Below are 112,010 nucleotides of genomic sequence, written 5' to 3' on the forward strand. Positions count from 1 at the left end.
TTATAACCCCCCGCGCCCCCCCCCCCCCCCCCACGGCGTGGAGGTCATCCTCACGCCGAAGGAGTTCGATCTGGCGATGCTGCTATTCCGGTACGAGGGCCGCGTCGTGTCGCGCGAGCATATGGTCGCCGCGGTCTGGGGCCACGACCTCTCGCCGATGTCACGCACGATCGATACGCATATCTCGCGCGTCCGGACCAAGCTGCAGCTCGTCGCCTCGCAGGGCGCGCGGCTGGCGCCGGTCTACACGCACGGGTACCGCCTGGAGCTGTTCGAGGATGCGCCGCCGGACGCGTCGGCAGATTGGCTGCCGGCAACAAAAAAGGCGCCCGAAGGCGCCTTTCCCGTCAACACACCGATCGATTGATCGGCCGCCAATCAGAAGATGTGGCGGATACCAGCGGCGACGCCGGTCTGGTTGTTCTTGCCAGGCAGGTTCGCCTCGGCACCACCGGTCACCTTGTTGTAGTCCACGGTACCGTAGACCTGGGTGCGCTTCGACAGCGAGTACTCGGCCAGCAGCACGCCCGTGTAACGGTTGCCGCTGTTGTCGTTCACGCCGTAGGCGTTCTTGATGTGGTCGCCGTAGAACACGCCCGTGACGGCCAGGGCCGGCGTCACCTGGTAGGTCGCGCCCACGTAGCCGATCAGGTCCTTGCGCGGGTTGGCGCCGTAGTTGCGCGTCGTTGCGGGCGGCAGGGTAGCCGGGTTCGGCGAGAAGAAGTTCGCGTCGATCGTGCCCGTGCTGTCGCGGCCACCGATGTAACCCAGGAACAGCTTTGCCGGTCCGATGGTGTACTTACCAGCAGCGCCCCACATTTGCTGCTTGTTGCTGTTGGCGTCCTTGATTTCCTGGTACACGCCGCCGATGCCGAACGGTCCGAATTCATACGCGGCGCGGGTGCCCCAGTACGAGCTCTTGGTCGTGCTGCCCGGGACTTCGCCGAAGCCGTAGCTGGCGCCGACGCTCAGGCCGCTGAACGCGCCCGAATAGCTGACCACGTTGTTGTTGCGGAACTGGGTCAGGAAGAACGGCCACGCGTTGTTGTCGTAGTTGCCGATCGTCAGCGGATCATAGTCGCCGAAGAAGTTGAAGCCTTCCGTGTATTGGCGGCCCAGCTTGATGGCACCGAAATCACCCGAGAGACCCACATAGGCTTGACGACCGAACAGCGAACCGCCCTGGTTGGCACGGCCCGTATCCGGGTCGAAACCGTTTTCCAGCTGGAAGATTGCCTTCAGGTTGTTACCGAGGGCTTCCGCACCCTTCAGGCCCCAGCGGCTGTTGGTGATTGCGCCGTTGGTCAGTTGGGTCTGGCTGTGGTTGGCGGCGTCCGCGTTGGTCTGGAAGCGGATGCTCTGGTCAACGATCCCGTACAGCGTCACCGACGTCTGGGCGAAGGCGCTCCCAGCGCACAACGAGCCGATAGCGAGAGTCAGTAGCGATTTCTTCATGGTGCTCCTTTTCTGTCTTGTGGTGTTCGCAGCCGGATCACGGCGCGATTGGTCTACGTTTCCTGTAAACGCCGCGAAAATTTAACAAAAGGCTGAACTTTTCGACATAAAACTGAAGTCGAGGCCGTCCTCAGGAAGACATTTGGTGCAAATCCGTTGGTTTGCCGCTACACCCTGTTACGGGGGCAACTTGATGGTGCAATGCGGCAAGCGCCATGTCGGTGCATGAGCGCCGGCAACGGGTATGCAGAAAGGGAGCGAGAGCGGGGATGCAGCGCATGCAGGGGATGCATGTTGCAGTGCGGAAATCCCCACGAACGGGGGAAGGGTTACTACGGAGACGGCACGAGCGTGCCGTCTCGGGGACATCGTCGATCGCGCGGGGTCAGCTCTGCGGAATCTCGATCTTGATATCGAGCACCTCGAGGTTGTCCTGACGCTCGAGGTTCACGCGCAGATCCTGGTCGCTGATCTTTACGTACTTCGAAATCACGGCCACCAGCTCGCGCTGGAGCGCGGGCAGATAGTCGGCGGGCGCCGAATGGCCATGGCGTTCGTGGGCGAGAATGATCTGCAGCCGCTCCTTGGCGACCGACGCGGACTTCTTCTTCTCCCCCAGCAGGAAGGACAGGATCGACATGGATGAGTCCTCCTTACTTGTTGCCGAAGATGCGCGAGAGCAGGCCCGGCTTCTGGTAGTCGGTAAAACGCATGGGCTTTTCCTTGCCGAGGAAGCGGTCCACGACGTCGCCGTAGGCATCGGCCACGTCGGTTCCTTCCAGGTGGATGGCCGGCGTCCCCTGGTTGGAAGCATGGAGCACCGCCTCGGATTCGGGGACCACGCCGATCAGTTTGATGCGCAGAATCTCCTGAATATCCTGAAGCGACAACATTTCTCCGCCATGCACGCGCTTCGGGTTGTAGCGCGTGATCAGCAGGTGCTCCTTGATTGGCTCGCCGCCTTCGCTGGCACGCTTGGTCTTGGACGCCAGGATGCCGAGGATACGGTCCGAATCGCGCACGGACGACACCTCGGGGTTCGTCACCACGAGCGCCTCGTCGGCGAAGTACATGGCCATGAGCGCGCCGGTCTCGATGCCTGCGGGCGAATCGCACACGATGTACTCGAAGCCCTGTTCCTTGAGGCCGTTGATGACCTTTTCCACGCCTTCACGCGTCAGCGCTTCCTTGTCGCGCGTCTGCGAGGCCGGCAGGATGAACAGGTTTTCGCACTTCTTGTCCTTGATCAGGGCCTGGTGCAGGTTGGCTTCGCCCTGGACCACATTGATCAGGTCGTACACCACGCGGCGCTCGCAACCCATGATCAGGTCGAGGTTGCGCAGGCCGACGTCGAAGTCGATCACGACGGTCTTGTGGCCACGCAGGGCGAGGCCAGCGGCAAAGCTGGCGCTGGTGGTGGTCTTGCCGACGCCTCCCTTGCCGGAGGTCACTACGATGATTTTTGCCATGGCTCTTTGGTCCAGTAAGGGTGCTAGATAGATCGATCCCGGTCCCCGCGGGTCACTTCATCCGCAGCGGCTCGAGAATCAGTTTTTCGTCGGCCAGGCGAACCTGGGCGGATTTGCCGAGCACATTGGCCGGGAGTGTCTGCTCCGCGGTCCGATAGATGCCGGCGATGGAAATGAGTTCGGGCTCCAGGCACGTGCAGAAGATGCGCGCGTCGTGGTTGCCCTTGACGCCCGCCAGCGCGCGGCCGCGCAGCGGGGCGTAGATATGGATGTTGCCTTCGGCGATCACCTCGGCCCCGTAGCTGACGAGGTCGAGAATCACGACGTCGCCCTGCGCGTAGACCTGCTGGCCCGAGCGCAGCGGCTTGTCGATCAGCATGGTCGGCACGGCGCGCGCGCTGGCCGCGGCCAGGATGCCGGCCACGTCGGCCACGGGCGCAGCCACGCGGGCGGCCTCCGGCGCGGCGGCAGCAGCGGTCTCGCCGGATTGGGCGGTCTCGCCGGATTCGGCGGCAGCCGGCTCCGGTGCGGGCTCCGCGGCTTCCTCGCGGCCGCCGCGGCGGCTCTGGCTATCCAGTAGCGGCAAGCCATAGGCTTCCGCCCACTCGCGCTGGTCCGCGCGGGCCACCACGCCGATGGCGCGGGCGCGCAGCGTGCCCAGTGTCTCGATCAGACGGTCGATACCGACCCGCTCGTCGCCTTCGAGGCGGCGCAGGTCCAGTGCGATGACGTCGTTGGAGAAGAAATCGGGGGTCGCTTCGAAACGGGAGAGGAGGTCGTCCCGCAAGGCGTCCGTATCCGCGGTCTTGAGAGCGAGAAGGAGGGCGTCGACATTGCCGCTACGCAGCTCGAAGCGTGGCGATTTCTTCTGGGACATAGTCGGGTGACCGTGGAAATGCGACATTCTAACGTCGTCTACGCGGCGAACTGTAACAATTCGCCAGTTGATGGCCGCAGGTGCCCGATGGTCGCCATGCGCGGTGTCGGCGTGACGCCGATGCACACGATGCCCCGACTCTTGCTAGGATGCCGCATCCGAAAACGGGAGACTCCATGGGTGCAGTGGTCAATTGCGTGGCCTATCGCGATGGCAAGAAGCTCGGCACGGTCGAGGTCGACGCGATCTCGGACGTGCTGTCGGAGGAGGGCACGTTCGTCTGGCTGGGCCTGCACGAGCCCGACCTGGCCCTGCTGCGCAAGGTGCAGCGCGAATTCGGGCTCCACGATCTCGCGGTCGAGGACGCGCTCGATGCCCACCAGCGTCCCAAGATCGAGACGTATGGCGACTCCGTCTTTATCGTGCTGAACACGGCGCAGCTCGTGGGCGAGGAAGTGGTCGTCGGCGAGACGCATATCTTCGTCGGCCCGCGCTATGTGGTTTCGGTGCGCCACGGGGCCAGCAGCACGTACACGCCCGTGCGCGAGCGCTGCGAGCAGGACCCGCAGGGGCTCGCGCACGGACCGGGCTATGTGCTCTACGCGCTGATGGACTTCGTGGTCGATCAGTACATGCCCATCGTCAACCGGCTCGAGGACACGTTCGAGAAGCTCGAGCAGAACATCTTCCGCGACGAGTTCGACCGCGCGGCGCTGGAACGGCTCTACCGCATCAAGAGCCAGGTGCTGCGGCTGCGCAATGCGGTGTTCCCCGTCGAAGACATCTGCAGCCAGCTGATCCGCCTGCACGAGGACCTCGTGCCGAAGGACCTGCGCGCGTATTTCCGCGATATCGAGGACCATGCGAGCCGGCTCGTGCGCACGCTCGATGTCGTGCGCGAAATGCTGACGACGGCGGTGCAGGTCAATCTTGCGCTCGTGACCGTCGCGCAGAACGAGGTGGTCAAGCGGCTGGCGGGCTGGGGCGCCATCCTCGCCATTCCGACCGTCGTGTTCAGCCTGTACGGGATGAACTTCGAATGGATGCCCGAGCTCAAATTCCACTACGCGTATCCGATCGTCATCGGCATTACGTCGGTCGCGTGCGGCGGCCTCTGGCGCAAGCTGCACAAGGCCGGCTGGCTCTGAGCCCACGGCCGCGGGGCGCACCCGGCGGCCGTTTTTATATTTTCTTTACACCCCCCTCCGCCCTCTCTACCCCCTTTTTACCCCCCAATCCCTAACCTCCCTTCCGTGAATCACTCACGTAGGCAGTTGCCATGGACGGGATCTATTTCATCGTGTTGTTGGGGTTTGGCGCGCTAACGGGCGCGCTACTGGCGCTGTGCGCCGCGCTGGGCGCGCAGCCGCCATCCGAGCCGAACGGGAAGACCGGCGCCGACGAACGGGGGCGCTGATGAACTGGACCGACCTCCTGAGCGGCGGCCTGGCCGTCGCCATCTTCATCTACCTGCTCGTCGCGCTGTTCCGGCCGGAGAAATTCTGATGTCTTCCCATTCGATTACGCCTCAGTTTCTGGGGCTGCTCGCGCTCTTCCTCGCGATCCTGTTCATCGTGGGGCCGTTCCTCGGCCGCTATATGCGCCGCGCGATGGAAGAGGGCAACTATGTGCTGACGGCCTGGGGCCGCCCCCTCGAACGCCTGATCTATCGCCTCGGCGGCGTGCGCCCCGAGGCCGAGATGGGCTGGAAGCAGTACGCGATCGCGCTGATCGTGTTCAACGTGCTCGGCGTGATCGCCGTCTACGCACTGCAGCGCCTGCAGGGCATGCTGCCGCTGAATCCGCAGGGCTTCGGCGCGGTGTCGCCCGATTCGTCGTTCAACACCGCCATCAGCTTCGTCGCCAACACGAACTGGCAGGGCTATGCCGGCGAATCGACGATGAGCTACCTCACGCAGATGCTCGCGCTGACCGTGCAGAACTTCGTGTCGGCCGCGACGGGTATCGCCGTCGTGTTCGCGCTGATCCGCGGGTTTGCGCGCCATACCGCGCACACCATCGGCAACTTCTGGACCGACATGGTGCGCAGCACGCTGTACATCCTGCTGCCGCTTTCGGTCGTCATGGCCGTGGCGCTCGTGGGCCAGGGCGTGATCCAGAACTTCGACGCGTACAAGGACGTGTCGCTCGTCACCGAAGTGGAATACACGCAGCCGAAGGTCGATGCCGCGGGCCAGCCCGTGCTCGACAAGGAAGGCAAGCCCGTGACCGAGGCGGCAAAGACCTCGACGCAGCAGCTCGCGATGGGCCCCGTGGCGTCGCAGGAGGCGATCAAGATGCTCGGCACGAACGGTGGCGGCTTCTTCAATGCGAACTCCGCCCATCCGTTCGAAAACCCGACGCCGTTCTCCAACATGCTGGAGATGCTCGCGATCTTCCTGATTCCCGCCGCGCTGTGCTTCACGTTCGGCGAGATGGTGCGCGACCGCCGGCAGGGCGTGGCGGTCATCGCCTCGATGACGGTCATCTTCGTCGTGATGGCACTGGCCGCGATGGCGTCGGAAGGCCAGATCACGGCCGCGCTCTCGCAGCTGCCGATCGATCATGCCGCGTCCGCGCTGCAGGCGGGCGGCAACATGGAAGGCAAGGAAGTGCGCTTCGGCATCTCCGCCAGCGCGCTGTTCGCGACGATCACGACCGCGGCGTCGTGCGGCGCCGTCAACGCGATGCACGACTCGTTCACGGCCATCGGCGGACTCGTGCCGATGCTGCTGATGCAGCTGGGCGAAGTGGTGTTCGGCGGCGTGGGTTCGGGCCTGTACGGCATGCTCGTCTACGCGGTCCTGGCCGTGTTCATCGCGGGGCTGATGATCGGCCGCACGCCGGAGTACCTGGGCAAGAAGATCGAGACGTACGAGATGAAGATGACCGCGGTGGCCATTCTCGTCACGCCGCTGCTGGTGCTCGTGGGTACCGCCATCGCGGTGCTCGCCGAACCGGGCCGCGCCGGTGTCTTCAACCCCGGCACGCATGGCTTCTCCGAAGTCCTGTACGCGCTCTCGTCGGCGGCCAACAACAATGGCAGCGCGTTCGCGGGCCTGTCCGCCAATACGCCGTTCTACAACGTGCTGCTGGCCGCGGCCATGTGGTTCGGCCGCTTCTGGATCATCGTGCCCGTGCTCGCCATGGCCGGTTCGCTCGCGGCCAAGAAGCGCACGCCGGTCACGGCCGGCACCATGCCCACGCATGGTCCGCTGTTCGTCGTGCTGCTGGTCGGCTCGGTGCTGCTGGTGGGCGCCCTGACCTATGTGCCCGCGCTCGCGCTGGGCCCGGTGGCGGAACAGCTGCAGTCTTCGCAGCCCGCGGCGGTAACCGCGGCCTCGCGTTAATTCGGAGCTTCGTATGCAACAAGATTCCACGGCAACGCGTACCAACAAACACGCGGCCGACAATCAGCAAGGCGCCACCCGGACCGCCATCGTGCAGCCCGGCCGCGCCACCCAGCCGCGCGCGTCGCGCAGCATGTTCGCGCCGGAACTGGTCAAGCCCGCCATCGCCGACGCGTTCCGCAAGCTCGCGCCGCGCGACCAGTTGCGCAACCCGGTGATGTTCGTGGTCTATGCGGGCAGCATCCTGACGACGATCCTGTTCCTGCGCGCGCTCGTGCAACCGAGCGAGGGCGAATCGGCGGGCTTCATCCTCGCCGTGACCGTGTGGCTCTGGTTCACGGTGCTGTTCGCGAACTTCGCCGAAGCGCTCGCCGAGGGCCGCAGCAAGCAGCAGGCGGCCGCGCTGCGCGGACTCAAGACCACGGTCACCGCGCGCGTCGTGCGCGCTGGCCGCAAGGACTACCGCGCGATCAGCGCTACCGAGCCGCGACCGGCCACGGCGCTGCGCAAGGGCGACATCGTGCTCGTGGAAGCGGGCGATACGATTCCGGGCGACGGCGAGGTGATCGAGGGCGTGGCATCGGTCGATGAGTCGGCCATCACCGGCGAATCGGCGCCCGTGATCCGCGAGTCCGGCGGCGACTTCTCGTCGGTGACGGGCGGCACGCGCGTGCTGTCGGACTGGATCGTGGTGCAGATCACGACCAATCCCGGCGAAAGCTTCATCGACCGCATGATCGGCATGGTCGAAGGCGCCAAGCGCCAGAAGACGCCGAACGAACTCGCGCTGACGATCCTGCTCGTCGGGCTCACGCTCGTGCTGCTGCTCGCCACGGCCACGCTGCAACCGTTCTCGCTGTATGCGGTGCTCGTGACGAAGCTCGGCGTGCCGGTATCGGTGACGGTGCTCGTGGCGCTGCTGGTATGCCTGATTCCGACGACGATCGGCGGTCTGCTGTCGGCAATCGGTGTGGCGGGCATGAGCCGCATGATGGAGGCGAACGTCATCGCGACCTCGGGCCGCGCGGTGGAAGCCGCGGGCGACGTCGATGTGCTGCTGCTCGACAAGACCGGCACGATCACGCACGGCAATCGCCAGGCTTCGCGCTTCGTGTGCGCGCCCGGTGTCACCGAGCGCCAGCTGGCCGAAGCCGCGTGGCTGTCGTCGCTCGCGGACGAGACGCCGGAAGGCCGCAGCATCGTCGCGCTGGCCCGCCAGCAGCCCGGCGCCGCCGCGCCGGAGCTCGGCAACCGCAGCATGGCCGCGCCCGTGTTCGTGCCCTTCAGCGCGCAGACGCGCATGAGCGGCGTCGATGTGGGGCAGGGGAATCAGGTGCGCAGCGTGCGCAAGGGTGCGGCCGAAGCGGTGCGCCGTTACGTGACGGAGCGCGCGGGCAAGTTCCCCGAGGCGGTGGTGCACGCGGTCGATGACATCGCGCGCGCCGGCAGCACGCCGCTCGTGGTCGCGGAGGCCGTGAGCGTCGGCACCGAGGACAGCGTGCGCGTGCTCGGCGTGATCGAGCTCAAGGACATCGTCAAGACCGGCATCAAGGAACGTTTCGGCGAACTTCGCAAGATGGGCATCCGCACGGTGATGATCACCGGCGACAACCGCCTGACGGCGGCGTCGATCGCGGCGGAGGCGGGCGTCGATGATTTCCTCGCCGAAGCCACGCCCGAAGCGAAGCTCGCAATGATCCGCGAGTTCCAGCGCGAAGGCCGCCTCGTGGCGATGACCGGCGACGGCACCAACGACGCGCCCGCGCTCGCGCAGGCCGACGTGGCGGTGGCGATGAACAGCGGCACGCAGGCCGCGCGCGAGGCCGGCAACATGGTCGACCTCGACAGCAACCCGACCAAGCTGATCGAGATCGTCGAGATCGGCAAGCAGATGCTGATGACGCGCGGCTCGCTGACGACGTTCTCCGTGGCCAACGATGTCGCGAAGTATTTCGCGATCATTCCGGCCGCGTTCGCCAGCACCTATCCGCAACTGAACCTGCTGAACGTGATGGGCCTGGCCACGCCGGCCTCCGCCATCATGTCCGCGGTGATCTTCAACGCGCTGATCATCGTCGCGCTGATTCCGCTCGCGCTGCGCGGCGTGGTCTACCGCCCGCTCGGCGCCGCGACGCTGCTGCGCCGCAATCTGCTGATCTATGGTCTCGGCGGGATTCTGGTGCCGTTCGTCGGCATCAAGCTCATCGACATGCTGCTCGTGATGTTTGGCTGGATCTGAGCCCGGAGTAACCTCATGCAATCGCAACTGAAAACCACCCCCGCTGCGTCGCCGCAGCCTCCCGTGCAGCAGGGCATGCTGCGTCCCGCGCTGACGTTGTTCGTCGCGCTGTCGATCGTGACGGGCCTGCTGTATCCGGGCGTGGTCACGGGCATCGCGCGCGCGGTGTTCCCGCACGAGGCCGCGGGCTCGCTGATCGTCAGGGATGGCAAGGTCGTCGGCTCCGAACTGATCGGCCAGCCGTTCTCCGATCCGAAGTACTTCTGGGGCCGCCTGTCGGCGACCGCGCCGATGCCGTACAACGCGGCCGCGTCGGTCGGCTCGAACCTGGGCCCGACCAACCCGGCGCTCACCGATGCCGCCAAGGCGCGCATCGACGCGCTGCGCGAGGCGGATCCGGGCAACGACAAGCCCGTGCCCGTCGATCTCGTGACCGCATCGGGCAGCGGACTGGACCCGCATATCAGCCCCGCGGCCGCGCAGTACCAGGCCGCCCGCGTGGCGCGCCTGCGCGGCGTGCCCTTGGCGAAGGTGGAGGCGCTGATCGCCGCGAACACGCGCAGCCCCGGGCTGGACGTGTTCGGCGAGCCGGGTGTCAACGTGCTGAAGCTGAACCTGGCACTCGATGCCATGAAGTAATGCCGCGCGGGGTTCCCCCTTCCGCACAAGAAGCAGGAACCCCGCTGGCCGTTGCGCCGTGGCAGAATCGCAGCGACTCTTCACCGAATACCGATGACCGAACCCGTCGCCCGCCCCGACCCGGATGATCTGCTCGAACGCGTGCAGGCGGAGGGCGCGCGCGCCGCGCGCGGCAAGCTGCGCGTGTATTTCGGCGCGTCGGCAGGCGTCGGCAAGACGTTCGCGATGCTCAGCGCGGCGCGCGCGCTGCGCATGCAGGGCACCGACGTCGTGATCGGCATCGTCGAGACGCATGGCCGCGCGGAGACCGAGGCGCTGCTGGACGGCCTCGAGCGGCTGCCGATGCGGGCGGTGCCGTACCGCGATCGCGTGCTCCAGGAATTCGACCTCGACGGCGCGCTCGCGCGGCGTCCCGCGCTCGTGCTCGTGGACGAACTCGCGCACTCCAACGCCGCGGGCAGCCGCCATCCGAAGCGCTGGCAGGACATCCAGGAGCTGCAGGCCGCGGGCATCGATGTCTGGACCACCGTCAACGTGCAGCATCTCGACAGCCTCAACCAGGCCGTCGGGGGCATTACCGGCGTGCGCGTATGGGAGACCGTGCCCGACGCCGTGTTCGACGGCGCGGACGAGGTCATGCTCGTCGATCTGCCCGCCGACGAACTGCTGCGGCGGTTGCGCGAGGGGAAGGTCTATCTGGCCGAACAGGCCCAGCAAGCCGCACGCAATTTCTTCCGCAAGGGCAACCTGATGGCGCTGCGCGAACTCGCGCTGCGCCGCACGGCCGATCGCGTCGACGACGATGTGCGCGCCTATCGCGATGCGCGCGCCATCGCGCCCGTATGGCGCACGCGCGAAGCGGTGCTCGCGTGCATCGGCAGCGGGGACGATGCGGAACAGGTCGTGCGCAGCGCGCGGCGACTTGCAAGCCAGCTCGACTGCGACTGGCACGTGGTGACGATCGCCACGCCGCGCCTCACGCCGCTAGCCGATACGGTGCGCGCGCGCATGCAGGCCGCGATGCAGCTTGCGGAGGAGCTCGGCGCGCGTACCGACACGCTCGCGGGTGATGACATGGTCGGCGCCGTCACGGGATACGTGCGCCGTCACAACCTGACCAAGGTCATCGTGGGCCGCGCGCGTGCCGAATGGCCGCGTGAGGCCCACTGGCTCGAACGCGGACGCGCCTGGCTCGCCCGCGCGATGGCGCCCGCGCTGGGCGTCGGCAACCGGTTGATCGGGCGGCAGACCTTTGCGGATGCCCTGGCGGCGGGCTGCCCCGAGATCGACGTGATCCGCGTGGCGGCCGACACCACGCGTACCGAATTGCGGCCGCGCGCGGCCGGCCCCGGCGGGCTCGCGCCGAGCCCCGACGCGCGCACCGCGGAAGACGAGGCCGCGGCGGCGGAGGTCCGCCGCAAGCGCCTCTACGACTACGGCTGGGCCGTGCTGTGGTGCGGCGCGGCGTCGGCGCTGTCGATGCTCGCGCGGCCGTGGTTCGACCTCGTCAATATCGCGATGCTGTTCCTCGCGGCCGTCGTCGGTGTGGCACTGCGCCATGGCCGCGGGCCGGCCGCGTTCACTTCGGTGCTCGCGGTCGGATCGTTCGATTATTTCTTCGTCCCGCCGCGGCTGTCGTTCGCGGTCAGCGATGTGCAGTACCTGCTGACCTTCGTGGTGATGCTCACGGTCGGCCTCGTGATCGGTCAACTGACGGCGGGCCTGCGCGAACAGGCGCGCGTTGCCGTGCGGCGCGAGACCGATGCGCGCACGCTGTACGAACTCGCGCGCGAGTTGTCGGCCGCGCTGACCGTCGAGCAGATCGGCGAGATCGGCAGCCGCTTTCTGCGCGCCGCGTTCGACGCGCAGGCGACGTTGTTCGTGGTGGGCGCGCAGGGCCGGCTGGTATCGCTTGCGATCGACGGCGGCCCGGACGCGGCGCAAAGAGATGCCGCCGACCTGCGCAAGGGCGAGGCCATCGACAAGGTACTGGCGCAATGGGTGTTCGATCACGGCCAGCCCGCAGGCACGGGTACGCATACGCTGCCGGGCAGCACCGTGCTGTACCTGCCGCTGAAGGCGCCGATGCAGACGCGCGGCGTGCTCGCGGTGGAGCCGCGCGCATGGCGCGCGCTCGCGGCGCCCGACCTGCGCCGCCAGGCGGACGTGTTCACGACGCTGATCGCGATTGCGATCGAGCGGCTGCACTACGTCGAGGTCGCGCAGCAGGCGCTGCTGTCGATCGAATCGGAGCGGCTGCGCAGTTCGCTGCTGGCCGCGGTATCGCACGATCTGCGCACGCCGCTCACGGGGCTGATCGGCATGGCCGAGACGCTGCAACGAACGGACCCGCCGTTGCGCGACGACGTGGCGGCGACGGTCGATGCGATGCGCGGGCAGGCACAGCGCATGCGCACGATGGTCGTGAACCTGCTGGACATGGCGCGCCTGCAGCGGCACGACGTGGCATTGCAGCGCACGTGGCAGTCGCTGGAAGAACTCGTCGGTGCCGCGCTCGCGTCGCTGCGCGATGCGCTGGCCGGACATCGCGTGCGCGTGGCGGACCTCTCGGCATTGCCGCTCGTCGAATGCGATGGCGTGCTGATGGAACGCGTGCTGTGCAACCTGCTCGAGAACGCGGCCAAGTACACCCCGGCGGGGACCGAGATTCGGCTGCACGGCGCGATCGTCGGCGACGAGGTTCGTCTGGTCGTCGAGGACGATGGCCCCGGCGTCCCGCGCGGCCGCGAGCGGCAGATCTTCGAGAAGTTCGTGCGGGGCGACAGCGAATCGGCGACGGCCGGCGTGGGCCTCGGACTCGCGGTGTGCGATGCGATCATGCAGGCGCATGGCGGACGGATCTGGGCCGATGCGGTGGAGGGCGCGGGCGCGCGCTTCACGCTGGCGTTGCCGCGCGGCAATCCGCCGGCGATCGAGCCGGAAATCCTGGAAACTGTGGACGTCGCGCCGCCATCGATGCGCGGCAAGGATTCTCACTGACATGCCTTTCGATTATTCGCCCACCGTCCTGCTCGTCGAAGACGAACCGCATATTCGCCGGTTCGTGCGCGAGTCGCTGCAGGCCGAGGGCTGCACGGTCCATGAAGCGGACACCCTCAAGCGCGGCCTGATCGATGCCGGCACGCGCCAGCCCGATATCGTGATCCTCGACCTCGGCCTGCCCGATGGCGACGGCATGACGCTGATCCGCGAGATGCGCACCTGGACCGAGGTACCGGTGCTCGTGCTGTCGGCCCGCACCGAGGAGTCGGACAAGATCGCCGCGCTCGATGCGGGCGCCGACGACTACCTGACCAAGCCCTTCGGCGTCGGAGAACTCGTCGCGCGCGTGCGCGTGCTGCTGCGGCGCCACGCCAGGACCAATCCGCAGGGGACGCCACAGATCGCGTTCGGCGACGTAAAGGTCGATCTCGCCAACCGCCTCGTGACGCGCGGCGAAGCCTCCATCCACCTGACGCCGATCGAATACCGGCTGCTCGCGGTGCTGATCGCCCATCGCGGCAAGGTCATGACGCACCGGGAACTGCTGCGCGAGGTCTGGGGCCCGTCGCACTCGGAAAGCAGCCACTACCTGCGCGTATACATGGGTCATCTGCGGCACAAGCTGGAGGCGGATCCGGCCCAGCCGGCACATCTGCTGACCGAGGTCGGGGTCGGCTACCGCTTCGCGGGATAGCGATGCGCTATATGCGGGAGAAATACAAGGCCGTCATTTCATAACGGTGGTATTTCTCCTGTGAATGGCGGAGGGCGCCTACACCGGACGCGAGCCTTCCCCACTACACTGGCAGGTGACTGGCGAACCGGAGCCTCCTTATGCCTGCCTTGCCCCCGCCGCGCCGCGCCTCCGGCGCGCGCATCCCGCCGATCTGGCGCGCCGCGCTGGCGTCAGCGATGGCGCTCGCCATCGCGTTGCCCGCGGCGGCCGCCACCCGGGCCGTCGCCACGGAGCGGCCCGCTCCCGCGCAATCGCAGACCCAGGCCGCCGTGGCCGACTACGACGCGGGCCGCTACGACGCCGCGCTGCAGGGTTTTGCCGCCGCGGCCAGGCAGGGCAACCGGCTGGCGCAATTCAATTACGCGATGATGCTGCTGCGCGGAGAAGGTACGCCCGCGAAGCCCGAGGAAGCCCTCGTGTGGTTGCGCAAGGCTGCCGATAACCAGATGACACACGCGCAGTACACGCTCGGCGATCTCTACGAACGGGGCGGCCTCGTGCCGAAATCGCTCGCCGAGGCCAACCGCTGGTACGCGATGGCCGCGCAGGGCGGGCATACGCAGGCGCAGATGGCGCTGGCCACCAATTACTTCACCGGCCGCGGGGTCGATCTCGACTACGGCAAGGCGTTCACGTGGTACAGCCGTGCCGCGACGGCCGGGGACGGCGGCGCGCAGTACATCGTCGGCAGCTATTACGAGCGTGGCGAGCCGGGCGTGGTGGAAAAGGATATCGAGCAGGCGAAGATCTGGTACGCCCGGTCGGCCGCGCACGGGGACCCCGGCGCGCTGGCCAAGCTGCGATCGCTGCTCGAGGAAACCGTACGCGCAAATGGCAACAAGGGAGCCAATGCCAAAGCGATGTAGCACCGGCGGCCATGCCATGGCCGACACACTCATGCCGCCGCCCGTGCCGGACGGCCATCTCGACGAACTGCGCGGACCCGACGGTGCGATGCGCGCGCCATGGGGCGACTTCTACGAGGCGCTGGGCGCGCCGCGCGCGGACACGCTTGCCGCCCGCGCCGCCGCCGTGGCGCGGCAGGTCCGCGACAACGGCGTGACTTTCAACGTCCATGCGGAGGAGGACAGCGCGCGCGACTGGGCGCTGGAACTGCTGCCGTTCCTGATTGCAGAGGACGACTGGGCCGCGATCGAGGCGGGCGTGACCCAGCGCGCGGTGCTGGCCAACGCGATCATGGCCGATATCTATGGGCCGCAGACGCTGCTCGCGCGCGGCCTGCTGCCGCCGGGCCTCGTGTTCGGACATCCCTGCTATCTGCGCGGGCTCAAGGGCTACCAGCCCCCCGGCGGGAGCTTCCTGCAGATCGTCGCGGTCGACCTCGTCCATGGCGAGGCGGGCTGGACCGTGCTCGCGCATCGCACCGAAACCCCCGCGGGCATGGGCTACGCGCTAGAGAACCGGCTCATCGTCGCGGGCCAGCTTGCCGAGGCGTTCCGCGCGCAGCATGTGCGGCGTCTGCCGCCGGCCTTCGCGCAGCTGATCTCCACGCTCACCCACCTGCCGATCGAGGGCGTCTCCGGCGAGCGGCATCTCGTGCTGCTGACGCCGGGCCCGGCGAGCGCGATGTACTTCGAGCATGCGTTCCTCGCGCGTTACCTCGGTATCACGCTCGTCGAGGGCGGCGACCTGACGGTGCGCAACGACGTGGTCTACCTGAAGACGTTCGGCGGCCTCGAGCGCGTCGATGTGATCGTTCGCCGCGTCGATGACGTGCTGTGCGATCCGCTCGAATTGCGCGCGGATTCGATGGTCGGCGTGCCGGGGCTGCTCGAGGCGATGCGCGCGGGCAATGTGCTGATCTCCAATATGCCGGGCTCGGGCTTCCTCGAGTCGCCGGCGATTCACGGGTTTCTGCCGGGCATCGCCGAGGCACTGATCGGCGAGTCGCTGCGGCTGCCCGATGTGGACACGTGGTGGTGCGGCGAGGCGGCCGCGCGCGAGCGGGCCTTCGAGGCGCTGGGCGAGGCGTACGTCATGCCGACATACCCGGAAGCCCAGGCGGAAGCGGACGCGGAGAGTGAAGCGGGCACCGAAGCCGAGATCGAAGCGGACATCGACTGCGAAACGCTCCCCGGGCAGGAACGCGGCGTGCAGCCGTTGCCCGACTGGCGCGCGCGCATCGAGGCCATGCCCGACCGCTACACGATCCAGGCGCCGCTCGCGCTCTCGCACACGCCCTGCTGGGATGCTGGCGATCGCCGCATGCGCTCGCGCGCGGCCATGCTGCGCGTGTACGCCGTGTCCGATGGCAACGGTGGCTGGCAGGTGATGCCGGGCGGCTTCACGCGGCTCGCGCCCGCCGGCTGCGACGCGGTATCGATGCGCACCGGCGGCACGAGCGCGGACACGTGGGTGCTATCGACGCAGCCGATCGGCGCCACGCCGCTGACCGCGCGCACGGGCCTCGCCGCGCCCGCCGCGCAGGCACAGGCCGCGCTCACGGTGTCCAGCCGCGCCGCGGAGAATCTGTACTGGGGTGGCCGCTATGCCGAGCGCGCCGAGAACACGGTGCGCCTCTGCCGCCAGATTCTCGGCTCCATCGAGCGGCATGAGGAAACCGACGAAGGCGCGCTGGCGATGATCGGCAGTCTTGCACGGTGGTTCAGCCTCGTGCCCGAGGACACGCCGACACCCGATGCATCCGCGCCCGCTTCGTCTCCGGCGTCGCTCGCGGCGTTCGAGCGCCGCCTCGTCATGTCGCTGGCCGACCCGTCAGGCCGCTCGGGCGTGATGTATGCCCTCGCGGGCCACGCGCGCGCCGCGAGCCAGATCCGCAACCGGCTCTCCAACGATCACTGGCGCACGATCCTCGCCGCGCGCAACGACTTCCGCGCGGCGATGGCGGCCGCCTGCACGCCCGAGGGGAGCGGCGAGGGGAGCGGCGAGGGTGCCGATCGTGCCGACGGTGCGGGCCTCGGCTACGACCGCACGCGCGTGCTCGCCGCGCTCGACCACCTGAGCATGCAGCTCGGCGCGATCAGCGGCGCGCAGGGCGACCGCATGACGCGCGACGAGGCCTGGCGGCTGGTCTTTATCGGCCGGCATATCGAACGGATCGGCGGCCTCGCGCCGATGCTGGAGACTGCCGTGGAAACCGGCGCCCTGCTTACGCGGGGCGGCTTCGACCTGCTGCTGCACCTGTTCGACAGCACGCTGACCTTCCGCTCGCGGTATCCGGGCAGGACGGACCTCGCCCCGCTCGTGCAGTTGCTCGTGATCGAACCGACCAATCCGCGCGGACTCTATGGCGTGCTGGAGCGGCTGCGCGACAAGCTCGCGCAGATTCCCGCGGGCACCAGCGGCCAGGCGCGCGTGCCGCTTGTGGAAATGCTGCCGCCCGCCACGGCGCTGCCGTCGCTCACGGGGCTCGTGGAGGCCGATCCCGCGGGCCGCCACGCGAAGCTCGCGGCCTTGTGCGACCACCTCGGCGAGCGCATGGCGCGCATATCGGAGGAGATCGCCTCGCGCTATTTCAGCCACGCGGGCGCGGCGCCGGGCAAGGAGTTGTCATGAGCCAGTCCAGCACACCGGACGCATCGACCGCGGCGAACGCGGCCGCCGGATGCAGGCGGTGCATCCTCTCGGACGTGCCGGCGACGCTGACGACGCTTGCCGTGCAGCACGTGACGACCTATCGCTACGCGCATCCGGTCGAGCTCGCGCAGCAGCGCGCGGTCGCTTCGCCGTCCTCGTATCCATGGCAGAGCGTGCACGCGCATGGCATCGTCGTCCATCCCGAGCCCGCGCATCAGCACATGCGAACCGATGCGTTCGGCAACGGCGTGCTGCATTTCATGCTCGACGTGCTGCACGAGGAGATGAGCGTGAGCGCAACGAGCCTCGTCACGCTGATGCCGCGGTGGGAAGGGTTCGATGCCGCGCGCAGCATGCCGTGGGAAGCGGCCGCGCAATGCCTGCGATTCACGGCGGGGCAGCCGTTCCATCGCGAGACCGAGTTCGTCTATGCATCGCCGAACGTGGCGCTGCATCCGGACCTGCGCGCGTACGCACTGCAAAGCTTTGGCCCGGGCGTGACCGTGGCCGCGGGGGCCATCGACCTGATGCATCGGATCCACGCGGACTTCGCTTATCGCAGCGAGACGACGGAGGTGCATACGCCCGCGCTGGAAGCGTTCGCGCTACGCAGCGGGGTATGCCAGGACTTCGCGCAGGTGATGATCGGCTGCCTGCGCTCGCTCGGACTCGCGGCGCGCTATGTGAGCGGCTATCTGCTGACCGATCCGCCGCCGGGCGAGGCGCGCCTGCTCGGGGCCGACGCCTCGCATGCGTGGGCGGGCGTCTGGTGCCCGGTGCTCGGCTGGATCGACCTCGACCCGACCAACGATGTACTGGCCGACACGCGCCACGTCACGCTGGCGATGGCGCGCGACTACAGCGATATCCCGCTGTTGCACGGCGTCATCGTCGGCGGCGGGGAGCACGAGGTGGCGGTGCAGGTCAGCGTGGTGCCGCAGACCTGACACGCCAGACGACGGGTTACGACAGCTTCTTCTTCAGCAGCTCGTTGACCTGCGCGGGGTTGGCCTTGCCCTTGGTGGCCTTCATGGCCTGACCCACCAGCGCGTTGAAGGCCTTTTCCTTGCCCGAGCGGAATTCCTCGACCGACTTCGCGTTGGCGGCCAGCACGTCGTCGATGATCTTCTCGAGCTCGCCGGTATCGGACATCTGCTTGAGGCCCTTGGCCGCGATGATCGCGTCGGCATCGCCGCCGGACTCGCCGGCCCACATGGCCGGGAACACGTCCTTCTTGGCGGTGTTGTTCGAGACGGTGCCATCGGCAATACGCGCAAGCAGCCTGGCCAGCTGCGCCGGGCGGACCGGCGCCGCGTCGATCGCGATGCCGTCGCGGTTCAGCTGCGACGCCACGTCGCCCATGAGCCAGTTGGCCGCGGGCTTGGCGCTCGAGGCGCCCACTTCGCTCACGACGGCCTCGTAGTAGCCGGCGAGCGCCTTGCTCGCGGTCAGCATGCTCGCGTCGTACGCGGACAGGCCGTACTGCGCGACAAAGCGCGCCTGCATCGTCGCCGGCAGCTCGGGCAGGCTGTCGCGCACACGCTCGATCCAGGCGTCGTCGATCTCGAGCGGCATCAGGTCCGGATCGGGGAAGTAGCGGTAGTCGTGCGCGTCTTCCTTCGTGCGCATCGCGCGCGTCTCGCCGGTATCGGGGTCGAACAGCACGGTGGCCTGCACGATCTTGCGGCCGTCCTCGATCTCGTTGATCTGCCACTGGATCTCGTATTCGATCGCCTGTTGCAGGAAGCGGAACGAGTTCAGGTTCTTGATCTCGCGGCGCGTGCCGAATTCCTTCTGGCCCACGGGGCGCACGGACACGTTCGCATCGCAGCGGAAGCTGCCTTCCTGCATGTTGCCGTCGCAGATGCCGAGCCAGACCACGAGCGAGTGCAGCGCCTTCGCGTAGGCCACGGCCTCCGCGGCGCTGCGCATGTCGGGTTCCGTCACGATCTCGAGCAGCGGCGTGCCGGCGCGGTTGAGGTCGATGCCCGTCATGCCCGCGAAGTCTTCGTGCAGGGACTTGCCCGCGTCTTCCTCGAGGTGCGCGCGCGTCAGCTGCACGGTCTTCTCGTAGACGCCCTGCTTGCCTTCCACCTGGATCGTGATGGCACCGCCCTGCACGACGGGAATCTCGTACTGGCTGATCTGGTAGCCCTTCGGCAGATCGGGATAGAAGTAGTTCTTGCGCGCGAAGATGCTGCGCGGCGCGATCTTCGCGCCGATGGCCAGCCCGAACTCGATCGCGCGCTCGACGGCGCCCTTGTTGAGCACGGGCAGCACGCCCGGCAGCGCGAGGTCCACCGGCGAAGCCTGCGTATTGGGCTCGCCACCGAAGGCGGTGGACGTGCCCGAGAAAATCTTGGAGACCGTGGAGAGCTGCGTATGCGTCTCCAGGCCGATCACCACTTCCCATTGCGTGGATTGCATGGCGGTATTCCTGTACGTGTTCTGTATCTTGTGTATTACGGTTCGGTGCTGGACAGCCACGAATCGAGTTGCGCAAGTGCCGCCACGCGCGCGACGGCATCGCCGCCCACCGTGACATGTCCGCCGCGGCGCGTCGAGGCGACATCGCGGCGCACATGGAGCTCGCTGGTGCCGTCGAAGCCGTGATAGGCGCCCGGGTAGATCTCCAGGCGGAAGCGCGCGTTCGGCTGCCGCGCCTGCACCGCGCTCTGCAGCATTGCGCAGCGCGTGGCGGGCGTCCAGTCGTCGGCGCCGCCGATCATGACCAGCAGCGGCGAGCGCAGCCGGAAATTGTGCTGCTGCACCGCGCGCCGGCAGCCCGGATAGAACGCCACCGCGCGTTCGACGTTCGGCGTGGCGGCCGGCCAGGGCCGGCTTGCGTCGATCGTCGCGAGCACGGCCTGCGCGCCGTTGGACCAGCCGAGCAGCACCACGCGGCGCATGTCGATGCCGGACTGGCCCGAGAGCCAGCGCAGGGCGGCCAGCGCGTCGGCGCGTCGCGCCTTGTCGTCGAGGCCGCGCGCGTCGGGCGCTTCGTTGCAGCTGTTGTCCTTGCCGCGCGGGCCGTAGCTGTCGGGCATGAGCACCGCGTAGCCGCGTTCGTTGAGCCACTGCGCGTATTCGCGGTAGCGCGTCTGCAGCACGCCGGTCCTGCGTGTCTCGTCGAGCCCGTTGCAGCCGTGCAGGGCCACCACCACGGGCATGCCGCCGGCGCGCGTACCCGCGCTCTCGCGCGGCAGGAACCAGTATGCGGTGAGCGTGGGCATGCCGGGTTCGCCCGGTACCGTCACGCGCTGCGCGGGCACGGGCTGCGCCAGTGCGGCGCTCGCGGGCGAGGGCGGCGTCAGCACCGCGCTGGCGGGGGAGGACGGCATCATCGCGGGCACGGCCGCGGCCGGTAACGCGCACGCGGCGACGGCGAGCGCGGCAAACGCGCGCGTTGTGGTTCGTGCCAGCCTCCGCTGGAGGGCCCGGGCGAGCCGGACCGCGAGGGCGGAGTGGCCGAGACCCGTAGCGCTGTCGATCGTCATGGTCGTGCCCCTATCGCGTCGCGGCGCACGCGCCGGTACCCGGGTCGAACATCACGGGCCATGCCTGCTCGTAGATGCCCGGCGTGCAGCGCTGCTGGCAGTTCGCATGCGCGAGCGTGACGCGGCGCGGATCCTGCCAGACCATCAGCTTGCAGCCGCTGCCATCGTTCGCGCGCAGCTCGATGTGCGGGGACTTGCGGACCTGCCGGAAGTCGGCGAGGTCGAAGCTGCACGAGCCGCGCTTGCCCACCCACAGCTTCCACGACAGCTGCCGTACCGTGTTGTCATCGACGTTCAGCTGCGCATCCTCGCGGAAACCGTCTTCCTCGGTGCGCTGGCAGTTGCCCGCCAGGTCGATGTCGCGGCTCGCGATCGGCGTGGGACGTCCGAACGGCAGCTGGATGCAGCCGCTCACCGCCAGGGCGAGTGCCATGGCGGCCAGGGCGCGGCGCAGCATCCGGTTGCTCGTCATCGTCGTCTGTTTCCTTGTCGGTCAGGCCGCGACGGGACGGCGCAGATGCCAGTCCGTGGCCTGCTGGAACGCGTGCGCGGTCTGCAGCAGGCGTGCCTCGTCGAAGTAGTTGCCGATCAGCTGCAGGCCCACGGGCATGTTGCCCTCGCCGAAGCCGCACGGCACGCTCATGCCGGGCAGGCCGGCCAGGCTCGTGGACAGCGTGAAGATGTCGGCCAGGTACATCTGCACCGGATCCGCGCTCTTCTCGCCGAGCTTCCACGCGACGGTCGGCGCCACCGGGCCCATGATCACGTCGCATTGCGCGAACGCGGCCTGGAAGTCGTCGGCGATGATGCGGCGGATCTTCTGTGCCTGCAGGTAGTAGGCGTCGTAGTAGCCGTGCGACAGCACGTAGGTGCCCACGAGGATGCGTCGCTTGACCTCGGCGCCGAAGCCTTCGGCGCGGCTCTTCTTGTACATGTCGAGCAGATCGCGGTACTCGGCCGCGCGATGGCCGTAGCGCACGCCGTCGAAGCGCGAGAGGTTCGACGATGCCTCGGCCGGCGCGATCACGTAGTACACGGGAATCGACAGCTCGGTCTTCGGCAGCGAAACCTCGACGAGCGTCGCGCCCAGCTTCTCGTACTCGGCCAGCGCGGCGCGCACGGCCAGCTCGACGTCGGCGGACAGGCCCTTGCCGAAGTACTCGCGCGGCAGGCCGATGCGCAGGCCTGCCAGCGGACGGTCCGCGGTGGCGCCCGCGCGCGGCTGGCCCAGATGGCGCGTGAAGTCTTCCTCGACGCCGCCCTGCGCGGGCGTGAGGCTCGTCGAATCGCGTTCGTCGAAGCCGGCCATCGCGTTGAGCAGGAGCGCGCAATCCTCGGCGCTACGCGCCATGGGGCCGCCCTGGTCGAGCGACGAGGCGAACGCGATCATGCCGTAGCGCGACACGCGGCCATAGGTGGGCTTGATGCCGGTGATGCCCGAGAACGACGCGGGCTGGCGGATCGAGCCGCCCGTGTCCGTTCCCGTGGCGGCGGGCGCGAGGCCGGCCGCGATGGCCGCGGCCGAACCGCCCGACGAGCCGCCCGGCACGCGCGCGGCATCCCATGGGTTGCGCACGGGGCCGAAGAACGAGTTCTCGTTGGACGAGCCCATCGCGAACTCGTCCATGTTGGTCTTGCCCAGCGTGACCATGCCGGCGGCGGCCAGCCGTTCCACGACCGTGGCGTCGAACGGGCTCTCGTAACCGGCCAGCATTTTCGAGCCGGCCGTCGACCTCCAGCCGCGCGTCACGAACACGTCCTTGTGGGCGATGGGCACACCCGTCAGCGGCGTGGCCTCGCCGCGCGCGCGGCGCGCGTCGGCTTCGCGCGCCTGCGCGAGCGTGCGTTCGGGCTGGACATCGACGAACGCGTTGAGCGCGCCGGCGGCTTCGATGCGGGCCAGGTACTCGCGCGCGAGTTCCTCGGCGGAGACGGTGCGCGCCGCCAGGGCATCGGCGATCTGGCGCAGGGAATTCACGGAATCAGCGGAAAAGGACATGTCGTTCGGGGTGGGCGTCTGATGGTGGCGGACGAAAGTCGCGGGCGGGCGTGCGGGTGCGGATGGCCCGCGCGCTTACTCGATGACCTTCGGCACCAGATAGAGGCCGTCCTCGGTGGCCGGCGCGGGGCGCTGGTAGTCGGCGCGGCGGTCGGACTCGGTGACCGCATCCTCGCGCAGGCGCTGCGCGATATCGCGCACGGCGGACAGCGGATGGGCCAGCGGCGTGATGCCGGTGGTGTCCACCGCCTGCATCTGCTCGACGAGCGAGAAGAAGTTGTTCAGTTGGCCAAGCATATGGGCGGCCTCTTCATCGCTGGTTTCGATGCGGGCCAGATGGGCAATGCGCTTGACGTCGTTCAGATCGAGGGCCATGGCGTGGAGTGACAGACGGTGCCGCGGGGATGCGCGGCCGGTTGGGGCCGCTGGCGGGGTGTTACCGGGAGGTGTCCCCGGAGTTACCGAAATTACCGTCGAAGTTACAAGTTTTTCCGGGGCCAAACGCCCCGAAACAGCAGGAATTATAAGGTATCATTACGCGTCGCTGCCGGCCCCCGGCCACGTCTTCACCACATTGCCGCCCCATGTGTCACCGGATGCGCCCCCCAGTGCCGTTGCTCCGGGGCAATGTGAGATGAAATGTGCGCGTCCAGACGCTGGAAAGCAGGCGCCGCAGTGCTGGCGCCGCAATCCCTGACACCGATGGCAGGTTGACACCGCGCGGGCGATGTCCAGCGGTGAATTAGCGGCCAGTTTTGATCGCATTTTTCGCTGTCACAATCAGGTACCTCCGATTAGGCTTCTGCCACCGTCAGGTTATTTTTTGACCTGTCATGTGTCTCCGGCGAACTTTCGCGCAGAGTCTAATCAAAGGTTCCCGTAGGTTTCAGGTGCGACGCACCGGTACCGCGCCCCCGGGGGCCCGTGAACCCTCTATCGTGACGACCAAATTCGTGGCCGGGCCGCATGCAGTATCGACATGTGGCGCTGGCCGCTTCGCATACCCGCGAACCAACAGAAGACAGGATTCCTGATGTTCGGATTTCTCCGCAGCTATTTCTCCAACGACCTGGCCATCGACCTGGGCACGGCCAACACGCTGATCTACATGCGCGACAAGGGCATCGTGCTCGACGAGCCGTCGGTGGTGGCGATTCGTCAGGAAGGCGGCCCCAATGCCAAGAAGACCATCCAGGCGGTCGGCAAGGAAGCCAAGCAGATGCTCGGCAAGGTCCCCGGCAATATCGAGGCGATCCGCCCGATGAAGGACGGTGTGATCGCCGACTTCACCGTGACCGAGCAGATGCTCAAGCAGTTCATCAAGATGGTCCACGACTCGAAGCTGCTGCGTCCGAGCCCGCGGATCATCATCTGCGTGCCGTGCGGCTCCACCCAGGTGGAGCGCCGCGCGATCCGTGAATCGGCGCTGGGCGCCGGCGCCAGCCAGGTGTACCTGATCGAGGAGCCGATGTCGGCCGCGATCGGCGCCGGCCTGCCGGTCTCGGAGCCGTCGGGCTCGATGGTCGTGGATATCGGCGGCGGCACCACCGAGGTGGGCATCATCTCGCTGGGCGGCATGGTCTACAAGGGTTCGGTCCGCGTGGGCGGCGACAAGTTCGACGAAGCCATCGTCAACTATATCCGCCGCAACTACGGCATGCTGATCGGCGAACAGACCGCCGAGGCCATCAAGAAGGAAATCGGCTCGGCGTTCCCGGGTTCGGAAGTGCGTGAAATGGAAGTCAAGGGCCGCAACCTGTCCGAAGGCATCCCGCGCGCGTTCACGGTGTCGTCGAACGAAATCCTCGAGGCGCTGACCGATCCGCTGAACCAGATCGTCTCCGCCGTGAAAATCGCCCTCGAGCAGACCCCGCCGGAACTGGGCGCGGACATCGCCGAGCGCGGCATGATGCTGACCGGTGGCGGCGCGCTGCTGCGCGACCTGGACCGCCTGCTCGCCGAGGAAACGGGCCTGCCGGTGCTCGTCGCCGAGGACCCGCTGACCTGCGTGGTGCGCGGCTCCGGCATGGCGCTCGAGCGCATGGACAAGCTGGGCAGCATCTTCTCGTACGAATAACGCGAGCCGGGGAACCTGACAGTGGCGATACGCGGCCTGCCGGCGCATGCGACGGGGGCGGCGTCCCTGCTGCGTCGGGCTCCGCTCGCCGTCAGGCTTTCCGATACGACCCCATCGCCCGCTGCGGGATGGGTGGTTGCGTCCTTGGATTTCGAGGCGCTAGCAAAATGAAGCGAAGCGGTCCTGGCTAGGCGCGCGGCCGCAGACAGTACAAATGGTACGGCAAGGCCGCGCAACGACGCCAGGATCATTTTGATAGTGCCTCGAATGGATTACTCTCCGCCGCCTCTTTTCAAGCAGGGCACGTCCGCCGTGGCGCGACTGGTCGTCTTCGTGGCGATCTCTCTCGCGCTGCTGATCGTCGATGCCCGCTTCAACGCGCTGAGCGTCGCGCGCCAGGTCGCCGCCACGGTGCTGCTGCCCGTGGAGCGCGTGGTACTGGTGCCGCGCGACATGGTGCGCGGCGTGTTCGACTACGCGCAGTCCTCCGTCACGCTGGCTACCGAGAACCGCGAACTGCGCCGCAATGCGGTGCAGCAGGCCGAGGCCTCCGTGCGCCAGGCCGAGCTCGAAGCCGAGAACAACCAGCTGCGCAAGCTGCTGAGCCTCAAGGAGCGTTCGGCCACGCCGGTGACCACGGCCGAGATCCTCTATGACGCGCGCGATCCGTACAGCCAGCGCATCGTGATCGACCGCGGCAGCCAGCAGGGCGTGCGCGCCGGCTATCCGGTCATCGACGAGCGCGGCGTGGTCGGCCAGGTCACGCGCGTGTCGCCGTTCCAGTCTGAAGTGACGCTGCTCACGGACAAGGACCAGGCCATTCCGGTCCAGGTCGTGCGCAACGGCCTGCGCAGCGTGGCCTTCGGCGGCGCGCGCGCGGGCCTGCTGGACCTGCGCTTCATGGCGGCGTCCGCGGATCTGCAGCAGGGCGACCTGCTCGTGACCTCGGGGCTCGACGGCACGTATCCGCCGGGGCTGCCCGTGGCGAAGGTCGTGCAGATCGAGCGAAAGGCCGATACCGCGTTCTCGCGGGTGTACTGCGAGCCCGTGGCGGGTGTGCGCGCTCACCGCCAGTTGCTCGTGGTCCAGTACGAGGCGAACCTGCCGCCGCGGCCGGCCGACGAGCCGACCGGCAAGTCCGACAAGGCGGAGCGCGGCGCGCGCTCGGCGGCGGCCCGCGCGGCGGCCGAAAGCAAGGCGGCCGAGAAGGCCGACGGCAAATCCGAGAACAAGGCTGCCCGGGAGTCCGCGCAATGACCAATCGTCAGTATCTGCTGCGCCCCGTGAACCCCGTGTTCATCGCGATGAGCTTCGTGATGGCGTTCCTGTTCAACCTGATGCCCTGGGGCACCACGTTGTGGATCCCGGACATGGTGGCGCTGGTGCTCGTGTTCTGGAACATCCACCAGCCGCGCAAGGTCGGCATGGGCGTGGCGTTCCTGCTGGGCCTGCTGATGGACGTGCACGACGCACGCCTGCTCGGCGAGCACGCGATGGCGTACACGCTTCTTGCGTACTTCGCGATCACGATCCACCGGCGTGTGCTGTGGTTCTCGGTCTATGCGCAGGCGCTGCATGTGCTGCCCCTGCTGTTCGTCACCCACGCGGTGCCGGTGGTGATCCGGCTGGCGATGGGCGCGCCGCTGCCGGGCTGGCAACTTCTGCTCGCCCCGGGTATCGAAGCCCTCTTATGGCCGCTCGCCACCAGCGTATTGCTGGCGCCGCAGCGCCGCTCCAACGACGTGGACGAGACGCGCCCGATCTGACCCGATCCGACGCCCTCGTCAGAGATTCTCCTAGCAGTACCGTGCCATGACAGAAATCCGTAACGTCGAACTCGAAATCGGCCGCTTCCGCATCCGCGTGGCGGCCGCTGCGCTGTTCACGGTGATCTGCTTCGGCCTGCTCTTCACGCGCTTCCTGTGGCTGCAGTGGTACAAGCATGATCAGTATTCGGCCAAGGCCGAGGACAACCGCATTTCGGTGGCGCCGATCGAGCCCAACCGCGGGCTCATCATGGACCGCAACGGCGTCATCCTCGCGCGCAACTACTCGGCGTACACGCTCGAAATCACACCGTCCAAGCTGACCGACACGCTCGACAACACGATCGACGCGCTGGCGACCCTTATCGATATCCAGCCGCGCGACCGGCGCCGGTTCAAGCGCCTGCTCGAGGAATCGCGGAGCTTCGAGTCGCTGCCGATCCGCAGCCAGCTCTCGGACGAGGAAGTCGCGCGCTTCTCGGCGCAGCGTTTCCGCTTTCCGGGCGTGGATGTGCGCGCGCGCCTGTTCCGCCAGTATCCGCTCGGCGAGTCGGCGAGCCACGTGATCGGCTATATCGGCCGCATCTCGCAGCGCGACCAGGAGCGCATCGAGGAGATGGACACGGCCAACGATGCCGAGGGCGCGAAATACGATCCGCGCAAGGACGCGGACAACTACAAGGGCACCAACTACATCGGCAAGATCGGCCTCGAGCAGAGCTACGAGAGCGAGCTGCACGGCCTGACGGGCTTCGAGGAAGTGGAAGTGAGCGCGGGCGGACGTCCGATCCGCACGCTGTCCACGTCGCCCTCCACCCCGGGCAACAACCTGATCCTGTCGCTGGACATCCGCCTGCAGCAACTGGCCGAGCAGCTGTTCGGCGACCGCCGGGGCGCGCTGGTGGCGATCGAGCCGGCCACGGGCGACATTCTCGCGTTCGTCTCCAAGCCCACCTACGATCCGAACCTGTTCGTCGAGGGCATCGACACGAACACCTGGAACGAGCTCAACAACTCGCCGGACAAGCCGCTGCTGAACCGGCCGCTGCGCGGCACGTACCCGCCGGGCTCGACCTACAAGCCGTTCATGGCACTGGCCGCGCTGACCACGGGCAAGCGCACGGCCGCATGGGGCATGCACGACCCGGGCTTCTTCACGTTCGGCAACCACACGTTCCGCGACGACAAGCCCGGCGGCCATGGCTGGGTCGATATGCAGGCGTCCATCGTCCAGTCGTGCGACACGTATTACTACGCGCTGGCCCGCGACATGGGTGTCAACGGCATCCACGATTTCATGAAGCCGCTCGGCTTCGGCCAGATCACGGGCATCGATATCGAGGGCGAAAGCCGCGGCATCCTGCCGTCCACCGACTGGAAGCGCAAGGCGTACCGCAAGCCCGAGCAGCAGCGCTGGTACGACGGCGAAACGATCTCGCTCGGTATCGGGCAGGGCTACAACAGCTTCACCATCCTGCAGCTGGCCAATGCGGTGTCGATCATCGTCAACAACGGCTCGGTGATGAAGCCTCACCTGGTCAAGGCCGTGGAGGACTCGGTCACGCGCCAGCGCACGCTGACGGTGCCGAAAGAGAGTTACCGGATTCCGCTCAAGCAGGCCGATATCGACGTGATCAAGAAGGCGATGGTCGCCGTGACCCACTCCGGTACCGCCGCGCGCGTGTTCGCGGGCGCGGCCTACGAGTCGGCCGGCAAGACCGGTACCGCGCAGACCTATACGCTCGGCAAGAACGAGAAGTACAACCACCATGCGCTGGAAGAGCGCAAGCGCGACCACTCGCTCTACACGGCGTTCGCGCCGGCCGACAATCCGAAGATCGCGCTCGCGCTGATCGTCGAGAACGCGGGGTTCGGCGCGGCCGTGGCGGCGCCGATCGCGCGCAAGGTGATGGACTACTACCTGACCGGGAAGTGGCCCGAGGAACTGCAGGCCAGCGCGCCGCCGCCGGCCGAGCGCGAGCGCGCGGGCGGCAAGCCGCCCGTCGATACGCCGAGCGTGTTCACGACCGGCCAGACCGCGAGCGTGGCCAGCGCCACCGTGATGATGACCGCGCCGACGGCCGCCGCCAGTGGCGCGGCCGGTGCCGCAAGCGGCGTCAGCGCGGCCGTGGCCGAAGCGAGCGGCGCCGGTGCCGCCAACATGGCGGCGGCCAGCGCGGCGGCGGGACAGTCCGCAGCGCACAGTGCTTCGGAAGCGCTCGCGCAGCGGCTGGACCCCGACGCGATCGCGCCGGCCTCGGCCGTCGATACGCTGGACGCGCGCATGCTGCAGGCGCTCGGCCACAGCCGGCTGGCGCCCGCGTCGGCCACGGCCACGCCGGCGGCACCCGCGGGTCCGGTCAAGAAGCCGGTTGCGCCGGCCGGGCAGCAGGGCGCGCCCGCCGTGCCCGCGAAGCCGCGCGCGCGTCCCGTCGCGGCGACCGCCGCCCCAACCGTCACCGAATAAGGAGAGGCGCTCATGGAAAAACGTCGCGTCCTGTCCGTGCTTCGGACCGCATTCACGGGCTTCGACAAGCCGCTCGCGCTGATCGTGTTCCTGCTCTTCGCCACGGGCATCGTGGCGCTGTACTCGGCCGCCATCGACATGCCGGGCCGGGTCGAGGACCAGTTGCGCAACATCCTGCTGTCGTACGTGGTGATGATGGTGATCGCCTACATGCCCACGCAGCTGCTGATGCGCGTGGCGGTGCCGCTCTATACGGTCGGCGTCGCGCTGCTGATCGCGGTGGCGATGTTCGGGCTGATCAGAAAGGGGGCGCGGCGCTGGCTCAACGTCGGCATGGTCATCCAGCCGTCGGAGATCATGAAGATCTCCATGCCGCTGATGCTCGCGTGGTACTTCCAGAAGCGCGAGGGCGTGATCAAGTGGTTCGACTTCGTCGTGGCGCTGCTGCTGCTCGGCGTGCCCGTCGGGCTGATCGCGAAACAGCCAGACCTCGGCACGGGCCTGCTGGTGCTTGCCGCGGGCCTCTACGTGATCTATTTCGCGGGACTGTCGTGGCGCATCATCCTGCCGCTGCTGGCGATCGTCGTCGTGGCGATCACGCTGCTGGTCTCCTACGAGACCCAGATCTGCGCGCCCGGGGTGAACTGGCCGATCCTGCACGATTACCAGCAGCACCGCGTCTGCACGCTGCTGGACCCGACCACCGATCCGCTGGGCAAGGGGTTCCATACGATCCAGTCGATCATCGCGATCGGGTCGGGCGGCGTGACGGGCAAGGGCTGGCTCAAGGGCACGCAGACCCACCTCGAGTTCATCCCCGAGAAGCACACCGACTTCATCTTCGCGGTGTTCTCGGAGGAGTTCGGACTGATCGGCAATGCGGTGCTGCTCGTGCTGTACCTGCTGCTGATCTTCCGCGGGCTGTATATCGCGGCCAATGCGCCGACGCTGTTCTCGCGGCTGCTGGCCGGGGCGATCACGCTGATCTTCTTCACCTATGCGTTCGTGAACATGGGGATGGTGAGCGGCATCCTGCCCGTGGTGGGCGTGCCGCTGCCGTTGCTGAGCTACGGGGGCACGGCGCTCGTCACGCTGGGCATGGGCATCGGCATCCTGATGAGCATCTCGCGTCAGAAGCGGCTGATCCAGACCTGACCCATCGAAGGCGACTCAAGCTGCCCTTTGCTACACTGCCGACCACAACACCCATGCCTGGTAGAGACGCCATGAATTCGCAAGACGTTGCAAGCTGGCTGCAGAGCCATCCGCAGTTTTTCGAGGATCACGCCGAGCTGCTCGCGGCGGTCCAGCTGACGAGCCCGCACAGCCACCGTGCCGTGTCGCTGCAGGAACGCCAGATGGAAATCCTGCGCGAGAAGAACAAGGGCCTCGAGCTCAAGCTGGCGGACCTCGTGCGGCACGGGCATGACAACGACCGCACGCAGCAGCGCATGCACGCATGGCAGCTGCGCCTGCTGGCGGAAGTGGACTCGCACGCGCTGCCGTATGCGGTGCAGGACGGCCTGCAGCAGGTGTTCGACGTGCCCGCCGTGGCGCTGCGCCTGTGGAACGTGGGCCAGGCCTACTCGCATATGGAAGTGGCACAGGGCGCCAGCGACGACCTGCGCCTGTTCGCCGAGGGCCTGCGCGCGCCGTACTGCGGCCCGAACAGCGGCTTCGAGGCGGCCGGCCTGCTGGAGCGCGCCGATATCGCATCGCTGGCCATGGTGACGCTGCGCGCGCCGGCGCGCGTGGGCGAGGAGGGCGCGGGCCCGACGTTCGGCCTGCTCGTGCTGGGTTCGCCCGATGCGCGCCGGTTCCACGAGGGCATGGGCACCGCGTATCTCGCGCAGATCGGCGAGGTGGCGGGGGCCGCCCTCAATCGTCTGCGCGACTGAGGCCTGGCCCTCTCGCTGCCGATCCTCCGCCATGGCGTCCCGCCGACCGTCGTCCGACAGCACCGCTATCGTCAAGGGGGCCGACGCCGAGCGGGATAGCGATCGCCGGCCCGCCACCGATGCACGGGTGGCACGCTACCTCGCGTGGCTCGAAACCGGCCGCAAACTCGCGCGCCATACGCTGATCAACTACACGCACGACCTCGCCGTGCTGGAAGCGCATGCCGCGCGCCATGCGCCGGGCGTCGACCTGCTCGCGCTCCAGACCCACCATATCCGCGCATTTGCCGCCCGCATGCATGGCGGCGGCCTGTCCGGCGCGACCATCGCGCGCGCGCTGTCGGCGTGGCGCGGGTTCTATCTGTGGGCCGCGCAACACGGCCTCGGCGTACCGGCGAATCCCGTCGATGGCGTGCGCGCGCCGCGCCGTGGCCATCGGCTGCCCAAGGCCCTGTCGGTCGAGCACGCGGTGGCGCTGGTGGGCCATCGCGGCAACGACGATGCGGCCGCGCGGCGCGACCAGGCCGTCTACGAGCTGTTCTATTCGAGCGGATTGCGGCTATCGGAGCTCGTGCAGCTCGACGTCCGCTATACCGAGGATGGCGACTATCGCTCGTCCGGCTGGCTCGATCTCGCGGAGGGCGAGGTCACGGTCATCGGCAAGGGCTCGCGCCAGCGCAAGGTGCCCGTCGGCAGCAAGGCGCTCGAAGCGCTGCGCGCGTGGCTTGCGGTGCGCGATCAGCTCGCGCGTCCGGGCGCGGCGCCCGAGGATGCCACGGCATTGTTTCTGGGCGCGCGCGGGGGGCGACTGTCGGGTGGCACGATCCAGCAGCGCATCAAGAAACAGGCGATCGCCGCGGGGTTGCCGACCGATGTCCATCCGCACATGCTGCGGCATTCGTTCGCGACGCACGTGCTGCAGTCGTCGGGCGACCTGCGAGCGGTGCAGGAGATGCTCGGCCACGCGAGCATTTCGACCACGCAGATCTATACGTCGCTGGACTTCCAGCATCTGGCCAAGGTCTACGACAAGGCCCACCCGCGGGCGGGGCGCGCGGCCAAGGCCGAGCCCGAAGCCGGACCCGAGCCGGACGACGAGACCGGCTAGGTCCCTAGTCGATCCACTGCGACAGGATGCCGCGAAAGCGCTCCATCTCCGGCAGCAGCCATTGCCGGAATGCCTGGACCTTCGGCAGCTCGAGGCTGTCCGGCGAACACACGAAATACAACAGCCACGGACACGCGATGCTCACGTCGAAAAGCCGCACCACGCGCCCCGACAGCAGATCGTTGTAAGCGAGCGACGAGCGGATCAGCGCGATGCCCTGGCCCTCGGCCGCCGCCTGCAGCAGCAGCGACGAATCCTGCAGCAGCAGGCCCTTGCGCGGCTCCGGCCAGTCGAGGCCGGCGGCCTCGAACCACGGTTTCCACGGATCGCCCTCGCCGCGCAGCAGCGGCATGCCGGCCATGTGCTGCGGCAGTTCGGGCAGGCGTCCGCCATTGAAATCGGGGCTGCAGACCGGGAAGAACCGGTCGTCCAGCAGTTGTTCCACATAGAGACCCGGATAGTCGCCGCTGCCCATGCGCAGCGCGATATCGACTTCCTCGCTCGCGAAGTCGACGAGCGAGTTCGATGAGAGCAGTTCGACGTCGAGCTCGGGATGCCGCTCGATAAAGCTGCCGATGCGCGGTGTGAGCCAGCGCGCGGCGAACGACGGCATGGTGCTGATGGTCAGCCGCTTGTCGCGGTTGCCGGCCTGGAGCACGCGCGTGGCATCGGCGATCTGCAGCAGCGCGTCGCGAACGCGCTCGGCGTAGACGCGGCCGTTGGCGGTCAGCGCGACCCGCTTGCCGCGGCGCTCGAACAGCGGCTGGCCCAGTTCCTCCTCGAGCGCGCGAATCTGGTGGCTGACCGCGCCGTGCGTGACGAACAGCTCGGTGGCCGCGCGGGAGAAGCTCTCGTGCCGGGCGGCGGCCTCGAACGCGCGGAGCGCGGCCAGCGCCGGCAGGCGCGGAAATTCGCGGCGCCAGCTGCGCGCGTCGTCGGGGTGCCAGGAGCCCTTTCCAGCCATAAATGACAGTCTCTACCGTTTTCTATGTGAGTTTCATTGACAAGCGAATGGAAAATATATCGTTTTGATAGTGCTAGGGCAATCCCTAGAATGCAATGCACCGGACGCCGCAAATCAACGCAATGAAGCGAACAAAACTGGCCCGGTCGAGGCGCCGGGCCAGTTCCGGTGCGGCGGCCAAGCCACGGCAGTTCGGTTATCGGAGAAGCCATCATGAAAACTCTGCTCACAACGACAGTCTTTACCCTGAATCCCGGCGAGGTCACCGCCCTCTCGCTCCATGCCGCCCAGCGCCTCACGGTACAGAAAGCCGCCGGCACGCACCTCTGGGTCACGCGCGAGAACGATTCGGAGGACTACTGGCTCCGTTGCGGCAGTAGCCTGTTGCTGCGCCGTGGCGACGAGATCGTGCTGAGCGTGGACCCGGCGGCGCCGGAGGCCATCCAGCTCGCGCTGATCGCCGAGGCGCGCCGTCCGTCGCTGACGCTTGGCGATGTGGTCCATATGGCCTGGCGCGCCGCGCGCCGGCTCGTGCGCGGCACGGAATGGACGCCGGGCAAGGATCAGGTCACGGTACTGTGAAGACCGCGCGATGAAGGGGGGCGGGCAGGCCCGCCCCCTTTTCGTTACACTGGCGGGCATGCATCCCATACAAGTCATCGATCGGGGTCGCGAGCCGTACGCACCCTGTTTCGACGCGATGCGGGCGTACACCGAAGCCCGCAACGCCGACACCCCCGACCAGATCTGGCTGGTCGAGCATCCGCCGGTCTACACGCTCGGCCAGGCCGGCGATCCCGCGCACCTGCTCGTGCCCGATGCGGCGATTCCCGTCGTCAAGATCGACCGCGGGGGTCAGATCACCTATCACGGACCGGGCCAGATCGTGGCCTACCTGCTGCTGGACCTCCGTCGGCGCCATCTGATGGTGCGGGAACTGGTCCAGGATATCGAGCAGGCCGTGCTCGATACACTCGCGGCGTATAATCTCGCAGCCGAGCGCAAGGCCGGCGCACCGGGCATCTATCTGTCGGATGGAGCGCACCGGGGTGCCAAGATTGCCGCGCTGGGCCTCAAGATCCGCAACGGCTGCAGCTATCACGGCGTCAGCCTCAACGTGCAGATGGACCTCTCGCCGTTCCTGCGCATCAATCCCTGCGGCTATGCCGGACTGGAAACGGTCGACATGGCGACCGCGGGCGCCACCGTGGTGGCGGACGATGCGCGCGAAGGCGCGATGCACCTGCCGGTGACCGCGGTTCATCACCCCGAGATCGCACGGCGCCTGGCGGCGGCCTTGTGCGAGGTGCTTGCGGCGCGCGAGGCGCGTGCCGTGGCCAACGGGCCCGCTGCCGTGGCCGGGGCAGAAACTGCCGCGGCCATATGAATGTGGTCGGCTCAGACAGCCGGCTCCCCAATTTTTAGCGGAAAGAACATTATGAGCGACGCCCTGATCGCCACCTCCAGCGAAGCCCCGCAGGCCGACTACGATCCGACCCGGAAGCAGAAGTCCGCCGACAAGACCGCGCGCATCCCCATCAAGATCGTGCCGGCCGAAAAGCTCAAGAAGCCCGAGTGGATTCGCGTGAAGGCCGCCACCGGCAATTCGCGCTTCTACGAGATCAAGGACATCCTGCGCGCGAACAACCTGGTCACGGTGTGCGAGGAAGCCAGCTGCCCGAACATCGGCGAATGCTTCGGGAAGGGCACCGCCACGTTCATGATCATGGGCGACAAGTGCACGCGCCGCTGCCCGTTCTGCGATGTGGGCCATGGCCGCCCCGATCCGCTCGACGTCAACGAGCCGGGCAACCTCGCCCGCACGATCGCGCAGCTGAAGCTCAACTACGTGGTGATCACCAGCGTGGACCGCGACGATCTGCGCGACGGCGGCGCCCAGCACTTCGTGGACTGCATCACGCAGACGCGCGAGCTGTCGCCGGTGACGCGCATCGAGGTACTCGTGCCCGATTTCCGCGGCCGCCTCGACAAGGCGCTGGACATCCTGCAGGCCGGTCCGCCCGATGTGATGAACCACAACCTCGAGACGGTACCGCGCCTGTACAAGCAGGCACGCCCGGGTGCCGACTATGCGCACTCGCTCAAGCTGCTGCAGGAATTCAAGCGCCGCAACCCGAACGTCGCGACCAAGTCCGGCCTGATGGTCGGCCTGGGCGAGACCGACGACGAAATCCTCGAGGTCATGCGCGACATGCGCGCGCACGATATCGACATGCTGACGATCGGCCAGTATCTGGCGCCGTCGAACCATCACCTGCCGGTCCTGCGCTACGTCCATCCGGACACGTTCAAGATGTTCGAGGACGAGGCCTACAAGATGGGCTTCACCCACGCCGCGGTGGGCGCGATGGTCCGCAGCTCGTATCACGCGGACCAGCAGGCCCATCAGGCCGGGTTTGCCTGATCGCCTGATCGCTTCCTGAAAGCACTGCCAGACGGCCGGGACCTCCCGGCCGTTTTTGTTTTCCGTGCGAATGCGCAACGGCGCAGAACAGGGCACGGGACGGGATTTTGGCTGCTTTTCGGGGCACGTCGGCACCCTTTATGTGCAGATGGACCTAGGGACATCCCGAAGTGGTCGCCGTTCGCTTGTTTCGATATGATGAATTTATCGATAAAACATCGATGAAATAGCTAAACGTCACGTTTGGATCGTCAAGCAGGCCCATAACTTGCTCTAGACGACGGCGTTCGGGACTTCCGGTTCGCACTGGGATTCCTACACTGACCTGACAAGTCCGGTCCTCATCACAACGGCACCCACCATGCCCCAATGCACCGTTCACCGCCTGGCGGAACAGGCGCTGCTGTATAGCGTCGCCCCGCCAGCTTCCCTCGAGGTACAGCGCCGGATCTGGGCCATGGCCGAGCGGGCCGCGGACTGGCGCGGCGTGGTCGACGTCGTGCCGGGCATGAACAACCTGACCGTGGTCTTCGACGGCGACGCCGACGTGAGCGCGCTCGAGCGCAACCTCAAGGTCGCCTGGGCGTCCGGCGAGACCCGCAATGCCACCGGCAAGCTCGTGGAGATCCCGGTCCGGTACGGCGGCGAGTACGGCCCGGATCTGGCCGACGTGGCCGCGCATACCGGACTGTCGGCCGAAGAGGTCGTGCGGCGCCATGCCGCCGGCGAATACGTCGTGTACTTCCTCGGCTTTCAGCCGGGCTTCGCCTATATGGGCGGCATGGAGGCCGCGCTGGCCACGCCGCGCCGCCGCGAGCCGCGGCTGGCCGTGCCGGCGGGCGCCGTCGGCATCGGCGGCGAGCAGACCGGCATCTATCCGGCCGTGCTGCCGGGTGGCTGGCAGCTGATCGGCCATACCGATGCGCAATTGTTCGTGGCGGACCGCGATCCGCCGTCCCTGTTTGCGCCGGGTGACACGGTGCGCTTCGTCATCGAGGAATTTGTCGCGTGATTGAAATCATTCGCCCTGGCGCACAGGCATCGGTCCAGGACCTCGGCCGTATCGGGTTTCGCCGCTTCGGTGTGGGCCGCTCGGGCGCGGCGGACGGCCTCGCCCTCGACGTCGGCAATCGCCTCCTCGGCAACGCGCCCGGTGACGCGGGTATCGAATTCACGCTGGGCCGCGCGGCCATGCGCTTCCACGCCGATATGCGCGTGGCACTGACGGGCGCCGAGTGCGGCGCCAATCTGGATGGCCTGCCCGTGTGGGCGTGGCATGCGTTCGACGTGCGCAAGGGGCAGGTGCTGACGCTGCCGGCCGCGCGCGGCGGCACGCGGACCTATCTCTGCGTGTCGGGCGGTATCGACGTGCCCCTGGTCATGAACTCGCGCAGCACGGACCTGAAGTCCGGCTACGGCGGCTTCCAGGGCCGCGTGCTGCGCGACGGCGACCGGTTGCCCGTCGGCCGCGTGGGCCTTGCGAGCGAGCAGGACTGGCTCGGCGTGGCCGCGCCCGCGTGGGCGCTGCCCGTCAATCGCGAAGGCGATGCATGGGTCGTGCGCATGCTGGCCGGCCCCGAGTACGAGGATTTCGAACCCGCATCGCAGGCCGCGCTGTGGGAGGCCGAGTGGACGATCACGCCGCAGAGCAACCGCATGGGCCTGCGTCTGCAGGGGCCGTCGCTCGCGCGCCGCGCGGACCGCAGCGCCGACCTGCTCTCGCACGGCGTGGTGCCCGGTGTGATGCAGGTGCCGCCGGCCGGCCAGCCGATCGCGCTGATGAGCGATGCGCAGACCACGGGCGGGTATCCGAAGATCGGCGTGGTGATCGGCGCCGACCTGTGGCGCCTGGCGCAGGTGCCGCTCGGCGCAACGGTGCGCTTCATGCAGGTGTCGCTCGATGGGGCCGCGGCCGCGCAGGCGGAAGTGGACCGCTACCTGCGGCAGATCGATCAGGCCCTGCGGTGGCAGGGCGACGGCATGGTGATCGCCGCGCGACGGCGTACCCAGACGCGCGCGGTGGCGTAACCCGCATCGCGCGCGCTTCCAGACAATCAGAACCCCTCGCAGGAGAACCCCATGGAAATCGACCTCAACGCCGACCTCGGCGAAGGCTGCGGCAATGACGAAACGCTGCTCACGCTGATCAGTTCCGCCAACGTTGCGTGCGGCTGGCACGCCGGCGATGCGGCGACGATGCTGCAGACCGTGAAATGGGCGATCGCCAACGGCGTGGCCATCGGCGCGCATCCGAGCTTTCCGGACCGCGAGAACTTCGGCCGCACGGAAATGCAGCGCGACCCGGAAGCCGTGTACGCCGACGTGCTTTACCAGATCGGCGCGCTCGACGCGATGGTCCGCGCGCAAGGCGGCCAGCTCGCGCACGTGAAGGCGCACGGCGCGCTCTACAACATGGCGGTGCGCGACGCGAAACTGTGCGAGGCGATCGTCCGCGCGGTCCGCGACTACAACCCGAACCTCGTGTTCTTCGGGCTGGCCAACAGCCAGATGATCACGATCGCGCGCGCCCACGGCCTGCGCGTGAAGGAAGAAGTGTTCGCCGACCGGGGCTACAACCCGGACGGCACGCTCGTCAAACGCGGCACGCCCGGCGCGCTGCACGACGACGAGGAAGTGGCCCTGAACCAGACGCTGAGCATGGTGCGCGAGCAGCGCGTGCGCGCCATCGACGGCAGCTGGGTCCCCATCCGCGCCGAAACCGTGTGCCTGCATGGCGACGGCGCTCACGCGCTTGCATTCGCGCGCCGTATCCGGGAACGGCTCGGCTCGGAAGGCATTGTTGTACGGGCTGGCGTCTGAGGGGTACCCCCGCAGGCTGGCGTCGATCCATCACACTCTATCTGGTGTCCTTCATGGAATCAGCTGTCAATCTTTGGCCCCTGCTTGGGGTCGGTGTCATCATCATCGGCTTCGTGCTGCGATTCAATCCGATGCTCGTGGTCGCGCTCGCGGCCATCGCGACCGGGCTCGCCGCATCGATGCCGCTGATGCAGATCTTCACGGCGATCGGTACCGCGTTCGTCAAGGCACGCAACCTGCCGCTGATCATCCTGCTGCCGCTCGCGGTCATCGGGCTGCTCGAGCGCCACGGCCTGCGCGAGCATGCACAGGCGTGGATCTCGCGGATCGCCTCGGCCACGGTGGGCCGCCTGCTGATCGTGTACCTCGCGGTGCGCGAACTCACCGCCGCGATCGGCCTGACCAGCCTCGGCGGCCATCCGCAGATGGTGCGTCCGCTGCTGGCCCCGATGGCGGAAGGCGCTGCCGAGAACCGCTTCGGCCAGCTGCCCGAACCCGTGCGCCAGCGCGTGCTCGCATTCTGCGCGGCCACCGACAACGTGGGCCTGTTCTTCGGCGAGGACATCTTCGTGGCGTTCGGCGCCATCGCGCTGATGCACACGTTCCTGCTGTCGTCGAACATCGACGTGGAGCCGCTGCATATCGCCGTGTGGGGGATCCCCACCGCCATCTGCGCATTCCTGATCCATGCCGTGCGCCTGAAACGCCTGGACGGCTGGCTCGCGCGCGAACTCGCGGGCCGCTCTGCCGTGCCCCCCAATGCGACCCCGGCTGCCGCCGGCAAGAGCGAATAACGGGAGCCGGACATCATGATCGTATCCATCGAATACCTCTACTGGCTCGCGGGCCTGGTGCTGGCCATCACGGCACTGATGACGTTCACGGACAAGACGCACCCGCGTCGCCTGTCCACGGGACTGTTCTGGCTGCTGTACGCAATCATCTTCCTGATCGGCGACAAGATTCCGCCGGCCATCGTCGGTATCGCCGCCGTCGTCATGGCGCTGATCGCGGGCTTTGGCGGTGTGGGCCAGGGCAAGCACGGCAGCCTGCCGGAAGAGGAGCGCCGCGCGAGCGCGAAGCGCCTCGGCAACAAGCTGTTCATCCCCGCGCTGCTGATTCCGCTCGTCACGGTGCTCGGCACGGTGCTGTTCAAGGACGTGAAGATCGCGGGCCTGGCGCTGCTGGACCCGAAGAACGTCACGTTCGTCTCGCTCGGTATCGGCTGCCTGATCTCGCTGGCCGTGGTGTGCTGGCTCACGCGTGACACGGTCGCGCAGGGCGTGAAGGAATCGCGCCGCCTGATCGAGTCGCTCGGCTGGGCGCTCGTGCTGCCGCAGATGCTCGCGATGCTCGGCCTCGTGTTCGCCGATGCGGGCGTGGGCAAGGCCGTCGCGCACCTGACCACCGCGTACATCAACATGGACTACAAGCTCGTGGCCGTGGCCGTGTACTGCGTCGGGATGGCGCTGTTCACCGTGATCATGGGCAACGGCTTCGCGGCATTCCCCGTGATGACCGGCGGCGTGGGCGTGCCCATTCTGGTCGGCATGTTCCATGCGAACCCGGCGGTGATGGCGGCGATCGGCATGTTCTCCGGCTACTGCGGTACGCTGATGACACCGATGGCGGCCAACTTCAACATCGTGCCGGCCGCGCTGCTCGAACTCGACGACAAGAACGCCGTGATCCGCGCGCAGGTGCCGACCGCGCTCGCGATCCTGGTGGCCAATATCGTCCTGCTGTACTTCCTGATGTAACGAGGGCCTTTGCATGCGCACCGTACTGCTTACCGGCTTCGAGCCGTTCGAGAATGAACCGGTCAATCCATCGTGGGAGGCGGTGCGCGCGCTCGACGGGCAGCGCGTCGGCGACGATGCCGTCATCGTCGCCCGGCAGTTGCCCTGCGTGTTCGGCGCGGCCATCTCCGGCATGGAGACGCTGCTCGAGGAACTGAAGCCCGAGGTGGTGATCGCGGTCGGCCAGGCGGGCGGCCGCACCGAGATGTCGATCGAGCGTATCGCGATCAATGTCGATGACGCGCGCATCGCGGACAACGCGGGCGCGCAGCCGATCGATACGACGATCGCCACGGAGGGTCCCGCCGCGTACTTCTCCACGCTGCCGATCAAGGCCATCACGCGCGACCTGCGCGCGGCCGGGGTGCCGGCGATGGTGTCGCAGACGGCAGGCACGTTCGTGTGCAATCACGTGTTCTACGGGCTTATGCATGCGCTCGCGCGGCGCAAGCTGGACGCGCGCGGCGGCTTTATTCATATCCCGTATCTGCCCGAGCAGGCGGCCCGGCATCCGGGCGCACCGAGTCTTGCGCTCGAGACGCTGATCGCGGGCCTGCGCGTTGCGGTGGCCACCACGTTGAACACTGCCGCCGACGTTCGCGAGCAGGGCGGCCAGCTTCACTGAGCGGGTCTAGCGCGTCTTGCCGTCAACCGTGTGGTCCGCCGTGTCGTGGCGTTCGGTCGCCGCGGCCACCGCGCGGGCGGTGGCGCGGCGCTGGGCGCGGCGTTGCAGCTTGCGCCGCAGCGTCACCTGCTCCAGCCGCCAGATCACATAGCAGAACGCGAGCAGCGGCCAGAACCAGCCGAGCCACTGCGCGAGGCTGTTGAAATGCACGAAGCGGCCCATGCGCCAGCCTTGCTCCGAAATCCACGCGTAGGGATTCGATGGCAGCACGTTGGTCAGCACGACCAGCGTGGCCAGCGCCAGCATCGCCAGCGTGGCGCGCAGCCAGCGTGGCAGGCGCAGCAGCAGCACGAGCAGCAGCGAACTCGTCAGCAGCGCGAAGCGTCCTCCCTCCGACAGCCAGTTGAACGAGTTGTCCTCGGGAAACTGCAGTTCCGCCACCGCGGCCTTGATCAGCAACGCGGACGCCAGCAGTCCCGCGAGAATGCGCAGCATCGGCGCCGTGCGCCGCATCGCGAGCGACGCGAACAGTCCGGTGCCCAACCAGCTGCTGGCCGTGACCAGCGTCTCCAGCAACAGCTGGCTCTGCATGTCGTCGGGCCGCAATCCCACCGAATCCTGCCAGGTCAGCAGCATCGGGAACAGCGCCTGCAGCCATTCCATCGGCCACGAATCCGGATCGGTCAGCCATTCGCGCACGATGCCGCCCATGCCGAACAGATGCTCCTGCGGAAACACCTGCGCGAACGGCCACAGCAGCAACAGGATGATCGCGAAGCTCGCATGCGGCTCGAACCACGCCATGCGCAGCCGTGTCAGCGTGCCGCGGTCGATCAGCGCGCTGCTGAAGGGCGCGATCACGGCCGCGCCGAGCAGCGCGCCCAATGCGTTCGTGATGAGGTCGATATTCGACGGAATGCGATTGGGCAGCCATGTCTGCAACGCTTCCATGGCCGCCGACAGCAGTGCGCCGGAGACGAACGCGAGCAGCGTCGCGCGCGCGCCCGATATGCGGGGATGCAGCGCCAGCACCACCAGCGCGCCGAACGGGCAATAGCCAAGGACGTTCGTGATCAGATCGAAGTCCGTGATGTAGCGCGGCTTGGGCGCGCTGAGGTATGCAAACGGCGAGATGCCGTTGTTCACCCAGCCCGAGAACGGATAGAGGCTCGCGTAGACGACGAGCAGCGTGAAGCAGATGAGGCCGACGCGCGCGAGCGGCGAATGACGCGGCAGCCAGCCCTCCAGTTCGGGCTGGCGTGGATACGCCGGTGGACTCGGGGGCGGGCTCGGCGGAGGAGCCGGTGCGTGCTTCGCCATGGCCGGATGCTGGGCGCGGCGCGCGTGTCCTCAGCGCATCGTGCGCGTGGGGGCGGCCCCGGGCCCGGGCGCGGGTGCCGGGGGCGCCTCGGGCACCGGCATGGTCGTGCCGGGGAACAGCGGCGCCGCGCTGACGGTCGTGCCGGGCGCGCCGGGGTCCAGCGGCAGCGTGGCCACCCAGTCGAGGATCGCGGCAATCACGGCGTCGCTGCTGGCCGCGAGCGCGCGTACGCCGCCCGCGCCATCGGCCGTGGGCGCGGGCTGCTCCGCCACGAACGTCTTCTGGCCGATCTGGCCCTTCTGGTACACGGTCACGCGCGCGCGCACGACGCCGCGGCTCGACGTGGCCGTGTCGAAGACCTGCTCGAACGCGAGCAGGTCCACGCGCATGCCCGGCGCCGAGGCATCGCGGATCCAGCCGAGCGCGCCGCGCGCCGACACCGCTTCGCGAAGCCGGTCGTCGAACAGCCGTGGCGCGGGCTGTACCCAGCGCTGCGTGGAATAGGCCTGCAGCCTCTGCGGCTGCGAATACTGCAGCCGGTAATAAAGCTGGCTGCCGTCCATCCAGTCCGGCCCCTCGGTCTGGGCCACGCGCATCTTGGGCAGCGGCGCCGGCGGCTGCGCGGGCGCGGCCGCGAGCGGGCCGAGGTCGTAGGTCGTGGCGGGCGGATTCGACGACAGCACGCTGCAGCCGGTCAGCAGGAGCGGCAGCACGAGCAGGGCCACGGCCGCCTGCGGCAGGCGGCGCGCAACCGTGGCGAACGATGCAGTCAGCGGGGCGGCGGTGGTCATGGCGGTGGACTCTCGAAGTCGGTTCATGGTGATGGCGTCTTGAAGCCGGACTCACCCGGGCCGGGCGTGGGCGTCGGACCGCCGAACAGCACGCTGTTGGGCTGATCGCCAAACGTGCCGGCCGCGCGGTCGATGCTGCGGACGGTCTGGCGCGCATCGCGCGCCAGACCGTTGATCTGCGGCAGCGTCTCTTCGTTGATGGTACTCGCGGCAGCCTGCACGGAGTCCGCGGCGACCTGCAGGTCGTTGCCCACCTTGTTCACGGTGCGCATCACGGTGCCGTTGGGGCTCGCCAGTTCGTCGGTCATGCGGCGCGCCGAGGCCAGCGTCGCGTTGAGGTTGTCCACGGCCTTCGGCAGCTTGTCCGCCGTGGGCTGCAGCGTCTTCGCGAGCTTCGAGTAGTTCTCGGCGGTCTCGTGCATCGACTTGATCGTCGCCATCAGTTCGTCGCGATTGGTGGTCTGGAACATCTCGTTCAGCGACGACATCAGCGTCTCGGTCTGCGTCAGCAGCGAGTCCCCGCGCTTCTCCAGTTCCTCGAAGAACCCCGGCCGCATCACGATGCGCGCGGGCTCGCGCGCGGACGTGCGCAGCGGCGGCGAGGCCTGGCCGGCGCCTTCCTCGCGCGCCGTATCGTCGAGCTGCACGTATGCGATGCCGGTCACGCCCTGGAACCCGAGCGTGGCGTACGTGGTGCGCGTGATCGGCGTGTCCTGGTTCACGGTGATGCGCACGATGATCTGGCCCGGCACCTGCGGATCGAAACGGATCGACACCACCTTGCCCACGTCGAGACCGCGATACTTGACGTCGGCCTGCGGGCCCAGGCCGTTGACGGTGGAGCGCGTGATGAGGTCGTAGGGCACCCGCACCGCATGGTCGCTGCTGAACCAGAACACCGAGAACAGCACCAGCACGGCCAGGCCGATCGTGAAGACCCCCGCGAGGAAGGCGTTCGATTTGTTTTCCATCAGGCTTCTCCGTGAGGCGGCACTGCCAGCGCCTGCATCGCTCGCTGGGCGCGTTCGCCCAGGAAGTATTCGTGGATGAAGGGATGATCGACCTTGATCACCTCCGAGATCGGCGCGGCCGCGAGCACCTTGTGGTCGGCCAGCACGGCCACGCGGTCCGACAGCGCGACGAGCGTGTCGAGGTCGTGCGTGATCATCACCACGGTCAGGCCGAGCTCCGTGTGGAGCTCGCGAATCAGGGACACATAGTCGTCCGAGGCCATCGGGTCGAGACCGGCCGTCGGTTCGTCGAGGAACACGAGCTCGGGCTCCAGCGACAGCGCGCGCGCGAGCGCCACGCGCTTGATCATGCCGCCGGACAGGTCCGAGGGCATCTTGTCCGCATCGCGCGCGGACAGCCCGACCAGCTGCAGCTTGAGCAGCGCGGCCTGGCAGATCAGGTTGTCGGGCAGCGCGCGCAGCTCGCGCATCGGCAGCGCGATATTGTCGATGACGGACAGCGCGGAAAACAGCGCGCCGCGCTGGAACTGCAGCCCCCAGCGGTTGCGCAGCGCCTGCAGCTGCGCGGGACGCAGCGACGCGGGCGTCTCGCCGAACACCTTGATCGTGCCCGATGTGGGGCGTTCGAGCCCGACGATCTGGCGCAGCAGCACGGTCTTGCCCGTGCCGGAGCCGCCGACGATCGACAGCACCTCGCCGCGATAGACGTCGAGGTCGAGCCCGTCGTGGACCACGGCATCGCCGTAGCGCTTGACGAGGTTGCGGACCTCGATGATGGTCTCGCCGTGCGTTTGCGGCGCCTTGTCCGGTGCGTTCATATCCCGACGTCCTTGAACAGGATCGCGAAGATTGCATCCGCGACGATGACGATCGTGATCGACGTGACCACGGATGCCGTCGTCCCTTCGCCGAGGCTTTGCGTATTGGGTTTGATACGCAGGCCGAAATGGCATGCGGTCAGCGCGATCAGCATGCCGAACACCGCGCCCTTGCCGAGGCCGAGCCACAGGTTGGCCACCGGTACCGCGTCGGGCAACTGGCGCAGGAAGTACGAATAGCTGATGTCGAGCTGGAGCTTGGCGGCCGTCATGCCGCCGAACAGCGCGAGCAGATCGGTCCATGCGACGAGCAGCGGCATCGATACGGCCAGCGCGATCACGCGCGGCATGATCAGCCGGAAGCCGTGCGAGATGCCCATCACGCTCATCGCGTCGAGTTCCTCGGTCACGCGCATCACGCCGATCTGCGCGGTGATCGCGGAGCCCGAACGGCCCGCGATCAGGATGGCCGCGAGCACCGGTCCGAGTTCGCGGATCACGGCCATGCCGAGAATGTTCACGATGAACGTGCTCGCCCCGAACGTGCGCAGCTGGTTCGACGACAGGTACGACAGCACGATGCCGATCAGAAAGCCGACCAGTGCCGTGATGCCCAGCGCCTTGTAGCCGATATTGTAGATATTCGCGGAGATCTCCCGCCACGGGCCGCGCTGCGGCGCGCGTGCAAAGCGCAGCAGGTCGAACGTGAGCTGCCCCAGCATCGTGACGCCGTTGGCCAGCTGCATGATCATCGACAGGATGCCCGCGCCGAACAGGGTGATCGGATTGAACCGATCGACCATGCGCTTCTTCCAGCCGTCGGTCTTCAGGGCCGCGATGCGCCCGAACACGCGGCGCTGGCCGTCGTCGGCGGTCAGGCGCTCGGGCATCTTGCCCTGCCACGCCTGCCAGATCAGCTGCGCGCCGATATGGTCGAGCCTGCCGACCCCCGCGAGCGTCCATTCGGCGCTGTCGGGGGCGTTGACCAGCGACTTGAGCTGGGCGCGCAGGCCGCGCGCACCCCCGCAGTCCGCGAGCGCGAGCGCGGTCCAGTCCCCCTGCAGGGCGATCCTGCAGGTTCCATCCTGGCGCTGGATGTCGATGGCGGGCGTCGTCGGGCGATCCAAATGAAATACCGGCGATGTGATGGTTGAGTCCCGAAGGTTGAGTCCCGATTCTAAGCTACCGATCACGATGTGGCGATGAGACTTCCTCTGACACGGAGAAACACGATGGTTCCCAAAGGGCACGGCTACAATGCACGCTCCCCGGTCCCGGGGGCTCGTTCCAGCATAGAGGCGTCATCGCCCACGTCAGCCGTCATGTCCGACCTGCTTCATTCGTCCGCATCCCCCCGTTCCTCCGTGCGTGCCGCCGCTGGCGCGCAGGCATGGCGCATCGACGCGGCCGCGCTGCGCGCGGCGCTCGCCGGCCCCGCGCGCGACTGGGTCGTGGAGACGGTCGAGGAAACGGGCTCCACCAATGCGGACCTCGTGCATGCCTGCCGCATGGCCGACTGGCCCGCCGACGAGGACGCGGCCGCCGTGCAGGTCCGCCATACCTACCTCCAGACCGCCGGCCGCGGCCGGCAGGGGCGGCCATGGAAACAGGGACAGGCCGGGCTCACCTTTTCGGTGGCGCTGCCGCTGCCGCTCGCCCCGGCACGCCTGGCGGGGCTGAGCCTTGCCGTCGGGCTGGCCGTGGCCGAGGGGATCGAAGACGTCCGCGAGCGGGCCCATGCCGAGGCCGGCTCCCCGGGCGTGCGCCTGAAATGGCCGAACGACCTGCAGGTGGAGGGTCGCAAGCTCGGCGGCATCCTGATCGAAACGGTACCGGCGGGCCCGGGCCGCGTCTGGGCCGTGGTGGGCATTGGCCTCAACCTCGTGCGCGACGCCGATGCGGAGGCCGCGCTGGGCCGCGCGCTGGCGGGCGTGGCCGAGGTGGTGCGGGGCTTCGATGTCCACCGCGACGCCACGCCCGTGTTCGCGGCCGTGCTCAACCGTCTTGCCGCCATGCGAGAGGTGTTCGTGGCCGAGGGCCTGGCACCGATGACCGCGCGCTGGTCCGCGCGCGACGCGTTTCGCGACGAGCCCGTGCGGCTGTTGCAGGACGGGAACCTGATTGCCGAAGGCCTCGCGCGCGGCGTCGACGACGAGGGCCATCTGCTGCTCGAGACCGACGCGGGCCTGCAGCGCGTGACGAGCGGCGAGGTGTCGCTGCGCGGAGCCGAAGCATGAGCGCGCTGCTGATCGATATCGGCAACACCCGGCTCAAGTGGGCGTGGTGCACGGCGCTCGAAGCCGATCCGTCGGTGGCCCAGCCGTGGCAGTTCGACGGCGCCATCGCGCACGGCGCCGCGCAGGAGGCCAACGACTTCGGACAGACCGTCGAGGCATGGCGCGCGCTGGCCGCGGCGGGCGCGCAGGTGCCGGCCGTCTGGATTGCCAACGTGGCGGGCGAGGGCGCGGCCGCGCGCGCCACCGCGCTGGTCACGCAGGCGTTTGGCGCCGCGGCCCCGCTGGAATGGGTACGCACGACGGCCGCCTATGGCGACCTCGTCAATGGTTACCGCGAGCCCACGCAGCTTGGCGTGGACCGCTGGGTTGGCGCCATCGGCGCCCATCGCCGGTATCCCGGTGAAACGCTGCTGCTCGTCACCGCGGGCACCGCGACCACGCTCGATATCGTCACCGCCAACGCAGCGCCCGCCGGCGCGCGGTTCGAGGGCGGCCTGATCCTGCCCGGCCTCGCCCTGATGCTTGGCTCGCTCGCGCGCAACACGGCCCAGCTGCCCTCGCTCGACGGCGTGGATGCCGCCGCCGCGGGCCATATGGCGTTGGGTGCCGACAACACTCACGACGCCATCGCGGCAGGCTGCCTGGCCGCCCAGACCGGCGCCATCGCCCAGACGTGGCGTGCGCTCGCGGCCCGCGGCCCCGTGCGCTGCGTGCTGTCGGGCGGCGCGCGCCATGCGCTCGCCGGTGCACTCGCGATGCCGTGCGAGTTGCACGATAATCTGGTGTTGCTTGGGCTGCACGCGATGGCGCTGCGTGCCTGACGCCTTCGTCACCATCACCGTCTCTACCATTATTCGCCGCCTCGATGCCGAACAAGGGCCTGACCGTCTCGCTGCTGATCCTGCTGGTCCTCAACGCGCTGCTGCTCGCCGCCGCGTCGGGCGCGTTCGGCCCCGAACCGCTGGCCGGCTGGATGGAGAGCCCGCGCGAGCCCCAGCGCCTGGACCAGCAGGTGCGCAGGGAGCGGATGGAGGTGGTGCCGGCCAGCGAGCCCGCCGCAAAGTCGGGGAGTAACGGCGCCGGCACGACGCGCGGCAGCCTCGGTGTTGCCGGTGTTGCCGCGACGCGCCTCGTCGCGGCCGCAACGGGCGTCTGTCTGGAGATGGGCGGCTTCACCGCCACGGGGGCGCGCCGCGCGACGGAAGCGCTGGGCGGCGAGGTGGCCGTGGAGGCGTTCGAGCGCGAGCAGCAGGTCCGCTGGTGGGTCCACCTGCCCGCGCAACCCACGCGCGAGAACGCGGACCGCAAGCTCGCCGAACTGCGCCGCCGCAACGTGACCGATGTGGCGGTGGTCAGCACTGGCGCGCCGGACACGCAGCAGTCGTTCACGGTCTCGCTCGGGCTGTTCCACGAGCGCGAACGGGCCGAGCGGTATCTGGAGATGCTGCGGGGTCAGGGGGTGCGCACCGCGTTGATCAGCGATGCGCCGCGCGCGGTGTCGCGCCAGTGGCTGCGTGTGCGCCGCGTGGATGACACGCTGCGCGCGCGGCTCGAGGAAGTCAGGCAGCGCCTCGGCGCGGAAGACCTGCAGGCCTGCGCGCTGGCGAGCTGATCAGCGCTGCTGCCGGACCTTGGTCAGCAGCTTGGTGGTGGAGCGGTCGTGGAGGAAGTCGATCGCGTACGCCTGTCCGCCCCAGCTGCGCACGAGCCGTGTTTCTTCGAGCGTATCGATATCGTAGTCGCCGCCCTTGACGTAGATGTCGGGGCGCACGAGCCGGATCAGTTCGACCGGCGTCTGCTCGCGAAACATCGCGACCAGATCGACCGAGCCCAGCGCCGCGATCAGCGCCATGCGATCGTCCTGCTGATTGAGCGGCCGGTCGTCGCCCTTGCCGAGCATCTTCACCGACGCATCGCTGTTCACCCCCACCACGAGGCTGGCGCCCATCTCGCGCGCCTGCGCGAGGTAGGTCGCGTGGCCGCGATGGAGGATGTCGAACACGCCGTTCGTGAAGACGAGCGGCCGCGGCAGCGTGGCAACCGCGGCTTGCAGCGCGGCCACATCGTCCACGGGGACGACCTTGGATTCGAAGGCGGGAGCGGTCATGCGCCCTGCAGGCTGGCGTTCAGTTCCTTGCGGTACCGGTTCAGGTCCTGCACCGAGTCGAACGTGCGTTCGAACAGCAGCGACATGTTGTGCAGGATGCGTTCGATGACCTTCTTTTCCCAGCCTTCGTCGAAGCGGATCTGTTCGTCGAGCCAGTGCTCGAGCCAGTCCGGGTCCGGCAGGCGGGACTGCACGGTGTCGTTCGGGAACAACGCCTTGTTCACGTGCAGGTTCGTCGGGTGCAGCGGCTTTTCGGTACGGCGCGCCGACGCCATCAGCACACCGATCTTGGCGAATGCCGCGCGCGCGGAGTCGCCGAACTGCGCGAGGTACTTCTTCATGTAGCGCAGGTACGCGCCGCCATGGCGGGCCTCGTCCTGCGACAGCGTGCGGTAGATGTGCTTGATCACGGGCTCCGAGTGCCATTCGGCGGCCCGGCGGTACCAGTGGTTCAGGCGGATCTCGCCGCAGAAATGCAGCATCAGCGTTTCCAGCGGCGGCGCCGGGTCGAACTCGAAGCGCACGGCGTGGAGTTCTTCCTCGGTCGGCACGAGGTCCGGGCGGAAGCGGCGCAGGTACTCCATGAGCACGAGCGAATGCTTCTGTTCCTCGAAGAACCAGATGCTCATGAATGCCGAAAAGTCCGAATCGTGCCGGTTGTCACGCAGGAACATCTCGGTAGCCGGCAGTGCCGACCATTCCGTGATGGCGTTCATGCGAATGGTCTTGGCCTGGTCGTCGGTCAGCAGATTGGCGTCGAAGTCATCCCATGGGATGTCCTTGTCCATGTGCCAGCGGACCGATTCCAGCGATTTGAACAGTTCGGGGTAGAGCATGGTAAGCCTTTGAAATTACGGGCGGATTCTACCAGATGGGAATCATTCTCGAATCTTTTCTCTAATTCCTTTTTAGCTGTAAAGCTATGGATTGCAACTGCGATTTCCAGCGTTCGCCTGTTTGACCTGACAGAAATGCCAAAGGCAATGTGCAAAGTGGCGAAAGTGCTATGCCGGCTGTGATGCCTCGGGCTGTCGGGCCGGCGGCTGCTGCCCAAACGCCTGTTTGTCCGCCGGCACCACGCCGTAGAGGAACGCCGCGATCTCGTCGGCCTGGGCGTCCGCATCGCGCTCGCCGAGCGCGAGCAGCGCCTGCGTGAAGGCCGGTTCGAACAGCAGATAGCTCGCGAATGCCGCCCCGCGCGCCTCGGTGCCGCCCAGCGGCGCGATCAGCGCGCGCACGGTGCGCGGCAGGCGTTCGATATGCCGGGCCGCGATGTTCTCGATGGGTTCGCTCGGCGAGATCGTCATGACCTCCACGGGGCGCCAGCCCTCCGCGTCGCCCGCCACCTCGGGCATGCGCGCGAGCAGCCGGTTGATATGCAGCAGCCGCTCGAGGTCCGCCTGCAGGCCATCGAGGAAGATGCTCGCCAGCGCCTGGCCGCCCACCTGCGCCAGCGACGGATAGCCGCCCGCGGGCACCGTGTCGAACCAGCCCGCGCGCTGCCGCGAGGCCGCGCCGATGGCGAGGATGCGCGACGCGCCCAGATGGATGGCCGGCGACAGCGGCGACATCTGCCGCATCGTGCCGTCGCCGAACCATTCGTGATGGCCTTCGATCTCGAGCGGAATCGACGGGAACAGAAACGGGATGGACGACGACGCGAGCAGATGGTCCACGCCGATACGCGCTTCCACGGCCACGCGCTGGCTCCGATGCCAGGGGTGGATGCGCCGGTGCGACTGGTAGAACGTGACATGGCGCCCGGTCGAGTACGAGAGCGCCGTGACCGCGAACGCGTTGAGCACGCCGGCATCGAGGCTGGCCTGCACGCGGTCGCCATCGAACAGCTCGCTCAGCATGCCGCCCAGCGGCGTGTTGTCGAGCAGGGCGCGCGGCGCCTGGCGCGTGGCCCAGCCGAATGCAAGCGACGAGAGCCAGCGCGCGCCGGACGCGCCCACGCGCAGCACGTCGGTCCGGTAGACGTCGTCGGCGTGGATGCTGTGCCAGAGCGCGGCCAGGCTGTTGGTGGCCGCCTGGAAGTCGGCGGCACCGATCGCGAGCCCCGCGCCATTGACCGCGCCGGCCGACGTGCCCGCGATGATGCCGAACGGCAACGGCCCGTGGGACAGGCCATGGCGTTCGGCGATGCGCGCGATGCCGGCGAGCACGCCGGCCTGGTACGCGGCGCGGGCGCCGCCGCCCATCATGATCAGCGCGGTCTGCTGGCGCCGCGTGGTGGCGGATGCCGCCGGGGGCGGGACGGGAAGGCTTGCCGGAGCGGTCACGCGTTATCGTCCGTGTCGGGCGGCTCCGGGGCGTTGGCGGGCGCCTGTCTGGCAGCGGCCTGCCTTGTGGTCGCTTGCCTTGTCGTGGGTGGCTTTACCGCGGCCTTGTTCGCGGTCCTGCTTGTGGCCGTGGCTTGAGTCGTGGGCTTCTTCGGGGTCGCGTTCGGGGTCGCCTTCGTGTCGGCCTTCATGTCGGCCTTCATGTCGGCCTTCGTGTTGGCCTTCGCGGCAGGCTTCTTTGCAGTCGCCTTCTTTGCAGCAGCCTTCTTTGCCGCGGCCTTCTTTGCGGCCGCTTGCTTTGTGGCCGGCTTTCTTGCGGACGCCGTCCTTGTCGTCGGCTGCTTCGCCGCAGTCTTCTTCGCCGGCGTCGCGGCCTGCGCGGAGGGCCACGCGCCAGGCCCCGCCGCCGCTGTACCCGTACCCGTCGCCGGCGCGGCGGCGTTCATGCCGCCGAGATTGCCGAACGGCACCATGCTCGCCGCGGCCGCGCTGCTCGCGATCTGGTTGAACTGCTGCTGCAGCAGATTCCACCAGAGCGCCGCGTTCGGCGGCAGTTCGGTGCCGCTGTCCGTTGCGCTATCGGTCGCACCTTCGGTCGCGCTATCGGTTGCGCTATCGGTCGCACCCTCGACGGGCCCATCGTCGGGCAGGGCCTCGGTGTTTTCGTCGTCGCCCGCCCCATCCTCCCCGTCTTCCGCATCGGCAGCGTTGAGGTCGGGCGGGTACTCGATGTCGTCGTCCTCTTCCTCTTCCTCATCATCGACGCTCTCGGGCTCCGGCGCGCGCGTGGGCATCGTGAACGGATGATGATGGGGCGTCGCGCTCGGCGCGTTGGCCGCGCGCGCCACGTTCTCCATCGCGCTCTGCATCGCATCGGGCGAGAGCGCCTTGCCGAAGGTCTGCAGCGCGACCAGCGTCGCGCGCTGGACCTCCAGGCCCTGGATCGTGGTGCGCAGCAGATTGACGTTGAGCTGCAGCCAGCTCTCGACGGCCTTGAGGTCGTGGATGCGCTTGTCGACCTCGTCGAGGTCCATCGGCGGCGTCATCGCCTGCAGGCCCGGCATCAGGCCGTTGGGCATGCCGCTGCCCGCGCCCCATAGGTTGCGCAGGAACTCGAAGCCGTTCGTGAAATCGGGAATCTGTCCAAACATGGTCACGCACTCCCTCAAGGCAGGTTGATGACGGGATGAAAGACGGTCGGGGTTACCTGAATTCGGGTGGACGCTTCTGCCGCAGGCTCGCCACACCCTCGTGGACGTCGGGCCCGGAGAACCCCATGAACTCGAGCGCCAGCGAGGTATCGAACGCGGGACCCGCCATGCGCAGCCAGTTGTTGAGCGCGTACTTGGTCCAGCGAATCGCGGTCTGCGAGCCCGCCGCGAGGCGTTCGGCCACCTCGAAGGCCTTGGCCACCAGCGCATCCTCGTCCACCACCAGCGATACCAGGCCGATCCGCTCGGCTTCCTCGCCCGTGACCGACTCGCACAGCATCAGATAGTACTTGGCCTTGGCCATTCCGCACAGCAGGGGCCAGACGATCGCCGCATGGTCGCCGGCCGCCACGCCGAGCCGCGTGTGACCATCGACGATGCGCGCGCCGCGCGCGGCAATGGAGATATCGGCGAGCAGTCCGGCCACGAGCCCGGCACCCACGGCGGGGCCGTGCATGGCCGACACCACGGGCTTGTCGCAATTGATGAGGTTGTAGACGAGGTCGCGCGCTTCCTGCCACACACGCGTGCGCGTGCCGAAGTCGTTGGCCATCTCCTCGACGAGGGCGAGGTCGCCGCCCGCGGAGAACCCCTTGCCTTCGCCGCGGATCAGCGCCACGCGGATATCGGGGTCCGCCGACACATCGCGCCAGATCTCGGCGAGTTCGCGATGCATGGTCGCGTCGGCCGTGGCGAGCTTGCCGTTGGCCGACTGCCCGGCCCCCATCACGATCTCGAGGATCGGTCCGTGCCGGCGCAGCGTGAGCGCGCGGTAGCGTTCGAAGCGTGGGGAAAGCGCCTGTTGTGCTGCGTCCATCGTTGTCTCCGGTATCGTTATCCCTCTGCGATGGACAGTGTCGTGCCTAGCGTTGCGACACCGCCTGATCGATTGCGCCAAAGATCGAGTGGCCCTGCGCGTCGAACATCTCGATGCGCACCGCGTCGCCAAACTTCATGAACTCGGTCACGGGCTTGCCGCCTTCGATCGTCTCGATCATGCGCTGCTCGGCGATGCACGCATAGCCCTTGCTGCGATCGACGTTCGAGATCGTGCCCGATCCCACGATCGAACCCGCGCGCACGTTGCGCGTCTTGCAGATATGCGCGATGAGCTGGCCGAAGTCGAACACCATGTCCGTGCCGCACTCGGGCGCGCCCACCTTCCTGCTGTTCCAGTGCACGATCATCGGCCGGTGCACGCGGCGCTCGCGCCAGGCGTCGCCCAGTTCGTCGGGCGTGACCGCCACCGGCGAGAACGCCGTGGCCGGCTTGCTCTGGAAGAAACCGAAGCCCTTGCCGAGCTCGGCGGGAATCAGGTTGCGCAGCGACACGTCGTTGGCCAGCATCACGAGGCGGATCGCCTCGGCGGCCACTTCCGGCGTCGAGCCCATGCGCACGTCGCCGGTGATCACGGCCACCTCGGCTTCGAAGTCGATGCCCCACGCTTCGTTCGGACACACGATATCGTCCTGCGGACCGATAAAGTCGTCGGAGCCGCCCTGGTACATCAGCGGGTCGGTCCAGAACTCGGCCGGCATCTCGGCACCGCGCGCCTTGCGCACGAGTTCGACGTGGTTCACGTAGGCCGACCCGTCGGCCCATTGATAGGCGCGCGGCAGCGGTGCCATGCAGTCCTTCGGCGCGAACGGGAACGGATGCCGCGCGCGGCCCGCGTTCAGCGCTTCGTAGAGGTCCTGCAGCTGCGGCGAGTAGAAGGTCCAGTCGTCGAGCGCGGTCTGCAGCGTGCTGGCGATGGCCGTGGCGAAGTGCGCGGTCTTGAGGTCGCGGGAGACGACCACGAGCTGGCCGTCGCGGGAGCCGTCCTTGAGGGTGGCGAGTTTCATGCGATTATCGATGGCATTGCGGGATGTGCCGTAGTGTAACGGAGCGCCCGGCGCCCGCCGGTTAGAATCGCCGACTTCAACCCTCACCGCTCACGCATCGCCGCGCCATGACCGAAGAACCGGACACCGACGAATCGAAATCGCGCGCCGGCATCCAGTCCATCGAGGTCGGATTCCGCCTGCTGCAGGTACTTGCCGCCGCCCCGCGCGCGATGATGCTGCGGGACCTCGCCGCCGCCGCCGACATGCCGCCGGCCAAGGCGCATCGCTACCTCGTCAGCTTCCAGCGGCTCGGCACCGTGGTGCAGGACCCGGTCAGCGGCCGCTACGACCTCGGACCGTTCGCGCTGCAGCTGGGGCTTGCCGGCCTCAACCGGCTGGACCCGCTGCGCAAGGCGCGCCCCCTGCTGTCGCAGTTGCGCGACGAGCTCGATCACACGGCGGGCATCGCGGTCTGGGGCAATCAGGGCCCCACCATCGTCTATTGGGAAGCGTCGAGCCATCCGGTCACCGTGAGCCTGCGGCTCGGCGACGTGATGCCGATGCTCAATTCCGCCACGGGGCGTCTCTACGGCGCATACCTGTCGCGCCGGCAGACGCTGCCGATGATCGAGCGCGAACTCGCGCTGCGCGGCGCGTCGGCCGGGCACATGTCGCTGACCGATTACGATGCGATCTGCGCGGAGGTGCGCGCGCAAGGCGCCGCGCGCACGCTGGGTGGCGTGCTGCCGGGCATCAATGCGATCTCGGTACCGGTGTTCGACGCGACGGGACATCTTGCGCTTGCGCTGATCGTGCTCGGCGCGGAAAGCGTATTCGATGCAGAATGGGGCGGTGCGGTCGACCGCCGCGTGCGCGACATCGCCCAACGCATCTCTTCGGAACTTGGCTATCTTGGCGGCACCCCGCCGGCCGACACCGCCGGCCCCTCTCGCACCTGCTGAACGACGCGCGCGCCGCTGGCGCTGGGGCGGTGTCGTCGCCCTCGTGCTCGGCGTCCATGCGCTGCTGCTGCTCGGCCTCGTGCGGCTGCCGTTGCCGCGCGTTCCGGACATGCCGGACATGCCGATGCTGCAGGCCATCCTGCTGCCGCCTCCGCCACCCCCTTCGGTTCCCAGACCTGCCGTGGCACCGCTGCCGCGCGCGCCCGAACACCTCCCCACGCCGGCACCGCCTGCGGCGCAGCCCGAACCCGCGCCTGCGCCGCAGCCCGCCGCGCCGCCGGTGGCCACGGCACCGGCCGGCGACACCGCCGCGGCGACTGGCGCGGGCACCGATGGCGCCGCGCCGGGCGCGGCCGCCGCCGGCGGGCCATCGGAGGCATCCGGCCCCGCATCCGGGGCCACAACCGGTCCCACACCCGGCCCCACACCCGGCCCGCCGGCCCCCGCGTACGCGGCCCCGGCATCGGAGACGCTGCATTACGCGAGCTTCGTCAACGGCGTGCAGAATCCCGACGGCCTGATCCGCTGGGAGCAGGACGGCGCGCATTACCGGCTGGCCGTGGAAACGCGCGTGCTGTGGTTCCGCTTCGCGTTCCAGAGCACGGGCACGTTGACCGAGCGCGGACTTGCGCCGGACCGGTACGAAGAAAACTGGCGCGGCAAGGTGCGCGCGACGCGCATCGATCGCGCGGCCGGCGTGGTCGCATTCGAATCGCGCGGCAACCAGGTCCCGCTGCCGCCCGATATCCAGGACCGCTTCAGCGTATTCCTGCAGATCGTCGGCTGGGTGCGTGGCGACCCGACGCGTTACGCCACCCCGGGTGTGACGGAGACATTCCATCTGGCCGATACGAGCGACGTCGAAGCCATCCAGGTGCAGTACGTCGGCGAGGACGACATCGACGTGGGCAATGGTCAGTTCATTACGCGCGCCAAGCATTTCGTGCGCCTGCCGCGGCGCGCCGACGACAAGCGCCGGGTGGAAATCTGGCTGGCGCCCTCGCTCGGGTGGATGCCGGCGCGGTTGCGACAGACGGAACCCGACGGGACGCAGATCGATCTGGTCTATCGTGGCGTATCGGGCGAGGGCAGCGGACGCTGATTTCGGTGGGCGATTTACAACGTCAGCGTTCCACCGACAAAAAAATACGCCATTGGTGATTGTTCAAACGTTCGTCATCGCCAACCATGAAGGTATGGCCTCGAACAACGACACCCCCAACGGCACGCCCTCCGCGGAAGTGTCCCGGACACCTTCCTCCGAACCCGGCACGCGCCGCGTGCACGTCGGCGATATCGCGCTGCAGGTTCGCGTGGATGGCACCGAGGGACCCTGGGTGGTGGTGGTACACGCGCTGGGCGCGAACCTGACGCTCTGGGACGACACCGCCCGGCACCTGTCGGGGCGGTATCGCGTGCTTCGCGTCGATCTGCGCGGCCACGGTGGCAGCGATGCGCCGGTCGGGGCCTATACGATGACGCGCCTCGCGGACGACATCGCGGGCGCGATGGACGCGCTGGAGATCGCTCAGGCGCACTTTTGCGGCGTGTCGGTAGGCGGCATGGTCGGGCAGACCTTCGCCGTGCGGTACGCCGAGCGCCTGTTGTCGCTGACCCTCGTCGATACCATCAGCCATACGCCGATGACCGCGCATCCGATGTGGTCCAACCGCATCGGCCAGGTGGAAGCGCATGGCATGGCCGGTGTGGCCGAGGCCACGCTCGAGCGATGGCTGACGAAACCGTTCCGGGACGCGCATCCGGAAGTCGTCGAACGCATTCGCGCGATGCTGCTCGGCACGCCCGAGCAGGGCTTCGTCGGCGTGGCGCAGGCCATCATGGCATTCGATCTGGTCAACGCACTGCCACGTATCCACGTTCCCACTCTTGTGGTGGTGGGCGCCGATGACGAAGGGTCGCCGGTGGCGATGGCCGAGTCGATCGCGAAGGCGATACCGGCCGCGCGGCTCGTCGTGTTGCCGGACGCCGCCCACCTCGCTTTCATCGAGCAACCGCAGCGGTTCCACGAAGCGTTCGACGCGTTCCTGGGCCATGCGGCATGCGGAGGCCAGTGTGATATTCCGTAACGCGGTTGAGTGTGTTGAAACACACTGATGCGCAATGCTCAAGAAACTTGCGCGCGATGCCGATGCCCAATGTATGTAGAGGGAAAAGAAGAGGGGTTGGGAAGAGTTCGAAGCGCGCCCAGACGCCAGGCACTTGATTCACGGGCGACTACCCTCACCTTGGAGGTGAAATCGCGGTTCTTGCGCCGTCTATCGGTGCGATAGCCGCCAACCAATGCCAGGAGGTAGTGCGATGCAAATGATCTACAACAGCGACAATTACTGCATTGTCGAGTTTGGAGCAGACGTCGAGCATGCGCCCCTAGCCTCGGGCGGCTTCGAGATTGTGGACAAGAACCTGAAACGCGAGATTTTCCTCGGCGGCCAGATGGCCGAGACCTTCCGCGCGGACGTGAAACGTCTGATTGAGAGTGAGCCTTCCGTGGAAGAGGTCGACGATTTTCTCGGCAAGTTCGATACGGTGATGAACAACCCGCTGGTCATGCACTGACGCTTGATGAGCGGAAAAAAAACGCCCGCGCAAGCGGGCGTTTTTCATTCAGTACTGCTCCCACGGCAGCCCGTCGTGCCGCCAGCCATTGACCGTATTGCGATGGCGATCGGTATCGAGGTCGCCCTCGAACCCGTGCTGGACATAGTAGACCGTGACGAAGCCCGCGCCTTCGAGCGCGCGCGCCGCGGCGGTGGAGCGGTTGCCGCTGCGGCAGATCAGCAGCACGGGCCGCGCCGAGACATGGCCCGCGAGCTTCTTCACGTTCTGCACGAAATGCGGGTTGACCTCCCAGTCGGGGCCGTCGTTCCACGGTACGTTGTGGGCGCCCTTGGGATGGCCGACAAACAGGTATTCCATCTCGCTGCGGCAGTCGATGAACAGCGCGTCGGGCTCGCGGTCGAGCAGTTGTCTGGCGTCGTTGGGAATCAGCGGTTGCATGCGGAAAAGCGACAGGCGGCGGATAGAGCTCCCAGTGTAGTGCCGGCGCCCCGCGGTCCGCAACCGCAAACCATTGACGCAACTGGTAAAATCGCGGTCTTGCCGCATCGAACCGAACCGAACTCCCATCATGAGTGCCGACACCCAAGCCATCCGTCCCGACGCGCGCCCGGACGCCCGCCCCTATACGCGCGGCGCCCGTCTGCCGCAACTGCTGCGCGAGCGCATCCTGATTCTCGATGGCGCGATGGGTACCATGATCCAGCGCTACAAGCTCTCGGAGGCCGATTACCGCGGCACGCGCTTCGTCGACCACCATATCGACGTCAAGGGCAATAACGAGCTGCTGCTGCTCTCGCGCCCGCAGGTCATCAGCGAGATCCACGAGCAGTATCTCGCCGCCGGTGCCGACATCATCGAGACCAACACCTTCGGCGCGACGCGCGTGGCGCAGGAAGACTACAAGATGGCGGACCTCGCGTACGAGATGAACGTCGAGGCCGCGCGCCTGGCGCGCGCCGCGTGCGACAAGTATTCCACGCCGGACAAGCCGCGCTTTGTCGCGGGCGCGTTCGGCCCCACGCCGAAGACCGCGAGCATCTCGCCCGACGTCAACGACCCGGGCGCGCGCAACGTCGATTTCGAGGAACTGCGCGCGTCGTACTACGAGCAGGGCAAGGCGCTGCTCGAAGGCGGCGCCGACGTGTTCCTGGTCGAGACGATCTTCGACACGCTGAACGCCAAGGCCGCGCTGTTCGCGATCGACCAGCTGTTCGAGGATACCGGCGAACGGGTACCCGTGATGATCTCGGGCACCGTGACCGATGCCTCGGGCCGCATCCTGTCCGGGCAGACCGTGGAAGCGTTCTGGAACAGCCTGCGCCATGCGCGGCCCGTGACGTTCGGCCTGAACTGCGCGCTGGGCGCCACGCTGATGCGCCCGTATGTCGCGGAGCTGGCCAAGGTCTGCGACGTGCCCATCTCGTGCTACCCGAACGCGGGCCTCCCCAACCCGATGAGCGACACGGGCTTCGACGAAACGCCGGAGGTCACGTCGTCGCTGGTCGAAGAGTTCGCGGCCTCGGGCCTCGTGAACCTGGTGGGCGGATGCTGCGGCACCACGCCCGAGCATATCGCCGCCATCGCGAAGCGCGTTGCCGACAAGGCCCCGCGCGCGTGGCCCGGCCACTATCGCGACGCCGCCTGATTCCGCCAGACACGTCTTCAACGCAGCGCCCCTAACAAAAGCATTCGCCATGAGCCAGCAAAACCTGCCCCCGCGCCCGATGCGCCTGTCCGGCCTCGAGCCGTTCTCGATCGACGACGGCACCCTGTTCGTCAACGTCGGCGAGCGGACCAACGTCACGGGGTCCAAGGCGTTCGCGCGCATGATCCTCGCGGGCCAGTTCGACGAGGCGCTGGCCGTCGCGCGGCAGCAGGTGGAGAACGGCGCGCAGATCATCGACATCAACATGGACGAGGCGATGCTCGACTCGAAGGCCGCGATGGTCAGGTTCCTGAACCTGATCGCGTCGGAGCCCGATATCGCGCGCGTGCCGATCATGATCGACTCGTCGAAGTGGGAAGTGATCGAGGCAGGCCTGCAATGCGTGCAGGGCAAGCCCGTGGTGAACTCGATCTCGCTCAAGGAAGGCGAGGAGCAGTTCCGCCATCACGCGAACCTGATCCGCCGCTATGGCGCGGCGTCCGTGATCATGGCGTTCGACGAGAAGGGCCAGGCCGACACGTTCGCGCGCAAGACCGAGATCTGCAAGCGCAGCTACGATCTGCTCGTCAACGAGATCGGCTTCCCGCCCGAAGACATCATCTTCGATCCGAACATCTTCGCGGTGGCCACCGGGATCGAGGAACACAACAACTACGCGGTGGACTTCATCGAGGCCACGCGCTGGATCAAGCAGAACCTGCCGTACGCGAAGGTGAGCGGCGGCGTGTCGAACGTGTCGTTCTCGTTCCGCGGCAACGACATGGTGCGCGAGGCGATCCACACCGTGTTCCTGTACCACGCGATTGCGGCGGGCATGGACATGGGCATCGTCAACGCGGGCCAGCTCGGCGTGTACGACCAGCTGGACCCCGAACTGCGCGAGCGCGTGGAAGACGTGGTGCTGAACCGCCGCGAGGACGCGACCGACCGCCTGCTCGAGATCGCGGACCGCTTCAAGGGCGGCGCCGCCAAGAAGGAAGAAAACCTCGCGTGGCGCGGTACGCCCGAGGCGCCGGTGTCCGTGGGCGATCGCCTCGCGCACGCGCTCGTGCACGGCATCACGAACTTCATCGTCGAGGACACCGAGGAAGCGCGCGTGATGATCGCCGCGCGCGGCGGCCGCCCGATCGAGGTCATCGAAGGGCCGCTGATGGACGGCATGAACGTCGTCGGCGACCTGTTCGGCGCGGGCAAGATGTTCCTGCCGCAGGTGGTCAAGAGCGCGCGCGTGATGAAGCAGGCCGTGGCGCATCTGCTGCCGTTCATCGAGGAAGAGAAACGTCTGCTGGCCGAGGCCGGCGGCGACGTGCGCGCGCGCGGCAAGATCGTGATCGCCACGGTCAAGGGCGACGTGCACGACATCGGCAAGAACATCGTGTCGGTGGTGCTCCAGTGCAACAACTTCGAGGTGGTCAACATGGGCGTGATGGTCCCGTGCAACGAGATCCTGGCGCGCGCCAAGGTCGAGGGCGCGGACATCGTCGGGCTGTCGGGCCTGATCACGCCGTCGCTCGAGGAAATGGCCTACGTCGCTTCCGAAATGCAGCGCGACGACTATTTCCGCGTGAAGAAGATTCCGCTGCTGATCGGCGGCGCCACGACATCGCGCGTGCACACGGCGGTGAAGATCGCCCCGAACTACGAAGGGCCGGTCGTGTACGTGCCGGACGCCTCGCGTTCGGTGAGCGTGGCCTCGAGCCTGCTGTCCGACGAGGGCGCGGCGAAGTACCTCGACGACCTCAAGAGCGACTACGACCGTATCCGCACGCAGCACGCGGGCCGCAAGGCGACGCCGATGGTCACGCTGGCGCAGGCGCGCGAGAACAAGACGAAGATCGACTGGAGCACGTACGTGCCGCCGAAGCCGAAGTTCATCGGCCGCCGCGTGTTCCGCAACTACGATCTGTCCGAGCTGGCCCGGTTCATCGACTGGGGCCCGTTCTTCCAGACGTGGGACCTTGCCGGCAAATACCCGGACATCCTCAACGACGAGATCGTCGGCGAATCCGCGCGGCGCGTGTTCTCGGACGGCAAGAGCATGCTCGCGCGCCTGATCCAGGGCCGCTGGCTCAGCGCCAATGGCGTGATCGCGCTGCTGCCGGCCAATACGGTCAACGACGACGATATCGAGATCTACACCGACGAGTCGCGCACGAAGGTCGCGCTGACGTGGCACAACCTGCGCCAGCAGAGCGAGCGTCCCGTCGTCGATGGCGTGCGCCGCCCGAACCGTTCGCTCGCGGACTTCATCGCGCCGAAGGAGAGCGGCATCGCCGACTACATCGGGCTGTTCGCGGTGACGGCGGGTCTTGGCGTGGAGAAGAAGGAGGCGCAGTTCGAGGCCGACCACGACGACTACAGCGCCATCATGCTCAAGGCGCTGGCCGATCGTCTGGCCGAGGCGTTCGCCGAATGCCTGCACCAGCGCGTGCGCACGGACCTCTGGGGCTACGACGCGGCCGAATCGCTGAACAACGAGCAGCTGATCGAGGAAGCGTATCGCGGTATCCGTCCGGCGCCGGGCTATCCGGCATGCCCCGAGCATACGGTGAAGGGGCCGATGTTCGCGTACCTCGATGCCGCCGATATCGGCATGGGCATCACCGAATCGCTGGCGATGACGCCGGCCGCCTCGGTGAGCGGCTTCTTCCTCTCGCATCCGGACGCGACGTACTTCAGCGTGGGCAAGATCGGCACCGATCAGCTCGAGGACATGGCCGCGCGCCGCGGCGAAGATCGCGCCACGATGGAACGCGCGCTCGCGCCGAACCTGTAACGGCATGTCAGCGCCCGGTGTGCGCGGCCACGCGTACACCGGGGCAAGCACCGGTTTGCCGCTCACGGCTGCTTACAGGGCATTACAAGTGCTCACAGACGGTGCGGGACGGACTCCATAGACTGAGCCTCAGTTCACGTGACATCGCGTGAATGCCGCGGCGAATGTTTCGCCACGGTGCATCTGAAAGGAGTCTCTCCCATGAAAAAGCTGCTGATCTCCCTGTCCGCTCTCTCGATTGCCGCCGCCTCTTCGCTGGCCATGGCACAAGGTACTGGCGTCTCCACCGGCACGCAGGCCGGCGCCGGCCTGACGGCGCCGGGCGCATCGGCTGGGGCGCAGGTCGGGGGCGGTGCCAGTGCGTCCACCCAGGGCGCGACCGATACCGGCGCTGACGTTAAGGCAGACACCAAGGCAGACACGAAGGCAGAGAGCAAGGCGGGCGCCAAGCACGGCAGGCACGCGAGCAAGGACGCGAAGGGCGCCAAGTCGAAGAAGGGCACCGAGGCCAGCCTCGGCACGAGCGCGGTGACGGGCGGCAGCACGGACGCCGGCAGCAAGATCCAGTAACCGGCGGACCCGCCACCCCTCCAGCAAAGGCGCCTTCGGGCGCCTTTTTTGCGTCCGCCACCGGCCGGCCCGGCCCCTGTCCGGCAACCCCTTACGCCCGCAAGCCGCTGTAAATCCTGCACGTCATGTCAGCCTGACACCGACATCTTTGCGCACGGCGCCGCACTACAATGCATGAAACCGGCCCGTTCCGCCTCGTGCATCCGGGCTGCCCCTTTACCGTGGAGACACCGATGATCCGCGTCTTGATCGCCGATGATCATGAGATCGTGCGCGCGGGTTTGCGCCAGTTCATTTCCGAAGAACCCGACATCAAGGTGACGGGCGAAGCCGCCAGCGGCGATGAAGTGATGGCGCAGTTGCGCGACAGCGAGTTCGACGTGCTCGTGCTCGATATTTCCATGCCGGACCGCAACGGCATCGACGTGCTCAAGCTGATCCGACAGCGTCTGCCCAATCTGCCAGTCCTGATCCTGTCCACCTATCCGGAAGACCAGTACGCGATCAACCTGATCCGTGCCGGCGCTTCGGGCTATCTGACCAAGGAAAGCGCGCCCGACGACCTCGTCAAGGCGATCCGCACCGTGGCGCAGGGCCGCCGGTATGTGAGCGCCACCGTCGCCGACCTGCTGATCGGCGGCCTCGACAAGCCGACCGAGCAGCCGGTGCACCAGACGCTTTCCGAGCGCGAGTTCCAGATTTTCTGCAAGCTCTCGCGCGGGCAGTCCGTATCCGTGATTGCCGATGAACTGTTCCTGAGCGTGAAGACCGTCAGTACTTACCGCTCTCGCATCCTGGAGAAGATGGGCATGAAGACCAATGCCGACCTGACCTATTACGCCATCAAGAACGGCCTGGTCGAGTAAGCCGCGCCAACCTCTATCGCATTCACCCCATCGCCCAGTCAGTTACCGAATCCCACAGCGCCATGCCGGAGCAAGCCGCGGCCTCCTCGCACCGATTGCTGCGAGTCCTCCTGATCGAGGACTCGCCGGTGCTGCGTGGGATGCTGCTCGAGTATCTGAATGCGTTCCCGTTCGTGGAAAGCGTGGACTGGGCCGACACCGAAAGCACGGCCATCCGGCTCGTGAGCGAAGGCAGCTATCACGTCGTGATCTGCGACCTGCAATTGCGCCAGGGCAACGGCATCAACGTGCTGCGTGAAATGCAGAAGACCGGGCTGTCCGGTATCCGCATCGTCTATACGAACCACGCGCAGGTCTCGATGTACCGGCGCCATTGCACCGAGGCCGGTGCCGACTACTTCTTCGACAAGTCGCTCGAGCTGGAACAGGTGTTCCGCGTCATCGAGGACTACGCGACCTCGCCCCAGTGACGGGGCATTGAACCTCAGGCTTCGACTTCCTCTTCCGGCGGCGCGAGTACCGTCGTCGTCAGCGGCACCACCACGCGTACCGTCACGCCCTTGCCTGGCGCGGAGTCGATATGCATCGTGCCGCCGAGCGCGGTCACGCGCTGTTCCATGCCCAGCAGTCCATGATGGCCCGCCGTGCTGCCCGCATCGAAATCGGGCGGCAGGCCGACGCCGTCGTCGCGCACCACGAGCGTGAGTTCCTGCGGTGTGCAGGCGAGGCTGACGGACACGTGATGGGCCTCGGCGTACTTGCTCGCATTGTTGAGCGACTCCTGCACGATACGGTAGAGCGCGATGGCGGCACTGTCGCGCAGCGGCGGCACCGTTTCCGGAAGATCGACCGTGGTCTCCCACTCGTTGCGCGTGCCGACGTCCTCGACGGTCTGCACGATCGCCTCGCGCAGCCCGAGGTTGAGCAGCACCGTGGGGCGCAGGTCCTCGATGAGCCGGCGCTTGATCTGGATACTCTGGTCCACGTGGAGCATCACGCGCGTGATCTTGTCGCGCGCTTCGGGATGGGTCTCCTGCACACGCAGCCGTACCCAGTGCAGATCGAGCTTGATGGCGGTGAGAATCGCGCCGAGCTCGTCGTGCAGCTCGCGCGCCAGGCGCGTCTTCTCGTCCTCGGTCACGCGCTGCAAGTGGGCGGCCAGGGCGGAGAGCTGCCGCGTGCGCGCGCGTACCTTTCGGTCCAGCCGCGCGCTTTCTTCTTCCAGCTGCACGCGCGCGGCTTCCGCCATCGTCATGCGGCGCGAGTGGCCGAGTCCCACCGCGACGAGCAGGAGGATGTTGATCGTGGTCAGCAGGCCGATGCCATAGCGTGAAAGCTGCAGGTCGTGCTCGGCCGCCTCGAGGTTGTGCGTGACGGTACCGGACTCGCGCGCCTGCAGATGTTCGAGCCCGCGCCGCGCGTTCTCCATGGTCTGCTTGCCGTAGTCGGTGCGGATGAGGTCGAGCGCCACGTCAACGTCGCGCTTGCCGTAGACGAGCGTCAGCGCCATCTCGTTGACCTTGCGCGTGACGAACTGCGAGGTCTCGGCGAACAGGCGCAGGCCCTCGGGATCGTCGGCGTAGTGCTGGCGGATCTGACCCATGAGGGTCGTGATGCGCGGTAGCGCCTTGTAGTAGGGGTCGAGGTAGCTTTCCTTGCCGGTCAGCAGAAAGCCGCGCTGGCCGGCTTCCGCATTGACCAGTTCGCCCACGAGCGCGCCGAGGTCGCTCTGCAGCTGCTGCGAGCGCACGGCCTGCGTATAGCCCTCGCGCAGCCTGAGGTTGCCGGTTTCCGAGGCGATGAGGACGGCCAGCGTCAGCACGATGCCGCCGGCCAGCAGCAGCGTGTTTCTGAGAAGTAAGGAGTGCTTGACCATGTCGTTGGGCCTGGGAGACAGAAGATTTGCGCGGCCATGGGATCACATCATGCGCGCGGGGTCAATCGTACCGGCCGCCCCATTTGGCCGCATCCAGCGCGCAGCGTGGCGCGATGTAGGACTCGGCTGACATGTGAATCGGCGCCGTTTCGGTTTTTGGTGGAGGAACCGGCCCCTACGATGAGCCTATGAGCTTGCGCACCGTGGCGCAAGCAGAAGGCGCCGAAAGCCGGTGCACTTCGCTAACCTCGGGAGACCGGCCATGCTGCACTACGCACTCGTCTTTTTCATTGTCGCCCTGATCGCGGCGATCTTCGGCTTCGGCGGTATCGCCGCCGGCGCCGTGGAAATCGCCAAGATCCTGTTCTTCATCTTCCTGGTCGTGGCGCTCGTCACCTTCGTGATGGGCCTGGTGCGACGCCGGTAGTTGAAGCGCAGCGGCACGATGGCCGCCCCCGGGCGGTCATCGTGTTTTGAAGGCGCCCAATCCGTGAAGAAGGAGTTGAACATGCTTACGCAGAATCCGAAGGTCCGGAAGGAAATGAATCACCTTGCCGACAGTGCGCAGAACACTGTCCGCCAGATCAAGCACTCGGCGCGCGACACGCGCGATGCCGCCCGCGATGCCGCGGCACCGGTGTCTGACGAAGTGCGCGCGCTGATCTCGCAGTTGCAGCAAACGATCGAGGTGCTCGCGCACGAAGGCTCGGCCGAAAGCATGCAGGCCGGCGAACGTCTGCGCGAACGCGCGCACAAGCTTGCCGACCGCGTGCGGGCGCAAACCTACGATGGCGTGCACTGGGCGCGCGATCACGTCGATGCGGCCGTGGACACCGGCCGGCAGCGCGTCGTGGAATCCCCGCTCAAGGCGGTGGGGATCGCGGCGCTGGCCGGTGCGTTCATCGGTCTGCTGCTCGCGGGTCGCCGTAGCGACTGACCCGCACCCGACTGACACGAAACCGATGGGCGGGTAACCGCCATCCCGATTTCCGTTTTACCCCTGCAGCACCCCCCCCTTTCCGGATATATCCCTGATCCGGCGGCCCGGCCACCTCCACGGTGCGTCCGGGCGCTTTTTTTGGGGCGTTGCGGGTTGGAAGAACGGCGGCGGGAAACTTACGGCGGGCTTTCAGTTCGGCGCGGAGGCGAGCGCCCGCGGCCGCCGCGCGCGGCCGGGAGCGAGGGGCGGCGGCCCGGCGGGCCGCGGTGGGAGGAGATGCCGGGCCGGGTTTACACGCCCCAGAGCACGTCGGCCCCTTCCTTCTGCGAGAGGCGCAGCATGTCGAGGAACGGATAGGCGCGCTGACCGAGGTGCAGCGGCTCTTCTTCGTGTTCGTCGTCCTCGGCAACGGACGAGTTCGCGGGGTGGGTCTTCTTCGCGTCCGATACCGCGGCTTCCAGCTTCTGGATGGCGCGCGGCAATTCTTCGGTCGTGATCACCCCACGCTCACCCAGGTGCTTGCCGATGATGCCAAGCAGCGTGATGGCGAGGTCCTTCATCATGATCAGGTCCTGCGCCGCGTGGGATTTGAAGGTGATCAGCATGATGTGTCCTTTCTTCGAGTCACGGAAACCATGGAGTCCCATGGTGTCCTTGAGGATGCACGCATAAGCAACCGCATGATGTCAGCATAGCACCTGATAAAATTCGGCGTTTATCCGAATTCATACATGTCGCGCGGCGCGCCGTTCACTTGACGATGCTGCCGCGGGACCCAGGGCCCGACCACCATGCTGCCTGTTCAGACCTCCATTCTTGCCGCCGCGTTCACGGATGCCGTGCGGTCGCTCGCCCCGGCCGATGCGGCCCTGCCCGCCGTCACGTTCGAACGGCCGAAGGTCGCCGCCCACGGCGACCTGGCCTGCAACGTGGCCATGCAGGTCGCGCGGGCGCTCAAGAGCAACCCCCGCGAACTGGCCCAGCGCATCGTCGCCGCCGTGGAGGCCGACCCGCGCGCCCAGGCGCTCGTGGAGAAGCTCGAGATCGCCGGCCCCGGCTTTATCAACCTGCGGCTGAACGCCGCGGCGCGCGCCGAGGTGCTGCGCGCCGTGCTGGCCGAGGGCGACCGTTTCGGCGCCAAGGCCGAGGGTGCCCACGGCCAGGTGCTGGTCGAATTCGTCTCCGCCAACCCGACCGGCCCGCTGCACGTGGGCCATGGCCGCCAGGCCGCGCTCGGCGACGCGCTGGCCAACCTGCTGGGCTGGCAGGGCTGGGCCGTGCACCGCGAGTTCTACTACAACGACGCGGGCGTGCAGATCCACACGCTGGCGACCTCGGTGCAGGCGCGCGCGCGCGGCCTCAAGCCCGGCGACGCCAACTGGCCCGAGTCCGCGTACAACGGCGACTACATCGCCGATATCGCGGCGGACTTCCTGGCGGGCAAGACCGTCAGCGCGTCCGACGGCGAGCCGGTGACGGCATCGGGCGACGTCGAGGATATCGAGTCGATCCGCAAGTTCGCGGTCACGTACCTGCGCAACGAACAGGACATCGACCTGCAGGCTTTCGGCGTCAAGTTCGACCGCTATTACCTCGAGTCGTCGCTCTATAGCGATGGCCGCGTCGAGGACGCGGTGCAGTCGCTCGTCGCGAAGGGCAAGACCTACGAGAGCGAGGGCGCGCTGTGGCTGCGCACCACCGACGACGGCGATGACAAGGATCGCGTGATGAAGAAGACGGACGGCACGTACACGTACTTCGTGCCTGACGTCGCGTATCACACGACCAAGTGGGAGCGCGGCTTCCACAAGGTCATCAACGTGCAGGGCAGCGACCACCACGGCACCATCGCCCGCGTGCGCGCCGGCCTGCAGGGGCTGGACATGGGGATTCCGCAGGGCTATCCCGACTACGTGCTGCACAAGATGGTCACCGTGATGAAGAACGGCGAGGAGGTGAAGATCTCCAAGCGCGCCGGCTCGTACGTGACCGTGCGCGACCTGATCGAATGGAGCAACGGCGGCGACCGCACCATCCGCGGCTGCCTGGAAGCCGGCGTGGCCGACTGGCCCGCGCTGTTCACGCGCGGCCGCGACGCGGTGCGCTTCTTCCTGCTGTCGCGCAAGGCGGATACCGAGTTCGTGTTCGACGTGGACCTCGCGCTGAAGCAGAACGACGAGAACCCGGTGTATTACGTGCAGTACGCCCATGCGCGCATCTGCTCGATCTTCGAGGCATGGGGCGGCGCGGACTGGGCGGCCCGCCTGCCCGAGCTGGCCGGCGCCGACCTGACCGCCGTGACCGCGGCCGACGTCAGCCCGCAGGCGCTCGCGCTGGGCCGCCGCCTGGCCGAGTTCCCGGACATGCTGGCCGCGGCCGCGGGCGAACTGGCACCGCACGCGGTGGCGTTCTACCTGCGCGACCTCGCGGGCGACTTCCACGCGTTCTACAACGCCGACCGCGTGCTCGTGGACGACGAGGCCGTCAAGCGCGCGCGCCTGGCCATGCTGGCCGCCACCCGGCAGGTCCTGCGCAACGGCCTGGCCGTGATCGGCGTTTCCGCGCCGCAACGGATGGAACGCGAACAGGCCCTATAATCGCGAGCATCACCGAAGAGGACTTCATGCAACAGAAAGCCAAGCGTGCCCAGGGCACCCGCCGTCGTGACAGTCAACATGGCGGTACGTTTCTGGGCCTCGTGCTCGGCCTGATCGTCGGCCTGGCCATCGCCGTTGTGGTCGCCCTGTACATCACCAAGTCGCCGGCGCCGTTCCAGCAGAAGAATGGCGGCACCGCGGCACCGCGCCCGAGCGAGCCCGGCAACGTCGCGAGCGCGCTGCCGCCGCCGACCCAGCCGCAGCAGCCCGCCCAGGGCGCCGACCAGTCGGACCCGAACAAGCCGCTGTGGAGCAAGACCCCGGCCAAGCCGGTGGGCCAGCCGCCCGAGGCCAATCCCGCGGCGCCGTCCGCCAATCCGGCCGCGCCGGCCGTGCCCGCACAGCCGCCGGTGGCCGTCACGCGTCCGCCGGAAGCGGGGACCAGCGGTGCCGCGTCGCGCCCGGTCACGCCGCCGCAGGCCGCCCGCCCGGCGGAAAAGCCCGTGGCCGACCCGATCGCCGAGATTGCCCAGGCGGACGCCAACAAGGTGGGCTACCTGCTCCAGGTGGGCGCGTTCCGCTCGCAGGACGACGCCGATCGCCAGAAGGCCAACCTGGCCATGCAGGGGTTCGAGGCCAAGGTGACGGACCGCGATGTCAACGGCGTGAAGATGTACCGCGTTCGACTGGGACCGTTCAACCGCATCGAGGACATGAACCGCGCGCGCGACCGGCTGCAGTCGGCCGGCTTCGAGGCGTCCGTGATTCGTTTCACCAAGCAGTAAGACCGGCCTTCCGGTTGAACCGGAAGCGGCCGGACTGGTCATAAGCAGGTTACCCAACCCCGTACCAACCGAACGTACCTACCGAGCGTACTCACGCAGAACCGCCGCCATGAAGACATTCGCCGCCTTGTTTGCCACGATCGCCGCCGTGAGCGGTCTGCTGATGACCGCGCCCGCCGCCCAGGCCGCGCCGACCGAAGGCAAGGATTACCAGGTCCTGAAGGCGCCGCAGCCCGTGCCGGCCGGCAAGATCGAAGTGACCGAGTTCTTCTGGTATGGCTGCCCGCACTGCTACGACTTCGAGCCCGAGCTCGAGGCATGGGTGCACAAGCAGGGCAAGGACGTCGTGTTCAAGCGCGTGCCCGTGGCCTTCCGCGAGGACCTGCTGGCCCACACCAAGATCTTCTACACGCTGGAAGCGCTGGGCAAGCTGGAAGCGCTGCACGGCAAGGTGTTCGACGCGATCCACAAGGATCGCAAGCGCATGCTGAGCACCGACGAGATCGCCGATTTCATGGCCAAGAACGGCATCGACCGCAAGCAGTGGGTCGATACCTTCAACTCGTTCTCGGTAACGACCAACGCCCAGCGCGCGAACAAGATCGCCGACGCCTACAAGATCGACGGCGTGCCGACGATCGTCGTGCAGGGCAAGTACGTGACGTCGCCGTCGATCGCGGGCACGAAGGGTGCCGCCATCCAGGCGATGGACTTCCTCGTGACCGGCGTGCGCGACAAGAAGCTCTGATCCGACGGCCTTCCCGCCACACTGCCATGACGGCCCGGCGCACCGAGAGGTGCCCCGGGCCGTCTTGTCTTGAGGCAGCTTCAACGCTTACAGTGAAACGATGCGACCTCTGAAAGTTTTTCTCACCGGGGCGTCCAGCGGCATCGGGCAGGCGCTGGCGCGCGAGTACGCGGCACAGGGCGCCGTGCTCGGGCTCGTCGGCCGCAACGAGGCGGCGCTGCGCGACTTCGCGGGGACGCTGCCGAATCCCAATGCGGTGCGCGTCTATGCGGCCGATGTGCGCGATGCCGGCGCGATGGCGCGCGCGGCCGAAGACTTTCTGGCGCACTTCGGCTGCCCCGACGTGGTGATCGCCAGCGCGGGGATTTCCATCGGCACGGTCGCGGAGGCGCGCGAAGACCTCGAGGTCGCCCGCGCCGTCATGGACACGAACTGGTACGGCACGCTCGCGACGTTCCAGCCGTTTCTGCCCGCGATGCAGGCGCGCGCGCCGGGACTTGGCGGCCTGCGCGGCACGCTGGTGGGCATTGCGAGCGTGGCGGGCGTACGCGGTCTCGCGGGCGGCGGGGCGTACAGCGCATCCAAGGCGGCCGTGGTGAAGCTGTGCGAGTCGCTGCGGCTCGAACAGAAACCGCATGCGATCCGCGTGGTGACGATCGCGCCCGGCTATATCCGCACGCCGATGACCGCGCATAACCCTTACCGCATGCCGTTCCTGATGGATGCCGACCGCTTCGCGCGGAAGGCCGTGCGCGTGATCGCCGCGGGCAAGCGCTACCGCGTGCTGCCGTGGCAGATGGGGGTGGTCGCGTCGGTGCTGCACGTCATGCCGCGCTGGCTCTATGACCGGTTGTTCGCCAACGCGCCGCGCAAGCCGAGGCAGGAAAACCCGAAGTGAGTGGGGAGATGAGTGACCAAGCGCATCGGACCGACGCACTCGGCCACGTGCATGCGGTGGCCGGCGCGGACGCGCGCATTGCATCGCTGGTGCCGTCGATCACCGAGTTGTTGTTCGCACTCGGGCTTGGCAATCAGGTCGTCGCGCGCACGGGATTCTGCGTCCATCCCGCGCCGGACGTGCGCGCGGTGCCGAAAGTGGGCGGGACCAAGGACGTGCAGCTGGACAAGCTGCGCGCGCTCGCGCCCACGCACGTCATCGTCAATATCGACGAGAACCGCCGGGACACGGTGGAGGCGATTCGCGCATTCGTGCCGCATGTGATCGTGACCCATCCGTGCGCACCCGAGGACAACGTGCCGTTGTATCGGCTGCTCGGCGCGATCTTCGGACGCGCGGCGCGGGCGGAGGCGCTCGTCGCCGCGCTGGAAGCCGGACTCGATGCGCTCGGGCAGGCGGCCTGGCCCGCGCGGCGCGTGCTCTACGCGATCTGGCAGGACCCATGGATGACGGTGTCGCGCGACACCTATATCAGCCGCATGCTCGCGCGCGTGAACTGGCAGACCTGGCCGGCGGCGACGCCGGAGGTCTGCGTCGATGGCGATTGCAGCCGTCCGAACGCGGCGGGCGAGCGCTATCCGACGTTCCGGTGGAGCGACGCGCTCGTGCGCGATCTCGATGCGGTGCTGCTCTCGACCGAGCCGTACCGCTTTACCGAGACGCATGCCGATGCGCTGGAACGGCAGCTGGGGCTGCCCGTGCTGCTCGTCGATGGCGAGATGCTGTCGTGGTACGGCAGCCGCGCGGTGGCCGGCGTGCGCTATCTGGCCGGCCTCGCGCGCGAAGGCTTCTAGCCCGGCCTACGGCGCGCGGAAGCGGAAGATGCCGTCGTCGCCAGCCTCGCGCACGAGCTGGCCGCGATGCCACAGCGCGTGGAGGTGCGCGAGCGCCTCGCCCATCGCGAACGTCAGCTGGTGGATATCGAACTGGCGGTGGAAGATGACGCCGACGATGTCGTGCGCATTGCACGGCTTCTCCGCGCAGGCGGCGAGCGTTTCCGCGAGGCGATCGACGTGGTGCTCGTGCAGTTGCCGCAGCCGCGTATGCAGATTGCGGAACGGCCGGCCGTGCGACGGCAGGATCAGCACATCCTCGGGCAGGCCTTCGTACTTGCGGAGCGAATCGAGGTAGAGCTGCAGCGGATTGGCCTCGGGCTCCATGTCGAACACGCTGACGTTGGTCGAAATGCGCGGCAGCACCATGTCGCCCGAGATCAGCACGTTGGTCGTGGCGTTGTAGAGCGCCACATGTTCCGGTGCGTGCCCGAAGCCCGTGATCACGCGCCATTCCGCGCGCGCGGCATCGTTCCCCAGCTTTACGGTGTCGCCATCCATGAGCCGCCGGTATTGCCCCGGCAGGTCGGGCACGAGCGACGGGTAGTAGCTCTTGCGCGCGCGCAGTTTCTCGAGCATTTCCGGATCGGTCAGCCCGTGGCGCTCGAAGTGGCTCGCCGCGAAGTCGCCGCCGGCGTTGGAGCCCGCGCCGGTGCCGCTGTTCATGACGCGCGCCGTCATGTAGTCGCCCAGGCTCATCCACAGCCGCACGTTCCAGCGCTTGCACAGCCAGTGTGCGAGGCCGACGTGGTCCGGATGGCAGTGCGTGACCAGCACGCGGAGCACAGGCAGGCCGTCGAGATGGTGCGCGAAGATCGTCTCCCAGTGCGCCTGGATCGCGTCGTTGGTGATGCCGCAATCGATGATGGTCCAGCCTTCCTGGCCATCGAGACGGTCCCGCACGAGCCACAGATTGATATGGTCGAGCGCGAACGGCAGCGGCATGCGCAGCCAGTAGATGCCGGGGGCCACTTCCTGCCGCGTGCCCGGCTCGGGCAGCGTGTCGCCAAAGGGATATTGGAGCTGGTGTTCGAGTGCGTTCATGGGAAGTCTCTGCGGGACGTTGTCAGACGATGCGGTTGACGCTAACGTTAACGTCAATCGGGGCGCCCGTGTGCCCATCTTAGTCGAAAACTTGACCATACAACGAACTTTCCCGCACGATCGTTCGCTTTTTTGCAGCATTCTTTTTTCGCAGCATTCTTCCTCATCGCTCATGCCGGCTCAGTCCTCTTCCGCCACTTATACGATTACCGACCTCGCGCGCGAGTTCGACGTGACGCCGCGCGCGATCCGGTTCTACGAGGATCAGGGCCTGCTGTCGCCCGAGCGCGAAGGGCCCGGCGGACGCAAGCGCGTCTACAACGGGCGCGAGCGCACGCGGCTCAAGCTCACGCTGCGCGGCAAGCGGCTGGGGCTCACGCTCAATGAAATCAAGGAGATCCTCGATCTCTACGAATCCCCGCGCGACACCGCGCCGCAGCTCGAGCGCTTTCTGCATGCCCTTGCGCAGCATCGGGAGACGCTTGAGCGCCAGATGGAGGACTTGCAGGCGCAGCTGGCCGAGATCGATGCGCACGAGCGGCAGTGCCGGACACTGCTCGCGGGGCGCCGGGAAAGCGCGGCATGAACCATCCGATACGCGTCTGCACTAGTTGACGTTTACGTAAACGTAAATAGAATATCCCCAGTCCGATCGGCCCCCAAGGAGCGTCCATGTCCGCCTCACCCGCTATCGATGGCCCGAACGATGCCTTGAACGGTGCCTCGCGCGCGGCGCTCGCGCCGGGCCGCGCCGACGCCATCGCGGCCAGCTTTGCGCGGCAGGGGATGATGCGGACGCTCGGCGCACGCATCGAGCGCGTCGTGCACGGCGAAGTGGAACTGTCGATGCCGTGGTCCGACGCGGTGACCCAGCAGCACGGGTTCTTCCACGGCGGCGCGATTGGCGCGCTGGCCGATACCGCGTGCGGCTACGCCGCGCTGTCGGTGGTCGGCGAAGGCGAGGCCGGGCTGACGGCCGAGTACAAGATCAACCTGCTGTCGCCCGCGCAGGGCGAACGGCTCGTGGCGGTGGCGCGGGTACTCAAGCCGGGCCGCACGCTCGTGGTCGCGCAGGGGGACGTATTTGCAGAGCAGGCGGGGCGCCGCAAGCAGGTGGCCACGATGCTGATGACGCTGTGCGTGGTCCGCACGCTGGACCACGTCTGACACCGATGGCAAGACAGAACGCAGAACACAGGAGACCGACATGACCGAGTTGCCAGGCCTGAGATTCGATCTCGGCGAGGATATCGAGATGCTGCGCCACGCCGTGCGCGACTGGGCGCAGGCCGAGCTGGCGCCGCGCGCGGCCGAGATCGACCGCACGGACCAGTTTCCGATGGACGCGTGGAAGAAGATGGGCGACCTCGGCGTACTCGGCATTACCGTGGCGGAGGAGTACGGCGGCGCCAATATGGGCTACCTCGCCCATATGATCGCGATGGAAGAGATCAGCCGCGCGTCGGCGTCGGTCGGCCTCTCCTACGGCGCGCATTCGAATCTCTGCGTGAACCAGATTCATCGTAACGGCACCCCGGCGCAGCGCGCGAAGTACCTGCCGAAGCTGGTCTCGGGCGAGTGGATCGGCGCGCTCGCGATGAGCGAGCCCAACGCGGGGTCGGACGTCGTCAGCATGAAGCTGCGCGCGGATCTGCGCGGCGACCGCTACGTGCTCAACGGCACCAAGATGTGGATCACCAACGGGCCGGACTGCGACGTGCTCGTGGTCTACGCGAAGACCGAGCCCGACCTCGGCGCGCGCGGGATGACGGCCTTTATCGTCGAGAAGGGCATGAAGGGCTTCTCGGTCGCGCAGAAGCTCGACAAGCTCGGCATGCGCGGCTCCCATACGGGCGAGCTCGTGTTCCAGGACGTCGAGGTGCCGGTGGAGAACGTGCTGGGCGCCGAGAATGGCGGCGCGAAGGTGCTGATGAGCGGGCTCGACTACGAGCGCGCGGTGCTGTCGGGCGGCCCGGTGGGCATCATGCAGGCCTGCATGGACGTGGTTACGCCGTATATCCACGACCGCAAGCAGTTCGGCCAGAGCATCGGCGAATTCCAGCTGATCCAGGGCAAGGTCGCGGACATGTACACGACGCTGCAGGCCGCGCGCAGCTACCTGTACACCGTGGGCAAGAACCTCGACGCGCTGGGGACCGGCCATGTGCGCCAGGTCCGCAAGGACTGCGCGGCCGTCATCCTGTACACGGCCGAGAAGGCGACGTGGATGGCGGGCGAGACGGTGCAGATTCTCGGCGGTAACGGTTACATCAACGAGTACCCCGCGGGCCGCCTGTGGCGCGATGCCAAGCTGTACGAGATTGGCGCGGGCACGTCCGAGATCCGCCGCATGCTGATTGGCCGGGAATTGTTCGCGGAAACGATGTAAATACGAAAGGCGAACTACAATTTCGCCTGCTGTCACCCACACGCCACGTTACGCCACGTCACGCCCGATCCGGTCGCCATGTCGCATTTTCCCAAGCTGCTCTCCTCGCAGATTGCCTACGACGTGGCGCGCACGATGCTGGACGGTTTCGACCGTCATTACCGGCTGTTCCGCGACGTGGCGAAGGATGCGAAGTCGCGCTTCGAGGCTGGCGACTGGCACGCGCTGCAGCGGCTGCAGCGCGACCGCATCGCGTTCTATCACGCGCGCGTCGGCGAGACGATTCGCGCGCTGGTCGACGAATACGATGCGGAGACGATCGGCGACGAGATCTGGCAGCAGGTCAAGCTGCACTATATCGGGCTGCTGACGCGCCACCATCAGCCCGAGCTCGCGGAGACGTTCTTCAATTCGGTCTGCACGCGCATCCTGCATCGTTCGTACTTCAACAACGATTTCATCTTCGTGCGGCCCGCGATCTCGACCGAGTACCTCGAGAACGAGGAATCGCCCGCGTTGTCCCCATTCCGGCCGACTTACCGTGCCTACTACCCAGGCTCCCGCGAGGGCATGGCGGCCTGCTTCGAACGCATCGTCCACAACTTCCAGCTCGACGTGCCGTTCGAGGACCTGCCGCGCGATATCGGCTACGTGCTGCGCGCCATCGAGGCGCACCATGGCGAGTTCCGCATCGCGCCGAATTTCCAGGTCCACACGCTGTCGTCGCTGTTCTTCCGCAACAAGTCGGCGTTTATCGTCGGGCGGATGGTCAACGGCGACCGCACGTATCCGCTCGTGATTCCGATCGTGCATGGCGCGTCGGGCCGGCTCGTGCTCGACACGGTGCTGCTGCGCACCTCGCAGATCCTGGTCCTGTTCTCGTTCGCGCACGCGTACTTCATGGTCGATATGGAGATACCGTCCGCGTATGTGACGTTCCTGCGCGACCTCATGCCGCGCAAGCCGCGCGGCGAGATCTATACCGCGCTGGGTTTGCACAAGCAGGGCAAGAACCTGTTCTACCGCGACTTCCTGCATCATCTGCAGCATTCGTCCGATCGCTTCGTCGTGGCGCCCGGCATTCGCGGGCTCGTGATGCTCGTGTTCACGCTGCCCTCGTATCCCTATGTCTTCAAGGTGATTCGCGATACCATCCCGGCGCCGAAGGACACCACGCGCGCGCTCGTCCGGAGCAAGTACCAGTTGGTCAAGCAGCACGACCGCGTGGGCCGCATGGCCGATACGCTCGAGTATTCGGACGTCGCGTTTCCGCGCTCGCGCTTCGATGAGGCACTGCTGCGCGAGCTGGAGCGCGAGGTGCCGTCGATGATCGAATACCGGCGGGCGCGCGATGGCGGCGACGAGGTGGTGCTGCGGCACGTCTATATCGAGCGCCGCATGACGCCGCTGAACCTGTGGCTGCAGGAAGGCGACGACGCGCAGGTGGACCACGGCATTGCCGAGTACGGCAATGCCGTGAAGGAACTGATGGCGGCCAACATCTTTCCGGGCGACATGCTGTACAAGAACTTCGGCGTCACGCGCCACGGGCGCGTGGTGTTCTACGACTACGACGAAGTGGAGTACCTGACCGACTGCAATTTCCGCCGCGTGCCCGCGCCGCGCAACGAGGAAGAGGAAATGTCGGGCGAGCCGTGGTATAGCGTAGGGCCGCGCGACGTGTTTCCCGAGACGTTCCGTACGTTCCTGCTTGGCGATACGCGCGTGCGCGACGCATTTCTGCGGCATCATCCAGATTTTTTCGACGCTGCCATGTGGCAGGGTTACAAGGACCGGCTTCTGGCCGGACACGTTTATGACTTTTTTGCCTACCAGACTCAAGAACGATTCAGCCAGCGCTTTGGCCCAGCCGAGCCTCGGCCTCAGCCCCATTCGCAACCGCGGCCAAGGAGAGTGGCATGAGTGACGCGATTGCCCAGCTGTTCCGCAACAACCGTGACTGGGTGGACCGCGTCAACGCGGAAGACCCGCAGTTCTTCACGCGTCTGGCCAACCAGCAGGCGCCCGAGTACCTGTGGATCGGCTGCTCCGATTCGCGCGTACCGGCCAACCAGATTCTCGGGCTGGCCCCGGGCGAGGTGTTCGTCCACCGCAATATCGCCAACGTCATCTCGCACAGCGACCTGAACGCGCTGTCGGTCATCCAGTTCGCGGTGGAAGTGCTGAAGGTGCGCCACATCACCGTGGTCGGCCACTACGGCTGCGGCGGCGTGAAGGTCGCGCTCAAGCGCGAGCGGATCGGGCTGGCCGACAACTGGCTGCGCCATGTGCGCGACGTGGCCGACAAGCACGATGCCTACCTCGGCACGCTGCTGCGCGAGGAAGACGCACATACGCGCCTCTGCGAGCTCAACGTGATCGAACAGGTCAACAACCTGTGCCAGACCACCGTGCTGCAGGATGCCTGGGCCCGCGGCCAGGCCGTGACCGTGCATGGCTGGGTCTACGGCGTATCCGATGGCCTGCTGCGCGACCTCGGCGTGGCGGCCAGCAACAACGACGAGCTGAACGAACAGATCTCGGCGGTCTATCGCCAGTACGGCGATCCCCCGCACGTAGCCGTTCCCTGATCGGCGGCATTGAGACAACAGGAGACACGACATGCAAGACCCAATCGTCATCGTATCGGCCGCGCGCACCCCGATGGGCGCGTTTCAGGGCGAACTGTCCGCGCTGACCGCGCCGCAGCTGGGCGCCGCCGCCATTCGCGCGGCGGTGGAGCGCGCGGGCATCAGGCCGGAGCAGGTGCAGGAAGTGGTGTTCGGCTGCGTGCTGCCGGCGGGCCAGGGCCAGGCGCCCGCGCGCCAGGCCGCGCTCGGCGCGGGACTGCCGCTCGACGTGGCCTGTACCACGGTGAACAAGATGTGCGGGTCCGGCATGCGTGCGGCCATGACGGTGTTCGACGGCCTGCTCGCGGGCGCGTTCGACATCGCCGTGGCCGGCGGCATGGAGAGCATGACCAATGCGCCGTACCTGATTCCGAAAGGCCGGGGCGGGTATCGCATCGGCCACGGCATGATCTACGACCACATGATGCTGGACGGCCTGGAAGATGCCTACGACAAGGGCCGCGCGATGGGCACGTTCGGCGAGGACTGCGCGGCCAAGTACGAATTCACGCGCGCGCAGCAGGACCAGTTCGCGATCGAGTCCGTGACGCGCGCCCAGCAGGCTGCCGCCAACGGCGACTTCAAGTGGGAGATCGCGCCCGTGACCGTGGCCGCGAAAGGCGGCGACGTCACGATCGACAGCGATGAAGGTCCGCGCCGCATCAAGACCGAGAAGATCCCGTCGCTGAAGCCCGCGTTCGCGAAGGACGGCACCATCACCGCGGCGTCGTCGTCCTCGATCAACGACGGCGCGGCCGCGCTCGTGATGATGCGCGAGTCCACCGCCAGGGCGCTGGGGCTGCAGCCGCTCGCGCGCATGCTCGGCCATACGTCGCACGCGCAGGCGCCGGGCTGGTTTACGACCGCGCCGGTGGAAGCGATCGCCAAGCTGTACCGCAAGCTCGACTGGACCACCGACAGCGTGGACCTGTTCGAGATCAACGAGGCATTCGCGGTGGTACCGATGGCCGCGATGCACGATCACCGCATTCCGCGCGAGAAGGTCAATATCCATGGCGGCGCGTGCGCGCTGGGCCATCCGATCGGCGCCTCGGGCGCGCGCATTCTCACGACGCTGATCGGCGCGCTGCGCAAGACCGGCGGCAAGCGCGGCGTGGCCTCGCTGTGCATCGGCGGCGGCGAAGCCACCGCGGTCGGCATCGAGATGGTCTGACGCCATGCCGACCGTACTCGTTGTGGGCGCCTCGCGCGGCATCGGCCTCGAATTCGTGCGGCAGTACCGCGGCGACGGCTGGCGCGTGATCGCCACCGCCAGGCGCGACGAAGACGTGGCCGCGCTGAAGGAACTCGGCGCCGAAGCGCACAAGCTCGACGTGACCGATCCCGGCGCGGTGGCGGGCCTCGGCTGGAAGCTCGATGGCGAATCGCTCGACGTGGCGATCTACAACGCCGGCGTGATGAGCCCGCGCACCCAGGGCGCGCAGCCGGTCACGCCGGAGGACTTCGATGCCGTGATGCATGTCAACGTGCTCGGCGCGATGATGGCACTGCCGATGGTGCTGCCGAGCGTGGAGACCGGGCACGGCGGCAAGGGCGGCGTGCTCGCCGTGCTGTCGTCGCGCATGGGCAGCATCGGCGGCATGGAGGCGAATAGCGCGTGGCTCTATCGCGTGAGCAAGGCCGCGCTCAATGCCGTGCTGCGCGCGTTGTCGATCGACGCCAGGCATGCGACCTGCCTCGCCTTTCATCCGGGCTGGGTACAGACCGACATGGGCGGCGGCAACGCCGACGTGACGCCGCACGACAGCGTCGCGGGCATGCGCCGGATGATCGCATCGGCCACGCGCAAGCATCACGGCAGCTTCCATAACTATGACGGCACCGCATTGCCATGGTGACGCCCGCGGGCGCATGGCAGGGGTAGGGGACACGACATGCTGCTGAGCACCGAACAGGAAATGATCCGCGACGCCGTGCGGCAGTTCGCGCAGGAGGTCATCGCGCCGCAAGCCGCGCAGTGGGATCGCGACAAGACGTTCCCGCACGCGGTGCACAAGGAACTGGCCGCGCTCGGCGCGTACGGCGTGGCCGTGCCCGAAAGCTATGGCGGCGCGGGACTCGACTATCTGTCGCTGGCGCTGATCCTCGAGGAGATCGCGGCCGGCGACGGCGGCACCTCGACGGTCATCAGCGTGAACAACTGCCCCGTGTGCAGCATGCTGATGGCGTTCGCGAACGAGGCGCAGAAACAGCAGTGGCTGGTCCCGCTCGCGCGCGGCGAGATGCTCGGCGCGTTCTGCCTGACGGAGCCGCATGTCGGTTCCGATGCGTCGGCGCTGCGCACGACGGCAACGCGCGATGGCGACCATTACGTGATCAATGGCGTCAAGCAGTTCATCACGAGCGGCAAGCACGCGGACGTGGCGATCGTGCTCGCGGTCACCGACAAGGCGGCGGGCAAGCGCGGCATCAGCGCGTTCGTGGTGCCGACCTCGACGCCCGGATACGTGGTCGCGCGGCTCGAGGACAAGCTGGGCCAGCATTCGTCGGATACCGCGCAGATCGTGTTCGAGGATTGCCGCGTGCCGGCGGCGAACCTGCTGGGCGAGGAGGGCGAAGGCTACCGCATGGCGCTCTCCGGCCTCGAGGGCGGGCGTATCGGCATCGCGTCGCAGAGCGTCGGCATGGCGCGCGCGGCGTTCGAGGCCGCGCTGGCCTACGCGAAGGAGCGCGAGAGCTTCGGCCAGCCGCTGTTCGCGCATCAGGCCGTGCAGTTCCGCCTGGCGGATATGGCCACGCGCATCGACGTGGCGCGGCAGATGGTCTGGCACGCGGCCGCGCTGCGCGATGCCGGCAGGCCCTGCCTCAAGGAAGCCGCGATGGCCAAATTGTTCGCCAGCGAGATGGCCGAGGGGGTATGCTCGGATGCCATCCAGGTGTTCGGCGGCTATGGCTACGTGAACGATTTCCCGGTGGAACGGATCTACCGGGATGTGCGCGTGTGCCAGATCTACGAGGGCACCAGCGATATCCAGAAGATTTTGATTGCGCGCGCGCTCGCGTGAGCGTCGCGCGGTGGTTTCTCTCTCATCGATGCACCTGACCCACGGAGCCCCCCAGCCATGACCGCACCGATCGATTTCTACTTCGACTTCTCCTCGCCTTACGGCTATTTCGCGAGCACCTGCATCGACGAGATCGCGCAGAAGTACGGGCGCTATGTCGCGTGGCATCCGATCCTGCTGGGCGCGGTGTTCAAGACCACGGGCTCGGCGCCGTTGACGAGCGTGCCGATCAAGGGCGAATACTGCTGGCGCGATTTCGAGCGCACGGCGCAGTACCACGGCATCGACTACAAGCGCCCCTCGCACTTTCCGCTGCCGACGCAGCATCCCGCGCGCGCGATGCTGTGGCTGCAGAATCATCATGGCGCCGATATCGCGACGGCGTTCGGCAAGGCCGTCTATCGCGCGCTGTTCGCCGAGGACGTGAACATCGCCGAGCCGGCCGAGATCGCGCGCATCGCCGAGTCGCTCGGCCTCGACGGGCAGGCCGTGAACGAAGGCGCCACCGGCTACCAGATCAAGGACCAGCTCAAGGCGGAGGTCGATGTGGCCATGGCCAAGGGCGTGTTCGGTTCGCCGTTCGTGATCGTCGATGGCGAGCCGTTCTGGGGCTTCGACCGCTTCGACCAGATCGAGGAACATCTCAAGAGCCGCCGCCAGACCGAGCTGCGCGCCGTTCCCGACATCAACAAGGAAAAGAAACCCGCATGACCGAAGGTATCAACGACAACCGGAAAGCCTCCCGTTTCGACTGCGTGATCTTCGATTGCGACGGCGTGCTCGTCGATAGCGAGCCGCTCGTGCATCGGCTGCTGAACCAGATGCTCAACGAGCTCGGCATCGCGATCACGCTCGAGGAATCGGTGCGCTGGTTCCTCGGCCGCACCGTGCGCGAGGAACTGCCCGAGATCGAACGCCGGCGCGGCGCGCCGCTGCCCGATAACTGGCTGTCGACCTGGCTCGCGCGCCGCAATGCGATGCTCGAGGCCGAGGTGGAGGCGATTCCGCACGTGCGCGATGCCATCACCGCGATTGCCGCCACGGGCATGGCAATCTGCGTGGCCTCGGGCGCGGACCGCGTCAAGGTCAAGCTGCAGCTGACGCGCACCGGTCTCGTGGAGCTGTTCCAGCAGGACGACCGCGAGCATATCTTTTCATCGACCGAAGTCGAGCGCAGCAAGCCCGCGCCCGACGTCTACCTGCTGGCGGCGCGCACGATGGGCGTCGATCCGTCGCGCTGCGCGGTCGTCGAGGACAGCCCGGCGGGCATCACCGCCGGCGTGGCCGCCGGCATGACCGTGTTCGGCTATGCCGCGCGCAACGACGCGGGCATGCTGCGCGAAGCCGGCGCCTCGACCACGTTCACGGACATGCGCGCGCTGCCGGAGCTGGTCGCATGACCACGCGCCAGAAGGCGTCCGGAGCGAACCCGTGCCCCTGCGGGCATGCGAGCTATGCCGGGTGCTGTGGCCGCTTCCATCGCGGCGAGGCATCGCCGCCGACGGCCGAGGCGCTGATGCGCTCGCGATATAGCGCCTACGTGCTGGGGCTGGCCGACTGGCTGCGCCAGACCTGGCACGCGAGCACATGCCCGCGCGACGTGTCGCCCGACGCGGACACGCGCTGGCTCGGCCTCACGGTCAAGGCGCACGCGCAGCAGGACGACACGCACGCGACGGTGGAGTTCGTCGCGCGCTACAAGATCGGCGGGCGCGCGTGGCGCCTGCACGAGCGCAGCCGGTTCGTGTTCGAGCCGCGCGAACCGGGCGAGGCCGCGCGGTGGCTGTACGTCGACGGCGACATGCTGGGCGAGGCCGCCTGAAGACCATATCGACAAGACGCAACGAGAGACGACAGGAAGACGACGCATGCCCACGCTGGAAACCAAACTCAACGCGCGTTCGGAAGCGTTCAAGGCGAACGCCGATGCCATGCAGGCGCTCGTGGCCGACCTGAAGACGAAAATCGCCGGGCTCGCGCAGGGCGGTGGCGAGGAAGCGCGCGCGAAGCACCTGTCGCGCGGCAAGCTGCTGCCGCGCGATCGCGTGCAGCAACTGCTCGATCCGGGCACGCCGTTCCTCGAGTTCTCGCAGCTGGCGGCGTACGGCATGTACGACGATGCGGCGCCGGGCGCCGGCATCATCACCGGCATCGGCCGCGTGGCCGGGCAGGAGTGCGTGATCGTCTGCAACGATGCGACGGTGAAGGGCGGCACTTATTACCCGATGACCGTCAAGAAGCACGTGCGCGCGCAGGAGATCGCCGAGCAGAACCATCTGCCGTGCATCTACCTCGTCGATTCGGGCGGCGCGAATCTGCCGAACCAGGACGACGTGTTTCCGGACCGCGACCACTTCGGCCGCATCTTCTACAACCAGGCGAACCTGTCGAAGCAGGGCATTCCGCAGATCGCCGTGGTGATGGGCTCCTGCACGGCGGGGGGCGCCTACGTGCCCGCGATGAGCGACGAGTCCATCATCGTGAAGAACCAGGGCACGATCTTCCTCGGCGGTCCGCCGCTCGTGAAGGCGGCCACCGGCGAAGAAGTCAGCGCGGAGGACCTCGGCGGCGCGGACGTGCATACGCGGCTCTCGGGCGTGGCCGACTACTTCGCGCAGAACGATGCCCATGCGCTCTCGCTCGCGCGCAATATCGTGCAGCATCTGAACCGCCGCAAGCCGGACCAGATCCGCCTGCACGAGCCCGTGCCGCCGCGCTATCCGGTGGACGAGCTGTATGGCGTGATCCCGACCGACACGCGCAAGCCGTACGACGTGCGCGAAGTCATCGCGCGCATCGTCGACGATTCCGAGTTCGACGAGTTCAAGGCGCGCTACGGCACCACGCTGGTCTGCGGGTTCGCGCGCATCTGGGGCTACCCCGTAGGCATCATCGCGAACAACGGCATCCTGTTCTCGGAATCCGCGCTCAAGGGCGCGCATTTCATCGAGCTGTGCTGCCAGCGCAAGATTCCGCTCGTGTTCCTGCAGAACATCACGGGCTTCATGGTCGGCCGCAAGTACGAGAACGAAGGCATCGCGCGCAACGGCGCGAAGATGGTGACCGCCGTGGCCACGGCGCAGGTGCCGAAGTTCACGGTGATCATCGGCGGCTCGTTCGGGGCTGGCAACTACGGCATGTGTGGGCGCGCGTATTCGCCGCGCTTCCTGTGGATGTGGCCGAACGCGCGCATCTCGGTCATGGGCGGCGAGCAGGCCGCGAGCGTGCTTGCCACCGTGCGGCGCGACGGCATCGAGGGCCGCGGCGGCCAGTGGAGCGCGGCCGACGAAGAGGCGTTCAAGCAGCCGATTCGCGACCAGTACGAGGTGCAGGGCCATCCGTACTATGCGAGCGCGCGGCTGTGGGACGACGGCGTGATCGATCCCGCGCAGACGCGCACGGTGCTCGGCCTCGGCCTGTCGGCAAGCCTCAACGCGCCGATCGACGACATGAAGTTTGGCGTTTTCCGGATGTAAGGATTCGATGTCTTTTGTGCGGCATGGGCTGGCGTGGCTGACGATGTGGGCGATGATGGTGCCGGGGATGGCTGCGTCCGCGCACGCACAATCCTCGCAGGCCGTATTGCCGCCGCGCGTGACCGAGCAGGTGGTGATGGTGCCGAAGGTCGGCACGCTGTTCACCGTGGAGCTGGAGACCACGATCTTCCGCCCCCCCGGCGACGGTCCGTTTCCGCTCGTCGTGATCAGCCATGGCAAGGCACCCGGCAAGCCCGCCTTCCAGGGCCGCGCGCGTTTCACCGCCCAGAGCGCCGAGTTCCTCAAGCGGGGCTACGTGGTCGCGCTGCCGATGCGGCAGGGCTTCTCGCGCTCGGGCGGCATGTATATCGGCGGCGGCTGCAATGTGCAGGCGAACGGCCTGATGCAGGCGGAGGACCTCGTCGCCGCGCTCGACTACATGACGCGGCAGTCGTACGTCGACGCCGAGCGCATCGTAATGATCGGCCAGTCGCACGGCGGCCTCTCGACGATGGCGTTCAATGCGATCGGCTATCCGGGCGTGCGCGGCGTGATCAACTTCGCGGGCGGCCTGCGCAACGAGAGCTGCGCCGGCTGGGAAGACAACCTCGTCGATGCGTTTGCCGACTATGGCCGCACCGCGCGCTATCCGTCGCTCTGGATCTACGGCAGCAACGACAGCTACTGGCCGTGGCCGTTGCCGGAGAAGATGTTCAACAGCTACAAGGCGACCGTGAGCGGCTCGGCCGCGGACGCCACGTTCGTCGACGTCGGCGAGTTCGAATTCGATTCGCACCGGCTGTTCAGCAGCCGCAATGGCATTCGCGTGTGGCTGCCGCCCGTGGAGGCGTTTCTGCGCCGCGTGGGCATGCCCGCCGAATGACGTCCTACTTTCATCTGGAGCCAGCATGAACTTCACCACGCTTGCCGTCACCGTCGCCTCGCACGTGGCCACGGTCACGCTGAACCGGCCCGATGTGCGCAATGCCTTCAACGAGACCGTGATCGCGGAACTCACCGGGGCCTTCCGCGCGCTCGGCGACACGCCCGATGTGCGCGCCATCGTGCTGGCCGGTAATGGCCCAGCCTTCTGCGCGGGCGCGGATCTGAACTGGATGAAGAAGATGGCCGGCTACTCGGACGACGAGAACCGCGCCGACGCGCTGACGCTCGCGCAGATGCTGCACACGATCTGGGCCTGCCCGAAGCCCGTGATCGCGCGCGTGCATGGCGATACCTACGCGGGCGGCGTCGGGCTCGTGGCGGCCTGCGACATCGTCGTGGCCGCGCAGCCGGTGCAGTTTTGCCTGTCGGAGGCGCGCCTCGGGCTCATGCCCGCGACGATCAGCCCGTACGTCATCCGCGCGATGGGCGAGCAGGCCTCCCGCCGCTACTTCATCACGGCCGAGCGCTTCGACGCGGCCGAAGCGCTGCGGCTCGGCTTCGTGCATGCCATGACGGCGCCGGATGCGCTCGACGCGAAGGTCGCGGAGATCGCGGCGGCGCTGGTGGCCAACAGCCCCAACGCCGTGCGCGAGAGCAAGCGGCTGGTGCAGGACGTTGCGGGCGCGCCGATCGACGACGGCCTGCTGGCGCTTACGGCCGACCGCATCGCGCAGATCCGTGCGTCGGACGAAGGGCGCGAGGGGGTGCGGTCATTTCTCGAAAAACGCACGCCGTCGTGGCGTCCCGCCTGAGGCGCGACATGAAGATTTGCGGCGATATCCGCACGTAATGCCGACAGGAGCGCGCCGTTGCGGTGGCGGAATGCCTGCGCCGCCCGCAACATCGCGCAACGTCCGGCAACATGCCGGCAACGCGTCGTCCGAATCCGGTTTGCCAAGACCCTGCTGACATCCCTACCATGAGGCTCCCCAATCCACCCGCCCATTCGACCCCGGCCAGCCCTGTCTGGCCCGGTGCGTTTGCGGGTGGCAAACGTAGTAGGAGGGTCCTCTTGGAACACCTGTCCCCCCCGGATTCGGCCGGACTTGCCGCCCGTAGCGCGCGTGCCGTGTGGCATCCGTGCACGCGTCTGCGGCCCGACGCCAATATCCCGCCGCTCGCCATCGCGCGCGGCGAAGGGCCGTGGCTCATCGATGCCGACGGCCAGCGTTATTTCGACGCCATCAGCTCGTGGTGGGTCAACCTGTTCGGCCATGCCAACCCGGCCATCAACGCCGCGCTCGTCGATCAGCTGCAGACGCTCGAGCACGTGATGCTGGCCGGCTGCACGCACGAGCCCGCCGTGGCGCTTGCGGAGCGGTTGTCCGCGCTGACCGGCGGCGCGCTCGGCCATGCGTTCTACGCATCCGACGGCGCATCGGCGGTGGAGATCGCGCTCAAGATGAGCTTCCACTACTGGCGCAATACGGGCCTTTCGGCCAAGCGCGAGTTCGTGTGCCTGCGCGACGGCTATCACGGCGAGACCGTGGGCGCGCTCGCGGTGACGGACCTCGAGGTGTTCCGCGACGCGTACGACGCGCTGACGCGGCGCGCGCACGTGGTGATGTCGCCCGATGCCCGGCAGGCCCGTCGCGGCGAGACGGCCGCCGACGTGGCCGCCCGCGCGCTGGCCGAGCTCGAGGCGCTGCTGCGCGAGCGCGCCGGCCAGATCGCGGCGCTGATCGTCGAGCCGCTCGTGCAGTGCGCGGCCGGCATGGCGATGTACGACCCGTCGTACCTCGAGGGCGCGCGCGCGCTGTGCGACCGCTATCGCGTGCATCTGATCGCGGACGAGATTGCGGTCGGCTGCGGCCGCACCGGTACGTTCTTCGCGTGGGAGCAGTCGCGGAGCGGCGCGCAGGCGAACGACGCCGCCGCCGAGGAGCGGCTGCCCGCGCGTGCGTGGCCCGATTTCCTGTGCCTGTCCAAGGGCATCAGCGGCGGCTACCTGCCGCTGTCGCTCGTGCTGTCGCGCCCCGAGATCCAGCGCGCGTTCGTTTCGGACGACCTCGCGCGCAGCTTTCTCCATTCGCATTCGTACACGGGCAACCCGCTCGCGTGCCGCGCGGCGCTGGCCACGCTCGACCTGTTCGAGCAGGACGACGTGCTGGCCCGCAACCGCGAGCGCGCGCAATGGCTGGCCGAAGCGTTTGCGCCGATGGCCGCCGACGCGCGCGTGCGCAACGTGCGCCAGCAGGGCATGATCTGGGCCGCCGATATCGACGCGGGCGCGGCGGGCAGCGACTTCGCGGTGCGCTTCCATCGCGCGGCGCTCGCGCGTGGCGTGCTGGTCCGCCCGATCGGCCATACGCTGTACGTGATGCCGCCGTACGTCTTCGATGCCGCGCAGGCGCGCTGGCTCGGCGAGCAACTGTTCGCGACGCTCGACGAGGTGACCGCGCAGGTCACCGAACCAGAACCGGAGGTACGCCGTGTTGCTTGATCATCTGAAACGCGCGGCTGCCGAACGCGAGGCGCAGGCCCTGACGCGCCGCCGCCGTATTGCCCATACCGCGTGCGCGCCGCACCAGTCGGTGGGCCCGCTGGACCAGCCTCCTGCCTCGCTGCTGACGTTCTGCAGCAACGACTACCTGGGCCTGGCCGATCACCCCGCGCTCGCCGATGCGCTGGCCGATGGCGCGCGCCGCTATGGCGCGGGCAGCGGTGCCTCGCATCTCGTGAGCGGACATTCGATCGCGCATGCGCAGCTCGAAGCGCGGCTGGCCGAATGGCTGGCGCCGTCCATTCCCAATGCGCGCGCGCTGTACTTCTGCACGGGCTACATGGCCAACCTCGCGGTGCTGACCGCGCTCGGCGCCGCCGGCGCGACGCTGTTCTGCGAATCGCTGAACCATGCGTCGCTGATCGACGGCGCGCGCCTCGCGAAGGCCGACGTCGTGCGCTACCCGCATGGCGACGTGGCCACGCTCGCGACGCAGCTGGCCGAGAGCCGGAGCGCGCTCAAGCTGATCGTCACCGACAGCGTGTTCAGCATGGATGGCGACATCGCGCCGCTGTCCGCGCTGCTTGCGCTGGCCGAGGCGCACGACGCGTGGCTGATCCTCGACGACGCGCACGGCTTTGGTGTGCTCGGCGAGCAGGGCCGCGGCGTGCTCGAGCATCTTGGCCTCGTGTCGGAGCGGCTGATCTACCTCGGCACGCTGGGCAAGGCCGCGGGCGTGGCGGGCGCATTCGTCGCCGCGCACGAACTGATCGTCGAGCATCTGATCAATACCGCGCGTCCATATATCTATACGACGGCCGCGCCGCCGGCCGTGGCGCACGCGCTGCTGACGAGCCTCGATCTGATCGAAGGCGACGAAGGCCACGCCCGCCGCGCGCATCTGGCGCGGCTGATCGCGCAACTGCGCGACGGGCTCGGCGCGCTGGCCGCGCAGGCGGGCTGGGAACTCGGCGACAGCGATACCGCGATCCAGCCGCTGATCGTGCGCGACAACGCGCTGTCGCTGGCGTTGTCCGTGGCGCTCGAGGCCGAAGGCATTCGCGTGGGCGCCATTCGTCCGCCGACCGTCGCGGCCGGTACCGCGCGCCTGCGCATCACGCTGTCGGCCTCGCATACGGAGGCCGATGTGCGCCGTCTGCTCGACGCACTCGCGCGCGCCGCTGCACAGGTTGCAGCCGGTGAGGGCTCGGCGCCGATCGACTGCAAGGAGGCCGCATGAGCGAGCACACCGGCGACCGCACGCTCGCACGCAATGCCGCATTGCGTCCCGAGCGCGTGGCGTGCTTCGTGACCGGTACCGACACCGGCGTCGGCAAGACGCATGCGAGCGCGACGCTGCTGCATGCGCTCCATCTCGGCGGCTACAGCACCACGGGCATGAAGCCCGTGGCGAGCGGTGGCGAATGGCTGGACGAGCGCTGGCAGAACGACGACGTTGAACAGCTGCGCGCGGCCGGCTCGATCATCGCGCCGCAGGAAGAGATGTGCCCGTTCCTGATGCGCATGCCCGTGTCGCCGCATCTGGCCGCCGCCATGGAAGGCGTGCGCATTACGCGCGAACCGATCCGCGATGCGTTCCACGCGTTGCAACGCCGTGCCGATGCCGTTGTCGTCGAAGGCGTCGGCGGGTTCCAGGTGCCGCTCGACGTGGGCGCCACGCGCTGGAACACGGCCGACCTCGCGGTCATGCTGGACCTGCCCGTCGTGATGGTGGTCGGCGTCCGCCTCGGCTGCCTGAGCCACGCGATGCTGACCGCCGAGTCGATTCGCGCGCGCGGGCTCCGGCTCGCGGGCTGGATCGCCAATCGCATCGATCCGGACATGCTGCTGCCCGACGAGAACATCGTCACGCTGGTCGATATGCTCGACACGCTCGACGTGCCCCTTCTCGGCCAGCTGCCGTGGCAGGTGGCGCCGGCCATCGCCGCCAGCCAGCTTGACCTCGGGCCGCTCTATGCGACCATCCGGGATATGGAACGCAGGGACTGAGCGTCCCCCCCACCGAATACAGAAAACCGAAACGATCATGACTCAAACGACCATCTCCGCCACCGTCTCCGCCACCATCTCGCCCGATAGCCTGCGCCAGACCGCCCGCAACATTGCCGCCGGTGCGCCCAAGGACACCGATGCCTGGCGCGTCGACGACGTGGCCGCGCTGTTCGCGCTGCCGTTCAACGACCTGCTGTTCCGCGCGCAACAGGTGCACCGCGAGCACTTCGACGCGAACACCGTGCAGTTGTCCACGCTGCTGTCCATCAAGACGGGCGGCTGCGAAGAGGATTGCGGCTACTGCCCGCAGAGCGCGCACCACGACGCCGGCGTGAAGGCCGAGAAGCTGATGGCGCTGGACGAGGTGCTGGAAGCCGCGCGCGCGGCCAAGGCCAATGGCGCCACGCGCTTCTGCATGGGCGCCGCCTGGCGCAGCCCGAAGGAGCGTCACCTCGAGCCCGTGATCGACATGGTGCGCGAGGTCAAGGCCATGGGCCTCGAGACCTGCGTCACGCTCGGCATGCTGAAGGCCGAGCAGGCGCAGCGCCTCAAGGATGCCGGTCTCGATTACTACAACCACAACCTCGACACGTCGCCCGAGTTCTACGGCAAGATCATCACCACGCGCACGTACCAGGATCGTCTCGACACGATCGGCCACGTGCGCGAGGCGGGTATCAACGTGTGCTGCGGCGGCATCGTCGGCATGGGCGAGTCGCGCGCCGCGCGCGCGGGCCTGATCGCGCAGCTCGCGAACATGGACCCGTACCCGGAGTCGGTGCCCATCAACAACCTCGTGCAGGTGGAAGGCACGCCGCTGGCCGGCACCGAGGCGCTGGACCCGTTCGAGTTCGTCCGCACGATCGCGGTGGCGCGCATCACGATGCCGCGCGCGATGGTGCGTCTGTCCGCCGGCCGCGAGGCGATGGACGAAGCGTTGCAGGCGCTGTGCTTCATGGCCGGCGCCAATTCGATTTTCTATGGCGAAAAGCTGCTGACCACCGGCAACCCGCAGGCCGACCGCGACCGCGCGCTGCTCGCGCGCCTCGACATTCGCGCGGAAGGCTACGCGGGGTAATACCCGACGGTGCAACGCAGACTGGCCGCCCCCGACCACAAGAAGGAGGAGAGCCATGTTTCAGAAGGTCCTGATCGCCAACCGCGGCGAGATTGCCTGCCGCGTGGCCGCCACGTGCCGCCGCCTGGGCATTCGCACGGTGGCGGTCTATTCCGACGCCGACGCGGAAGCGCGGCATGTCGCGTATTGCGACGAGGCGATTCATATCGGCGGCGCGGCCGCGCGTGACAGTTATCTGCGCGCGGACCACATCATCGAGATGGCCCGCGACGCGGGCGTGCATGCGATTCACCCGGGCTATGGGTTCCTGTCCGAGAACGACGCGTTTGCCGAGGCCTGCGCCGAGGCGGGCATGGTGTTCATCGGGCCGCCCGCGTCCGCGATTCGCGCGATGGGCAGCAAGAGCGCGGCCAAGCAGCTGATGGAGCGGGCCGGTGTGCCGCTGGTGCCCGGCTATCACGGCGAGGACCAGGATCCCGCGCTGCTGCGCGCGGAGGCCGATCGCATCGGCTATCCGGTGCTCATCAAGGCCAGCGCCGGCGGTGGCGGCAAGGGCATGCGCGTCGTCGAGTCCGGCGATGCGTTCGAGGCTGCGCTCGCGTCCGTGCGGCGCGAGGCGTCGGCGAGCTTCGGCGACGACAAGGTGCTCGTCGAGAAGTACCTCACGCGGCCGCGCCATATCGAGATCCAGGTGTTCGCCGACACGCATGGCAATTGCGTGTACCTGTTCGAGCGCGACTGCTCGGTGCAGCGCCGTCATCAGAAGGTGCTCGAGGAAGCGCCGGCCCCGGGCATGACCGAAGATCGCCGCCGCGCGATGGGCGAAGCCGCGGTGGCCGCCGCGCGCGCGGTGGGGTACGTCGGCGCGGGCACGGTCGAGTTCATCGCGAACCAGGACGGGTCGTTCTACTTCATGGAGATGAACACGCGGCTGCAGGTCGAGCATCCGGTGACCGAAATGATCACCGGGCAAGACCTCGTCGAGTGGCAGCTCCGTGTCGCCGCGGGCGAGCCGCTGCCGTTGACGCAGGAGCAGTTGCGCATCGACGGGCATGCGATCGAGGCGCGCATCTACGCCGAGAATCCCGAGAAGGGCTTTTTGCCATCGACCGGCACGCTGCGCTTCCTGCGCACGCCGCCGGCCGTGCAGTTCATGCGCGGTGGCGATGCGCATGGTCCCGCGGGTGTGCGCATCGACGCGGGCGTGCGCGAGGGCGATGCGATCAGCCCCTTCTACGACCCGATGATCGCGAAGCTGATCGTCTGGGGGCCGACGCGCGAGGCGGCGCTGGCACGCCTGTCGCAGGCGCTGGCCGGTTACCACGTGGTGGGGTTGTCGACGAACGTCGCGTTCCTGCAGCGGCTGGTGACCTCGCAGGCATTCCGCACGGCGGACCTCGACACCGGACTGATCGAGCGCAATCACGACGCGTTGTTTCCGCCCCCGCGCCCCGTGGGGATGGAAGCGGCCGCGCTCGCGGCGGCGGCGCTGCTCGCGCGCGAGGACGCCACGCGGCGCATCGACGCGAGCGATCCGCATTCGCCGTGGACCCATGCGGGCGCATGGCGGCTCAATGGCCGCGATGACCGCACGCTGCGGTTCAAATCCGGCAACGATGTGCTGGAGGTGGTGCTGCGCATCGAGTCGCGGCGCAAGACGCTGATCTTCATGGATCAGGCGACGCCGTTCGCGTACACGTTCCGCGCGGACGATATCCGCGTGGACATGGGCACGCGCCGCACGCATGGGCAGGTGCATCTGGAGGGCGACACGTTCCACGTGTTCCACGGCGGGCGCCACGCGGTGCTCGAATGGCTCGACCCGCTCGCGGTGTCGGACGCCGCGGAAGGCGAGGGCGGCAAGCTGACCGCGCCCATGCCGGGCAAGGTCATCGCGGTGATGGTCGAGCCGGGCGCGCAGGTCACGCGCGGCACGCCGCTGCTCGTCATGGAAGCGATGAAGATGGAGCACACGATCAGCGCGCCCGTGGATGGCGTGGTGGCCGAGGTGCTGTACGGCGTGGGGGAACAGGTGACGGAAGGCGCGCAGTTGCTGGCGTTTGCCGTACCCGAAACAGCGTAGCGGTGGGCTCGGTCCAATCCGAATCCATGCCAAAATCGCAGGCATCCCCTTACAACAATCACACGGAGTCGAGATGAAGTTGCAGTTGTACGTGCCGGACGGCCGCTATGCCCCCTGGATCGAAGGTTTCGCCGAGGCGTTGCCCGAGGCGCAGTGCCTGACCTGGGAGGAATCCCGCGATATCTCCAGCGACAAGCAGGTGGACTTCGCGGTCGTCTGGCGTCCCCCGGTCGAGATGCTGCGTGGCCGCACCGATCTGCGCGCCATCTTCAATCTCGGCGCCGGTGTGGACGGCATCCTGCGGCTGCGTGACAACGACGCGAATGCGTTGCCCGCGGGCGTGCCGATCGTCCGCCTCGACGACGCCGGCATGGCCGCGCAGATGGCCGAATACGTGAGCGCAGCCGTGCTGCGCGATTTCCGCAAGCTCGACGCCTACGCCGCGCAGGCCGCCGCCGGCACGTGGAAGTTCATCAAGCCCCACCGCCGCGCGGACTTCACGATCGGCGTGATGGGCATCGGCACGCTGGGCAGCCATATCGCCCGCACGCTGGCCCAGTTCGGCTTTCCCGTGCGCGGCTGGAGCCGTTCGCCCAGGCAGGTGGAGGGCGTGCAGGCGTTCCACGGCGAAGACGGCCGCGCCGCGTTCCTCGACGGCCTGCGCGTGCTCGTCAACGTGCTGCCGCTGACGCCGGACACCGAGAACATCATCGACGCCGATCTGCTGAAGCGTCTGGCACCGGGCGCCCACCTCGTCAACGTCGCGCGCGGCCAGCATCTGGTCGAGGCCGACCTCCTCGCCGCAGTGCAGTCGGGCCAGATCGGCGGCGCGACCCTCGATGTGTTCCGCGAAGAGCCGCTGCCGGCCGAGCATCCGTTCTGGAAGGAGCCGCGCATCACGATCACGCCGCATATCTCGGCGCTCACGCTGCGCGAGGACAGCATCGCGCAGATCGCCGGCAAGATCCGCGCGCTCGGCGAAGGACGCCCCATCGCGGGCATCGTCGATATCGACCGCGGGTACTGAACGCGACGCCCACCGAACAGGAGTTGGAGATGAACTTGCCGCAATACGTGAAGATCGTCGAAGTGGGCCCGCGGGACGGCCTGCAGAACGAGAAGGCGATGGTGCCGACCGATGTGAAGGTCGCGCTGATCAACCAGCTGTCGGACGCGGGCTTCGTGAATATCGAGGCCGCCTCGTTCGTCTCGCCGAAATGGGTACCGCAGATGGCCGACGGCGCCGATGTGATGGCGCGCATCCAGCGCCGTCCGGGCACGCTCTATTCGGTGCTGACCCCGAACATGAAGGGCTTCGAGGGCGCGGTGGCCGCGAGCGCCGACGAGGTGGTGATCTTCGGCGCCGCGAGCGAGGCGTTCTCGCAGAAGAACATCAACTGCTCCATCGCCGAATCGATCGCGCGCTTCGAACCCGTGGCCGCCGCCGCGAAGGAAGCGGGCGTCCGGCTGCGCGGCAGCATTTCGTGCGCGCTCGGCTGCCCCTATCAGGGCGAGGTGTCCGTGAGCGCGGTGGTCGATGTGGTACGCCGCATGCGCGAACTCGGCTGCGACGAGATCGATATCGCCGACACGATCGGCGTGGGCACGCCGGGAAAGGTGCAGGACGTGATGCGCGCCGCGGCGGCGGAGTTTCCGATCGACCGCCTGTCGGGCCATTTCCACGATACGTACGGCCAGGCGCTGTCGAACATCCTCGCGAGCCTCGAAGTGGGGATCGCGATCTTCCACGCGTCGGTGGCGGGCCTCGGCGGCTGCCCTTACGCAAAGGGTGCCACGGGCAACGTGGCCACCGAGGACGTGCTGTACATGCTGCACGGGCTCGGCCTGCACACCGGCATCGATCTCGAAGCCGTGGTGCGCACCGGCGGTTTCATCTCGCAGGCCATCGGCCGCGCGAACAGCTCGCGCGTGGGCAAGGCCCTGCTGACCAAGTGGGCGTCGGCGGCGGAAGCCACGTGCGTGTGAACCCATTCCTCTTCAGGAGAGCAGTGACATGAGCGAAACCTCCGGAACGTCGCAGGGACCCCTCCCGGAATCCGCGCAACGCGTGGCCGATCTGCTGGCCGGCATCGGCCACGACCGGCCCGTGGTGATGTTGCCCGCGACGGGCAGGACCTCGGCGGAGGCCGCGGCCGGCCTGGGCTGCTCCGTGGCGGAGATTGCCAAGTCGATCATCTTCCGCCGCGTGGCGGACGACGTGCCCGTGCTCGTGATCGCGAGTGGCAGCAATCGCGTCGACGAGGCCAAGGTGGCCGCGCGCGTGGGGGCGCTGGGCAAGGCCGATGCGCGTTTCGTGCGCGAGAAGACCGGATATGCGATCGGTGGCGTCTGCCCGATCGGCCACGCGGTGGCACCGGTGATGCTGCTCGACCGGGACCTGTTCCAGTACGAGAGCGTCTGGGCCGCCGCCGGCCATCCGCATGCGGTGTTCAACCTGACGCCGGCCCAGCTGCAGACGATGACGGGAGCCGAGGTGGCCGACGTCGCGCAGTTCGTGCAGCCGGTGAACGGCGAGGTGGCGTCGTGAGCGCCGGCGGCGCCGGCGGCTTGAGCGCGGCCAGCGGGCTGCGGCCCGGCATTGCGTTCGAGTGGCAGTACGTGGTGCCGCCGAAGGCCACCGTGCCGAACCTGTACGACGATATTCCCGGGTGTGCCGACATGCCCGACGTGCTGGCCACGGGGTATATGGTCGGCATCATGGAATGCGCGTGCCTGCAGATGCTGCGCGACTACCTCGACTGGCCGCGCGAGCAGTCGCTCGGCACGCTCGTGAACTTCTCGCATCTGGCCGCGACGCCGCCGGGCATGGCGGTGACGGTCAAGGGCGAGCTGGTTGCCGTCGAAGGCCGCAAGCTGCGGTTCGCGCTGACCGCGTGGGACGGCGAGGACAAGATCTCCGAGGGCGTGCACGAACGGCATCTGATCGACGCTGCGCGTTTCAACGACAAGATCGCGGCAAAAGCCGCGCGCATGACGGGCTGACGCCATGACCGTGTGCACGCGATCGCTGGCCGAACTGGAACACGCTGCCGACGCCGCGCTGACGGGCTCGCCCGTGCCGTCGCCGTGCATCAACGTCTGCCGCATGGATGCGGCCTCCGGCTACTGCGAAGGCTGCTTGCGCACGATCGACGAGATTGCGGCATGGTCCGGCGCGGACGACGCCGCGCGCCGCGCGATCTGGGCGGAGCTGCCCGATCGCCTGCGCTGGCTGCGGGAAACCGCGCCATGAGCACGCCGCCGCTCCCGCCGTCGTTACGTGTGCTGGAGCGCGGCTGGCTCTCGGCCAACAATGTCCTCACGTTCGACGAGGAGGATGGCGCCACGCTGATCGACAGCGGCTACGTCACGCACGCCTCGCAGACGGTGGCGCTCGTGGAAGCCGCGCTCGGCGGCCGGCCATTGCGCCGGCTCGTCAACACCCATCTGCATTCCGACCACTGCGGCGGCAACGCGAGCCTGCAGGCACGCTGGCAGCCGCACACGCGCATTCCGGCGGCGGAAGCGGACGCCGTGGCCGCGTGGGACGAGGAGGCGCTGTCGTATCGCGCCACGGGGCAGCAATGCGCGCGTTTTACGTTCGACGACGTGCTCGCCGATGGCGATGCGCTGCGGCTCGGCGGCATCGACTGGAACGTGGTGGGGGCGCCCGGGCACGATCCGCATGCGGTCATGCTGTTCGCGCCCGCCCACGGCATCCTGATCTCTGGCGATGCGCTGTGGGAGAACGGCTTCGGCGTGATCTTTCCCGAGCTCGATGGCGAGAGCGGGTTTGCCGAGCAGCAGGCGGTGCTCGCGCGGATCGCGTCGCTCGATGTGCGGGTGGTGATTCCCGGCCATGGTGCCGTGTTCACGGACGTCGCGGGCGCGCTCGAACGCGCGCGCGGCCGGCTCGCCTATCTGCGCGACGATCCGCTGCGCAATGCGACGAACGCGATCAAGGTGCTCGTGAAGTTCCGGATGCTGGCCGCGCAGCGGATGACGCGCGCGGCGTTGCTCGACTGGTTCGGCGCGACGCCGCTGATGTCGCGCATCCAGGCGCGCTACATGCCGGGCGAATCGCTCGCGGCGATCTGCGAGGATGCGCTGCGGGGACTTGTCCGCGTCGGAGCGCTTGCGGTCGATGGCGATCAGATACTGAACCGGGACTGACGCCATGCTGATGCCGCCGCTCAAGGCTCGCGACTTCCTGCTGCGGCCATTTCGTGCGAGCGATGCATCGCAGATGGTCGGCGCGGTACGCGAATCGATGGCGACGGTGGGCGTGTGGATGCCCTGGGCGTATCCCGACTATGGCCTCTACGACGCGCACGAGTGGTTTGCCCGCTGCGAAACCAATATGGAGGACGGCGTCGCGTTCGACGTCGGCGTGTTCTCGCCCGATGGGCGCGTGCTGTACGGCGGCGTCGCGATCAACCAGATCCGGCGCGAGGACAACCTGGGCAACCTCGGTTACTGGATCCGGCAATCGCGGCAGCGGCGCGGCATCGCGGCGGGTGCCGCGTCGATGATGGCGTGCCACGGTTTTCACGGGCTGGGGCTGACACGCATCGAGGTCGTGGCCGCGGAGGGAAACCTCGCCAGCCGCGCCGTGGCGGAGAAGATCGGCGCGCAATTCGAATGCATCGCGCGCAACCGGCTGATCCTGAACGGCCGCCCGATCGCGGCGGCCGTGTATTCGATGATCCCGGGTTGAGGCCTTCCCGGTCAGAACGTCGTCTTGAACCCCACCCGCACGCTCCGCCCCGCCAGCGGCGCGATATCCCGCAGGATCGACGTCGCGCTGCGCGCCTCGGTGTTGGTCAGGTTATCGCCTCGCAGATACACGAGCGTCTGCGTGCGCGAGACCTTGAACTTGTAGGTCAGCGCCACGCCGAGCATCGTATAGGCATCGCTGGGCGTATCGTCCGTCGGTACACGGCTCTGGCGCGCGTACCAATCGACGTTCACGCGCGCTCCCCAGGGGCCCGCCCCGTAGATCAGCGACCCGCCGAGACGCAGCGGCGACAGGCGCGGCAGTGCCTCGCCGGTGTCGCGATTCTCGCCATGCACGTAGTCCGCGCGCGCGGCAAAGTCCAGCGTATCGCTCGTGGTGAGCATCTTCTGGAGCAGGCGCGTCTTGCCCTCGGCCTCGAAGCCCCACAACGTGGCCGGCACACCGAGGTACTGGAACACGGGCAACGCACCGTTGCCCGCCGGCGCGGCATTGCCTTCTTCGTCGCGGAACTGCCCGGAGTTCACGAGCGCGAGGTAGTTCTGGAAGCGGCTGTAGTAGCCCGTGACGCTACCGCTATGCGGCCCCTGGTTGAAGCGCAGCCCGAGGTCGATCGACGTGGCGCGTTCCTTGTTCGCATTGGGATCGCCCACCTCGAACGTGCCCGTGGCCAGGTGCGGCCCGTTGGCATAGAGCTCGTAGAACGTCGGCGCGCGCTCCGTGTACGACAGGTTGCTGGTCACGGACCAGACCGGGTTGACCTTGTACAGCAGACCCGCCGACGCGCTGCCCGCGTTGAAGGTCCGCTCGGCATCGGCGAAACGATCGCTGCCATTCGCGCTGGCCTTCACCGTCGTGTGGTCGAGGCGACCGCCGAGGTTCAGCTTGAGGTCGCCGGATGCCGTCAGCGGCAGTTCCTCGAACACGAACACCGCGGCATTGTCGGTACGCGTGCTCGGCACGAACGCTTCCTCGCCGAGCGCGGAGAAGTCGGTGTGCCCGAACTGCGTGCCGATCACGCCCGTCATGTTGCCGATCTTGCCGTGCTTGGCCTCCAGCCGCGCATCCCAGCCATGGCTCTTGAACGTGGTGCCCGTCTCGCCGTCCTCGATCTCGCGATGCTCGTAGTCGGTGTAGCTGAAGTTGCCCTTGACCGACTCGATGATGCCGCCCGTGGCATTGGACAGATTGCGCGCCTCGCCCGCGACGCCAAAGCGGTCCTGCCGCATCTTGATGCGCGCGTCGGCTTCGGCCGGCGTGCCGTAGTCGTTGCGATACGTCGAGTAGTCGGCCCCGATAAAGCCGTCGGCCCACGTGTACGAACCGCCGAGCGCGCCGCCTTCCTGATGCGCGTTGGTGTTGGGGATATGGCCGTAGCTCTCCGTTTCCCCTTCGGGGAGCGGCTGCGTGGCGCGCGCGTTGCCGCTGCGCGCGAAGCCCGGAATCTTGAGGTCGCTGGTCTGCCGCACGAACGCGTCGGCATGCACGGCGAACCTGCCGTTGCCGGCCTCGATCAGGCCGCTCGCATTGCGGCCCTTGTCGCCGCCGATGGTCGCGCTCGAATCGACCGCGCCGGACACGCCCGTGATCGGGTCCTTCGGAATACGGTTGTCGATCACGTTGACCACGCCGCCGAGCGCGTTGCCGCCGTACATCAGCGCGGCCGGGCCACGCACGACCTCGATGCTCTCCGCCACGAGCGGATCGATGGGCACCGCGTGGTCATAGGACAGCGTGGAAGCGTCGATCGTGGACCCGCCGTTCTGCAGCACCTTGATGCGGTCCGCGTCGAGGCCGCGAATGATCGGGCGGCTCGCGTTCGGGCCGAAGTAGCTCGACGAGACGCCGGGCAGGGTGTTCAGCGTTTCGCCGAGCGTGCTGTCGGCGCGCACGGTCAGCGCATCGCCGCCAAGCGTGGAGACGGGCGCCACGAGGTCGTTGAGGTCGCTGCCGAGCGGATTGGCGGTGACGACGACGGGCTTGAGCACCTGCGGTGCCGGTGCGGGCGTGCTGGCCGGCGCCGTGGGGGCGGCGGGCGCGGCATCCTGCGCGAACGCGTGCGCGGAGACGACCAGCGCCGCGACGGCGGCGGCGGGCTTGAGGGGAGACTTGCGCGCGGAGAGGCGGCGCGCGCGCGGGAGTTTGTTCTTGTGAGACATGGCTCGCGATTCGGTTTTTGTCACGACCGTGGCACGACGGATGGCACTGCACGCGCACGACGGCGGACGACGGGCGTCGACACGACGGCGGTGCGCCCCGGCAGGGCACACGTGGCATGGCACGTGGAATATGGCTGGAGCCCCGGCGCGGCGGCCGGCAAATCAGGGCCGCGGACCGTGGCGGGTCAGACGAACGCGAGCGGCGCCGGTGGGGCGCGCGAATGGAAGGGGTGACGGGCGGGAAGATCGGGCCAGCGCCACGCAAGCGCGGCGGGCTTGACCGGTTTGCCGAAACGCAGCATGGGCAGCGTGACGGTACCGAAGTGCGTGTCGGCCACGGTCGCGCCATCGAACAGCACGCAGGAATGGCCGGCGATTTTCAGCGCAAGCGGATGCACATGGGCGTCCTGCCCCTGTCCCGCCACGACGGCGGAGAGGGTCAGCGGGGTGTTGAGCAGCCCGCCGTGCACCACGCGGTGCACGAGGCCTGCCTGCTGCGCGAGCAGCAGGCACAGCACCAGCCACAGCGCGGTCCAGAGACCGAGGCCGCGGTGGCGCCAGCGCGCAAGAAGTTGGCCCGCGTCAGTGCGCATGGCCACAGCCGCACTGATCGTCGTGATCATGATCGTGGTCGTGATCGCCATGGCCATGGCCATGATCGTCATGGTCGCCATGGTCGCCATGGTCGCCATGGTCGTGACCGTCGTCCCAGGCCGGGAACGGATCGGCATAGGCGGCCCACGCCTCGGGACCCTCGGCCACTTCCGCATCGGTCAGCAGGCACGCGTCGAGCAATGCCGACAGCGCGGCCGCATCGAGATCGCGCCCGATCAGCACGAGTTCCTGACGGCGGTCGCCGAACGGATCTTCCATCTCGGCCTCGATCTCCGCGCGCGCATCGGCGTCCTGCGGCCAGTCGGTGTCGTCGAGCGAGGCCCACCATGCGCCGGCACCGCCGGGTCGGCAGACGCCACCGGCCTGCGCCCAGTCGCCGGCCATGTCCATGCGCGACGCCAGCCAGAACAGGCCCTTGGAACGCAGCACGTCGCCGTGCTCGCGCATCCATTCGGTGTGGATCAGATCGGCGAATCGTTGCGGATGAAATGGGCGCCGGCGCCGATAGACGACGGCACCGATACCGTCTTCGGCGGGCAGGGCTTCGCCGCGCAGGGCCAGCTGCCAGCCCGTGTTCGCGAACGTCGTGTCGACATCGAAGCGGCCGGTGTCCAGCACATGCGCGGCCGGCACGGCGCCGCGGATCGTCTCGACGAGATCGGCGCGCGGGTTGAGCGCGCGCAACAGCGCACGGGCGCGGGCGAGCGTATCCGCATCGGCCTCGTCGGTATGGTTCAGCACGAGCACGTCGCAGCCTTCGATCTGCTCCACGAGCACATCGACCACTGTGCGGTCGTCGCCGGCCTCGGCCAGGCCGCGATCGGCGAGAAAATCCGCGTCGTGCCAGTCGCGCAGCAGCGTCGCGGCATCCACGACGGTGACCAGCGTATCGAGCCGGTAGCCGGCCCCGGCATCGTCATGGCCGTGCGCATCCTCGAAGGCGAAGAGTTCGGCGATCGCGAGCGGCTCCGAACTGGCGTCGGTCTCGACGATCACGGCATCGTGGCCGCCCGCTTGCGCCAGGCGTTCCACCTCGGTCAGCAGGTCCGGCCCGTCGGCGAGCGCCGCCACGCGCAGGCCATCGGCATGGGCGCGAACGTGGTCGAGCAGGGCGGTCTTCCCGGCACCGGAGAATCCGGACAATACGGTGACGGGCAGGCGATCGGCCATGATGCGGGATGTAATTGCAACAAAGTTGCGACTGTATCAGAAACGCCGCCGTGAGGACAGTCACGCACGGCGCTTCCCCATGGTAGGACATCGCGTAAACACAAACGGCCCGGATGATCCGGGCCGTAGGTCAGTGCGATCCGGGAGGGCTCAGTCCCCGAACAGCTTCTGGCGCAGCTCGCGGCGCTGCTGCGCTTCCAGCGAGAGCGTCGCGGTCGGACGGGCCAGCAGGCGCGGCACGCCGATCGGCTCGCCGGTTTCCTCGCACCAGCCGTAGTCGCCGGACTCGATGCGCTGGAGCGACTGTTCGACCTTCTTCAGCAGCTTGCGCTCGCGATCGCGCGTGCGCAGCTCGAGCGCATGCTCTTCCTCGATCGTCGCGCGATCCGCCGGATCCGGCACGATGACCGTTTCGCGCAGGTGTTCGGTGGTCTGGTCGGCGTTCTTGAGAATTTCGTCGCGAAGCTGCTCAAGGCGATTCTTGAAGAAGGCCAACTGCGCCTCGTTCATGTAATCCTTGTCGCTCATCTTCAGGATTTCAGCTTCAGTCAGAAGTTTGTTGCTGCTCATGGTTGCTGCTGATTCTCTTGTTGATGCGACCGGCGGCGTCTCCGTCCGCTCGGGTGCGGTGGCCGCCCGCTTGCGCGGTGCGGTCGTTTCACTCTGGCTGGCTGCAGTCTTGCTGCTTCGCGTGCCTCCCTTGGCCTCCCCCGCCTCGGCCTGCGCCGTACTGCCACGTGGAGTCGGCGTTGCCTTCGCAGGCTGCGCCTTTGGTGTCGCTGCCGCGGCAGTAACAGTCTTGCTGCGGCTTTCCTTGGTTTTTGTTGCGGCTGTCATGGGGACACCTCTCTCTCTCGCGTCGGGTAAGTGACGTTTAGTGACGTTACATCACGCAAAGCAAACACGCAAAACGTAACGCGGCGCGAACCGGAGGTGCCTCACGGCGGATTGGCGGTCTCCGCACGAAGCACTGCGACCGCACCTGCAGGCGGCCCGCCTCGTGTAGACGACGACCCGCCGCCCTGCCAATACGGGTAACGGCTCAAAGGTGCGCCGCCCGTATCAAATCCGGCTTATTGTACTTGAACAAATTTTTCGGAGATATGGGAGAAAGCCGGACAAGCGCACAGGATTTTTCCCGATGACCGCCGGGCCCCCATGTGACGGGACAGGCAGAAAAGGACAAAAGGGGGCATCGCCACTGGCGAAGCCCCCCGGTCGGATGGTGCCGGATGCCGTCAGGTCAGGCCAGGCAGCTTTCGAGCCCCTTCAGGATCGCCTCGCGCGGCAGATCCACACCGATGAACACCATCTTGGTGACCGGCGTCTCGTCGGCCCACTTGGCGCCGATATCGCTGCCCATCAGCTGGTGCACGCCCTGGAACACGACCTTGCGGTCCACCCCATCCATATAGAGCACGCCCTTGTAGCGCAGCAGCTTCTCGCCATAGACCGACAGGATGCCCGACAGGAATTCCTCGAGCTTGCCGTAGTGGAACGGCTTGTCGCTGCGGAACACGAACGAGGCGATGCGGTCGGTGTGGTGGTGATGATGGTGGTGGTCGTGCGCGTGACCGTGGCCATGGTCGTGATGGTCGTGGCCGCAGTGCTCGTCATGCACGTGGCCATGATCGTGGTCATGGTCGTGGTCGTGATCGTCGGCGCGCAGGAAGTCGGGGTCGATCTCGAGCTTCTCGTTGAGGTTGAAGCCACGCAGGTCGAAGATCGTGTCGATCGGCGCTTCACCGAAATGCGCGGTGCGGATCGGCGCGCGCGGATTCATGTGGAGCAGGCGGTGGCGCAGGTCGGCCACCTCCTTTTCGTCGACGAGGTCCGATTTGGTGATGAAGATCGCATCGGCAAAGCCGACCTGGCGCTGCACCTCTTCCTGCTTGTCGAGCTGCATGTTGGCGTGCTTCGCGTCGACGAGCGTGATCACCGCATCCAGCAGATAGCGCGCGGCGATTTCCTCGTCCATGAAGAACGTCTGTGCGACCGGGCCCGGATTGGCCACGCCCGTCGTCTCGATGACGACGCGGTCGAAGTCGAACTCGCCCGCGTCGCGGCGCGTGAGCAGATCGGACAAGGCCTGCACGAGGTCCCCGCGGATCGTGCAGCAGATGCAGCCGTTGCTCATCTGCACGATCTGTTCGCGGCCATCCTGCACGAGGATTTCGTTGTCGATGTTCTCCTCGCCGAATTCGTTCTCGATCACGGCGATCTTCATGCCGTGCTGTTCGTTGAGAATTCGCTTGAGCAGCGTCGTCTTGCCGCTGCCGAGGAAGCCGGTCAGGATCGTGACCGGGATCATTTTGGACATGTTGTTCTCCGAGTCCGATAGATAAATCGATGCCGCCTTCAGTGCGCGTGCGCGCCGGCCTCGATGCGTTTGCCGCATTCGGCGCAGACGCCGTTGACGGTCAGCTCCACGTGCTCGACGGCAAAACCGCTCGGCACCTTCGGCGTGGCCACGCGCGGCGGCGCGCCCGCGGCTTCGAGGCAATAGGTGCGGTCGCACCGCGTGCAATGGAAGTGGCTGTGCTGGCGGTGCACCTGCGCGCGCGCGGCCTCGTGCTCGACGAGGCTGAAGCGGAAGACGCGGTCGTTGCCCGCGCGCTTCTGCGCGATGCCCTGCTCGACCAGCCAGTCGAGCACGCGGTAGACGGTGACGCGGTCCACGCCGGCCTCGGCGGGCAGGGTGTCGATCACGGCCTGGTGCGTCATGGCGTCGTCGCTGCCGATCAGGCACGCCAGGATGGCCACGCGCGGCTGCGTCACGCGAGCGCCGAGCAGGCGCAGACGCTCCTGCGCGACGTCGTGCGGAGCGGCCTGAGGCGCGGAATGCAAAGTGGGGCGGGTCATGCGGGCCATTTAACCATAGGGCCCCCTTCGATGCAATTCAGTTGCGGAAGCGCATCCGCGACCGCGTGCTCCGAATGCGCCGTCCAGATGTGCGTTTCTCGCGGGTTAACCCCGCTACCTGCGCGTTGTTCGCGGCGGCTAACATCCACCTCCGGCTCCGCCTGTACGCGGGGCTGGTGGCCGCCTTCCACCCATACATTTTGCCGATGGTCACTCGTGCGCTTCCGATATGGATCGCACGACCGGAAAGATCCGCAACACGCGGGCGTCCGACGGCAAACGGCGGTCTCGAGGCACTGGAGCAGGGAATACAGGAGAGCATGATGAAACGAGTTGCAGTACATTTCGCGGCCGCGCTGGCAGTTGCCGGCGTGGTGGCATCGACGGGTACGTTCGCGCAGGATTTCCCGGGCAGCAAGCCCGTGCAGGCCGTGGTGCCGTTCGCGGCCGGCGGCCCGACCGACAAGGTCTCCCGTGAACTCACGGCGATCATGTCCAAGCATCTGGGCACCACGATCGTGATCGAGAACCTCGGTGGCGCCGGCGGCACCATCGGCGCCAAGAAGGTCGTGCAGGCCAAGAACGACGGCTACACCATCCTGATCCACCATATCGGCATGTCCACGGCACCGGCGCTGTACCGGAACCTGGGCTTCGACCCGCTCAAGGACTTCGAGATGGTCGGCGAGATCGCCGACGTGCCGATGGTGATGGTCGGCAACAAGAACCTGCCGCCGGCCACGTTCAAGGAACTGCTGCCGTACGTGAAGGCCAATGCCAGCAAGCTGTCGCTGGCCAACGCCGGTATCGGCTCGGCCTCGCACCTGTGCGGCCTGCTGTTCCAGAGCGCGATCCAGACCGAACTGACCACCGTGCCCTACAAGGGCACCGCGCCGGCGCTGACCGATGTGCTGGGCGGCCAGGTCAACCTGATGTGCGACCAGACGACCAATATCGCCGGCCAGCTGAAGGCGGGTTCGCTGAAGCCGTACGCGGCCATGCAGCAGCGTCGCGTGGAAGCGTTCAAGGACATTCCGACCGCGGCCGAACAGGGCCTGCCGGGCGTGGAAGTCAAGATCTGGCACGCGATGTACGCGCCGAAGGGCACGCCGAAGGCCGTGATCGACAAGCTGTCGGCCGCGCTGCAGAAGTCGGTAACCGATCCGACGTTCCGCGCCAAGATGGCGGAACTCGGTGCCGAGGCCGTGCCGGCCCAGCGCGCCACGCCGGACTCGCTGCGCGTGTTCCTCGCGTCGGAAATCGACAAGTGGACGCCGGTCATCAAGAAGGCGGGCGTCTACGCGGACTGAGCGCCGACGCTGCAACACCAAAGGCCATGCCGCGAGGCATGGCCTTTTTTTTGTGCCTATATTGGGAATTTCGCGTCCCCCTTGAAAGCCGCGCCGGTGGCGCCACCTACCGACCTGACAGACATCAACGAGGCACCATGGAACAGTATCACGGCACTACCATCGTCAGCGTCCGCCGCGGCAACCAGGTCGCGCTGGGCGGTGATGGCCAGGTCACTCTGGGCAATATCGTCATGAAGGGTTCGGCGCGCAAGGTGCGCCGTATCTACAACGGCAAGGTGCTGGTCGGGTTTGCCGGCAGCACGGCCGATGCGTTCTCGCTGCTGGACCGCTTCGAGGCCAAGCTCGAAAAGTACCAGGGCAACCTGACCCGCGCGGCGGTGGACCTCGCCAAGGACTGGCGCTCGGACCGCGCGCTGCGCCGGCTCGAGGCCATGCTCATTACCGCGGACAAGGACACCACGCTCGTCATTACCGGCAACGGTGACGTGCTCGACCCCGAAGGCGGCATCGCGGCCATCGGCTCGGGCGGCGTGTACGCGCAGTCCGCCGCCAAGGCGCTGATGGAGAACACCGACCTGTCCGCGAAGGACGTGGTCGAGAAGTCGCTGACCATCGCCGGCGAACTCTGCATCTACACGAATACCAATTTCGTCATCGAGACGCTCGAGTAAGCGTCGCTCTGAACGGATTCCCATGTCGCATACCATGACCCCGTCGGAAATCGTTTCCGAACTCGACAAGCACATCATCGGCCAGAACAAGGCCAAGAAGGCCGTGGCCGTGGCGCTGCGCAACCGCTGGCGCCGCCAGCAGGTTCAGGACCCGCTGCGCCAGGAAATCACGCCGAAGAACATCCTGATGATCGGACCGACCGGCGTCGGCAAGACCGAGATCGCGCGCCGCCTGGCCAAGCTGGCCGACGCGCCGTTCATCAAGATCGAGGCGACCAAGTTCACGGAAGTGGGCTACGTCGGCCGCGACGTCGATACGATCGTGCGCGATCTGGCCGAGATGGCCGTGAAGCAGACGCGCGAGTCGGAGACCAAGAAGGTCCGCACCAAGGCGGAAGACGCCGCCGAGGACCGCCTGCTCGACGTGCTGCTGCCCCCGCCGCGCGATATCGGCTTCGCGCAGGGCGAGGACAAGGACTCGAACACGCGCCAGGCGTTCCGCAAGAAGCTGCGCGAGGGCTCGCTCGACGACAAGGACATCGAGCTCGAGGTGGCCGCGGGCGCGCCGAGCATGGACATCATGGGGCCGCCGGGCATGGAGGACATGACCGAGCAGATCCGCACGATGTTCGCCGGGCTGGGCCAGGGCAAGAAGCATCGCCGCAAGATGAAGGTCAAGGAAGCGTTCAAGCTGCTGATCGACGAAGAGGCCGCGAAGCTCGTCAATGAAGAGGAGCTCAAGCTCAAGGCCATCGCCAACGTCGAGCAGAACGGCATCGTGTTCCTCGACGAGATCGACAAGATCGCGAGCCGCAGCGACGTGGGCGGCGGCGAGGTGTCGCGCCAGGGCGTGCAGCGCGATCTGCTGCCGCTGGTGGAAGGCACGACCGTGAACACGAAGTACGGCATGATCCGGACCGACCATATCCTGTTCATCGCATCGGGCGCGTTCCATCTGTCGAAGCCGAGCGACCTGATTCCCGAACTGCAGGGCCGCTTCCCGATCCGCGTGGAACTGGAATCGCTGTCGGTGCAGGACTTCGAGGCCATTCTCACGCAGACCGACGCGAGCCTGACCAAGCAGTACCAGGCCCTGCTCGCCACCGAAGAGGTCGATCTGAAGTTCGCGCCGGACGGTATCCGCCGCCTGGCCGAGATCGCGTTCTCGGTCAACGAGAAGGTCGAGAACATCGGCGCGCGCCGCCTGTACACGGTCATGGAGCGCCTGCTCGAGGACCTGTCGTTCAACGCGGGCAAGTCGTCGGGCCAGACCGTGACGATCGATGCCGCGTATGTCGAAGAGCGCCTGGGCGACCTCGCCGGCAACGAGGACCTGTCGCGCTACGTGCTGTAAGCCACGGTGCGTTCCCGCTTCGCACGGAAGCGGGAACGCGGCGGCATCGTACGCGAAGGTACACGAATGCACGGGAACCACCGCGTCCGGTAAGCTTCGTAAAACTTGGTAAGTCCACTGGCGCACATGGCCCACGGATGAGACGCTTGCGCACCTTCAATGGTAACGAGCGTCGATGGGAGCGACCCGCATCTCATCGAGACGACTCCGGGGAGCATTCATGTCGCGCAATCTGTTCTACAAACGCAATCAGGTTCGAACGCGCCGCGTCGCGCTGGCCTCGGCCATGCTGCTGGCCGCGCTGACGGCCGCCACCGTGTTCCTGTGCGTGCGTCCGATGGTGACGCCCGCCAATGCCAGCACGGCAGCGCCCGAGGCCTCGGCCGGCGCCACGACGATCACGCTGCCGCTGCCTTCGACGATCCCTTCCACGATTCCCACCGATCTGCCCGCCTCGGCGCCGGCGGTCGTGGATCCGCGCGCGGGCAAGTCCGCCGACGCGGGGTCGTCAGCCGCGATGGCCACGATGGCGATGGATGCGGGCAAGCTCGTCACGCTGGCCGACCGCCACGCGAGCGATGCGCTGCGCATCGCCTCGGAGGCCAACGGCGCGCACGACGATCTGGGCTGGGACTACGTGCAGCTGCGCCTGTAAGCCGAACCCGTCGGGCGCGGCCACCGGTCAGCGCTGCACGGGACGCTTCCCGAGCTTGCGCTGGAGCGTGCGCCGATGCATGTTCAGCGCGCGCGCCGTCGCGGAAATATTGCCGTTGTGCTCGGTGAGCACGCGCTGGATATGCTCCCACTCGAGCCGAGCCACCGATAGCGGCACCGGTTCCTCGAGCGCGGCCTCGGCCGCATCTTCCGAGATCCCCGCCATCAGCGCGGTCAGGATCGAATCCACGTTGGCCGGCTTGGCCAGATACTCGTCCGCCCCCTGCTTCACGGCCGCCACGGCCGTGGCGATGCTCGCATATCCCGTCAGCACGAGGATGCGCGCGTCGGGCAACGCCGTGCGCAGCGGCGCCACCAGATGCAGTCCCGATTCCGCCGGCGCGGTGCCGGCCGCTTCCGCGGGCGGCCCCAGATGCAGGTCCAGCGTGACGTACGCGAACGCGGTGCGCGCGGCCAGCGCGAGCGCGGTGGCGCCGTTGTGCGCGACCTGTACCGCATAGCCGCGGCGCGTGAGCGCGCGCGACAGCGTGCCCGCGAACACCTCGTCGTCATCGACGACCAGGAAGGGCGTGCCGGCCAGGGGATCCACGGGAACGATTGCGGGAGCGTCGGTCATTGCGGCTTTACGTTTGGAGTTCGGACGGCGAGGCGTCGAGGTCGGGGGTCGTGACGGCGAGGGGCAGGCGCAGTTCGGCGACGGTACCGCCGCCGGGGTTGTCGTGCCACGCCAGTTGTCCGCCAAGCTGGCGCGCGGCGCTCTGTGCCAGGTACAGGCCGATGCCCTGGCCGCCATGCGTGCTCGCGACGGGGGCTTCGCCGAGGCGGGCGCGGATGGCCGGGGGAATGCCCGTGCCGCGGTCGGTGACGCAGCACGAGAGCTCCGGCAGGCCCGCACCCTCGTGCGCGCCGCGATGGTCCTGCACGAGCGACAGGTCGAGCCGCAGCGCGGGCGCCGCATGCATCGCGCGGCCCGCCGCCTGCTGGCTGCGCGCGGCGTTGTCGAGCAGGATCGTCAGGATCTGCCCCACGCGCGCGACGTCCACCGCGTGCCGCGCGGCCTCGGCGCTGGCGACCGCGCGCAGCGTGGCCTGCGGATGCCGCAGCTGCCAGCGTTCCGCGAACGCGGCCAGCCACGTGCCGATGCGCTGCGGCGCCAGCGTGGCGTGGTCTTCGCGAAGGCGCGCGAGAATCGAGCGGCACAGGTCGAGCTGCTGTTCCATCGTGCGCAGGTCCGGCAGATAGCCGGCGATCGCGGTGTTGCCGCGGCCGGCATCGTCCGCGTCCGCGCGCAGCTCGCCCGCGATCACCGCGAGCGTGGCCAGCGGGGTGCCGATCTCGTGCGCGACCGCGGCGGCCTGGTTGTTCAGTGCCTCCACGCGCGCTTCGCGCAGCAGCTGTTCGCGCGCGAGATTCAGCTCGGCGTCGCGCTGGCGCAGCACGCCCGAGAGCCGCGCGACGAAGAACGCGATCATCACCGCGCTGGCCACGAAGTTGAGCCACATGCCCGCGAGGTGATAGTTCACCGCGTTGTCGGGGTTGTGCAGGTTCAGCGGCACGTACTCGAGCAGCAGTAGCGAATAGCACGCGAGCGCATAGAGCGCGAGCGCCGCGACGAGGCGCCAGGGCAGGATGGCCGCGGCGATCGCCAGGCCCGGCAGATAGAACGAGACGAACGGATTGGTCGCGCCGCCCGTGAAGAACAGGATGGCCGAGAGCGCGGTCAGGTCCACCATCATCTGCGCCATCAGCTCGGCGTCGGCCGGTGCGCCGCTGCGCGCGGCCAGTCCGCGCAGCCGCAGCGTGGTGAGCAGATTGAACAGCGTCTGCAGGCCGAACAGCAGCAGCAGCGGCTTGTACGGCAGGATGATGCCCGCCACGGACTCGCACGAGACGAGCAGCAGCGCCTGCCCCGCGAGCAGGGCCCACCGCAGCCGCGACAGACGCCTCAGGCTGACCAGGCTGTGACGCTCGGGAACGACGCCGGGCATGGAGAGCCACGTGGCGAGGGAGGGCGGGAACAAGTTCGTGATCACTGGAATGGAGGAACGGGCGCGGGGCACGCTCGGCCCATGACGCGAGTGTAACAATGCCATCGCACCGCTTTGGCGGATGCGACACCGTGCCGCATTCTGACGTATCCCGCGCGCTGCCAGACTATGCGGTTCGACGATGGTCCCCATGCCCTGACGCCGGGCGGGAGGCCGTGGTCTCATGGTCTAATGTCTGCTTTCCATGGAGACGTACAAGATGCAAGCCTTTCCCCGCGCGGCGTTGGCCGTGATGTCTGCCGCCGCGCTCTTCGCCAGCGGCGCGGCCTTCGCCCAGGTCGATGTCACCAACGCCTGGGTGCGTGGCACGGTGCCCGCGCAGACCGCCTCGGGCGCGTTCATGACCATTCACGCGCACGACGCCGCGAAGCTCGTGGGCGTGTCGTCGCCGGTCGGCACCGCCGAGCTGCACGAGATGAAGATGGAGAACAACGTGATGCGCATGCGTCCGGTCGGTTCGCTCGATCTGCCGAAGATGCAGAACGTCGAGCTCAAGCCCGGCGGGTATCACGTGATGCTGATGGACCTGAAGACGCAGCTGAAGGCCGGCGACAAGGTGCCGCTGACGCTGAAGATCGAGCAGGGCGGCAAGGTCGTCGAACAGCGTGTGACCGCCGAGGTGCGCGACCTGACCGCGCAGGCGGCGCAGCCGGGTGCGCCCGCGGGCGGCATGGCCCACGGCGACCATAAGCATTGATCAGCCCGGCACCGGTCAGCCCCGGAGGCTGATCGGCGCCTCGGCCGGCGACTGGCCGGCCTGCGCGACGAGCGCGGCCGCCTGCGCCA

112 protein-coding genes (1 of these 112 running past the window's edge) are annotated in these 112,010 nt (G+C 67.7%); 78 read left to right on the forward strand and 34 right to left on the reverse strand.

Going from position 1 to position 112,010, the window contains the following annotated elements:
• Positions 1–367, forward strand: a 367-nt coding sequence (locus AAHB16_RS20325; RefSeq protein WP_342051839.1) for a winged helix-turn-helix domain-containing protein, incomplete at its 5' end; no start/stop codon positions are given.
• Positions 368–378: 11 nt separating this feature from the next.
• Here the strand turns inward: AAHB16_RS20325 and AAHB16_RS20330 are convergent.
• The 4 genes from AAHB16_RS20330 to minC all read right to left on the reverse strand — a co-directional run bounded on the left by AAHB16_RS20330 (position 379) and on the right by minC (position 3,801).
• Entirely contained in the window at positions 379–1,455 is a 1,077-nt protein-coding gene (locus AAHB16_RS20330; protein ID WP_150373232.1) for a porin, read from the reverse strand.
• 385 nt (positions 1,456–1,840) lie between these two features.
• Complete coding sequence (gene minE, locus AAHB16_RS20335; protein WP_150373231.1) at positions 1,841–2,095, reverse strand: cell division topological specificity factor MinE; 255 nt, start codon at positions 2,093–2,095, stop codon at positions 1,841–1,843.
• Between the two features lie 13 nt (positions 2,096–2,108).
• The gene (gene minD, locus AAHB16_RS20340; RefSeq protein WP_150373230.1) at positions 2,109–2,924 is read right to left on the reverse strand and encodes a septum site-determining protein MinD; all 816 of its coding nucleotides are present in this window, start codon (positions 2,922–2,924) and stop codon (positions 2,109–2,111) included.
• Between the two features lie 52 nt (positions 2,925–2,976).
• A complete protein-coding gene (minC, locus tag AAHB16_RS20345) occupies positions 2,977–3,801 on the reverse strand; it encodes a septum site-determining protein MinC (protein WP_342051840.1) in 825 nt (274 codons plus the stop codon).
• Positions 3,802–3,977: 176 nt separating this feature from the next.
• On the opposite strand from minC, the gene AAHB16_RS20350 reads away from it, so the two are divergent.
• From AAHB16_RS20350 to AAHB16_RS20400, 11 genes are all read left to right on the forward strand, one after another.
• Entirely contained in the window at positions 3,978–4,949 is a 972-nt protein-coding gene (locus AAHB16_RS20350) for a magnesium and cobalt transport protein CorA (protein ID WP_150373227.1), read from the forward strand.
• Between the two features lie 131 nt (positions 4,950–5,080).
• Positions 5,081–5,218 (forward strand): hypothetical protein, encoded by a 138-nt coding sequence (locus tag AAHB16_RS20355; RefSeq protein WP_191002154.1) that lies wholly within the window; start codon positions 5,081–5,083, stop codon positions 5,216–5,218.
• Positions 5,218–5,307 (forward strand): K(+)-transporting ATPase subunit F, encoded by a 90-nt coding sequence (gene kdpF / locus AAHB16_RS20360; RefSeq protein WP_109582419.1) that lies wholly within the window; start codon positions 5,218–5,220, stop codon positions 5,305–5,307. The genes AAHB16_RS20355 and kdpF overlap by 1 nt, the downstream gene beginning before the upstream one ends.
• Before the next feature lie 14 nt (positions 5,308–5,321).
• Positions 5,322–7,151 carry a potassium-transporting ATPase subunit KdpA gene (gene kdpA / locus AAHB16_RS20365; RefSeq protein WP_342051887.1) on the forward strand — a complete coding sequence of 610 codons (1,830 nt, stop codon included), beginning with the start codon at positions 5,322–5,324 and terminating at the stop codon, positions 7,149–7,151.
• Positions 7,152–7,284: 133 nt separating this feature from the next.
• Positions 7,285–9,390, forward strand: a complete 2,106-nt coding sequence (kdpB, locus tag AAHB16_RS20370) for a potassium-transporting ATPase subunit KdpB (RefSeq protein WP_223851527.1) — start codon at positions 7,285–7,287, stop codon at positions 9,388–9,390.
• 15 nt (positions 9,391–9,405) lie between these two features.
• Complete coding sequence (gene kdpC / locus AAHB16_RS20375; protein WP_150373222.1) at positions 9,406–10,029, forward strand: potassium-transporting ATPase subunit KdpC; 624 nt, start codon at positions 9,406–9,408, stop codon at positions 10,027–10,029.
• Between the two features lie 93 nt (positions 10,030–10,122).
• The gene (locus AAHB16_RS20380; RefSeq protein ID WP_342051841.1) at positions 10,123–13,029 is read left to right on the forward strand and encodes a sensor histidine kinase KdpD; all 2,907 of its coding nucleotides are present in this window, start codon (positions 10,123–10,125) and stop codon (positions 13,027–13,029) included.
• A 1-nt stretch (position 13,030) separates the two neighbouring features.
• Positions 13,031–13,726 carry a two-component system response regulator KdpE gene (kdpE, locus tag AAHB16_RS20385; RefSeq protein WP_150373219.1) on the forward strand — a complete coding sequence of 232 codons (696 nt, stop codon included), beginning with the start codon at positions 13,031–13,033 and terminating at the stop codon, positions 13,724–13,726.
• Between the two features lie 140 nt (positions 13,727–13,866).
• Positions 13,867–14,634, forward strand: a complete 768-nt coding sequence (locus tag AAHB16_RS20390; protein WP_150373217.1) for a tetratricopeptide repeat protein — start codon at positions 13,867–13,869, stop codon at positions 14,632–14,634.
• Between the two features lie 16 nt (positions 14,635–14,650).
• Positions 14,651–17,305 (forward strand): circularly permuted type 2 ATP-grasp protein, encoded by a 2,655-nt coding sequence (locus tag AAHB16_RS20395; RefSeq protein WP_342051842.1) that lies wholly within the window; start codon positions 14,651–14,653, stop codon positions 17,303–17,305.
• Positions 17,302–18,273 carry a transglutaminase family protein gene (locus AAHB16_RS20400; protein ID WP_342051843.1) on the forward strand — a complete coding sequence of 324 codons (972 nt, stop codon included), beginning with the start codon at positions 17,302–17,304 and terminating at the stop codon, positions 18,271–18,273. Before AAHB16_RS20395 ends, AAHB16_RS20400 begins: the two co-directional genes overlap by 4 nt.
• 16 nt (positions 18,274–18,289) lie before the next feature.
• On the opposite strand, the gene gatB is transcribed toward AAHB16_RS20400, so the two are convergent.
• From gatB to gatC, 5 genes are all read right to left on the reverse strand, one after another.
• The gene (gene gatB, locus AAHB16_RS20405) at positions 18,290–19,753 is read right to left on the reverse strand and encodes an Asp-tRNA(Asn)/Glu-tRNA(Gln) amidotransferase subunit GatB (RefSeq protein WP_150373213.1); all 1,464 of its coding nucleotides are present in this window, start codon (positions 19,751–19,753) and stop codon (positions 18,290–18,292) included.
• A gap of 35 nt (positions 19,754–19,788) precedes the next feature.
• Positions 19,789–20,823, reverse strand: coding sequence for a dienelactone hydrolase family protein (locus AAHB16_RS20410; protein WP_342051844.1), 1,035 nt, complete (start codon positions 20,821–20,823; stop codon positions 19,789–19,791).
• A gap of 10 nt (positions 20,824–20,833) precedes the next feature.
• On the reverse strand, positions 20,834–21,295 hold the full coding sequence (locus AAHB16_RS20415; RefSeq protein WP_150373210.1) for a hypothetical protein: 462 nt from the start codon (positions 21,293–21,295) through the stop codon (positions 20,834–20,836).
• Between the two features lie 21 nt (positions 21,296–21,316).
• Positions 21,317–22,822 (reverse strand): Asp-tRNA(Asn)/Glu-tRNA(Gln) amidotransferase subunit GatA, encoded by a 1,506-nt coding sequence (gene gatA, locus AAHB16_RS20420; protein ID WP_342051845.1) that lies wholly within the window; start codon positions 22,820–22,822, stop codon positions 21,317–21,319.
• A gap of 75 nt (positions 22,823–22,897) precedes the next feature.
• On the reverse strand, positions 22,898–23,197 hold the full coding sequence (gene gatC, locus AAHB16_RS20425; protein WP_150373207.1) for an Asp-tRNA(Asn)/Glu-tRNA(Gln) amidotransferase subunit GatC: 300 nt from the start codon (positions 23,195–23,197) through the stop codon (positions 22,898–22,900).
• A 658-nt stretch (positions 23,198–23,855) separates the two neighbouring features.
• Here gatC and AAHB16_RS20430 point away from each other — a divergent pair.
• The 7 genes from AAHB16_RS20430 (at position 23,856) to AAHB16_RS20460 (ending at position 32,138) form a co-directional block, all read left to right on the forward strand.
• A complete protein-coding gene (locus tag AAHB16_RS20430; protein ID WP_011296266.1) occupies positions 23,856–24,899 on the forward strand; it encodes a rod shape-determining protein in 1,044 nt (347 codons plus the stop codon).
• Between the two features lie 267 nt (positions 24,900–25,166).
• The gene (mreC, locus tag AAHB16_RS20435; RefSeq protein WP_150373205.1) at positions 25,167–26,156 is read left to right on the forward strand and encodes a rod shape-determining protein MreC; all 990 of its coding nucleotides are present in this window, start codon (positions 25,167–25,169) and stop codon (positions 26,154–26,156) included.
• Entirely contained in the window at positions 26,153–26,665 is a 513-nt protein-coding gene (gene mreD, locus AAHB16_RS20440) for a rod shape-determining protein MreD (protein WP_150373204.1), read from the forward strand. The genes mreC and mreD overlap by 4 nt, the downstream gene beginning before the upstream one ends.
• 46 nt (positions 26,666–26,711) lie before the next feature.
• A complete protein-coding gene (gene mrdA / locus AAHB16_RS20445; RefSeq protein ID WP_150373202.1) occupies positions 26,712–29,132 on the forward strand; it encodes a penicillin-binding protein 2 in 2,421 nt (806 codons plus the stop codon).
• A 12-nt stretch (positions 29,133–29,144) separates the two neighbouring features.
• Positions 29,145–30,287, forward strand: a complete 1,143-nt coding sequence (gene rodA, locus AAHB16_RS20450) for a rod shape-determining protein RodA (protein WP_150373201.1) — start codon at positions 29,145–29,147, stop codon at positions 30,285–30,287.
• A gap of 71 nt (positions 30,288–30,358) precedes the next feature.
• Positions 30,359–31,030 (forward strand): DUF484 family protein, encoded by a 672-nt coding sequence (locus tag AAHB16_RS20455; protein ID WP_342051846.1) that lies wholly within the window; start codon positions 30,359–30,361, stop codon positions 31,028–31,030.
• 31 nt (positions 31,031–31,061) lie between these two features.
• Positions 31,062–32,138 (forward strand): tyrosine recombinase XerC, encoded by a 1,077-nt coding sequence (locus tag AAHB16_RS20460; protein ID WP_342051847.1) that lies wholly within the window; start codon positions 31,062–31,064, stop codon positions 32,136–32,138.
• A gap of 4 nt (positions 32,139–32,142) precedes the next feature.
• On the opposite strand, the gene AAHB16_RS20465 is transcribed toward AAHB16_RS20460, so the two are convergent.
• Positions 32,143–33,102: a transcriptional regulator GcvA gene (locus AAHB16_RS20465; RefSeq protein ID WP_150373196.1), complete on the reverse strand. Its 960-nt coding sequence runs from the start codon at positions 33,100–33,102 to the stop codon at positions 32,143–32,145.
• A gap of 213 nt (positions 33,103–33,315) precedes the next feature.
• Here AAHB16_RS20465 and AAHB16_RS20470 point away from each other — a divergent pair, with 213 nt between their 5' ends.
• From AAHB16_RS20470 to pcp, 9 genes are all read left to right on the forward strand, one after another.
• Complete coding sequence (locus tag AAHB16_RS20470; protein WP_150373195.1) at positions 33,316–33,684, forward strand: DUF2917 domain-containing protein; 369 nt, start codon at positions 33,316–33,318, stop codon at positions 33,682–33,684.
• Between the two features lie 58 nt (positions 33,685–33,742).
• On the forward strand, positions 33,743–34,489 hold the full coding sequence (gene lipB / locus AAHB16_RS20475) for a lipoyl(octanoyl) transferase LipB (protein ID WP_342051848.1): 747 nt from the start codon (positions 33,743–33,745) through the stop codon (positions 34,487–34,489).
• Between the two features lie 51 nt (positions 34,490–34,540).
• Positions 34,541–35,527, forward strand: a complete 987-nt coding sequence (gene lipA, locus AAHB16_RS20480; protein ID WP_342051849.1) for a lipoyl synthase — start codon at positions 34,541–34,543, stop codon at positions 35,525–35,527.
• 361 nt (positions 35,528–35,888) lie between these two features.
• Positions 35,889–36,539: a 5-oxoprolinase subunit PxpB gene (pxpB, locus tag AAHB16_RS20485; protein WP_150373190.1), complete on the forward strand. Its 651-nt coding sequence runs from the start codon at positions 35,889–35,891 to the stop codon at positions 36,537–36,539.
• Positions 36,536–37,555 carry a 5-oxoprolinase subunit C family protein gene (locus AAHB16_RS20490; RefSeq protein WP_150373189.1) on the forward strand — a complete coding sequence of 340 codons (1,020 nt, stop codon included), beginning with the start codon at positions 36,536–36,538 and terminating at the stop codon, positions 37,553–37,555. The genes pxpB and AAHB16_RS20490 overlap by 4 nt, the downstream gene beginning before the upstream one ends.
• 51 nt (positions 37,556–37,606) lie before the next feature.
• Positions 37,607–38,347: a 5-oxoprolinase subunit PxpA gene (gene pxpA, locus AAHB16_RS20495; protein WP_342051850.1), complete on the forward strand. Its 741-nt coding sequence runs from the start codon at positions 37,607–37,609 to the stop codon at positions 38,345–38,347.
• A 53-nt stretch (positions 38,348–38,400) separates the two neighbouring features.
• Positions 38,401–39,141 (forward strand): DUF969 domain-containing protein, encoded by a 741-nt coding sequence (locus tag AAHB16_RS20500; protein WP_150373186.1) that lies wholly within the window; start codon positions 38,401–38,403, stop codon positions 39,139–39,141.
• 15 nt (positions 39,142–39,156) lie between these two features.
• The gene (locus AAHB16_RS20505) at positions 39,157–40,107 is read left to right on the forward strand and encodes a DUF979 domain-containing protein (protein ID WP_150373185.1); all 951 of its coding nucleotides are present in this window, start codon (positions 39,157–39,159) and stop codon (positions 40,105–40,107) included.
• 13 nt (positions 40,108–40,120) lie between these two features.
• Positions 40,121–40,771, forward strand: coding sequence for a pyroglutamyl-peptidase I (gene pcp, locus AAHB16_RS20510; RefSeq protein ID WP_342051851.1), 651 nt, complete (start codon positions 40,121–40,123; stop codon positions 40,769–40,771).
• 6 nt (positions 40,772–40,777) lie between these two features.
• Here pcp and AAHB16_RS20515 read toward each other — a convergent pair whose 3' ends face one another.
• Genes AAHB16_RS20515 through AAHB16_RS20535 form a run of 5 tightly spaced genes read right to left on the reverse strand, consistent with a single transcriptional unit; the run spans position 40,778 to position 45,799 of the window.
• Complete coding sequence (locus AAHB16_RS20515; protein WP_150373182.1) at positions 40,778–42,091, reverse strand: VanZ family protein; 1,314 nt, start codon at positions 42,089–42,091, stop codon at positions 40,778–40,780.
• 30 nt (positions 42,092–42,121) lie between these two features.
• Positions 42,122–42,910: an ABC-type transport auxiliary lipoprotein family protein gene (locus AAHB16_RS20520; RefSeq protein WP_342051852.1), complete on the reverse strand. Its 789-nt coding sequence runs from the start codon at positions 42,908–42,910 to the stop codon at positions 42,122–42,124.
• Positions 42,907–43,854 carry an MlaD family protein gene (locus AAHB16_RS20525; RefSeq protein ID WP_191002153.1) on the reverse strand — a complete coding sequence of 316 codons (948 nt, stop codon included), beginning with the start codon at positions 43,852–43,854 and terminating at the stop codon, positions 42,907–42,909. The genes AAHB16_RS20520 and AAHB16_RS20525 overlap by 4 nt, the downstream gene beginning before the upstream one ends.
• Positions 43,854–44,672, reverse strand: a complete 819-nt coding sequence (locus AAHB16_RS20530) for an ABC transporter ATP-binding protein (protein WP_150373179.1) — start codon at positions 44,670–44,672, stop codon at positions 43,854–43,856. Before AAHB16_RS20530 ends, AAHB16_RS20525 begins: the two co-directional genes overlap by 1 nt.
• Positions 44,669–45,799 (reverse strand): MlaE family ABC transporter permease, encoded by a 1,131-nt coding sequence (locus AAHB16_RS20535; RefSeq protein ID WP_446718118.1) that lies wholly within the window; start codon positions 45,797–45,799, stop codon positions 44,669–44,671. The genes AAHB16_RS20530 and AAHB16_RS20535 overlap by 4 nt, the downstream gene beginning before the upstream one ends.
• A gap of 195 nt (positions 45,800–45,994) precedes the next feature.
• On the opposite strand from AAHB16_RS20535, the gene AAHB16_RS20540 reads away from it, so the two are divergent.
• From AAHB16_RS20540 to AAHB16_RS20550, 3 genes are read left to right on the forward strand one after another with little or no spacing between them, the layout of a single operon-like run.
• A complete protein-coding gene (locus AAHB16_RS20540; protein WP_342051853.1) occupies positions 45,995–46,909 on the forward strand; it encodes a biotin--[acetyl-CoA-carboxylase] ligase in 915 nt (304 codons plus the stop codon).
• Complete coding sequence (locus AAHB16_RS20545) at positions 46,906–47,730, forward strand: type III pantothenate kinase (protein ID WP_342051854.1); 825 nt, start codon at positions 46,906–46,908, stop codon at positions 47,728–47,730. Before AAHB16_RS20540 ends, AAHB16_RS20545 begins: the two co-directional genes overlap by 4 nt.
• Before the next feature lie 44 nt (positions 47,731–47,774).
• Positions 47,775–48,521, forward strand: a complete 747-nt coding sequence (locus tag AAHB16_RS20550) for an SPOR domain-containing protein (RefSeq protein ID WP_342051855.1) — start codon at positions 47,775–47,777, stop codon at positions 48,519–48,521.
• Here the strand turns inward: AAHB16_RS20550 and rfaE2 are convergent, their stop codons facing one another.
• From rfaE2 to AAHB16_RS20580, 6 genes are all read right to left on the reverse strand, one after another.
• Positions 48,522–49,016 carry a D-glycero-beta-D-manno-heptose 1-phosphate adenylyltransferase gene (gene rfaE2, locus AAHB16_RS20555; RefSeq protein WP_342051856.1) on the reverse strand — a complete coding sequence of 165 codons (495 nt, stop codon included), beginning with the start codon at positions 49,014–49,016 and terminating at the stop codon, positions 48,522–48,524.
• Positions 49,013–49,852, reverse strand: coding sequence for a ferritin-like domain-containing protein (locus AAHB16_RS20560; protein ID WP_150373169.1), 840 nt, complete (start codon positions 49,850–49,852; stop codon positions 49,013–49,015). Before AAHB16_RS20560 ends, rfaE2 begins: the two co-directional genes overlap by 4 nt.
• 168 nt (positions 49,853–50,020) lie before the next feature.
• The gene (locus AAHB16_RS20565) at positions 50,021–51,223 is read right to left on the reverse strand and encodes a patatin-like phospholipase family protein (protein WP_150373918.1); all 1,203 of its coding nucleotides are present in this window, start codon (positions 51,221–51,223) and stop codon (positions 50,021–50,023) included.
• A gap of 74 nt (positions 51,224–51,297) precedes the next feature.
• Positions 51,298–52,452, reverse strand: a complete 1,155-nt coding sequence (locus AAHB16_RS32800) for a PhaM family polyhydroxyalkanoate granule multifunctional regulatory protein (RefSeq protein ID WP_446718119.1) — start codon at positions 52,450–52,452, stop codon at positions 51,298–51,300.
• A gap of 52 nt (positions 52,453–52,504) precedes the next feature.
• Positions 52,505–53,329 (reverse strand): enoyl-CoA hydratase/isomerase family protein, encoded by an 825-nt coding sequence (locus AAHB16_RS20575; protein WP_342051857.1) that lies wholly within the window; start codon positions 53,327–53,329, stop codon positions 52,505–52,507.
• Positions 53,330–53,375: 46 nt separating this feature from the next.
• Complete coding sequence (locus AAHB16_RS20580) at positions 53,376–54,356, reverse strand: fumarylacetoacetate hydrolase family protein (RefSeq protein WP_150373166.1); 981 nt, start codon at positions 54,354–54,356, stop codon at positions 53,376–53,378.
• Positions 54,357–54,463: 107 nt separating this feature from the next.
• Between AAHB16_RS20580 and AAHB16_RS20585 the strand changes: the two genes are divergently transcribed.
• The 4 genes from AAHB16_RS20585 to AAHB16_RS20600 all read left to right on the forward strand — a co-directional run bounded on the left by AAHB16_RS20585 (position 54,464) and on the right by AAHB16_RS20600 (position 57,877).
• On the forward strand, positions 54,464–55,300 hold the full coding sequence (locus AAHB16_RS20585) for an IclR family transcriptional regulator (protein WP_342051858.1): 837 nt from the start codon (positions 54,464–54,466) through the stop codon (positions 55,298–55,300).
• The gene (locus AAHB16_RS20590; RefSeq protein WP_342051859.1) at positions 55,251–56,402 is read left to right on the forward strand and encodes a DUF3108 domain-containing protein; all 1,152 of its coding nucleotides are present in this window, start codon (positions 55,251–55,253) and stop codon (positions 56,400–56,402) included. Before AAHB16_RS20585 ends, AAHB16_RS20590 begins: the two co-directional genes overlap by 50 nt.
• 94 nt (positions 56,403–56,496) lie before the next feature.
• Positions 56,497–57,387 carry an alpha/beta fold hydrolase gene (locus AAHB16_RS20595; RefSeq protein ID WP_342051860.1) on the forward strand — a complete coding sequence of 297 codons (891 nt, stop codon included), beginning with the start codon at positions 56,497–56,499 and terminating at the stop codon, positions 57,385–57,387.
• 232 nt (positions 57,388–57,619) lie between these two features.
• On the forward strand, positions 57,620–57,877 hold the full coding sequence (locus AAHB16_RS20600) for a BTH_I0359 family protein (protein WP_150373160.1): 258 nt from the start codon (positions 57,620–57,622) through the stop codon (positions 57,875–57,877).
• A gap of 48 nt (positions 57,878–57,925) precedes the next feature.
• On the opposite strand, the gene AAHB16_RS20605 is transcribed toward AAHB16_RS20600, so the two are convergent.
• Positions 57,926–58,318 (reverse strand): rhodanese-like domain-containing protein, encoded by a 393-nt coding sequence (locus AAHB16_RS20605; RefSeq protein WP_150373158.1) that lies wholly within the window; start codon positions 58,316–58,318, stop codon positions 57,926–57,928.
• Positions 58,319–58,448: 130 nt separating this feature from the next.
• On the opposite strand from AAHB16_RS20605, the gene AAHB16_RS20610 reads away from it, so the two are divergent.
• The 5 genes from AAHB16_RS20610 to AAHB16_RS20630 all read left to right on the forward strand — a co-directional run bounded on the left by AAHB16_RS20610 (position 58,449) and on the right by AAHB16_RS20630 (position 64,228).
• Entirely contained in the window at positions 58,449–59,525 is a 1,077-nt protein-coding gene (locus AAHB16_RS20610; RefSeq protein WP_150373156.1) for a homocysteine S-methyltransferase family protein, read from the forward strand.
• The gene (gene metH, locus AAHB16_RS20615; RefSeq protein WP_263364724.1) at positions 59,473–62,322 is read left to right on the forward strand and encodes a methionine synthase; all 2,850 of its coding nucleotides are present in this window, start codon (positions 59,473–59,475) and stop codon (positions 62,320–62,322) included. Before AAHB16_RS20610 ends, metH begins: the two co-directional genes overlap by 53 nt.
• 201 nt (positions 62,323–62,523) lie before the next feature.
• A complete protein-coding gene (locus AAHB16_RS20620; RefSeq protein WP_150373153.1) occupies positions 62,524–62,892 on the forward strand; it encodes a hypothetical protein in 369 nt (122 codons plus the stop codon).
• A gap of 233 nt (positions 62,893–63,125) precedes the next feature.
• Positions 63,126–63,758, forward strand: a complete 633-nt coding sequence (locus AAHB16_RS20625; RefSeq protein ID WP_109582374.1) for a response regulator — start codon at positions 63,126–63,128, stop codon at positions 63,756–63,758.
• A gap of 62 nt (positions 63,759–63,820) precedes the next feature.
• Positions 63,821–64,228: a response regulator gene (locus AAHB16_RS20630; protein ID WP_342051861.1), complete on the forward strand. Its 408-nt coding sequence runs from the start codon at positions 63,821–63,823 to the stop codon at positions 64,226–64,228.
• A gap of 14 nt (positions 64,229–64,242) precedes the next feature.
• Here the strand turns inward: AAHB16_RS20630 and AAHB16_RS20635 are convergent, their stop codons facing one another.
• Entirely contained in the window at positions 64,243–65,634 is a 1,392-nt protein-coding gene (locus AAHB16_RS20635) for a CHASE3 domain-containing protein (protein ID WP_150373151.1), read from the reverse strand.
• 262 nt (positions 65,635–65,896) lie between these two features.
• Between AAHB16_RS20635 and AAHB16_RS20640 the strand changes: the two genes are divergently transcribed.
• Positions 65,897–66,061, forward strand: coding sequence for a DUF1328 domain-containing protein (locus AAHB16_RS20640; protein ID WP_109582372.1), 165 nt, complete (start codon positions 65,897–65,899; stop codon positions 66,059–66,061).
• Positions 66,062–66,142: 81 nt separating this feature from the next.
• Positions 66,143–66,571, forward strand: a complete 429-nt coding sequence (locus tag AAHB16_RS20645) for a DUF883 family protein (RefSeq protein WP_150373149.1) — start codon at positions 66,143–66,145, stop codon at positions 66,569–66,571.
• A 293-nt stretch (positions 66,572–66,864) separates the two neighbouring features.
• Here AAHB16_RS20645 and AAHB16_RS20650 read toward each other — a convergent pair whose 3' ends face one another.
• Entirely contained in the window at positions 66,865–67,179 is a 315-nt protein-coding gene (locus AAHB16_RS20650) for a DUF1840 domain-containing protein (RefSeq protein WP_150373148.1), read from the reverse strand.
• Between the two features lie 186 nt (positions 67,180–67,365).
• Here AAHB16_RS20650 and argS point away from each other — a divergent pair, with 186 nt between their 5' ends.
• The 5 genes from argS to AAHB16_RS20675 all read left to right on the forward strand — a co-directional run bounded on the left by argS (position 67,366) and on the right by AAHB16_RS20675 (position 72,456).
• Positions 67,366–69,171 carry an arginine--tRNA ligase gene (argS, locus tag AAHB16_RS20655; protein ID WP_150373146.1) on the forward strand — a complete coding sequence of 602 codons (1,806 nt, stop codon included), beginning with the start codon at positions 67,366–67,368 and terminating at the stop codon, positions 69,169–69,171.
• Between the two features lie 26 nt (positions 69,172–69,197).
• Entirely contained in the window at positions 69,198–69,956 is a 759-nt protein-coding gene (locus tag AAHB16_RS20660; protein ID WP_150373145.1) for an SPOR domain-containing protein, read from the forward strand.
• Positions 69,957–70,065: 109 nt separating this feature from the next.
• Entirely contained in the window at positions 70,066–70,704 is a 639-nt protein-coding gene (locus AAHB16_RS20665; protein ID WP_342051862.1) for a thiol:disulfide interchange protein DsbA/DsbL, read from the forward strand.
• A gap of 100 nt (positions 70,705–70,804) precedes the next feature.
• Entirely contained in the window at positions 70,805–71,602 is a 798-nt protein-coding gene (locus tag AAHB16_RS20670; protein ID WP_150373142.1) for an SDR family oxidoreductase, read from the forward strand.
• A gap of 8 nt (positions 71,603–71,610) precedes the next feature.
• The gene (locus AAHB16_RS20675; protein WP_342051863.1) at positions 71,611–72,456 is read left to right on the forward strand and encodes a helical backbone metal receptor; all 846 of its coding nucleotides are present in this window, start codon (positions 71,611–71,613) and stop codon (positions 72,454–72,456) included.
• Positions 72,457–72,462: 6 nt separating this feature from the next.
• Here the strand turns inward: AAHB16_RS20675 and AAHB16_RS20680 are convergent, their stop codons facing one another.
• The gene (locus AAHB16_RS20680) at positions 72,463–73,539 is read right to left on the reverse strand and encodes an MBL fold metallo-hydrolase (RefSeq protein WP_342051864.1); all 1,077 of its coding nucleotides are present in this window, start codon (positions 73,537–73,539) and stop codon (positions 72,463–72,465) included.
• A gap of 172 nt (positions 73,540–73,711) precedes the next feature.
• Between AAHB16_RS20680 and AAHB16_RS20685 the strand changes: the two genes are divergently transcribed.
• The 26 genes from AAHB16_RS20685 to AAHB16_RS20810 all read left to right on the forward strand — a co-directional run bounded on the left by AAHB16_RS20685 (position 73,712) and on the right by AAHB16_RS20810 (position 98,339).
• Positions 73,712–74,125, forward strand: coding sequence for a MerR family transcriptional regulator (locus AAHB16_RS20685; protein ID WP_150373136.1), 414 nt, complete (start codon positions 73,712–73,714; stop codon positions 74,123–74,125).
• Positions 74,126–74,325: 200 nt separating this feature from the next.
• Positions 74,326–74,706: a PaaI family thioesterase gene (locus AAHB16_RS20690; RefSeq protein ID WP_223851524.1), complete on the forward strand. Its 381-nt coding sequence runs from the start codon at positions 74,326–74,328 to the stop codon at positions 74,704–74,706.
• Between the two features lie 40 nt (positions 74,707–74,746).
• A complete protein-coding gene (locus tag AAHB16_RS20695; protein WP_150373133.1) occupies positions 74,747–75,928 on the forward strand; it encodes an isovaleryl-CoA dehydrogenase in 1,182 nt (393 codons plus the stop codon).
• A gap of 78 nt (positions 75,929–76,006) precedes the next feature.
• Complete coding sequence (gene aceK, locus AAHB16_RS20700; protein WP_342051865.1) at positions 76,007–77,851, forward strand: bifunctional isocitrate dehydrogenase kinase/phosphatase; 1,845 nt, start codon at positions 76,007–76,009, stop codon at positions 77,849–77,851.
• Positions 77,848–78,519 carry a carbonate dehydratase gene (gene can / locus AAHB16_RS20705; protein WP_150373129.1) on the forward strand — a complete coding sequence of 224 codons (672 nt, stop codon included), beginning with the start codon at positions 77,848–77,850 and terminating at the stop codon, positions 78,517–78,519. Before aceK ends, can begins: the two co-directional genes overlap by 4 nt.
• A gap of 31 nt (positions 78,520–78,550) precedes the next feature.
• Entirely contained in the window at positions 78,551–79,732 is a 1,182-nt protein-coding gene (locus AAHB16_RS20710; protein WP_150373127.1) for an acetyl-CoA C-acetyltransferase, read from the forward strand.
• A gap of 4 nt (positions 79,733–79,736) precedes the next feature.
• Positions 79,737–80,417, forward strand: coding sequence for an SDR family oxidoreductase (locus AAHB16_RS20715; RefSeq protein WP_150373125.1), 681 nt, complete (start codon positions 79,737–79,739; stop codon positions 80,415–80,417).
• Positions 80,418–80,453: 36 nt separating this feature from the next.
• Positions 80,454–81,584 carry an acyl-CoA dehydrogenase family protein gene (locus AAHB16_RS20720; RefSeq protein WP_150373123.1) on the forward strand — a complete coding sequence of 377 codons (1,131 nt, stop codon included), beginning with the start codon at positions 80,454–80,456 and terminating at the stop codon, positions 81,582–81,584.
• A 57-nt stretch (positions 81,585–81,641) separates the two neighbouring features.
• Entirely contained in the window at positions 81,642–82,295 is a 654-nt protein-coding gene (locus AAHB16_RS20725) for a 2-hydroxychromene-2-carboxylate isomerase (RefSeq protein WP_150373122.1), read from the forward strand.
• Positions 82,292–82,984, forward strand: coding sequence for an HAD family hydrolase (locus AAHB16_RS20730; protein ID WP_342051866.1), 693 nt, complete (start codon positions 82,292–82,294; stop codon positions 82,982–82,984). The genes AAHB16_RS20725 and AAHB16_RS20730 overlap by 4 nt, the downstream gene beginning before the upstream one ends.
• Positions 82,981–83,406, forward strand: coding sequence for a YchJ family metal-binding protein (locus tag AAHB16_RS20735; RefSeq protein WP_150373118.1), 426 nt, complete (start codon positions 82,981–82,983; stop codon positions 83,404–83,406). Before AAHB16_RS20730 ends, AAHB16_RS20735 begins: the two co-directional genes overlap by 4 nt.
• Before the next feature lie 46 nt (positions 83,407–83,452).
• Entirely contained in the window at positions 83,453–85,060 is a 1,608-nt protein-coding gene (locus AAHB16_RS20740; protein ID WP_150373116.1) for a carboxyl transferase domain-containing protein, read from the forward strand.
• Between the two features lie 55 nt (positions 85,061–85,115).
• Positions 85,116–85,943 (forward strand): dienelactone hydrolase family protein, encoded by an 828-nt coding sequence (locus tag AAHB16_RS20745; RefSeq protein WP_446718121.1) that lies wholly within the window; start codon positions 85,116–85,118, stop codon positions 85,941–85,943.
• Positions 85,944–85,968: 25 nt separating this feature from the next.
• Positions 85,969–86,757 carry an enoyl-CoA hydratase/isomerase family protein gene (locus tag AAHB16_RS20750; RefSeq protein WP_150373115.1) on the forward strand — a complete coding sequence of 263 codons (789 nt, stop codon included), beginning with the start codon at positions 85,969–85,971 and terminating at the stop codon, positions 86,755–86,757.
• Between the two features lie 260 nt (positions 86,758–87,017).
• On the forward strand, positions 87,018–88,448 hold the full coding sequence (gene bioA / locus AAHB16_RS20755) for an adenosylmethionine--8-amino-7-oxononanoate transaminase (protein ID WP_342051867.1): 1,431 nt from the start codon (positions 87,018–87,020) through the stop codon (positions 88,446–88,448).
• Complete coding sequence (gene bioF / locus AAHB16_RS20760) at positions 88,438–89,688, forward strand: 8-amino-7-oxononanoate synthase (RefSeq protein ID WP_342051868.1); 1,251 nt, start codon at positions 88,438–88,440, stop codon at positions 89,686–89,688. The genes bioA and bioF overlap by 11 nt, the downstream gene beginning before the upstream one ends.
• A complete protein-coding gene (bioD, locus tag AAHB16_RS20765) occupies positions 89,685–90,458 on the forward strand; it encodes a dethiobiotin synthase (protein ID WP_342051869.1) in 774 nt (257 codons plus the stop codon). Before bioF ends, bioD begins: the two co-directional genes overlap by 4 nt.
• Positions 90,459–90,495: 37 nt before the next feature.
• The gene (bioB, locus tag AAHB16_RS20770; RefSeq protein ID WP_150373107.1) at positions 90,496–91,539 is read left to right on the forward strand and encodes a biotin synthase BioB; all 1,044 of its coding nucleotides are present in this window, start codon (positions 90,496–90,498) and stop codon (positions 91,537–91,539) included.
• 55 nt (positions 91,540–91,594) lie between these two features.
• Positions 91,595–93,622: an acetyl/propionyl/methylcrotonyl-CoA carboxylase subunit alpha gene (locus AAHB16_RS20775; protein ID WP_150373105.1), complete on the forward strand. Its 2,028-nt coding sequence runs from the start codon at positions 91,595–91,597 to the stop codon at positions 93,620–93,622.
• A 73-nt stretch (positions 93,623–93,695) separates the two neighbouring features.
• On the forward strand, positions 93,696–94,649 hold the full coding sequence (locus AAHB16_RS20780; RefSeq protein WP_150373104.1) for a 2-hydroxyacid dehydrogenase: 954 nt from the start codon (positions 93,696–93,698) through the stop codon (positions 94,647–94,649).
• 29 nt (positions 94,650–94,678) lie between these two features.
• Complete coding sequence (locus AAHB16_RS20785; protein WP_342051870.1) at positions 94,679–95,608, forward strand: hydroxymethylglutaryl-CoA lyase; 930 nt, start codon at positions 94,679–94,681, stop codon at positions 95,606–95,608.
• 28 nt (positions 95,609–95,636) lie between these two features.
• A complete protein-coding gene (locus AAHB16_RS20790) occupies positions 95,637–96,170 on the forward strand; it encodes a YbaK/EbsC family protein (RefSeq protein WP_342051871.1) in 534 nt (177 codons plus the stop codon).
• Positions 96,167–96,625 carry a thioesterase family protein gene (locus AAHB16_RS20795; RefSeq protein ID WP_223851342.1) on the forward strand — a complete coding sequence of 153 codons (459 nt, stop codon included), beginning with the start codon at positions 96,167–96,169 and terminating at the stop codon, positions 96,623–96,625. Before AAHB16_RS20790 ends, AAHB16_RS20795 begins: the two co-directional genes overlap by 4 nt.
• A gap of 4 nt (positions 96,626–96,629) precedes the next feature.
• Entirely contained in the window at positions 96,630–96,875 is a 246-nt protein-coding gene (locus AAHB16_RS20800; protein ID WP_342051872.1) for a DUF1289 domain-containing protein, read from the forward strand.
• Positions 96,872–97,795 (forward strand): MBL fold metallo-hydrolase, encoded by a 924-nt coding sequence (locus tag AAHB16_RS20805; RefSeq protein WP_342051873.1) that lies wholly within the window; start codon positions 96,872–96,874, stop codon positions 97,793–97,795. Before AAHB16_RS20800 ends, AAHB16_RS20805 begins: the two co-directional genes overlap by 4 nt.
• 4 nt (positions 97,796–97,799) lie before the next feature.
• A complete protein-coding gene (locus tag AAHB16_RS20810) occupies positions 97,800–98,339 on the forward strand; it encodes a GNAT family N-acetyltransferase (RefSeq protein ID WP_223851341.1) in 540 nt (179 codons plus the stop codon).
• Between the two features lie 11 nt (positions 98,340–98,350).
• Here AAHB16_RS20810 and AAHB16_RS20815 read toward each other — a convergent pair whose 3' ends face one another.
• From AAHB16_RS20815 to AAHB16_RS20840, 6 genes are all read right to left on the reverse strand, one after another.
• Positions 98,351–100,516 (reverse strand): TonB-dependent receptor, encoded by a 2,166-nt coding sequence (locus tag AAHB16_RS20815; protein WP_150373095.1) that lies wholly within the window; start codon positions 100,514–100,516, stop codon positions 98,351–98,353.
• 185 nt (positions 100,517–100,701) lie between these two features.
• The gene (locus AAHB16_RS20820) at positions 100,702–101,160 is read right to left on the reverse strand and encodes a hypothetical protein (protein ID WP_342051874.1); all 459 of its coding nucleotides are present in this window, start codon (positions 101,158–101,160) and stop codon (positions 100,702–100,704) included.
• Entirely contained in the window at positions 101,099–102,301 is a 1,203-nt protein-coding gene (locus AAHB16_RS20825) for a GTP-binding protein (protein WP_342051875.1), read from the reverse strand. The genes AAHB16_RS20820 and AAHB16_RS20825 overlap by 62 nt, the downstream gene beginning before the upstream one ends.
• Positions 102,302–102,451: 150 nt before the next feature.
• Positions 102,452–103,138 carry an RNA polymerase-binding protein DksA gene (gene dksA, locus AAHB16_RS20830; RefSeq protein WP_223851339.1) on the reverse strand — a complete coding sequence of 229 codons (687 nt, stop codon included), beginning with the start codon at positions 103,136–103,138 and terminating at the stop codon, positions 102,452–102,454.
• A gap of 406 nt (positions 103,139–103,544) precedes the next feature.
• Complete coding sequence (locus AAHB16_RS20835) at positions 103,545–104,621, reverse strand: CobW family GTP-binding protein (protein WP_150373092.1); 1,077 nt, start codon at positions 104,619–104,621, stop codon at positions 103,545–103,547.
• A gap of 38 nt (positions 104,622–104,659) precedes the next feature.
• Positions 104,660–105,163, reverse strand: a complete 504-nt coding sequence (locus AAHB16_RS20840; protein WP_150373090.1) for a Fur family transcriptional regulator — start codon at positions 105,161–105,163, stop codon at positions 104,660–104,662.
• 323 nt (positions 105,164–105,486) lie between these two features.
• Between AAHB16_RS20840 and AAHB16_RS20845 the strand changes: the two genes are divergently transcribed.
• The 4 genes from AAHB16_RS20845 to AAHB16_RS20860 all read left to right on the forward strand — a co-directional run bounded on the left by AAHB16_RS20845 (position 105,487) and on the right by AAHB16_RS20860 (position 109,156).
• On the forward strand, positions 105,487–106,473 hold the full coding sequence (locus AAHB16_RS20845) for a tripartite tricarboxylate transporter substrate-binding protein (RefSeq protein WP_150373089.1): 987 nt from the start codon (positions 105,487–105,489) through the stop codon (positions 106,471–106,473).
• Between the two features lie 137 nt (positions 106,474–106,610).
• Positions 106,611–107,147 carry an ATP-dependent protease subunit HslV gene (gene hslV, locus AAHB16_RS20850; RefSeq protein WP_150373088.1) on the forward strand — a complete coding sequence of 179 codons (537 nt, stop codon included), beginning with the start codon at positions 106,611–106,613 and terminating at the stop codon, positions 107,145–107,147.
• Between the two features lie 22 nt (positions 107,148–107,169).
• Complete coding sequence (gene hslU, locus AAHB16_RS20855) at positions 107,170–108,501, forward strand: ATP-dependent protease ATPase subunit HslU (RefSeq protein ID WP_150373086.1); 1,332 nt, start codon at positions 107,170–107,172, stop codon at positions 108,499–108,501.
• Between the two features lie 220 nt (positions 108,502–108,721).
• On the forward strand, positions 108,722–109,156 hold the full coding sequence (locus tag AAHB16_RS20860) for a hypothetical protein (RefSeq protein WP_150373085.1): 435 nt from the start codon (positions 108,722–108,724) through the stop codon (positions 109,154–109,156).
• 27 nt (positions 109,157–109,183) lie between these two features.
• Here AAHB16_RS20860 and AAHB16_RS20865 read toward each other — a convergent pair whose 3' ends face one another.
• Both AAHB16_RS20865 and AAHB16_RS20870 read right to left on the reverse strand, forming a co-directional pair.
• Positions 109,184–109,792 carry a response regulator transcription factor gene (locus AAHB16_RS20865; RefSeq protein ID WP_150373083.1) on the reverse strand — a complete coding sequence of 203 codons (609 nt, stop codon included), beginning with the start codon at positions 109,790–109,792 and terminating at the stop codon, positions 109,184–109,186.
• A gap of 7 nt (positions 109,793–109,799) precedes the next feature.
• A complete protein-coding gene (locus tag AAHB16_RS20870; protein ID WP_342051890.1) occupies positions 109,800–111,164 on the reverse strand; it encodes an ATP-binding protein in 1,365 nt (454 codons plus the stop codon).
• Between the two features lie 259 nt (positions 111,165–111,423).
• Here AAHB16_RS20870 and AAHB16_RS20875 point away from each other — a divergent pair, with 259 nt between their 5' ends.
• Positions 111,424–111,921 (forward strand): copper chaperone PCu(A)C, encoded by a 498-nt coding sequence (locus AAHB16_RS20875; protein WP_191002152.1) that lies wholly within the window; start codon positions 111,424–111,426, stop codon positions 111,919–111,921.
• Between the two features lie 15 nt (positions 111,922–111,936).
• On the opposite strand, the gene AAHB16_RS20880 is transcribed toward AAHB16_RS20875, so the two are convergent.
• Positions 111,937–112,010: the end of a LysR family transcriptional regulator gene (locus AAHB16_RS20880; protein WP_342051876.1), read on the reverse strand. Its footprint extends 889 nt past the window's final position; only the last 74 of its 963 coding nucleotides appear in the window; its start codon lies off the right edge, out of view — the gene reads right to left on this strand; its stop codon occupies positions 111,937–111,939.

Origin of the sequence: Cupriavidus sp. OTU4054, from assembly GCF_038440175.1 — a bacterium.
Taxonomy (GTDB): Bacteria; Pseudomonadota; Gammaproteobacteria; order Burkholderiales; family Burkholderiaceae; genus Cupriavidus; species Cupriavidus pauculus_D.

Coding starts and splice junctions, on each gene's coding strand:
- AAHB16_RS20330 (WP_150373232.1), bottom strand. CDS start 1,455: ATGAAGAAATCGCTACTGACTCTCGCTATCGGCTCGTTGTGCGCTGGG.
- minE (WP_150373231.1), bottom strand. CDS start 2,095: ATGTCGATCCTGTCCTTCCTGCTGGGGGAGAAGAAGAAGTCCGCGTCG.
- minD (WP_150373230.1), bottom strand. CDS start 2,924: ATGGCAAAAATCATCGTAGTGACCTCCGGCAAGGGAGGCGTCGGCAAG.
- minC (WP_342051840.1), bottom strand. CDS start 3,801: ATGTCCCAGAAGAAATCGCCACGCTTCGAGCTGCGTAGCGGCAATGTC.
- AAHB16_RS20350 (WP_150373227.1), top strand. CDS start 3,978: ATGGGTGCAGTGGTCAATTGCGTGGCCTATCGCGATGGCAAGAAGCTC.
- AAHB16_RS20355 (WP_191002154.1), top strand. CDS start 5,081: ATGGACGGGATCTATTTCATCGTGTTGTTGGGGTTTGGCGCGCTAACG.
- kdpF (WP_109582419.1), top strand. CDS start 5,218: ATGAACTGGACCGACCTCCTGAGCGGCGGCCTGGCCGTCGCCATCTTC.
- kdpB (WP_223851527.1), top strand. CDS start 7,285: ATGTTCGCGCCGGAACTGGTCAAGCCCGCCATCGCCGACGCGTTCCGC.
- kdpC (WP_150373222.1), top strand. CDS start 9,406: ATGCAATCGCAACTGAAAACCACCCCCGCTGCGTCGCCGCAGCCTCCC.
- AAHB16_RS20380 (WP_342051841.1), top strand. CDS start 10,123: ATGACCGAACCCGTCGCCCGCCCCGACCCGGATGATCTGCTCGAACGC.
- kdpE (WP_150373219.1), top strand. CDS start 13,031: ATGCCTTTCGATTATTCGCCCACCGTCCTGCTCGTCGAAGACGAACCG.
- AAHB16_RS20390 (WP_150373217.1), top strand. CDS start 13,867: ATGCCTGCCTTGCCCCCGCCGCGCCGCGCCTCCGGCGCGCGCATCCCG.
- AAHB16_RS20395 (WP_342051842.1), top strand. CDS start 14,651: ATGGCCGACACACTCATGCCGCCGCCCGTGCCGGACGGCCATCTCGAC.
- AAHB16_RS20400 (WP_342051843.1), top strand. CDS start 17,302: ATGAGCCAGTCCAGCACACCGGACGCATCGACCGCGGCGAACGCGGCC.
- gatB (WP_150373213.1), bottom strand. CDS start 19,753: ATGCAATCCACGCAATGGGAAGTGGTGATCGGCCTGGAGACGCATACG.
- AAHB16_RS20410 (WP_342051844.1), bottom strand. CDS start 20,823: ATGACGATCGACAGCGCTACGGGTCTCGGCCACTCCGCCCTCGCGGTC.
- AAHB16_RS20415 (WP_150373210.1), bottom strand. CDS start 21,295: ATGACGAGCAACCGGATGCTGCGCCGCGCCCTGGCCGCCATGGCACTC.
- gatA (WP_342051845.1), bottom strand. CDS start 22,822: ATGTCCTTTTCCGCTGATTCCGTGAATTCCCTGCGCCAGATCGCCGAT.
- gatC (WP_150373207.1), bottom strand. CDS start 23,197: ATGGCCCTCGATCTGAACGACGTCAAGCGCATTGCCCATCTGGCCCGC.
- AAHB16_RS20430 (WP_011296266.1), top strand. CDS start 23,856: ATGTTCGGATTTCTCCGCAGCTATTTCTCCAACGACCTGGCCATCGAC.
- mreC (WP_150373205.1), top strand. CDS start 25,167: ATGGATTACTCTCCGCCGCCTCTTTTCAAGCAGGGCACGTCCGCCGTG.
- mreD (WP_150373204.1), top strand. CDS start 26,153: ATGACCAATCGTCAGTATCTGCTGCGCCCCGTGAACCCCGTGTTCATC.
- mrdA (WP_150373202.1), top strand. CDS start 26,712: ATGACAGAAATCCGTAACGTCGAACTCGAAATCGGCCGCTTCCGCATC.
- rodA (WP_150373201.1), top strand. CDS start 29,145: ATGGAAAAACGTCGCGTCCTGTCCGTGCTTCGGACCGCATTCACGGGC.
- AAHB16_RS20455 (WP_342051846.1), top strand. CDS start 30,359: ATGAATTCGCAAGACGTTGCAAGCTGGCTGCAGAGCCATCCGCAGTTT.
- AAHB16_RS20460 (WP_342051847.1), top strand. CDS start 31,062: ATGGCGTCCCGCCGACCGTCGTCCGACAGCACCGCTATCGTCAAGGGG.
- AAHB16_RS20465 (WP_150373196.1), bottom strand. CDS start 33,102: ATGGCTGGAAAGGGCTCCTGGCACCCCGACGACGCGCGCAGCTGGCGC.
- AAHB16_RS20470 (WP_150373195.1), top strand. CDS start 33,316: ATGAAAACTCTGCTCACAACGACAGTCTTTACCCTGAATCCCGGCGAG.
- lipB (WP_342051848.1), top strand. CDS start 33,743: ATGCATCCCATACAAGTCATCGATCGGGGTCGCGAGCCGTACGCACCC.
- lipA (WP_342051849.1), top strand. CDS start 34,541: ATGAGCGACGCCCTGATCGCCACCTCCAGCGAAGCCCCGCAGGCCGAC.
- pxpB (WP_150373190.1), top strand. CDS start 35,889: ATGCCCCAATGCACCGTTCACCGCCTGGCGGAACAGGCGCTGCTGTAT.
- pxpA (WP_342051850.1), top strand. CDS start 37,607: ATGGAAATCGACCTCAACGCCGACCTCGGCGAAGGCTGCGGCAATGAC.
- AAHB16_RS20500 (WP_150373186.1), top strand. CDS start 38,401: ATGGAATCAGCTGTCAATCTTTGGCCCCTGCTTGGGGTCGGTGTCATC.
- AAHB16_RS20505 (WP_150373185.1), top strand. CDS start 39,157: ATGATCGTATCCATCGAATACCTCTACTGGCTCGCGGGCCTGGTGCTG.
- pcp (WP_342051851.1), top strand. CDS start 40,121: ATGCGCACCGTACTGCTTACCGGCTTCGAGCCGTTCGAGAATGAACCG.
- AAHB16_RS20515 (WP_150373182.1), bottom strand. CDS start 42,091: ATGGCGAAGCACGCACCGGCTCCTCCGCCGAGCCCGCCCCCGAGTCCA.
- AAHB16_RS20520 (WP_342051852.1), bottom strand. CDS start 42,910: ATGAACCGACTTCGAGAGTCCACCGCCATGACCACCGCCGCCCCGCTG.
- AAHB16_RS20525 (WP_191002153.1), bottom strand. CDS start 43,854: ATGGAAAACAAATCGAACGCCTTCCTCGCGGGGGTCTTCACGATCGGC.
- AAHB16_RS20530 (WP_150373179.1), bottom strand. CDS start 44,672: ATGAACGCACCGGACAAGGCGCCGCAAACGCACGGCGAGACCATCATC.
- AAHB16_RS20540 (WP_342051853.1), top strand. CDS start 45,995: ATGTCCGACCTGCTTCATTCGTCCGCATCCCCCCGTTCCTCCGTGCGT.
- AAHB16_RS20545 (WP_342051854.1), top strand. CDS start 46,906: ATGAGCGCGCTGCTGATCGATATCGGCAACACCCGGCTCAAGTGGGCG.
- AAHB16_RS20550 (WP_342051855.1), top strand. CDS start 47,775: ATGCCGAACAAGGGCCTGACCGTCTCGCTGCTGATCCTGCTGGTCCTC.
- rfaE2 (WP_342051856.1), bottom strand. CDS start 49,016: ATGACCGCTCCCGCCTTCGAATCCAAGGTCGTCCCCGTGGACGATGTG.
- AAHB16_RS20560 (WP_150373169.1), bottom strand. CDS start 49,852: ATGCTCTACCCCGAACTGTTCAAATCGCTGGAATCGGTCCGCTGGCAC.
- AAHB16_RS20565 (WP_150373918.1), bottom strand. CDS start 51,223: ATGATGGGCGGCGGCGCCCGCGCCGCGTACCAGGCCGGCGTGCTCGCC.
- AAHB16_RS32800 (WP_446718119.1), bottom strand. CDS start 52,452: ATGTTTGGACAGATTCCCGATTTCACGAACGGCTTCGAGTTCCTGCGC.
- AAHB16_RS20575 (WP_342051857.1), bottom strand. CDS start 53,329: ATGGACGCAGCACAACAGGCGCTTTCCCCACGCTTCGAACGCTACCGC.
- AAHB16_RS20580 (WP_150373166.1), bottom strand. CDS start 54,356: ATGAAACTCGCCACCCTCAAGGACGGCTCCCGCGACGGCCAGCTCGTG.
- AAHB16_RS20585 (WP_342051858.1), top strand. CDS start 54,464: ATGACCGAAGAACCGGACACCGACGAATCGAAATCGCGCGCCGGCATC.
- AAHB16_RS20595 (WP_342051860.1), top strand. CDS start 56,497: ATGGCCTCGAACAACGACACCCCCAACGGCACGCCCTCCGCGGAAGTG.
- AAHB16_RS20600 (WP_150373160.1), top strand. CDS start 57,620: ATGCAAATGATCTACAACAGCGACAATTACTGCATTGTCGAGTTTGGA.
- AAHB16_RS20605 (WP_150373158.1), bottom strand. CDS start 58,318: ATGCAACCGCTGATTCCCAACGACGCCAGACAACTGCTCGACCGCGAG.
- AAHB16_RS20610 (WP_150373156.1), top strand. CDS start 58,449: ATGAGTGCCGACACCCAAGCCATCCGTCCCGACGCGCGCCCGGACGCC.
- AAHB16_RS20620 (WP_150373153.1), top strand. CDS start 62,524: ATGAAAAAGCTGCTGATCTCCCTGTCCGCTCTCTCGATTGCCGCCGCC.
- AAHB16_RS20625 (WP_109582374.1), top strand. CDS start 63,126: ATGATCCGCGTCTTGATCGCCGATGATCATGAGATCGTGCGCGCGGGT.
- AAHB16_RS20630 (WP_342051861.1), top strand. CDS start 63,821: ATGCCGGAGCAAGCCGCGGCCTCCTCGCACCGATTGCTGCGAGTCCTC.
- AAHB16_RS20635 (WP_150373151.1), bottom strand. CDS start 65,634: ATGGTCAAGCACTCCTTACTTCTCAGAAACACGCTGCTGCTGGCCGGC.
- AAHB16_RS20640 (WP_109582372.1), top strand. CDS start 65,897: ATGCTGCACTACGCACTCGTCTTTTTCATTGTCGCCCTGATCGCGGCG.
- AAHB16_RS20645 (WP_150373149.1), top strand. CDS start 66,143: ATGCTTACGCAGAATCCGAAGGTCCGGAAGGAAATGAATCACCTTGCC.
- AAHB16_RS20650 (WP_150373148.1), bottom strand. CDS start 67,179: ATGCTGATCACCTTCAAATCCCACGCGGCGCAGGACCTGATCATGATG.
- argS (WP_150373146.1), top strand. CDS start 67,366: ATGCTGCCTGTTCAGACCTCCATTCTTGCCGCCGCGTTCACGGATGCC.
- AAHB16_RS20660 (WP_150373145.1), top strand. CDS start 69,198: ATGCAACAGAAAGCCAAGCGTGCCCAGGGCACCCGCCGTCGTGACAGT.
- AAHB16_RS20665 (WP_342051862.1), top strand. CDS start 70,066: ATGAAGACATTCGCCGCCTTGTTTGCCACGATCGCCGCCGTGAGCGGT.
- AAHB16_RS20670 (WP_150373142.1), top strand. CDS start 70,805: ATGCGACCTCTGAAAGTTTTTCTCACCGGGGCGTCCAGCGGCATCGGG.
- AAHB16_RS20675 (WP_342051863.1), top strand. CDS start 71,611: ATGAGTGACCAAGCGCATCGGACCGACGCACTCGGCCACGTGCATGCG.
- AAHB16_RS20680 (WP_342051864.1), bottom strand. CDS start 73,539: ATGAACGCACTCGAACACCAGCTCCAATATCCCTTTGGCGACACGCTG.
- AAHB16_RS20685 (WP_150373136.1), top strand. CDS start 73,712: ATGCCGGCTCAGTCCTCTTCCGCCACTTATACGATTACCGACCTCGCG.
- AAHB16_RS20690 (WP_223851524.1), top strand. CDS start 74,326: ATGATGCGGACGCTCGGCGCACGCATCGAGCGCGTCGTGCACGGCGAA.
- AAHB16_RS20695 (WP_150373133.1), top strand. CDS start 74,747: ATGACCGAGTTGCCAGGCCTGAGATTCGATCTCGGCGAGGATATCGAG.
- aceK (WP_342051865.1), top strand. CDS start 76,007: ATGTCGCATTTTCCCAAGCTGCTCTCCTCGCAGATTGCCTACGACGTG.
- can (WP_150373129.1), top strand. CDS start 77,848: ATGAGTGACGCGATTGCCCAGCTGTTCCGCAACAACCGTGACTGGGTG.
- AAHB16_RS20710 (WP_150373127.1), top strand. CDS start 78,551: ATGCAAGACCCAATCGTCATCGTATCGGCCGCGCGCACCCCGATGGGC.
- AAHB16_RS20715 (WP_150373125.1), top strand. CDS start 79,737: ATGCCGACCGTACTCGTTGTGGGCGCCTCGCGCGGCATCGGCCTCGAA.
- AAHB16_RS20720 (WP_150373123.1), top strand. CDS start 80,454: ATGCTGCTGAGCACCGAACAGGAAATGATCCGCGACGCCGTGCGGCAG.
- AAHB16_RS20725 (WP_150373122.1), top strand. CDS start 81,642: ATGACCGCACCGATCGATTTCTACTTCGACTTCTCCTCGCCTTACGGC.
- AAHB16_RS20730 (WP_342051866.1), top strand. CDS start 82,292: ATGACCGAAGGTATCAACGACAACCGGAAAGCCTCCCGTTTCGACTGC.
- AAHB16_RS20735 (WP_150373118.1), top strand. CDS start 82,981: ATGACCACGCGCCAGAAGGCGTCCGGAGCGAACCCGTGCCCCTGCGGG.
- AAHB16_RS20740 (WP_150373116.1), top strand. CDS start 83,453: ATGCCCACGCTGGAAACCAAACTCAACGCGCGTTCGGAAGCGTTCAAG.
- AAHB16_RS20745 (WP_446718121.1), top strand. CDS start 85,116: ATGGTGCCGGGGATGGCTGCGTCCGCGCACGCACAATCCTCGCAGGCC.
- AAHB16_RS20750 (WP_150373115.1), top strand. CDS start 85,969: ATGAACTTCACCACGCTTGCCGTCACCGTCGCCTCGCACGTGGCCACG.
- bioD (WP_342051869.1), top strand. CDS start 89,685: ATGAGCGAGCACACCGGCGACCGCACGCTCGCACGCAATGCCGCATTG.
- bioB (WP_150373107.1), top strand. CDS start 90,496: ATGACTCAAACGACCATCTCCGCCACCGTCTCCGCCACCATCTCGCCC.
- AAHB16_RS20775 (WP_150373105.1), top strand. CDS start 91,595: ATGTTTCAGAAGGTCCTGATCGCCAACCGCGGCGAGATTGCCTGCCGC.
- AAHB16_RS20780 (WP_150373104.1), top strand. CDS start 93,696: ATGAAGTTGCAGTTGTACGTGCCGGACGGCCGCTATGCCCCCTGGATC.
- AAHB16_RS20785 (WP_342051870.1), top strand. CDS start 94,679: ATGAACTTGCCGCAATACGTGAAGATCGTCGAAGTGGGCCCGCGGGAC.
- AAHB16_RS20790 (WP_342051871.1), top strand. CDS start 95,637: ATGAGCGAAACCTCCGGAACGTCGCAGGGACCCCTCCCGGAATCCGCG.
- AAHB16_RS20800 (WP_342051872.1), top strand. CDS start 96,630: ATGACCGTGTGCACGCGATCGCTGGCCGAACTGGAACACGCTGCCGAC.
- AAHB16_RS20805 (WP_342051873.1), top strand. CDS start 96,872: ATGAGCACGCCGCCGCTCCCGCCGTCGTTACGTGTGCTGGAGCGCGGC.
- AAHB16_RS20810 (WP_223851341.1), top strand. CDS start 97,800: ATGCTGATGCCGCCGCTCAAGGCTCGCGACTTCCTGCTGCGGCCATTT.
- AAHB16_RS20815 (WP_150373095.1), bottom strand. CDS start 100,516: ATGTCTCACAAGAACAAACTCCCGCGCGCGCGCCGCCTCTCCGCGCGC.
- AAHB16_RS20820 (WP_342051874.1), bottom strand. CDS start 101,160: ATGGCGATCACGACCACGATCATGATCACGACGATCAGTGCGGCTGTG.
- AAHB16_RS20825 (WP_342051875.1), bottom strand. CDS start 102,301: ATGGCCGATCGCCTGCCCGTCACCGTATTGTCCGGATTCTCCGGTGCC.
- dksA (WP_223851339.1), bottom strand. CDS start 103,138: ATGACAGCCGCAACAAAAACCAAGGAAAGCCGCAGCAAGACTGTTACT.
- AAHB16_RS20835 (WP_150373092.1), bottom strand. CDS start 104,621: ATGTCCAAAATGATCCCGGTCACGATCCTGACCGGCTTCCTCGGCAGC.
- AAHB16_RS20840 (WP_150373090.1), bottom strand. CDS start 105,163: ATGACCCGCCCCACTTTGCATTCCGCGCCTCAGGCCGCTCCGCACGAC.
- AAHB16_RS20845 (WP_150373089.1), top strand. CDS start 105,487: ATGAAACGAGTTGCAGTACATTTCGCGGCCGCGCTGGCAGTTGCCGGC.
- hslV (WP_150373088.1), top strand. CDS start 106,611: ATGGAACAGTATCACGGCACTACCATCGTCAGCGTCCGCCGCGGCAAC.
- hslU (WP_150373086.1), top strand. CDS start 107,170: ATGTCGCATACCATGACCCCGTCGGAAATCGTTTCCGAACTCGACAAG.
- AAHB16_RS20860 (WP_150373085.1), top strand. CDS start 108,722: ATGTCGCGCAATCTGTTCTACAAACGCAATCAGGTTCGAACGCGCCGC.
- AAHB16_RS20865 (WP_150373083.1), bottom strand. CDS start 109,792: ATGACCGACGCTCCCGCAATCGTTCCCGTGGATCCCCTGGCCGGCACG.
- AAHB16_RS20870 (WP_342051890.1), bottom strand. CDS start 111,164: ATGCCCGGCGTCGTTCCCGAGCGTCACAGCCTGGTCAGCCTGAGGCGT.
- AAHB16_RS20875 (WP_191002152.1), top strand. CDS start 111,424: ATGCAAGCCTTTCCCCGCGCGGCGTTGGCCGTGATGTCTGCCGCCGCG.